This window comes from Mesorhizobium loti, from assembly GCF_003148495.1.
GTDB classification, from domain to species: Bacteria; Pseudomonadota; Alphaproteobacteria; order Rhizobiales; family Rhizobiaceae; genus Mesorhizobium; species Mesorhizobium loti.
The window spans coordinates 1,415,741-1,531,083 of record NZ_QGGH01000001.1; the positions used below are offsets into that span (position 1 = coordinate 1,415,741).

Sequence of the window (115,343 nt, forward strand, 5' to 3'; positions counted from 1 at the left end):
AACCTCAAGCGCGGAGACTCTTTGAGCACCCACCATAATCGCAAACAGTGCGAAGGGTTTTATGAAATACGGTCGGATCTTGGACGAGTTTCTCGATGGCGATCGGCGCGAAGCGGACAAATTAGCCCGCGGCTAGCCATTTGCGCGACTGGGCGAAAGCCTTGAAGGCCTTGGCCTCCATCGGGCGGCCAAAAAAGTAGCCTTGCAGGATATCGCAGCCGAGCTCTTTCAGGATGCGTGCATGCTCCATCGTCTCAACGCCTTCGGCAACCACCTCGATGCCGAGCGATTTGCCGATCTCGATGATCGACGCCACCAGGTGCCGCTGCGCCATCGAGCCGGTGATGGGCGTGATCAGTTGGCGGTCGATCTTGAGGCGGCGCGGCCGCAGCTTGAGCAGCGAGACGATCGAGGCATAGCCGGTGCCGAAATCGTCGATCTCGATGTCGATGCCGAGATCCTTGATGTGCTCGATGTTCCAGGTGACCAGATCATCGTTCTCGTCGAGGAAGATGGACTCCACCAGCTCGAACGATACGGTTCCCGGCTTGATGGCGAGCTTGCGCAGGCCCTCGATCAAGTCCTTGTCCTCCAGGCGCCTGGCCGAGACGTTGACCGACACGCGCGGGATGTTGAGATGGCTGTGCGACCAACGCTCGAAATTCTCCAGCGCGTGTTTGAGGACGATGCGGTCGATCAACGCCACGACATTGAGCTCTTCGGCCACCTTCAGGTAGGCGTCGGGGGCCAGGATGCCGCGTTGCGGATGCTTCCAGCGCGACAACGCCTCGACGCCGACGATCTCGAGCGTCCTGGCGTCGAACTGCGGCTGATAGTAGGCGATGAATTCGTTCCGCTCCAGCCCGCCCAGGATCTCATCGGCGATCTGCTTGGTCCGCACGATCTCGCTCTGCAGCTCTTCGTTGAAGAACTCGTAGCGGTTGCGGCCTCGGCTTTTCGCCCGGTAGAGCGCGAGATCGGCGTTGACGAGCAGTTGCCTGGCATCGACGCCACTGTTGGCGGCAATGCCGATACTCACTCCGAACCGGCACGGATGGCCGCGATAGTCGACAGGCTGGCGCATCGCCTCGATGATGCGGTCGGCGAGCGCCGAGAGCTGGTCGTCGTCAAGCCCATGGCTCACCACGACGAACTCGTCGCCGCCGATGCGCGCAACGAAATCGGCTGCGTCCGCATTGGCCTTGATGACATTCGAGGCATGCATCAGCATGGCATCGCCGGCGGCGTGGCCGAGCGTGTCGTTGATTTGCTTGAAGCGGTCGAGGTCGAGATGCAGCAGCGCCGTGTGGCGGTCGGGTTCGCCATTTTCGGCCAGCAGCTCATCGAGATAGCGGCGATTGGGCAGGCCAGTGAGCGAATCGTGCAGTGCCGCATGCTCGATATGCGCCTTGGCAAGATTAAGCTCGGCGTTCTTCGATTCCGTCAATTGGCGCTCGCGCACAAGGGTCTCGTTGAGCAGCACGTCGCTGGTCACGTCCCATTCGGCGCCGATCAGCTTTGGCGTGCCGTCGATATCCTGGAAGAAACTGGCGCGCGTGCGCACATGGCGGACCGTGCCGTCGGGGCGCAGGAGCCGGTATTGTGAGGAGTAGAGGCCTTTTTTCGCGGCGGCCGAATCGAAGTCCCGCTTGGCCCGCTCGATGTCTTCGGGATGGATCGCCTGCGCCCAGTCATCATAACCGCGTGGCTTGCCGTCGGCTGGCTTGCCGTAGATTTCGTTGACGCGGTCATCCCACACCATTTCGTTGGTGGCGAGGTCGTGTTCCCAAACGCCGATGCCCGAGGCTTCCAGCGCCAGCTCCAGGCGCCCGGACAGGCGTCTCAGCTCGGCATAGTGTTTCTGCCTTTCACCGAACAGCCGCCCGGCAACGAGGATAGGCAGCACCACCAGCGCGCCAGCGAGCGCCATGAGCGCCCTCAGCAGCCACTCATTCTTCGGCGCAGCCGGCCAGCCACCCTTGGGTATGGCCGAAATCCGCCAGGAGCCTGAAGGCAACTGCACATCGGCAGACACGGGGTTGCCGGCCACGACATTGTCGCCGCCAAAGAAACGTTTGCCGCCGCCGCCGAGCGCATCCGCGCCGGTGAGCGCGACATCGATGTCGAGTTCCGAGTTGGTCAGCCCGCTCGCCGCGTAGAGCCGGTCGACATCGACCACTGCCGAGACGATGCCCCAGAAGCGGCTGCCGCCGCCCGCCGTCGGCACGAAGACCGGAATGCGCCCGATGAAGCCGCGCCCGCCTTGCGCCAGATCGACCGGCCCGGCAAACACCAGCACGTGCTGGTCGCGCGCCCGAAGCGCTGCCCTGCGTTGCGCCTCGTTCTTGCGATAGTCGAGCCCGATCGCCTTCTCGTTGCCTTCCATCGGGTACATCAGCGAGATGACGAGGTCGGGCGCGCCGGCGATGTTGCGCAATTGCGATTTCTGCTGGAACAGATTGCCCGCGAGCGAGGCAAATCTCTGCTGGCCCATATAGGGCTCCGTGACGATGATCGAGACGAGGCCCTGAACAAGCTGGAGATTTCCGCCTATGTTGCCTTCGAGCTTGGCGCGGATGATGTTGACCTTGGCCAGCACATCGGCGCGCGCCAGCTGATCCGAGACCCTGCTGTTTTGCTGGTCGGCAAAGACGGCGCAGACCAAAAGCACGACAAAAGCAATCGCCGCCGGCAAATTGGCGGAAGAAAAAACGGCCTGTCTCACGCGGCCGAGACTGAGTTCCGTTGTAACCAATTCGACCCGAATACCTTTCCTGAACAACAGCCCACTGGTCGAATCTAGTAGCAAACGCTTAAATTTGCCCTTCCAGGCTGGCGGGAAGTTTCAGCATCTATCGGTGTTGAGGGATCTCGAGCGTCCGTTGTTGGACCATGCGACACCTTGTAGATTGGAACGACACCTTGGAGATGGAACATGGCGCTCAGGCGGATGGACAACGTGGGGATCGTCGTCGAAGACATCGGAGAGACGATTGATTTCTTTCGCGAACTCGGCCTCGAGCTCGAAGGGCGGGCCACGATCGAAGGAGAGTGGGCCGGACGTGTCACTGGACTGGGCGATCAGCATGTCGAGATTGCCATGATGCGCACGCCGGACGGCCACAGCCGGCTCGAGCTCTCCCGTTTCCTCACGCCGCCTGTCGTCGAGATCACCGGAACGCCCCGGTCAACGCCCTAGGCTACCTCCGGGTCATGTTCACCGTGGACGACATCGACGAGACGCTTGAAAGGCTCCGCAGGCGCGGCGCGCAGCTCGTCGGTGAAGTCGTGCAGTATCTAGACGCGTATCGGCTCTGCTACATCCGTGGGCCTGGAGGGCTTCTCATCGGCCTCGCCCAAGAACTCAGTTGAGCGCAATACGAAGACAAATGGCAGGAGTGACCAATGTTAGCGAGCGTGTCCGAGGCTGCCTGCCTGTTCGAGGTCCCTCCCTCCACGGTCGGCCGCGTTCTCGCTAAGCTCGATTAGGTCGTCAACCCGGGCCGGGACGCCCGCGAAAGCCGCCGTCAGCAGCCTTTAATGGACCTGCTCTAAAGATCCGCCTCGGCGAAGATGCGCGATGCCCAGTCGAGGAAGACGCGAAGGCGTGGCGACAGCTGCCTGTTCTGCGGGTAAAGCGCCGACAGCGGCGTTGGCGATGGCGGGCAGTCGGCCAGCACCTCGACGAGCGTCCCATCGACGAGATCCTTCTCGAAGCGATAGCGCGGCGCCTGGATGAGGCCGAGGCCAAGCCGCGCCAGATCGGCGGCAGTGTCGGAATTGTTGGCCGCGACGCGCCCCGGCAGCCGGACCTCAAGGGTCTTGCCGGCGACGGTGAATTCGAACGGAAGGGTCTCGCCGGTGCGCGACGAGACGAAACCCACCGCCTGGTGGCCATCGAGCGCACCGGGGGAGGCGGGCGTGCCGTGGCGTTCGAGATAGGCAGGGCTGGCGCAGGTGATCTCGCGGATGACAGCCAGGCGGCGCATGATCATGCCGCTGTCGGGCGGCTCGCCGACGCGTATGACGCAGTCGACGCCTTCGCGCACGAGATCGACCAGCCGGTCGCTCTGGCCGATCTGCAGGTCGATTCTGACATAGCGGGCGAGAAACTGCGGCAGGCGCGGCAAAAGGAACGTGCGGGTGAGCAGCGTGCTGGCGTCGATGCGCAGCAGGCCGAAAGGCTCGGCGTTGCGGAAGGCGGCCTCGGCGTCCTCGATCTCGGCCAGGATCGACAGGCAGCGCCGATAGTAGGCTTCGCCGTCCTGCGTGGCGTTCACCTGCCGTGTCGTTCGTTCCAGAAGCCGCGCGCCGAGATGCACTTCCAGCCGCCGGATCGCTTCCGTCGCGGTTGAACGCGGCAGGCCGAGATCGGCCGCGGCAGCGGTGAAGCTGCGCCGCTCCAGAACGCGAACAAACAGCCGCATCGTGTCCAGTCGATCCATGGCCATTGTTCGCAGTTTCCGAATAGTGATGTCAATAGGCGGCTGATTATCCGGAATGTGGCATGGCCTATATCCGTGTCACCAACAACACGGAGACACTTCCATGACATCTAACCAAACCAGAACGGCGATCGTGACCGGCGCCTCCAAGGGCATCGGTGCCGCCATCGCACAGCGACTCGCCCGCGACGGCATCGCCGTCGTCGTCAATTATGCACGGGGCCGCGCGGAGGCCGAAGAGCTTGTGCGCAGCATCGAGGCCGGCGGCGGCAAGGCGATCGCCGTTCAGGCCGATATCGCCGATCCGAATGGCCTCGCGGCACTTTTCGACGCCGGCGAGAAGGCGTTCGGCGGCATCGATATCCTCGTCAACAATGCCGGCATCATGAAGACGTCGCCGATCGCGCAGGCCGACGATGCTTCGTTCGATACGCAGATCGCGATCAACCTCGGCGGCGTGTTCCGCGGCATGCGGGAAGGTGCGCGCCGGATTCGCGACGGCGGCCGCATCGTCAATTTCTCGAGCAGCGTCGTTGGCCTCTACCAGCGGGGCTACGGCGTCTACGCCGCCACCAAGGCAGGCGTCGAGGCGATGACCCACATCCTGGCCAAGGAGCTTGGCGCGCGCCGTGTCACCGTCAACGCGGTGGCGCCCGGACCGATCGAGACCGCCCTGTTCACGGACGGCAAGAGCGAGGCGCAGATCGAGGCCATCGGCAAGATGATCCCGCTCGGCCGGCTTGGCCAGCCTGACGACATTGCCGGGCTGGTGTCATTCCTGGCCGGGCCGGACAGCTTCTGGGTCAACGGACAAATCATCCGCGCCAATGGCGGCGTGGTCTGAGGAGATAATCATGCAAAAGACAATCCTGATCACCGGTGCTTCCAGCGGCTTCGGCGCGATGACCGCACGCGCCCTGGCTGGAGCGGGCCACACGGTCTACGCCTCGATGCGCGACCCCTTGGCGCGTGGCGGCGTGGCGGCAGCCGAGATGGAAAAGTTCGCTCGCGACGAGGGCCTGGCGCTCAAGCCGATCGCGCTCGACGTGACCTCGGACGCTTCGGCCGAGGCGGCGGTCCGGCTGATCCTCAGCGAGGCCGGCCAGCTCGACGTGCTGATCCACAACGCCGGGCACATGGGGTTCGGACCGACCGAGGCGTTCTTGCCCGAGCAACTGGCGCAGCTCTATGACGTAAACGTCGTCGGCACGCAGCGCGTCAATCGCGCGGCCCTACCGCATATGCGTTCTCTCGGCCGGGGCCAGATGATCTGGGTCGGTTCGAGCAGCACGCGCGGCGGCACGCCACCGTTCCTCGCGCCCTATTTCGCGGCCAAGGCCGGCATGGACGCGCTGGCGCAGAGCTATGCGCTGGAACTCGCCCGCTTCGGCATCGAAACGACCATCGTCGTGCCGGGCGCTTTCACCAAGGGCACCGAGCATTTCCACAATGCGGCGGCACCCACCGATGCCGAGCGCGCCGGCGCCTACTGGTCCGGTCCCTATGCCGGTGTCGATCAGCAGGCGCTGAAAGGGCTGGCGGCATTGGAGCCGGCTGATGCCGATCCGGCTGATATCGCGGCGGCAATCGTCGACCTCGTGGCGATGCCTTGGGGAAACCGACCGCTGCGCGTCCACGTCGACCCGTCCGACGATGGCGCCGCGATCGTCAACGGCGTTGCCGACCGCGTGCGTGCGCAACTCCTGGAACGGATCGGCCTTGCCGACCTGCTCCATCCCAAAGCCTGAAATCCACCCTCAAGAGACAGGAAAACGATCATGCCATTCGCCAACATCAAGATGCCGCAAGCCGCTCTCTCCAAGGCGCAAAAAGAAGACCTCATCCATCGAACCACAGCCATGTTCGTCGACTTCTTCGGCGAGGGTGTGCGCCCCCACACGATGGTGCTGGTGGAGGAGGTCGCCGACGGCGGTTATGGCCGGGCCGACGAAGTGTTCGTCGTGCCGGAGGCCTATCGCGCCAAGGCGTAGCGGCGCAGGGGCGAGCGACGGCTCTGCTTCTCGCAAAACCGGGACGAGGAACCCAGATTCTTCAAGATCTGCGCCAGCACCCTCACCCGCTGCGAAGCAGCGGGGTGAGGGCTGCGCTGCGCTGCAACGCTTGGTTGGCAAGCGCAGACCTCCGCCTCAATCGCTCTTGGTCATCCCAATCCAGTCGGCCGCCACTTCGGCAAAAAGCCAGTCGCGGAACGCCTTGATCTTTTTCTGGCGCAGTGCGCCATCGCGATAGACGACGTAGTAGCGTGAGGCGGATTTGAGCGCGAGGTCGAAGGGCCGGACCAGCCGCCCTGCCGCCAGATCGGCCGACACCAGCGCGCTTCGACCCAGCAGCACGCCTTCGCCATGCACCGCGGCCTCGACGGCAAAGGTGGCGGAATCGAAGCGCACGCCGCGCTTGGGATCGACGTCGCCAACGCCGGCGTGTTGCAGCCATGTCGCCCAGTCGATGCGAAAGGCGTCGTGGATCAGTTTGTGATGCCTGAGATCCCCGGGCAGGCGCAACGGATGTTCGCCTTGCAGCAGCTCCGGGCTGCAGACGGGGAAGACCTCTTCATCGGCAAGAAATTCCGCTGTCACCCCGGCATAGCCGCCCTTGCCGTAACGGATGGCGATGTCGATGCCGTCGCTGACGAAATCGGAAAGCACGCCCGAGGTCGACAGCCGCACGTCGATATCCGTGTTGGCGCGGTGGAAGCGATGCAGCCTCGGCACCAGCCAGCGGCCTGCAAAACCGTCCGATGTGCTGACATTCAAGATGCCCGTGGTGCGGTCGGGCGTTGCGGCGATGGTGGCGGCGGCGATCTGGTCCAGCGCCTTCCTGACTTCCGACGCGTAGGCGGCGCCTACCAAGGTCAAGCGCACGGACCTCGTTCCCCGATCGAAAAGCTGGATGCCCAGCCTGTCCTCGATGTTGCGGATGGCGCGGCTGACCGCGCCATGGGTGACGTTGAGCTCACCCGCCGCCTTCGAGAAACTCAGATGCCTGGCAGCGGCTTCGAAGGCGGGCAGGGCGGTGAGGGGCGGCAGTCTGCGCGGCATGATCCACCTGTGAGCGTTACTCACAAATCCTGCACAAAGAGTCGTTTGTCGTCCAGCCCGGAAATGTCCAATTTGTAGGGGTAGAAGCGCATCCAGATCGGGTTTTCGATCTCGTCGCTGCACTGAATGACCAGAAACAGTGTGAGCAATCGTCATGCTTGTCCCCCTGCGGACGGCGTCGGCACGCTTGCGCCCAGGCAAACACAGGAGACGAACAATGAACCCGACCCTCGAATCCATCAGCGCCGCGATGAGCGGCCTTGCACTCAGAACCTCGGCAGTCGTCGAGCGCCGCCGCATGCTGCGCCGGGTTGCGCGCTTTTCGGACCATCGCTTGCACGACATCGGCCTGGAGCGCGACTGGGACGGTTCCATCCTGCGCAATGGGAGGGCGATATGACCAGCACCCTGATCATCGGCGCGACGGGGCTTCTCGGCGGCGAGATGGCGAAGGCCAGCGCCCGCAATGGCAATGATATTCATGTCCTGGTCCGACCCTCAACAGCCGGCAATGAAGAGCGGCTGCGCCCGCTGAAGGAGCTCGGCGCTAAAATCCATGTCGGCGATCTCGACGACTATGACAGCCTTGTCCGCGCCGCAGGCGCGGTCGATCGCGTCATCAGCTCGGTGCATGTGGATTCGGCCAGCGAGATGACGCTGGTGCGGGCGCTCAGGGATGCCGGCGTCTCCCGCTACGTGCCTTCCGCCGGCTTCGGCCTCGACTTTGCCGCCGCCGCACCGGGCTCGGTTCCACCGCTCGATCTCAAGAGAGCCGTGTTCGACGCAATCAAGGAGGCGGATCTGCCCTATACGGTGATCTACACCAATGGTTTCTTTTCGACATGGGTGGCGACGCTGGGCGATTTGATGCGCTTCGGCTCGTCGCCTTTGCCCCCCGATGAGGTGACGCTCTATGGCGACGGCAATGTGCCGGCGACGTTCGTTAGCGAGAAGGACATCGCCGCGGTCACCTTGCGCGCGCTGAACGACCCCAGTGCCGTCCGCAGCGAAATCCGGATCGCCCGGAACCGGACAACCCAGAGCGAAATGATCGACCTGTGGCGCCGGGTGAGCGGCCGCTCGCCGCGCATCGTGCAGCAGAGTGCGGCGGAGCTTGAGGCGATGATCGCGTCAGCCCCCTGGCTCGGACTGCTGCGGGCGTTCTGGATTCGCGGCGAAACCGCGCTTGAGACGGCTACACCGGAAGCCGGGGCGCTGTATCCGGAGCTGACGTTCGAGACCATCGAGAGCGCTTATGTGGCGATAGCGGACGCCGAGGGTCAACAGCGGCGGGGCTGAGGAGGCATGGTGCCGACGCCGCCGGAGGGCCTACTTGCCGGCCATGTGATCGGCAAGCGTCTGGGCCTGGGCGAGAAGTGCCGGGAAGACAGGCTCGCTCGGCAGGTGCTGGCCCATGCAGGCGCGATAGTCGGCGTCACCTTTTTCCCAGGCGACGTTGGCGGCATCATACGCCGTTTCGTCCTTGAGGTCCGAGGCTTGGTAGGCCTCCTGGAATTTCTGGGCGGCGGCGTCCGCCGAGGTCCACACGGCGTCGCAGGCCGTGATCTTCGGAACAGGCGGTGTCGCGGGTGCCGAGGCGATCATGACGCTGTTGCCCTTGACGATGGTGACAATGACCTGCTGGTCGGGGTTCGGCCCTATGTCCTGCGCCCAGCCGCCGAGCCGTGCAAAGGCGATGTCTGCGCCTTCGGGCTTCTTCAGGGACAAGTCGAGCGTCCCGGTGAACGCGGCGTCGCTGTTGATCGCCTGGGTGTAGAAAGCATCGAGCTTCAGCGCCGCATCGATGTCGGCGGGCAGTCTGAAGTTTTCGTCGAGTTCGGCTGCCCTGGACTGGAGCCAGCGCTCGAGCAGCCCCCGCGTCGTTGCCACGAGGCTCGGGCCGTCGTCGCTTTTGGCGTATCGCAAACCGTCGAGCATGCCGAACCCGATATCGGCATCGCTCAGGCTTCCGAGATTGATCGTGCCGTTTGCCGGGAAATCGGCAACCGCCAAGGGGCCGAGAATGGTGGACAGACGCCCTTCGAGATCGGTCAACGCCTTCGCCCCGGCGGCATCGAGCGTTTCCACGGGGTCGTTCGCACTTGCCATTGCCGCGATGGCGGAAATCGCCTTGTCGCGTGCGGCGATATAATCGTCCTCCGGCGAGGCCGCGAAAACCGTGCCGGTCACGAGCGCGAAGATGATGGTCCAGACCAACCGCATGACATACCCCCCGTGGCGATCCACAAGCTGGGAGCCATCGGGCAGCTTTGCGGCAATTGCGCGGCAGCAACCGCAAGGGATGCAATCGGCCCATTAACCATCGATTAACTATCCGGTCGCCTTTGAATCAAATTTGGCGGATAGTGTTTTTGGGCCGAACGAGGCTGCTCGAGGGATCTGGAAGGACAGCAATTGTCAGCGTGGCGCGCCGCTTTTCGGTCGCGCGCGGCAGTCTGAATTCAAAAAGAAGCGACGGACCACCGTCGCCTTGCGGGGAGGCGCCAGCATCATTTTTGATGAGGAGCGCCAGAATGAAGATCGAAGACGCAGTTACGGCAGTGACAGCCGAGGCCAACGCGCTGCTATCTTGCCTCGGCCAGCCCGTCGTCGCCTACCACGTCACGGCAATCATGCGAGAGGCAGACCTGGAACACGCCAGGCAGATGCAGCTTGCCTTGATGCGACGAAGCATCGAGGCGCTCGTCGATGACGGCCTCGAGAGTGTGGCCGCCGAACATTTTGTTTCACAGTTCCATGGTCGCGTTGGTTTGACCTGGAGGCTGCTGCACGCTGCGGATGGCGTGGCGCATTGATCTCGGCCAAACGGGCGGCGATCGAGCTTTGATTGTCCGTGTTGCAAATGGAAGCAATGCGCCTCATACCCTGTTGTTACGACTGGCCAAGGTTCGAGCCGAAGTTGCTGGGGGCGAATGTGTGGTTGACTCAAAGGGTCGCTTCGTTGGTCCGTGCGATAGCATTCCTCTGTGTAGTGCTGTTGCCAACTTTGCCTTTGACAGATGCCTTCGCAAGCTCCTTGGAGGCGCAGGCGGCCTATGACGCTAAGAACTATGAGGAAGCGTTCAAGCAGTGGAAGCCGCTGGCCGATGCTGGGGATGCCTCAGCGGAGTTCGGCTTAGGTGTCTTGTATGGTCAGGGTTTGGGCCTCGCGCAGGATAAGAAACGAGCCGTATTGTTGTGGCGCAAGGCGGCGGAGCAAGGAAACGCCGACGCCGCGTTCTATCTCGGCTCGTGCTATCTGATTGGCGACGGCGTTGAGAAAAAAGATGCGTCAGTTGCCGCGATGTGGATCCGCCGTGCGGCGGAGGCGGGGCAAGCCCAAGCCCAAAATCAACTAGGTAGTTTGTATTGGCGAGGTGAGGGCGTACCCGCCGATGACAAGCTGGCGTTTGGCTGGTGGCTCAAAGCCGCCCAAGCGGATGTTGCGGAGTCTCAATACAACGTCGGAGCGTCCTACACCTCTGGCAGGGGCGTTGCCAAAGATGATGCCCAGGCGATGGTCTGGCAACTGAGAGCGGCGAAGCAAGGGCTTGCCCCCGCGCAATACGTGCTGGGTTATCGATATGCGCAGGGGATGGGGGTCACCAGAAGCGGGCCAGATGCAATTGGGTGGTGGCTGAAGTCCGCCAATCAGGGGTACGTCGATGCCGAACTGGCCTTGGGATATGCTTATGTCACAGGGCAACTTATTCCGAGGGACACACGATCTGCCGCAATTTGGTTGGAGAAGGCGGCAAATCAAGAGAGCGTTGATGCGCAGTTTAATCTCGGTCTATTAAATTACACTGGAATTAATGGGAATATAGATTACGGGAAGGCAGTTTTCTGGTTTCGAAAAGCTGCCTTAAATGGAAATGAAAAGGCGAAGGCTCAGTTGGAATTGATGAAGTCCAAGGGTCAGATTTGAAAATTGCGGATTGTGGAGAACGACGCGACTACCTGCGTTCGCAACCTGCAATAACCACGTCGTCCGGACAAAGCTTCAGTCACGCCTTCTGCCTGGCCAACCGCTCCAGCGCATCCACAATCAGGTCACAAAACTTCGGATGGTCGAGCTTCATCGCCACGGTGTGGCGGAAGTCGGTCTGCTCGCTCGCCGTGCCGCCGAAATGGTGCATGCCGCCCATCTTCTCGAAATTGCAGACCGTCATGCCCTTGGTCCACCGGCCGGCAAGCTCGACGCGGATATCGGCCTTCTCGGTGGTGAAGACGGTCGGGTCGATCATGGCCGCGACGCAGCATGCGTCATGGACGGCGGGATATTCGATCTGCAGCAGGCCGCCATGCGTGGTCGCGATGAACTCCCAGATATCGAGAATGAACTTGGCCATCGGGCCGCCGACGGCGCGCACCCGGTCCTGAAGCTCTTTGGTGGCGAGCGCCTGATGGGTGAGGTCGAGCCCCACCATGGTGACGTCCCAGTTGGCCCGGAACACCACGTCTGCGGCTTCCGGATCGCCATAGACGTTGAACTCCGCCGCGGGCGTGATGTTGCCCCTGGTATAGCTCCCGCCCATGGCGACGACCCGCTTCACCCGCTCGACGATGCGAGGGTCCTTGCGCACGGCAAGCGCGATGTTGGTGTAGGGACCGACCGGCACCAGCGTGACCGTCTTCGGCGCATGCGCCATGACGGTGTCGATGATGAAGTCGACGGCATGCCGCTTGTCGAGCTCGAACGAGGCGGGCGGCAGTACGGGGCCGTCGAGCCCGGTATCACCATGGATCTCGACGGCCAGCACCTGATCGATGATGAGCGGGCCGGGAGAGCCCTTCGCCACCGGCACCTTGATGCCATAGGCGGTGCATACCGAAAGGGCATTGCGCGTGGTGTTCTCGACATTGTGGTTGCCCGAAACCGTCGTGATGCCGAGAAGATCGATCTTTGGGTTGCCTGCCGCCAGCAGGATGGCGATGGCGTCATCATGCCCAGGGTCGCAGTCCAGGATGATTTTCTCCATGGTGGGCACCTCCCTTGCCGGCCGAATCTGCTGGAACAAGAGACTGCCGTGCCCGCGCCGTCAAGGTTCTGGTGCTCGACCGATCCAGAGCCACTTGGGCCCTGCGTAGCCCCGCTTACCCCTTCCGCTTCTCCACCTCGGCCTTCCTCAGCAGGAACCGCTGGATCTTGCCACTCGGCGTCTTCGGCAGTTCGCTGACGAACTCGACCTCGCGCGGATAGGCATGGGCCGAGAGGCGCTTGCGGACGTGCTGCGCCAGTTCCTCGGCCAGCGCTTCGCTGCCTTGAAAGGCAGGCGCCAGGATGACGAAGGCCTTGACGATTTCGGTGCGCTGCGGGTCGGGCACACCGACGACCGCTGCCTCGTTGACCGCCGGATGTTCGATCAGCGCGCTTTCGACGTCGAACGGGCCGATGCGGTAGCCGGCGGAGGTGATGACGTCGTCGGCGCGGCCTATGAAGCTGATCGAACCATCGGGCTCGAACTCGACCGTGTCGCCGGTGCGGTAGTAGCCGCCGGCTATGGCCGGCGTTTCGGCCTGGTGATAGCCGCCGAACCAGCGCAGCGGCGAGTTGGCGATGTCGACGGCGAGGATGCCGGGCTGGTTGGGGCCAAGCTCCTGGCCCGCTTCGTCGAGCACGACGATGCGGTAGCCCGGCATGGCAAAGCCGGCCGAGCCCTGGCGCACGGGGTGCGACAGGCCGTGATGGTTGTTGACCATCATGCCGTTCTCGGTCTGGCCGTAATGGTCATGGATCGGGGCGCCGAGATGGGCGTCGAACCAGCGGATCACTTCCGGGTTGAGCGGCTCGCCGGCGCTGCTCACCACGCGCAGCCGGCCCTTGACGCGGGCGGCTGCCTCGGGTCCTTCGGCCAGCAGCAGACGGAAGGCGGTGGGCGAACCGGCAAGGCTGGTGACGCCGAGGCGCTCGATGATGTCGTAGGTGCTTTTGGCGGTGAAGGCGCCCTCATTGAAGGTTGTGGCGATGCCGAGCAGCAGGGGACCCGTGATGGCGTAGTAGAGGCCGTAGGCCCAGCCGGGATCGGCGATGTTCCAGAAGACGTCGTCGGGCCTCAGGCCGATGGCATCGCGCATATAGGCGCCAAACGCCATCAGCGCACTGAGCGGCACCGGCACGCCCTTGGGGAACCCTGTCGTGCCCGAGGTCGACATCATCATGAACAAATCGTCGCCCCTGCGCATCACCGGCTGGCACTCGGGTGAGGCGGCGGCGAACGCAACGCGGAAATCGATGTCGCCTGACGGCAAGGCTTCGCCTGGGGCAAGGATGGTCGCAACGCGCGGACAGTCCTCCACCTCGTCGAGCTTGCCGCGATTGGCTGTGTTGGTGACGACGAGCTTGGCGCCACTGGTCTTCAGCCGGTGGTCGATGGCCTTCGGTCCGAAGGCGGTGAAGAGCGGCTGGTAGACCGCGCCGATGCGCCAGGTGCCGAGGATGAGCGCCACGAGTTCGGGAATGCGCGGCAGCATGCCGGCGACGACGTCGCCGCGGCCGACGCCGGCCTGTTTGAGGACATTGCCGACGCGCGCGGACATGTCCTTGAGGTCGTCGAAGCTGAATTCCCGCAACTCGCCGCCGGCGGAGATGGCGCGCAGCGCCAACCGGTTCTGGCCGGTGTGGCGATCGCAGCATTCGATGCAGGCGTTGATGCCCGTGGCGGGATCGCCCTGAAGTTTTGCGATCTCATCCTCGATGCGAAAGTGCGCAATGGCATCGGTGTAGCGCGGCAGCGGCGCCGGTGTCTTTGTCATAGCAGTCCTCCCTGGCGCCGCCGCATCTTCCCCATGCGGCGCTGTCGCGTGTGAGCTTGCCTGAAATTGCTGGCGTGGTCGATGCGGCGAAAGTTGGTGGGCGGCAAGGTTGGCGCGAAGGATCACAGCGCTGACAATCTGCGGCAATGCACGTGGTTGACGCGCCCGCCCATCCGGCCGATAGCACCGCCAGAATTGCCCCGAGAAACTCCGATGCCTTCAGACACCAACCTCCACGATGCGGCCGCCGACCCCGACACTGCCTGGCAGGCCGACGTCCGCGCCGGCGTGCGCCATGTGCGCGATCTCGCCTCCCTGCCGCTGTCGCCGGCCGAGCGCGCGGCGGCTCAAGTCGCGGCGGCGAACCACAAGGTGCGCATTCCCAAAGCCTACCTCGACCTGATCGACTGGAACGACCCCGCCGACCCCATCCGGGCGCAGGTCATCCCGTCGCCAGGCGAGCTGGAGGAGGCCGACGGCGAACTCGACGATCCGATCGCCGACCATGAATTCAGCCCGGTGCCGCGATTGACGCATCGCCATGCCGACCGGGTGCTGTTGTTCCCGACCTATCAATGCGCGGTCTATTGCCGGTTCTGCTTCCGCAAGGAATCGCTGACCTCGATCGGCCGTGGCTATACGCGTGAGGCGCTGGAACCGGCGCTGGCCTATATATCGGACCATCCCGAAATCCGCGAGGTGATCCTGACCGGCGGCGATCCGCTGTCGCTGCCCGACAAGGCACTGGCCGAAATCCTCGCGCGCATCGAAGCGATCCCGCATGTGCGTCTGCTGCGCATCCACACGCGCGTTCCGGTGGCGCTGCCGTCGCGCATCACGTCTGGGCTGGTCGCGGCCCTGCAGGGTCGGCTGATGGTCACCGTGGTCACCCATTTCAACCACGCGCGCGAGATCACATCCGCGACCGAGATGGCCTGCCGCACGCTGCGCCATGCCGGCTTCGTGCTGCTCAACCAGAGCGTTCTGCTCAAGGGCGTCAACGACACGGTCGAGGTGCTGGAGGAGCTCTGCCGCGAGCTGATGTATCGGCTCGGCGTCAAACCCTATTACCTCCACCATGGCGACCTCGCGCGCGGCATGGCGCACAGGCGCACGACGATTGCGCAGGGCCAGGCGCTGGCCGGCGCGCTGCGGGCACGGCTGTCGGGTATCTGCAACCCCGTCTATGTGCTCGACCTGCCGGAAGGCGGCGGCAAGGTGCCGATCGGGCCTTGCTATGTCGAGGCGCGGGACGGGGAGAACTGGCGGCTGCGCGGGCCCGACGGCGAGGTGAGGGACTATACGGAAATTGTTGGCGAATAGGGCTGCGCGCTATCGCGCATCCCCATCGACAAACGCCAACACGACCACGCGCGGGGCGATGCAGTAGGCGAGGCTGGCTTTGCGGCCTGTCTTCGTCGTCGCGTGGCCTGCGTTCAAGTCGACGGTGATGTCCTCATAGCCCAGTACCTCGCGATCGAGCGGATAGGCGGCCTTGTAGACCGCTTCCTTGGCGGCAAAGAGGATGCGGCCGGCAAGATGCCGGTCCGCGGCCTCTATCCTGTCTGAAGGGATTGCAACGAGCGCGAAGATGTCATCGGGGAGAGGCTGCGCGGGCTCGACGTCGATGCCCAGTGAACGGATGTGGCCAACGAGCGCAACCGTCGCCACGGCCATGTCGTCGTCGTGAGCCAGCGATCCGGTTATCCCATCGGGCCAGGCGGGTGCACCGGATGGCGCGCGCAGGATGGCGAAATCGTTGACGCCAAGTTCCGTCAACAGCCCGTGCGCGATCCATCGGGCCGCGCCGCTGGCCCGCCGCATGGCAGGCTGACGCGCGGGGATGGAATGCGCTTCCTCGGGCGAGAGATGGGCCTCGTCGCCGTCGCTTATGACCCGGCATCCGACCCGGACGCTGGCGGGCGCGATGGCGATCATCGCCTGCAGCAGGGATGTTTGCGCAAGCGCGATTTCAGGGGAGGGCGTCACAGATCGCTCATCCCTGCGACAAGGCCGAGGACGGCGATCATTTCTCCGTCCTCGTCGATGCCTTGTTCCACGAAGCCGGCGGCGCGATAGAGGTGGCGTGCGGCCTCATTCTCGGGCTCGTAGCAGATCGAAACCTCGCGCACATGGGCGAGATTGCCGATCTCGTCGAGCAAGGCGCGCAATGCGGCCTTGCCATAGCCTTTGCCTTGCTGGGCGCGGTCGATCATGAAGCGGTAGACCAGCGCCTCGTCTTCCGACGCATCGTACATCAGGAACCCGACGACACGGGTCCCGGCCATGATGACGCGCGGCCGCGCGTCTTCGTCGGTTTCGGCTTCTTCCAGCGACTCTGCATTGCTGGCGACGAAATCCATCTGCTCCGGAGCGAGCTCCAGGGCCGCGACCAGGGCACGGTTGGCCCCGGTCACGGAAACGAGACGGATGTCCGCGCTCTTCAAGCCGATGCCTTCTTCAAGCCGAAGCCCGGGAGCCATCGTCGGTGATCGGCTCGACGAAGCGATGAAGCTTGGCCGGGTTGCCGCGCCATATGGAGTAGGGCTCCAGCTCTTCACCCTTCATCACGAAGGAATCGACATCGGCCACCGAGCCTTCGCCCATCACGACGCCGTAGTGGACAAAGGCTGAAGGCCCGAGCGTGCAGCCATTGCCGATGCGGATGTAATCGGACTTGAACGCGCCTTCCTCCAGCGAATGGGCCTGGATGACGCAGCCCTCGTTGAGGGTGACGTCGTCGCCGATCTCGACCAGCGAGCGCTCGGTCAGGTTGCTGCCGCCGTCATAGACGCGCTTGCCGACCTTGACGCCGAGCAGGCGCAGGATCATCGGCCGGAACGGCGTGCCGCTGAACAGGCGCACGATCGGCGAATCCGCGAGCTTCCAGTGGCGTTCGTGGCGCCAGAACGCGACGTCGTAGATCGTCGTCATTTGCGGCTTCAACCGGCCAAAACCAAGGCTGGCCCGCTCGACCAGGATGTAGAACGGAATGGTGATCGCCGAGGTCAGGAGCACGGCGACGAACAGCGCCACCTCAGCCCATTCGGTGTAGTAGTTCAGCGCCCGATCCCAGATCGCCAGCGTGGCGAACAGCATGACCCATTGCGTTGCGATGAACAGAAGGATCGTCACCAGGTTGTGGCGGTTCTTGTGCCGGATGCGCTGGCGCCGGTCAGCCTCGTCGACGCCAGCGATGAGTTCCTTGTCGCGGTTGACCATGCGCGGGATTTCAAAGGCAGGCGAACCGAGAAGCCCGACATTCTCGCGCAACGGCCCATCGATGGGAATCATCACCTTGGTGCCGAGCAGGACGTTGTCGCCGGTGCGCCCGTCCGGCGGATAGTAGATGTTGTTGCCGAGATAGTTGCGCTCGCCGATGCGCGTCGGCTCGAGCCGGAAGGCGGAGGCGGATTTGTGCATGTTGATCATGAACAATCCGTCCGACACCATGGTCTCGGTGCCGATCTCGCACAGAAGCGGGTTTTCGTGCTGCTGGTTGCTGCCGAAGTTGGAACCTGTCTGCACCACCTTGTTGAGGTTCCAGCCGATGGCGCTGATATAGTGCACGATCGCCGAGCTGTCGCCGAACAGGAGGCCGAGCACGCGGGAGTTGCTGGTGAATTCAGCGGCGGTCTGCAGCCAGTAGCGGAAGCCGTAAAGCGTGTAGGTGCGGCCTGGCTTCAGGATCAGGTTTGTCAGGCGCGGCACCAGCGTCGCCGCCAGGAAGGCCACCGCGATATAGCCGAAAAGCGTGACCGTGGTGCCGATCGCGACAAGGCCGATCGTCTCCTGATAGTCGTCGCCGACATTCTCCCAATAGCTGTGGAACAGCAGCGGCAGCGGGATGACAACGGCAAACAGCCCGATCAGCTGGACCGCTTCGAAGAGGAAGCGGCGGATGTTGGAAGGATCGACATTGCGCACCTTGCAATAGTCGGCCGTGGTCGGCACGGCCGGCGACCCATGCCAGTGTTCACCGTCCGGGATGCTTTGCCCGCGCAGTAGCGCGGACGCATGGCCGAGCTGGGCGCCGTTGCCGATCGCGGTGTCGATGTCGAGCGTTGAACCCACACCCACGAAGGCATCGCGGCCGATGGAGAGCGGACCCATATGGATGTAGCCGGACTGCGCGCGAAAGCCGAGGATCAGCGATTCCTTGCGCAGGATGGTGTTGGCGCCAATTGAAATCAGATCCGTGCAGACGGGTACGGATTTGGATTCGATGACCGCGTTTTTCCCGATCCTGGTGCCCAGAAGCTGCAGATAGAAGCTGTAGAGCGGGCTGCCGCGGAACAGGACGACGGGCGCGGTGCGGATCAGTGTCTTGACGATCCAGAAGCGATAGTAGCGCAGGCCCCAGATGGGAAAGGCCTCTGCCTTCCAGCGGCCGATGAGCACCCATTTCGCAAGGACGGCGAAGCCCGTCATGCCGAAGAACACGCCGGTCGAGAGCACCACGCACCTGATATAGAGCTGCAGCGGATCGTCGAGCGCGTCATACATCCAGTTGAGGCCGCCATTGATCGCCCACAAAGCGACATAGCTGTAGAGCCCGTAGAACAGCAGCTGCGCGGCGCCGCAGGTCCAGTAGGCAAAATTCGAGGCCCGGCGGGTGAGGACAGGCTCATTGGTGGCCGTCGTCATCTCCTCCGCCCCGCCCAGATGGAGCGCCAGGCGCGCCACGGTCGGATGGAGATAGATGTCGCGCATCGACGCCGTCGCCCATTCCTTCCTGGTGCGCACGCGGGCGCAGAAATGGGCCATAAGCAGGGAGTTGGCGCCGAGATCGTCGAAGAAATTGTCCTCGACGGACACCTCGTCGAATTTCAACACGGTGGCCAATGCTTCGGCCAGGAAGCGCTCGTCGTCATTGCCGGGTGCCACCATCGCGCGATCGGCCGAAAGCCGGACGCTTGTCGGTTTCGGCAGCTGGCGCAGGTCCACCTTGTTGGACACCGTCATCGGGATCGCCGGCAGCTCCTCCAGATAGGAGGGCACCATGTAATCCGGCAGGCGCCGCTTCATCGTCTGGGCAAGATCGGCGCGGGAAATCGCCGGCACGCCAGCCTTGGGCGCATAATAGGCGACGAGTTCGACGCGGCCGGGCTCGATCTCCCAGGTGGTGACGGCAGCCTGCGCGATCTCGGGCTGGTCGAGCAGCACCGCCTCGATCTCGCCGAGCTCGATGCGGTAGCCGCGGATCTTCACCTGGGTGTCGATGCGCCCGGCATATTCGATCTCGCCGATATCGTTGATGCGGCCAAGGTCGCCCGTCCGGTAGATGCGCCTGGACGGGTTGTTCGGCAGGCCGAGAAAATCGGCGATGAATTTCTGTTCGGTCAGGTCGGGCCTGTTGAGATAGCCGACCGCGAGCCCGATGCCGGCGATGCCGATCTCGCCCAGTTCACCAGGCTCGGCTAGTTGCGGCAGCGAAGCGTCGAGAATGACGATCGAGTAGGTCGGCAGCGGCGCGCCGATGGTGACGGGACTGTCAGGCGTCAGCGCGCCCATGGTTGCTGTGACGGTCGCCTCGGTGGGGCCGTAGGTGTTGAGGATCTGCCGCCCCGGCTTCGACCAGCGCACCACCAGATTGTGCGGGCAGGCCTCGCCGCCCACCAGAAGCGTGCGCAGGCTGGGCACGTCTGATGTCATCGACGACAGAAGCGTCGGGCTGCAGGCCATGCAGGTGATGTCGTGATGTCTTAGGAAATCGGCCAGTTCCTCGCCCACCAGCGGCATCTGGCCAGGAGCCGGCACCACCGTCGCGCCGGCGACAAACGGCACCCAGATCTCTTCGGAGGAAAAGTCGAAGGCGATGGTCATGCCCTGATAGACACGGTCACCCGGCCGGTAGCCGTAGGAGGCGGCGGCGACGCGGATGAAGTTGACGAAGCTCTGGTGCTTGATGACCACGCCCTTGGGTTTGCCGGTCGTGCCCGAGGTGTAGAGGATGTAGCAGGTGTCATCGGCTGAAGCGGTTTTCGCCTGCGGCTTCAGCGGCGCGTCGGACTGTTTGGAGATCTCGGCAGCAGCGCTGTCGATCAGCAGATGCGGAACCGGCAGTTGACCGGCGCGCGACGCATAGGCGGCGATGGTGACGATGAGGCTGACGCTGGCGTCTTCGATGATGAGCGTCATCCGCTCTTCGGGAAACGCGGTGGCCAGCGGCACGAAGGCTGCACCCGCCTTCATCACCGCCAGCAGCGCGACATAGGTCTCCGCCGAGCGGTCGAGAATGAGCCCGACCCGGTGGCCCGGCCGCACACCGCGCTTGACCAGCAGGCGGGCGAACTGGTTGGCGCGGCTGTCCAGCTCCCGATAGGTCCAGACACGCCCGTCGGAGATCACCGCCGGCAGCGCCGCGAATGTCTGCGCGAGCTCTTCGAACACCGTATCGAGCCGCTCGCCGGGCAGGCCTTGCCGGGCAAAGTCGGCGCCCGTCAGGATTTGCCCGCGTGCGACTGTTGCGGGGGCTGTTTTTACCAGCGCATCGAGGCTTGCCAAGCCGGTTTCGGGCTGGCTGTCCGATCGGTCCCTGTCCAGTCCGGCGATATCGAGACCGTGATCCATTTCCATACTTTCCCGTCCAGGCCGGGAATCGCCCGGCGCGGCCATTTTCCCGGCCGTTGCGGGGTGGTTATGCCATCCGATCTTTTCGGCAGTTTTTCCGAACTGTTGAATATTGTTTCTGGAGTGTGTCTGGCCGCTCTTCAGCCTCCCCTTGTTGGCCCTTGCGGGGGAGGGAATGCCGCAGCGCTCTCAGTGGATATGAGGCTGCCGGTTCAAGGGGCGCGCTGACCCCTGCTGCCCGCATTCGCCGCGCTTTCCGGCCGAATTCAACGCAAAATTCCACTCTTGCAATGGTTGCTACCACGCCGGGTCCCACGCCCGCACAAACACCACGCCCCTATAAGACGCCCCAACAGCGCACCAACGAACCAAGACGGTCGTGCGCTGACAACCTGCCGCCGCGGATCCCGAGGGGATCGCGGCTGGCCGGTTTCGCCCGAAGAGCAAAAGACAGCCTCATGAATGCGATGCGGGCGGCGCGTCGAGGCCGATGTCAACTTTCAAAAGATGGAGACTTGAAATGAAGAAGATCATTTTCAGCATTGCCGCGTTCCTGTTTGCCTCCGGCATGGCTTTTGCCGGCAGCGACCACTTTGACTCGGACTTCGTCCCTGCCGCCGGCAGCTATCCAACTGCCGGTTCCCATTCGATGATCTCCGGCGGCGCAGTCAGCGTCACCAAGAGCATCACCGACAGCACCGTGGAGGGAACTGCGACCTCCGGCATGCCTGCACCGGGTTATGGCCAGGGCATCTGGGGCCGCTGACACCAAATTCGGCCGCCATCGCCGGCATCCAGGCGGCGGCTCGCCCGCCGCCTGGGCTGCGAACTCAGGTCAACAAAGGGCCTGACGACGGCCAGTCCGATGGTGTCTGCAGCTTTATTCCCTGTGGCTTTTCGATAGGAATTTATTCTTTACATTGTGAGGGCGGCTATGCTACATATTCGTCCACGATGCTGATTTGCGCCAATGACCCGCCGCCCAGGCGGGTTTTGCGAATCTCCCCACAAGTGGGGATGGCCGGCAGGCCATAGGGCGCCACCTTCGTGCGGGCCTTCGCGCGCGATCACGCAAATTTTTTGGATCGTTCGGATCGGCGAAGCGTTCTTCCCTGACGCAACCGGAGGAATGATCATGGGTGACGAACGGCACGAAAAAATCCAGCAGCGGGCATACGACATCTGGCAACGCGAGGGCGGCCTTCACGGCGACCCGGAGCGGCACTGGCACCAAGCCGAGGCCGAGATCGACAGGGAGGCCGCGCTGCCGCTGACGGCAGGCGGTGCGCTGCCGGAAACCGGCGAGATCGCCAGTACCGACGTGCTGGAGGTCGAGGCGCTGGCGATGCGCACCGGCCTATCGGGCGACGAGGCGCAGGCGCTGATCGATCGGCTGGGCAACGACCGTGCCGCGGTCGAGCAAGCCGCGCGCAGCCTCAAGGCCAAGCGGAAATCCTGATCAGGGCCAAGCCGGGAGAGCGAGATGATCCGGAAACTGAAAGGCGGAAAATACCGCCTCTATTCACGCAAGAAGGACGAAAAGACCGGCAAGCGGCGCAACCTCGGCACGTTCGATACCCGCGAGGCGGCGGAGAAGCATGAGAGGGAAGTGCAGTATTTCAAGCGGCATTGAGTGGTCTCGAAGCCTGGCGAAGGGGCGCCGGCCACCATTGATCAGGGCCTGATCTTCGCCGTCCGTGCACTCTGCCAAAACCAGATTGCGAGCGAGCCGGATCGCCCACGGATCTGCGTTTCCACAGGTCCTTTCAGGGTGCCGGATTTGAACAACGCGCAGTCGCGGCCGGCGACATCAAGCATTTTGTCACTCACCGCGACGTCAGCATTCTGGTCGGCCGCGATCTCCATCAAGCGACTGGCAACGTTGACAGTGTCACCGATGGCCGCGATGTGCTGACGGCCTTCGCTGCCGAGTCGAGAGGCCACGATTGTTCCGTGGTGGGCTCCAATCTTGAAGCCGAGCCGGGATGCGGTCGATGCCGGCAACGAGGCGAGCCAATCGTTGGTGCGGCTGGAGAGCCCCACACAACAGCGGGCGGCATTGAAGGCGTCGTTTGTCGCTGGTTCCGGCAGGCCGAACAGGATCATGGCTCCGTCACCCATGAAACTCGTGACGACGCCACCGCAGCGCGCCACTTCTTCGTCGACCAACGCATGGAAATTGTTCAGGAGTTCGCGTGTGGCGACCGGCCCCAATGTTTCACTCAGCCCGGTGAAGCCGGACAGGTCGATGAACAGGATGGCGGCGTCTCCCCGCACGGGGTCCGAGAGGAAGTCGCCATGCTTGGCGAGCCACTCCCCCATGCCCGAGGCTTCAACGCGTTGAAGCAATTGGCTCTGCGTTGCGAAAAACTGGGCCCGGCTCCTGCCCAGCCAAAGCTGCGCGGCTCCAAACAAGATAGCCGGCGGAACGGCGGCGGCCATCGGCAACGCGGCGCTCAGCCAGATGTGGTGCGAGAAAGCGGTCATGTTGACCACGAACCAGATCAGGACCACGCCGGCGATCGCCGCGAGGCCGCTGGCGTTTCGCCGCCATGCCAACAGCCCCACGAGAATCATGGGCAGCACCACCGCAAAGCCGGCATCCGCAAGCCGGACATACTGGTCCCGCACTGTACCGTCGCCGCTCATCAGATGGGCAATCGCCGTCGACATGACTTCGACGCCCGGGAGTATTGGATCGAACGGTGTCGGGAAGACATCGCCGGTGCCGGTTGCGGTTGCTCCGATCACGACGATTCGATCCCGGATGGTGCCGGGATCGAGTTGGCCCTCCAGCACGGTCGCCGCGCTGATCGTGCGGATCGTGCCGCGGGGGCCGTAGAATGTCAGAGGCAGGATGTGACCAATGTCGGTCCGGATCGGCCGTCCGCCCAGCGAGAGATGATCGGGTGCGATTTCTGGATCCTCACCTGCTGCCATGGTGGCGACACGCAAGGAGAAAGACGCTTCCAGCTGGGGTCCGGCCCGAAACAGCAACGGCACGAACCGGGGCGTTCCCGTCTTGTCGGTAACCACGTTGACGACGCCGACAGCCGCGGCATCCGAGAACGCCTTCAGGGGCCACAGAAACCGCTCGGCATTCGGCACGCGGGCGAGGGGCCCTTCGCCCTCGGCCACCGTCCATTGTTCACCTCCGGGGTAGACCGCCGCGGCAGCGATGACGCTTCTGCCCCCGCTCAGCGAACGCGCGAGCGCCTCATCGTTGTCCTTTGCTCCGGGATCGACCAGCAGCAGGTCGAGCGCAATGGCTTTTGGTCCAAGGCCGGCGATCGTATCGACAAGCCGGGCAAGCGTGGCGCGGCTGAGGGGATATGTGCCCTCGTGCCGCACCGCTTCATCGTCTATGGCGACAATGGTGATCAGCTCCGGTGGCTTTGCCGTTCCTCGAACGAGCGTTCGAAGGTCGGTCATCGTTGCTTCGACGCGATCGAGAAACCACAGATGACCGCGCCAGTGCGCGAAGCCCAGGCCGGCACCCCAAAGACCCGCGAGAATGAGCGCGATCAGCGTCGGAAGCGCCCGCCTGCTCACCGCGGCTCACAGGCCGAAACGGGCCAGCAATGCGGAAACGCGCTTGGCGGGCCAGCGCTTGACGGTGAGCGGTGCCGTTCCGGGCTCGACGTCGACGCCTTCGCCCGGCTTCAGCACCACCCCGGCATCGGACGCCGCCCTGTGCACGGCGACGCGGCCCCTGAGGACGAAAACAGACGTCTTGCCCTCGCCTGTGTCGACTGCCCATTTGGTGCCTCGCACCGCGGCGATCGCCTGCGGGGTGACAACCGCGAAGCCACCCGGGACCGAGCCGGCTGGTGCATCGAGCAGCAGCGCCTTGCGCCGCAACCTGACCGCATCGGCCTTGCCGTTTCGATCGCCGTCCTCCAGCGTAAAACGAGCGCCCTCTTCCACAATGACGGTGAGGCCTTTGCGACATTTCAGAACCTGCCGGGCCGTACCGGCCACCGGCTCCAGCCTGCACCCTGCGTCCTGCGCCAGGGCGGCATCTACCCAGAAGACACCGGCAAACAGGCCAGCCACCATCAGGCTGCGGAAAAATCGGTCCCTTGCGTTCATCGACGTCCCCTTGCTCCTGCGAAGTTTGCGGCAAGAAAATCTTGCCGGCGCCAGCCCGGCGGATGCTTGCGAACCGGCACTTGCAGCCGTGTTGCGCCGAGGGATGCCGACGGGCGATCCTAGCACGACAACCCTGCTCCGACACCAAGCAAGGTGCGATGCAAATGTCGACGACTATCAGGCGGAGGCGTTTTACATGACACGGTCGAGGGAGGGGCTGGGGGCTCAGAGCAAGAACCCTGCACCACGGCGACCTCGCGCGCCGCGCAGCCTCAAGGGGAAGCGGCGGTCCCAACCATGGGGGACAGATGATCAGAAAACTGAAAGGCGGAAAATACCGCTTCTATTCACGCAAGAAGGACGAAAAGACCGGCAAGCGGCGGAACCTGGGCACGTTGGAGACCCGCGAGGCGGCGGAGAAGCATGAGCGGGAGGTGCAGTATTTTAAGCGGCATTGAGGAGGGCGCTTTTTGGTACCTGCCCTTTGGCTGTGGCAACAGCCATACATTACCGCCGCCACTTCATTGAGGCCTTCACTCTCAGTATATTGGAGGCCTTCATTCTCGGTATACAGATGGCAGCAATGCACCTCAATTTCGTCGTCCAATGACTGGGCATTTGAGCCAAAAGCTGCCGTTGCCGGACGGCAGCTCCAATATTTTCTTTCCTGTTAGCTGACGGTCAGTAGACGGCCCCACGCGTTGCTTTGCGCAGATGGCTGTTCTAGATTCGTTCCATGCTCCGGAGCTACACAAGTTTAAGGGACGGGAAGAATGCATAGGGGTGGGATCGCCGACAAGGTGGGCAACCGCTTCGAAGCGCGCTGGCTAACACATCAGCTGCTCGGATTATTGGATGGCACCGTTCAAGAGGTCACCGTTGAGGCGCTCGGTGACGAGGAGCAGGGGTTCGAGTTTTCGCTTACTCGTGCGGCCGGGAGCGAGTGGCATCAGTGTAAGCGTCAGATCGCCTCGGGGACTTGGTCGATCGCTGCCCTCGATGCCGCCGGCGTGCTGAGGGCATTCCGCGCCAAGACTGCGGCCGACGGCGCACGTTGCCTATTTGTGTCAAGCGATCCATCGCCGCCAGTGAAACTGCTCCAGGACAAGCTGCCAGCGACGCATAGTCTCGAGGCGTTCGAGACCAGTCTTTCGGACAAGGAAACGCAGCATTGGTGCCTGCTCAAGGAGCGATTGGGTTGCAATGGCACCGAGGCATTTCGATTCCTCGGCATGACAGAGTTCCGCACTTTATCCGAGCCCGATCTCGCTGAAAATCTGCGCGCGCGTATTGCCTATTGGTTCAAAGGCGATCCCGATTCGATCGCCGCGCGGTTCCGCTCTTGGCTTGAGGAAGAGCGCAATTTCAACCGGCCGCTCTTATATGACGATATCATTGGCTTTATCCGCGGCGCGGGCATCGAGACCAAGCAGTATGAGCTCGACCGCGCTCTGCCAGGGCGCATCCGCGATGCGACCAGTAGCTATGTTGGTTCCTATCCGCCGCTCGGTGCCGGCCTATATCGCATCGAGCGTGCGGCGGTGCGAGATGTGCTTAGCGAGATGCAGGGGGGTGCTAGGGTGGTGCTGCTTGCCGGTGCCGCTGGAATCGGCAAGTCGGCCATTCTCTCCGATGTAATCGAGCAACTTCGTGCCCAAGGCACACTCCATCTCGCCTTTCGCGTCGATCAGGCCGGCCCCATCGCAACGCTCGACGAACTTGGCGCGCAAACGGTCGGCACCGCCGACAATCCGGCAGTAATCCTCGAGCAACTTGCCGCGAACAAGTGCGCCGTACTGCTCATTGACCAAGCTGATGCAGTCAGCGAAGTATCAGGCAGGATCGCCGAACTGCGACGCGTCGTGCTTGATCTGGTGCGCAAAGCTAAGCAATACCCGCATGTCCAACTGATCTTCGCGTGCCGCAGCTTCGATCTTGATAACGATCACGCGTTTCGAGAGATTGCCGAGGCCAAGGGCAATGCGCGGGTCGATGTCGGATTGTTCGAGCGCGCTGAGGTCGATCCGGTGCTTGCGCGGCTTGGCATCCTTTGCGATCCCGCAAATGCTCGGCTAATGGCGCTGCTGGCGCTTCCAATCGGTCTCACGCTCGCTGCCGCCCTCGCGCAAAGTGGTATCAGCGACTTGCGCCGGATAGAGCATCTCTCCGAACTCTATGGCCGGCTGCTCACCGTGCGCGAGCAGGAGATACAGCGCGACTTTCGTCCTGGTTGGAGTGTCTTCGCGCCGCTGACCACACTCGCCATAGCGATGAGCGAGCGGCAAGAACTCGTCGCTCCGGTGGTGACGCTCGATCCTTTCGCGGGGGCGCTTGAAATCCTCCAGCGCGCTGGATTGATCGTCGTGCGCGGCCAGCGCGTCGGATTTTTGCACGAGTCTCTGTTCGATTATCTGCATGCCCGCGCCTTTGTGCAGGAGCGCAAGCCGCTGATCGATTTCCTGCTGGCCAGCGAACAAACTTTGTTCCGCCGGACACAGACCCGACAGATCCTCGCGTTCGAACGCGAGCTCGAGCGTGCCCGCTACCTTGCCGATCTGAGTGCGATCCTAAATGATGCGCGCGTGCGTCCGCATATCCGCGAAACAGTCGTTCGCTGGCTGGCGACGATCCCCGACCCGACCACGGCGGAATGGGAGATCGTCGAGCGCTACGCCCACCGAGACGGGCTTCCGGTCAAGTCGGGCAGCGTCATTTATGAGCGGAGGCCGTGGTTCGACTTGCTCCATGCGCAAGATGTGATCCAGGCCTGGCTCGCGCATGACGGCGAGGATCTAAACTGGGCACTGGGCCTCCTTCGGTCAGTCGCACCGCTCGCGCCCAATGAAGTCTCCCAGTTGCTTAACGACTTTCTTGAGCGCCGGCCCGAACGTATCCGCGAAGTATTTGGAACCTTGCGCTTCATCGACCCCAAGGCCGATGCTAAGCCGCTCGCCGATTGCCTGATAGCCTCACTCGCCCGCGCGGTGCCTCAGGACTGGGAGACCGGCGGCAACGATTGGGACGACTACTATGGGTCTTGGATTAAGGCCGCACCTAATGAAGCGGCACGCATTTTTGGCGCGCAACTAGAACGCTGGTTCCGCCTTCATCCAGAAGGACATCCCTTCGAGCATCGCTACCGAGATGGCGGGACATCCATCCATTGGCTAAATGAGCTCGCCAAGGCTGCGCCGCTAGCGTTCCTTGAGCAACTACTGCCTTTTATGCGGCTCGCGATATCGCGTTCTATTGAGGGAGTTTCGAAGCCTGCCAACGATTCGATCTGGCATTGGCGATGCTGGGATCAGACCGAAGTGCGATCGGTCGACTTGCTCGATCTGGTGCGCGCATCGCTGGCGCAAGTCGCGCGCGAGAACCCGCAAGCCGCAGTTCGATTGCTTCGCGCGATGGAGCCCGAAACGTATATCACAAGTCTTCATTTTCTGCTTGAGACGGTTGCGGCAAATCCAAAGTCGTTGCGCGACCTTCTCGTTGAGCAACTTGGCAATCCTGGGCTGTTCAAAGCGGGCTGGTACAATGCCGACGCACATTCGGCCGGATGCGCGCTGGCCGCCGCCATGCCTTGGCTCACACCGGATGAGTGCGAGCGCTGCGAAGCAGCAATTCTTGCATTGCGGCCTGAAATCGACAGTGCGAAGCGCGCGCTCGCGCGGCGCGAGAGTACGGAGGGCGAGCCTCCGCTTGTGCCGAAACTGAACGATTATCCGACTTGGTGTCTCAACGATTCTGGGAGGCGCGAATGGTCGGTGCTGCGCCAGATTGGTGCCGAGCGGCTATCATCCCATGCTCTACGCCGATTGGCCGAGCTTGACCGTAAGTTTATTGGGCAAAAGCCCGAGCAACCCGACGGTATCCGCGGAGGGATGGTACGCTCGCCGATCGATGGTGAACGCACCAAGTTCATGAATGACGCTGCCTGGGTCAGCGCGATCGCCAAATTTGGCTTCCCGCGTGAGCGACGTTTCCGGGGCGAAGACGGATTGCGTGGCGGCGCAAGGGAATTGTCGTGCGAATTGAAAGAGCGCGCCAAAGAGGCGCCCGAGCGGTTCCTCGCGCTGCTGGGCCAATTTCCCAAGGGCACGCACAAGGATTTCGCATGGGGTATTACCGCCGGTATTGCCGAGGCCAAGCCCGACGCCGACATGATCGAACGGGTCCTCATTGCTATGGAAGCCAATCCTGCTGCGAAAGCGGACGATCGTTCGTTGATCTGGATGATCCGAGCGTGCAAGTCGCCGATCGGTCCACTTGCTGAAGCTTTGTTGCTTGCCGTTGCTGCGAAAGCCGACGACATCACCGAGATGAGCGACATAAACCGCGGCGAGCGTGCAAAGGAGCCCGACTGGAAACAAGCTTTTACGCTCGGCAGCGACCTTCGCGGCAAGGCGATCAACTCGGCACGCGGCGCAGCGCTCGAAATTCTCGGAAGCGTTTGCTGGCCTTCGAAAGAGGCCTTCGAGAAACACCGTTCGACGATCAGCGCTATAGTTGGCGCCCCCGCAGCGGCGTATGTCCAGTCGGCGCTCAGCGGCTTGTTAATGTGTGCACTCAAGCACGAGGGGAAGCCGGGCGTCGAGTGGGTGCTACGGACCGCACGTGCCTGTCCCGAGGCCCTATACTCCCACCAGGGCCAGCAGATCGTTAGCTGGGTCGCCGACCTCGATATCGAAGGCTTTGCGCAACTGATCAACCTTTATCTGATTAATACAGATCCGCTCGCTCGAGGGTTCGGCGCGCTAGCCGTCTTCCGGCACTGCCTCAACGATCAGGACTGGCTGCCGCTTGCCGAGAATTTGCTCGAAGCCGATGCTGAGTATCGCTCTGCTGCGGCCGCGATCGCCGCTGCCAATTTCGACTCCGCACGCTTCGGTACAACTTGCACCACCTGGCTGGTTCGGCTGTTCGACGATGACGAGAAGGTTGTGCGGAACGAGGCGAGCGACTGTTTTCGCCAGATGAAAGTCACTAACATTGCAGCCCATGCTGAACTGTTCGAGGCTTATTCGGCGTCCAAATATTTCGAGAGCGATCGGACGTATTTTCTGCATCGGCTCGAACATGCCGCGCCCGGTCTTGACGATCTCGTGCTCAAGCTGCTCGAGCATACGGTTAGAGAGAGAACCGACTCCGGCCAGGATCCGCGAGCCTATGAATTACACGAAGTCGGCGAACTGGTGCTCAAGCTCTATGCTTCAAACATCGAACATCCAATTCGGCGGGCACGCGCGCTCGACCTGATCGACCGGCTGGTCGAGCGCGGTCTTATGGGAATGCAAAAGCTCGACGCGGTCTGACCGGCATGCTCCAGCGAGGCTAGCAGCCAACTTTCGGTGTCAGCTCTGGCGTCTCCAGGGCTCGAAATCAGACAGGCCATTCTCGGCCCCTATCAAGACGTACAATGTGTCGCCGGTTGGAGCCGCCAACAGGCGTCTGTCCAACCGTCTAATTTTACGCAGCTGCCAAGCAGCTATCCCCCTCTTATTAACCATTCGTTAACCATTCCCTCGCTAGCGTTTACCTCTCAGTAAGGATTCGCCAGCCGTGACTTTTGCCGCTCCCCTCGAGGCCAAATCCATTCGTTTTCGCGCCCGCTCCTTCGTAGCTTTCACTCTGACGCCGGAGGCGCCTTTGGACGTGTGGCTCGAGGGGCTCGACCACTGGATCGGCAATTCGCCGGGCTATTTTGCCGGCCGCCCGGTGGTGCTTGATCTCAACACATTGAAGCCCGATGTCGCCGCGATCGAATCGTTGGTCGGCGTGCTTGGCCATCGCGGCATCCGCATCTACGCCATCGAGCTCGACGGCCACACCGCACTCGCGCCCAACCTGCCGCCGGTGCTGGTCGGCGCCAAGGAGGCGACGACGGATGGGTTGCTGCCCCGCGAGGCGCGGGCGGAGGTTTTGGACAGGGCCGAGGGCAGGGCGCCGGAACAGCCCGCGGAAGCGCGCGCGGGTACGGGCAGCGCAGGCAAGGACCAAGCTAGCGACGGCAAGGTTGACGCAAGCAAGGCGGGCGATAGCGAGCCGCAGATTGCGCAGGAGGCTTCGGGCACGCTGATGATCAAGGCGCCGATCCGTTCCGGCCAGGCGATCGTGCATCCGCATGGCGATGTCATCGTGCTGGGCTCTGTCGCGTCCGGTTCGGAGATCATCGCGGCGGGCTCGATCCATGTTTATGGCACGCTGCGCGGGCGCGCTTCGGCGGGTGCGCTGGGCAACAGGGGCGCGCGCATCTTCTGCCGCAAGAACGAGGCGGAGCTGCTGGCGGTCGACGGCTGGTACGTCACCGCCGAGGAGATGGAAGGTGTTTCGCGCGGCAAGCCGGTGCAGGCGTTTCTCGACGGCGAGAGCTTGCGGGTTTCGACGCTGAGCTGACATTCGATTGGGGCGGCCGGGTCGCTTGTCAAGAACACGATATTTGGGCGGCCGAGGCCGCCCGGCAAGAACAACAAATGAACAACAACGGAGGCTTTTCAATGGGCAAGGTAGTGGTGGTCACCTCGGGCAAGGGGGGCGTCGGCAAGACGACCTCGACGGCGGCCCTGGGGGCTGCGGTCGCCAAGACCGGCAAGAAGGTGGCGCTTGTCGATTTCGACGTCGGCTTGCGCAACCTCGACCTGATCATGGGCGCCGAGCGGCGCGTGGTGTTCGATCTCGTCAACGTCATCCAGGGTACGGCGAAACTCTCGCAGGCGCTGATCCGCGACAAGCGGGTGGAGACGCTGTTCCTGCTGCCGGCCTCGCAGACGCGCGACAAGGATGCGCTGACCGAGGAGGGCGTCGGCGAAGTCATCGACAAGCTGCGCTCGGTGTTCGACTACGTGTTCTGCGACAGCCCGGCCGGCATCGAGCGCGGCGCGCAGCTCGCCATGCGCTTTGCCGACGAGGCGGTCATCGTCACCAATCCGGAAGTCAGCTCGGTGCGCGATTCCGATCGCATCATCGGCCTGCTCGACGCCCGCACCATGAAGGCGGAGCAGGGCGAGCACATCGCCAAGCATGTGCTGGTCACGCGCTATGACGCGGCCCGCGCGGCGCGTGGCGAAATGTTGTCCATCGACGACGTGCTGGAAATCCTGTCGGTGCCGCTGCTTGGCATCATCCCGGAGAGCCAGGATGTGCTGCGCGCCTCCAACCTCGGTTCGCCGGTGACGCTGTCGGAGCCGCTCAATTCTGCTGCACGCGCCTATCTCGACGCCGCCAGGCGGCTCGAGGGCGAGGAATTGCCCGTCATCGTGCCCTTCGAACGCAAAGGTTTCCTCGATCGTCTTTTGGGAAGGAGGGCGGCATGAACCTGCTCGACATCTTCAAGCGGCGCTCCAGCGCGCCGGTGGCGCGCGAGCGGCTGCAAGTGCTGCTTGCCTATGAGCGCCGCAACCGCAGCCAGCCCGACCTCGTCTCCATCCTGCGCGAGGAGATCATGGCCGTCATCGCCAAGCACGTGCAGATCGACCAGGATTACCTGCAGGTCTCGATGGACCGCGGCGAGACCATGTCGACGCTGGAAATCGATATCCAGATCCCCAACAAGAGCGCCGTGCCCATGGCGATGGCGGGCTGACTTTTTACCCTCCCCCTTGTGGGGAGGGTTGCTGCTAAGCAGCGGGGTGGGGGGCAGCACCCCACCCGGACCTTCGGTCCGACCTCCTGCGCTTTGCAGGGGCGAGGACCCCAAGCTTTTCGACACCCGCGCAGGCTGCTCGCAGCATCCAACCCCCCAAATGTCCCAAATTTACCTTGCCGCCAACAGGGGCTTCCCCTGTGCGGCCAGCGGATGTAAGGTCATGTTAGTAATTCGTTAAGTACCGAGTTGGGGTGTGAGTAAAAGGAGTTCGAGCATGAACTTCAAGGGCTTGCTCAAGCGTGCTGAAGACGTAGACAAGGCATTCCAGGAACTGCAGGTCGATCTGGCGGATGCGCTGGATTCGGATCTCGTCGCCGAGGGCCAGGCGCCGCCAAAGAGCGACACTGTCGCGGATGCCCCGGATCAGGCGGCAGGACCCGACGACCCGCCGCCCGAGGCGAATGCGGCAAATCCGGATGGTGCGGACACTACGAATGATGCGGGCAGTCCCGAAACCGCGCCACGGCTGACGCCCCATACCCAGACGCGGCTGGCTGCGCTGAGTGCCTTTGAAGGGCTCTTCCACGACGCCAGGGACTATCTGGACGAGATCAACGGCAAGCTGTCGGAGATCGCGACCTCACACCATCTGACGCGCGAATTCCTCAACATCCTGCACAACGACATTCTTCGCGCCAACGAGTTCGAGCTTGCCAATGCGGGCCTCGGCGCGGAACAAAGAACGCTGTCGGAAAAGCTGCACGACGCGGTGAGAAAGCTGCGCGAGCGTGACGGCGCTTTCGAAGCGCTGCAACAGCGCGAGACAAGCCTGGTTCAGGACAGGGAGGCGCTTCGCGCAGCGCTTGCCGCGGTAAGGCTGGAGCTTGTGGAGACAGCCAATGCGAGCGCAAAACGCGACGCGGAGTTCGGCGACATCGCCAAGCGGCTGACCGCCAGAACGGTCGAGGCCAACAGGCGCTTGCGCGAGAGCAAGATGCTGCGCGAAAAGCATGTCAACCTGTCCATCGATCTCGACAAGGCGCTGAAGCGGGAATCCCAGGCGCGCCACAGGCTCGACGAGCTTTCGACGATCCATGCTAGCGAAGCAGCGCGGCTCGCGGAACTGCTGGCCGCGCTGGGCAAGAGCGAGAAAGAGGAGATGCGGCTGCAGAAGTCGCTCGAGGCCGCACAGGCGAAGCTGTCGGAAGCAACCGAAGCGGCCCGCATGATGGAAGGCGACAGGGAAGCCGAACTGTCTCGCAGCCAGGCGGAAATGCGCGGCTTGCGTTCGGAGCTCCAGGACCTGCAATCGCGACTGGAGCAGGCCTCGAACGAGAACAGCGAGGCCGCCGGCGAAATCGCCAGGCTCAAGACCGAACTGAACGACGCGCTGGCCGAAAAGAAAATCGCCGACGAAAGATTGTCCGCTCTCACCCATGAGAACGAAAACGACAAGATGAGCCTTTCCAGATTGAACGCCGATCTTTCGCAGCTCACGCTGCAACAGGCATCGGAGCAGATACAGCTCGATGTCCAGAGGCAGGAATGCGACGACCTCAGGGCCGAAATCGAGTCACTCAATGCCCGGGTCAAGGAATTGCTGCCCTACGAGCGGCTGCACAAGGCCACCAATGGCAGATCGCGCGAGAGCGGCGTGGTCGAGATTGCCGGCGTGGTGGCGGAGAAGGCACGGGAAACGGGCAGGCGGCGCATCCGCAGGAACCTCCGCGCGGCGACTTAAACCGTGCAGGCTCTCCGCGTCGTCGCGGAGAACCCGCGAGGAGGCCGGCACCGCATCCGGAGAGTAAACCAATGGGCACCGGCCAAGGCGGATCGACAGGTCCGCCGCGAGAGGCAAGGTAGCGAGCCTCAACACCGCATGGCATTGGTGCGATCACGGAAGGTGCCAGCGGCAATTCCCTGGCCTCTGATTCGAACCATGCGGCGGCCCGCCAACAAGCAAGCCACGAACGCATACGGGAAGCGATCGCGTGCCGACCCGGACCCTGATCAGTCGATCGGCTCGTGCTGGTAGAGCTCGTCCATGCTGAGTGATGCCAGGGCGCCGAAAGGCGCCTGCTTTTTCACGCGACCGCCGCTGAGGATCACCACGTCGTCGCAGAACGAGATGGTGCTGTGATGGTGACTGATGACGATGGTCGTGCGGCGGCCGGCTCTCGACTTCAGGGTCTCGACGATTGCCGCTTCCGACAGCCCGTCCACCGCATTGGTGGCTTCGTCCAGGATGAGGAGATCGGGATCGCGCACCAGGGCCCTGGCCAATGCTATCCGTTGCCTCTGTCCAGCCGAGAGATTGACACCCCTGTAGCCAACCAGCGTCTCGTAACCCTGAGGCAGCCGTTCGATGAATTCATGCGCTTCGGCCAGTCTTGCGGCGCCCTCGGCGTCGCCGGCGGTGGCCGCGTCCTGGCCGTAGGTTATGTTTTCAAAAATGGTGCCGTCGACCAGTTCCAGCTCCTGGCTGGCCAGTGCGATGTGCCGTCGCCACTGGCTGGCATCGATCCAGTCGAGCGGTGATCCGTCGACGAGAATCCTACCGGTGTCCGGTTCCACGAAGCGGCACAGGAGATTGACGATGGTCGTCTTGCCGGCGCCCGAGCGGCCGATCAGCGCCGTCGAGCGGCCACTGCCGATTTCGAACGTCGCCGCATGCAGCACCACTTCACGCCGGTCCGTGCCGGAATAGGTGAACGTCACATCATCGAACTTGATGCCCTGGCGCAGACCGTGGAACGGCCCGTCGCCTCGCGGCGGTTGCGGCTTGCCGGTGGGATCCAGCAGCCATGTCACCTCTTCGAGCGATCCGCTCAGGCCTTGCAGCTGGCTCCACGACCCCTGCAGGGCCCGCATATGCGGCTGCAGCCTGTAGAGCAGTATGACGAACGCGATGATCAGCGGGAAACTCACCTGCGCCAGCCAGGCGCCGATCACCACCGCCAGGAACAGCATGGCGTGGAGAACCTCCGTCAGCGGCGGCAGCGCTCCCTGGCGCACGAGCAGCACGAAAGAGGCGCGGCGAACCGCATCGGAGGCTGTGTCGAATATCGCCTTCTCCCGGTTCTCCTGTCCGAAGATGCGGATCAGCCGTCCGGCATGCACAAGGTGGAGCATCTGCGAGGCGAGGTGGCCGTTGCGCGAAGCGACGCTGCGGCTGGGCTCCTTCAGATTGGCCGAGAGGATGGCGTGCGCGATCTGGACGAGCGCCAGTCCGAGCGTGACCAGCAGCGTCATGCGCCACGAAAGCAGCAGCAGGAAAGCCAAGAGGATGATGGCGGCGGATGCGCTGACGATGGCCGACAGCATGATCTGGATCGCATCGGATGCCCGCCAGGATTCGTTGGAGATGATGTTGAGCAGGCGTCCCGGACTCTGCCGCAGGAAGAACGGGTAGCCGACCCGCAAGAGCTGCTCCGACAGGGCGCTACGGATCGAATGACTTGCCTTGCCGGAGATGAAGGTCGTCAGCAGCGTGTTGGCGAAGGCGAAGACGTTCTTCAGGACGATCGAGCCGAGGATGGCGAGCGAAATGACGACAAGCCGGTCGCTTTCGCTCAAGCCCGATCCGACGTGCTGGAGGACAGCGGAGAAGCCGGCCATTCCCGCCGCATCTCCGTGTCCCATGATGATGCCCAGCAGCGGGATGATCAGGCCGATGCCGAACCCTTCGAGGACGGCGCTGACCAGACCGAGAACCACCACGGCCGGAAGCAGGCGCAATTGCCGCTTTCCGAACGCCCGGAACAGCATCGGCAGGCTTGGCGGTAGCAATGGCATTATAGCGTTTCACCTCACCTGGGCATTGGCTTGTTGATCTTGCCGCACCGGCTCAGCCTGCGGCCGTCTCGCCAGCAGCAGAACCGCGAACCTGGCCGCACCGAGCAAATTCATGGCGACGATCGGCCAGTGCGACAGGTTGAGTTCACGGTCGAACGCAGGCCCACCTGTCAATTCCCGCAAAGCCCCTCGTGCGGCCCAGTAGAAATGGCGAAACAGCCAGGGCGCATGGCGAACATGCTTCAGGCAGAGCCCGCCATTGCCCAGGCTGTAGTCGCGGTGGAGCTTTTCGATGGCCTTGCGATCCCGCCGGCCGTGATGATGGAATATCGTCATGTCAGGCACATACTCGACCGGGATACCGAGCAGCATCGCCCGCACGAGGTAATCGGTATCCTCGGCAGACCGCAATGGTCCCCCGGCGCCGAAGCGTTCGTCGAAATAGCCGATGCTGGCCGCGACATCGCGGTGCATCGTCATGTTGCAGCCCAGCACAAAACCGCCGGGGTGGACATCCGGTGTCAGCCGCTCGCGCACCCACGACCGCTTGATGGTGAACGGCAAATCCCTGGGATCGCCAAGCTCGACACGGCCTCCCCGGATGAGCCATTTTTCCCCGGACGCATAGTGCCGCTCCAGATCGCGCAAATAGTCGCAATGGACCGCGCAATCATCATCGACGAAGACCAGCACACGGCCGCGCGCGCGCCTCAGCCCGGCGTTGCGGGCAGCCGCCAATCCGGGGCGCGGCTCGCAAACGGGCGTGAATGGAATGTCCGACATAGCGGCGATGCTGGCCAGGCGCTCGGCCGTGCGGTCGCTCGAACCGTTGTCGACGACCACGAGTTCGGCCGCAAAACCGGCATGTGCGCGGCACGCGGCTTGCACCGACTTGATGCAGGCATCGAGCACGGCGACGCGGTTGCGCGTGCAGATGATGAAGCTGACTTCCGGCGCCGATCGTTCCGGGCGGGGACCGGCCGGGGCAGGGCCAAGCGCCGTCGAACGATCGCGCTGCAGGGGTTGGTTGGCTTTGACGGTCATCCCTCAGCCCGCCTGATAAGGTGCCAGAACCGCCGCGGCGGGCGCGGATTTGAAGAAATATGCCATGGCGTCCGCTTGCCTGCTGGCCGACAGCGAGGCAAGGCTGAGCCAGGGCGCCCAGGCGCCGGGCCGCAGCGCATATTGCTCGCGGCGCCGGATGACGTTCCACTTCGCGGTCCGCGTCAGCAATTCATGCGTCAGCGGGGGCTGCTTTTCGTCTGCGACGAGCTGGTAGAGGAAATAGAACAGGTTCAGCGCGCCGGCCTCGAAACTCGGCCGTATCGCGGCCGGCAGCGAGCAAATCTCCTCCTCCAGCGCGACGATGAAGTTGGCCGCACGGGTAACCGTGTCGTGGCTGACCGCGTCGCCAATGTCGCGCAGGTCCCGCGTGGCTTGCGCCAGGCCCTCTCGCTCGAGGTTCTCGGCCACGATCCGCAAATGCGTCCTGCGCATCTCCTTGACGTGCCGGCTGGTCACGCTTGCCTGATGGACGCGGTAGACGACCAGGTTTTCGGGCATCATGGCTGCCGGGTAACGGCCGGCCAGCCGCCTGAAAAGATCGAAATCCTCGGCGTGCCTGTAGGTCTGGTCGTAGTGGAGAACGCCGTCGTTGACGACCTTCCTGTTGTAGACGACCGTCGGGTGCATGAAGATCGTGAAGAACATCGCCAGTATGGGGATGCGGCCGAACTGGAACACCGGATCGGGCTTGCCTCTGCCGATGCGGCCGCGGATCAACATATCGACGCCGGCACCGCAGAAGCCGAGTTCGGGCCGCCGCTCAAACAGCGCCACCTGGCGCGACAAGCGCCAGGGATAGGCGACGTCGTCGGCGTCCATCCGCGCGACCAACTCGCCCCGGGCGACCGCCAGCCCTTCGTTGAGCGTCGCGACGAGGCCACGGTTTTCGCGCGAGATGATCGAGATGCGGCTGTCGGCCTCGCGGTAGCGCTCGAGGATCTCGAGCGAATTGTCGGTCGACCCGTCATCGATCGCGATGATCTCCAGGCGGTCGTAATCCTGCCGCAGGATGCTTCCCAGTGCGGCGGCGAGATAGGGCCCGGCATTGTAGACCGGCAACAGGACGGAGACGAGTGGCGCGGCGGTCATCGTCTTGCATCCGTTCGCTGGAGGTCGAGCGATGGCGTGCGGACATCGGGCGATCCGCCAGCCGCCCTTGGGAGCCAGCCGCCACGGCCGGCCTGCGCGGCGTGGGCGCGCGCGACATAGGGGAAGTGGCGCTTGAGGCTGTTGAGCGGCCTTTCGAAAACCACCCAGGAAATCGAGGCCGCGACAATCGTGGCGGCGCCCGCAACCAGGAACCGCCCCGGCCCTTGCTCCGAGACATTGAGCGGAATCCAGGGCTGCGATTTGACGGCGAGCGACAGCAATATCGGGTGATACAGATAGACGCCGTAGCTGATGCGGCCGAGACCAAGCAGCGGCGGCAGGTCAAGAAGCTTGCCGATTGTGCCGCCAAGGCCGCGCGAACAGGCGGCGACGATGACCATCAGCGGCACCAGGGGCAGGACTTGCCGCACCAGCCAATGGGCCCATTCCAGCATCGGATCGGCAGGCGCGGGGACAAACCACTCGATGACAAGGAATGCGGCCGCGAAGGCAGGCCAGCTGAGCTGCATCCAGTGCGGCAGGGCCGCACCCCTGGACCGCCAGCAGGCAAGCAGCGCGCCCGTCGCCAGCGCATCCATGGATGCCGGCGGCAGCAGGTCGCGCGCCAGCGCCGGGGTGGCGGTGACCGGCCAATAGAAGCGATAGGCCAGCGACAGCGCGATGACGCCTATACAGATTTGTTCGAAGCGGCGGCGTGGGGCCAGCAGGACGACCAGCGGCCAGGCAAGATAGAACTGCTCCTCGATGCTCAGGCTCCAGAAATGGCACAGCACCCAAGGGTTCCAGTCATTGCGCAGCGCATACCAGAAGTTCGAGAGATAAAGCGCATGCCAGAGCAGCGATTCCCTGGACTGCTCCAGGTCGACCAGCCAGACGAAACCCAGCACGGCAAAATAGGGCGGGAATATCCGCAGCGCCCGCCTGATGTAGAAGGATCGCAGCGCAGGGCCGGTTTCAAATTCGGCAGCCGAACGCGCTTCCAGGAGCAGGCGCGTGATCAGGAAGCCGCTCAGCACGAAGAACAGCCGCACGCCGATATGACCCCAGAAGGAAGATCCCCCCGCCGCGAAGAAATGGGAGTACATCACCATCGTCACGGCGATGGCCCTCAGTGCATCCAGTTGGATGTCGCGGGCGTTTCCCATCAGCGGCTTCCGCCGGCGTGATGTCCGCGACGAAGCCGCCAGCCGGCCGTTTCGAGCGGCAGGCCAAAGCGGACGAGACTCGCCAGGGCGCCGGCACCGTCAAACCCCCGCTTTGCGAGTCCGATCGGGCCGGGCTCGAAATCGACGGACGGACAGCTCAAGTTGGTCAACCTGGCGGAATCCTCCACGGCGTATGTCCAGTCGCAAACGAGTCCCCCAGGAGATCGTTCGGCTACGGCATTGTGCAGCGCAACACAAAAAATCTACCCGGCTGAAATACTTATGTGAGCAAACGCTAAAAGTTGATAAAACCGGCCGGTTCTCGCCATTTTTGGCGAGTTTCCGCAGAATTTAAATCCTATGATTTAAGCTGTGCCGACATTCCCGCCTCGGTTGATTGAGGAGAGCTCTTGGCTTGAGAGCCTAGTTCTTTGTTAAATCACGAGAAATTTCGGAATCTATATTTTGGCTATATGGATTCGGCCCTGGTTCCGCGGAGAAATGAGTTGGAACCATTGGCTTTGCGCGGTGCAGCATGGTCGCCGTTTTTTCGTCGGTTGCCGCACGCAACGCCCGTCACTCGGCTGAGCGGGCCTCTGCTGTGGGCCGCCAACCCGTCACACCGCCTCAAACATCACCATCTGTTCAAGCCCGCCACCCCGCCGGTTTTCCAGCGTCACGGTGCCGCCGTAGCGCTCGATGATTTCCTTGGCGATGGCGAGGCCGAGACCAGCGCCCGGGATGGATTGCAGGCGGCCGGGGTCGACGCGGAAGAAGGGCTCGAACGCCTTGTTCAAGAGCTCCGGCGGAATGCCGGGCCCGTGGTCCGAAATGGTCAGCACGGCGCGATTGTTGGCCACGGCAAGGTCGATGCGGCATGCCTTGCCATGGGTGGCGGCGTTGACGATCAGGTTGCGGAGCGCCCGGCGCAGGCCGAGCGCGCCGGCCCGCACGCAAACCTTGTCCAGGTGCCCGATGGAGACGGGATGGCCGAGCGACACCATCTCGCCTTCGATGTCGCGAACCGTCTTTTCCAGGTCGACCGGTTCGACGGCGTCCTGGTTGACCTCTTCGCGCACCAGGCGGATGGCGCTGTCGGCGATGCGGTCGAGCTCGTCGAGGTCGTGAAGCCATTTGTCGCGCTCGTCGTCGAGGAACTCGGCGCGCAGCCGCATGCGCGTCATCGGCGTGCGCAGATCATGGCCGGCGGCGGCGACCAGCCGCATGCGGCTTTCCATGGCGGTTCTCAGCCGCGACGAGAGCTGGTTCAGCGCATGCGCGGTGGCCTTGACCTCGGCCGAACCCACTTCCGGCACCGCCGCCAGCACGCCATCCGATCCGATCTTGGAGACGGCGGTCTCCAGCATCTCCAGCGGCCGGATCAGCACCGAGGTGAAATAGACCGACACCGCCGTGGCGCCGGCGACGATCAGCGAGATCCAGCCGGCCAGAATCAGCCATTCGCGCCGTGGCGGATCGATGTGGGGAACCTCCACGATCGCCCAGCGATTGTCGGGCAGGCGCACCGATGCAAGCTGGCCGGGTTCATCCGACTTGTCGCTGACGACAGCCAGAACGTCGAAACCCCGGCGGCGCAAGACGTCGTTGAGCATCGCGGTTTCCGGACGAGCCACCTTGCCCCCGGCCGGGTGGTCGGTGAGCTGCACTTGCAGGACGTCCGGGATCGGGCCGGGCAGCAGCCGCATCACCAGCTCCATCTGCTGGGCGACCCAGGGCACGGTCAGTTCCGGCGGCGGCCCACCGCCGCGCACGCTGATGACGGCGGCCGTCGCCAGGCCGACGACGCCGACGATCGAGGCGACCAGCAGCAGGATGAGGCGGCGGCGCAGCGAGTTCACGCGTGGCTCTCCACCGTGTCGACGCGCGCGGTGAGCTGGTAGCCGCCATTGCGCACCGTCTTGAACAGCGGCCCGTCGCCGGTATCGGTGAATTTGCGGCGCAGCCGGCTCACCAGCACATCGACCGAGCGTTCGAGCGGGTCGCGCTCGCGGCCTTGCGTCAGGTCGAGAAGCTGGTCGCGCGACAGAAGCCTGCCGGGGCGGTCGAGAAACACCTGCAAAAGGTCGAATTCAGCGCCGGTGAGGTCGACGGCGACGCCCTGCGCGTCCGTCACCTTGCGGGTGTCCGGTTCCAGCCTGTAGCTGGCGAAGCGATAGATACGGGCGCGCGGCGGTGCCGGCGCCTCCTCGGGCGTCGAGCGCCTGAGCACGGCGCGGATGCGGGCAATGAGCTCGCGCGGGTTGAACGGCTTGCCGAGATAGTCGTCGGCACCGAGCTCCAGGCCGATGATGCGGTCGACATCTTCCTTCAGCGCCGTCAGCAGGATGACCGGGATGTGCGGCTTGCGGTCACGCAAGCCCCGGCAGATATCGAGGCCGGATCCGTCCGGCAGCATGACGTCGAGCACGATCAGGTCGAACTGACCCACGCCCAGCCGCTGCTCGCATTCGCGCCGGTCCGCCGCCGCCGTGACGCGAAAGCCCTGGCTGTCGAGATAGCGCTGGAGAAGCGTCCTGATCTCGCGGTCGTCGTCGACGACGAGGATATGGGGTTGTGACTGCATCAATCGTGCCCTTGCCTTGGCCGCGATTATAGGGAGAGCCGCGCCCATGCGGCATGGAAAATTGCAACTGAATGTTTCCGGTGGCCTGAGGGAAACATTCGGAAACAAATTGCCCTTTTGCGGAAACCTTCGGCAACACGCCGACGCGAAGCGGACAAACAGGCTTCCTATCCTCATGGTCGTCCGATGCATGAGAGAAAGGAACACCGTCATGCGAAGCAGACTTCTTGCGCTCGGCCTGTTTTCCGTCGCCGCAATCCACCCCGTGCTGGCGGCACAGCCCGATCCGGGCCCCGGCGAGCCCCCGGTCATGGCAATGCAGGATGGACCCGGTCCGCATGGACCGATGCGGCATGGTCCTCAGGGTTTTGGCCCGCAAGCTTTTGGGCCTGAAGGCTTTGGTCCCCGCCGTATGGGGCCGCCGCCGGAATTCATGCTCGCCGCCCGGCTGGCCGCGCTCGAGACCCGTGTCGGCATCCGCAGCGAACAGCTCGATGCCTGGCGCGACTACACCAGCGCGCTGCAGGCCGTGCTGACACCGCCGCGGCCCGATCGCGGCCCTGGTGGTACGGGCGGTCCTGGCGGTCCTGAAGCGAAAGACCCTGATGCAGCAGGCCCGGGCGGCAAGTCCGATCCCTTCGCCTTCCAGGAAAAGCTGGCCGACGACGTCACGGCCCGCGCGGTTTCGGCCGGCAAACTGAAAGACGCGATCGCGGCACTGCGTGCCAAGCTGACGCCCGAACAGCTCGAAATCCTTGCTTCGGCGGAACGTCCCCACGGACCACCCCCCGGTCCCTGGGGCGGTCCGCCGGATGATGCAGCCGGCCCCAGAGGCCTGCCCAACGATGGCAGCCCGCCGCCGCCCCAGCCCGGGAACGGCTGATAACTCTGACCGGCTGCGCCGGCCGGCCCGGTACCCAACCCGATCTCGGGCCGGCCGGTTTCTTCTGGGATGGCGGGCCGCCATCCCAGTTCAAATCATGCCCAATTCAAATCACCAATGGAAAGCACGACAATGTGGGAAGCCATGATGCTGCTGCGGCTGCTCGCGTCCGCCAGCCCGAGATTGTCGCTCGGCCATGCCAGACGCGGTCTTCCGCTGTCCAGACGCGGTCTTCCGCTGTCCGGACGCGGCCTACCGCTGTCCGGTCGCGGCTTGCCGCTGGCTCTGCCGGCCGACACGCTGAAGGGCGCGATCCGCCTGAGCTTCGCCGCCTGGCGCCTGTCGCTTCCGTTTGCGGAGCCGCTCAACAACCAAGGACATCATGACCGCAAGATCGCGTAAGGCTCGGGACCGCGCAGGACTCTGGATCGCGCAGGACTCGGGCAAGACGCTTGGCATGTCCTCGTTGATCGGCATAATGATGTTGGTGGGCATCGCGGCCAGCTACTCGACCTTCGAGCAGCTCCGGCCGCCGAGAAGGAGCGCGACATGAGCCGCTTCGAACCATTGCTCGTCGCCGCCCGCGGACCGGCGCGGCCTACCATCAAGATATCGGTCGGCATGCTTCGACCAAGCGGTCGATTGCCCGCGCACGCAACTCCAGCGAAAGATCATTCAGTCCATGTCTATCCAGTCTAGCCCGTCTCCGCAGCCGGCACTCCGTCTGGCGCCCTGGGCCGCGATGTTCGCTGCCACCCTTTTGCTGGCCGCCTGTTCACAGGAGAACGGCGCTCCCGCCGGCATGGGCGCGGCAGGTAAGCCGGAAGTCGGCGTCGTCACCCTGCATCCGCAATCGGTCGCGATCACAGCCGAACTGTCAGGGCGCACGGCGGCCTCGCTGGTTGCCGAGGTGCGCCCGCAGGTGAACGGCATCATCCAGCAGCGCCTGTTCAAGGAGGGCAGCGAGGTGGCGGCGGGACAGCCGCTCTACCTCATCGATCCGGCAAGCTACAAGGCGGCCTATGACAGCGCGGTCGCGGCCCAACAGAAGGCGGAAGCGGCGGTGCCCACGGCGCAGGCCAAGTTCGACCGCTATGCCGGCCTGTTGAAGCAGAACGTTGTTTCCAAACAGGATTATGACGATGCCGCCGCTACGCTCGCACAGGCGCAAGCCGATGTCGCCTCGGCCAAGGCCAGCGCCGAGACGGCACGCATCAGCCTCGACCGCACCTCGATCACCGCGCCGATCGCCGGCCGCATCGACAAGTCCACGCTGACGCCCGGCGCGCTGGTGACCGCCAACCAGGACACGGTGCTGACCACCATCCGCGCGCTCGATCCGATCAATGTCGATGTCACGCAGTCGAGCACCAATCTGCTCAATCTGCGCCAGGCCATCTCGGAAGGGCGGCTGAAGTTCAGCGGCCCCAATGTCAGCGTCAAGCTGAAGCTCGAGAACGGCACCATATACACGCAGACCGGCAAGATGGAATTCGCCGGCGCCAATGTCGACCAGACCACCGGCACCTTCGCGCTCAGGGCCGAATTCCCCAACCCCGACCGCCTGCTTTTGCCCGGCATGTATGTGCGGGCGCTGGTCGAGGAGGGCGTCGCCCAGAACAGCTTCCTGGTGCCGCAGCGCGCCGTCAGCCGCAACACCAAGGGTGAGGCCACCGCCATGGTCATCAATGCGCAGGGCAAGGTCGAGACGCGCGTGCTCGCGGTGCGCAACAGCGTCGGCAACAACTGGCTGGTGGATTCCGGTGTCGGCGACGACGACCGTGTCATCGTCGAAGGCATGCAGCTGGTGCGCCCCGGCGGCGATGCGACGGGCGTCGAAGTGACGATCGACGAGACGACCGGCGAGGTCAAGGACCGCGGGCAGGGCACTTCGGCCGCACCAGCCGCGTCCAACGCGGCCAAACCGGCGCCTGCCGCCGCGACCGGGAACTGAGCGATGTCCGTATTCTTCATCAACCGGCCGATCTTCGCCTGGGTGATCGCCATCGTGATCATGCTGGGCGGCCTCTTGGCGCTCACCTCGCTGCCGATCTCGCAATATCCGCAGATCGCGCCGACCACGGTCAATATCAGCGCCACCTATCCGGGCGCCGATGCGCAGACGGTGGAAAATTCGGTGACCAAGGTCATCGAGCAAGGCATGACCGGCATCGACAATCTCGACTACATGACGGCGACGTCGACCTCGACCGGTTCGGCCTCGATCACGCTGACCTTCACCACATCAGCCGATCCCGATACCGCCCAGGTGCAGACGCAAAACAAGCTGCAACTGGTGCAGTCGCAGCTGCCGCAGGTGGTGCAGAGCAACGGCATCACCGTCTCCAAATCCTCGACCGGCTTCCTGATGGTCATCGGCTTCGTCTCGACCGACGGCAAGATGAACTCGACCGATCTCGCCGACTATGTCGACGCCACCGTCAACGACACGCTGAAGCGCGTCGAAGGCGTGGGCTCGACGCAGCTGTTCGGCTCCGGCTATGCCATGCGCATCTGGCTCGACCCCGACAAGCTCGCCAAATATGCCCTGATGCCGAGCGACGTGGCCGCGGCGATCGAAGCGCAGAACACGCAGGTTTCGGCCGGCCAGCTCGGCGGCCTGCCGGCGCGCAAGGGCCAGCAGCTCAATGCAACGGTGACTGCCAAGAGCCGGCTGCAGACCGCCGAACAGTTCCGCAACATCATCCTGAAGAGCCAGACGGACGGCTCGCTGGTGCGCCTCAACGACGTCGCCACCGTCGAACTCGGCGCCGAAAGCTATACGACGCAGGCCAATTACAACGGCAAGCCGGCGGCCGGCGTCGCCGTCAACCTGGCGACCGGCGCCAATGCCATCAACACCGCCGAGGCGGTGCGTTCGACGATCGCCCGGCTGAGCTCGACCTTCCCGCAAGGGGTCGAGGTCGTCTATCCCTACGACACCTCGCCCTTCGTGCGGCTGTCGATCGAGGAGGTGGTCAAGACGCTGGCTGAGGCGATCGTGCTGGTGTTCCTGGTGATGTTCATCTTCCTGCAGAACCTACGCGCCACCATCATCCCGACGATCGCGGTGCCGGTGGTGCTGCTCGGCACGTTCGGCGTGCTGTCGCTGTTCGGCTATTCCGTCAACACGCTGACCATGTTTGCCATGGTGCTCGCCATCGGCCTTTTGGTCGATGACGCCATCGTCGTCGTCGAGAATGTCGAACGCGTGATGCAGGAGGAGGGCCTGTCGCCAAAGGAGGCGACGCGCAAGTCGATGCACGAAATCACCGGCGCGCTGATCGGCATCGCCACCGTGCTTTCGGCCGTGTTCGTGCCGATGGCTTTCTTCGGCGGCTCGACCGGCATCATCTACCGGCAATTCTCGGTGACCATCGTCTCGGCGATGGTGCTGTCCGTGCTGGTCGCACTTGTGCTGACGCCGGCACTGTGCGCCACCATCCTGCGGCCGCCCAAGGACCATGCGACGCAGACCGGCCCGTTCGGCTGGTTCAACCGTGTCTTCGATCGCGGCACGCTTGCCTATCGCGACGGCTCGCACGGCATCATCAACCGGTCCTGGCGCTTCCTCGTCGTCTTCCTGGCCATCGTCGTTGCCGTGGGCTGGATGTTTGCCCGGCTGCCAAGTTCGTTCCTGCCGGAAGAAGACCAGGGCATCCTGATCACCAGCGTGCAGCTGCCGGTCGGCGCGACGCAGGACCGCACCGAGCGCGTGCTGGCGCAAGTCACCGACCACTATCTCGGCCAAGAGAAGGACGCCGTCGACGGGGTGTTCACCGCCTCCGGCTTCGGCTTCGGCGGCGCCGGGCAGAATGTCGGCATCGCTTTCGTGCGGCTGAAGGATTTCGGCCTGCGCAAATCGCCGGCCATGGCTGCGCAGGCGATCGCCGGCCGCGCCATGGCCGCCTTCTCCAAGATCAGGGACGCGCAGGTCTTCGCGCTTGCGCCTCCCGCCATCCAGGGGTTCGGCAACACCAACGGCTTCGACTTCTACCTGCAGGACGTCAACGGCGCCGGCCATGACGCGCTGATCCAGACGCGTAACCAGCTTCTGGCCCTGGCCGGGCAGAGCAAGGTGCTCGCCAACACCCGCCCCAACGGGCAGGAAGACCAGCCGCAATTCTCGGTCGATATCGACCAGGAAAAGGCAAGCGCGCTCGGCGTCAGCCTGGCCGACATCAACAACACGCTGTCGACCGCCTGGGGCAGCGACTATGTCAATGATTTCATCGATCGCGGACGGGTGAAGCCGGTCTATCTGCAGTCGGACCCGAACTTCCGCATGCAGCCGGAAGATCTGGACAAATGGCAAGTCCGCAATGCCAGCGGCGCCATGGTGCCGTTCTCGGCCTTTGCCTCCAGCCACTGGACATTCGGTTCGCCCAGGCTCGAACGCTACAATGGGTCGGCGGCGGTCGAGATCCAGGGCGCGGCGGCCACGGGCGTCAGCTCGGGCGCCGCCATGGACGAGATCGACAAGCTTGTGGCGCAGCTGCCCGCCGGTTACTCCCACGAATGGACCGGCCTGTCGCACCAGGAGAAGCTTTCCGGCAATCAGGCGCTGTCGCTCTATGCGATCTCGGCACTTGTCGTGTTCTTGTGCCTGGCCGCGCTCTATGAGAGCTGGTCGATCCCGTTCGCGGTCATGCTCTCGGTGCCGATCGGCATCTTCGGCGCGCTGCTGGCGGCGAGCCTGTTCGGCCAGTCCAACGACGTCTATTTCAAGGTCGGCCTGCTGACCACGATCGGTCTCGCCGCCAAGAACGCCATCCTCATCGTCGAGTTCGCCATCGAGCGGCAGACTGCCGGCATGGGGCTCGTCGAGGCGACGCTGGAGGCCGCGCGACAGCGGCTGCGACCGATCCTGATGACGTCGCTGGCCTTCATCCTCGGTGTGTTGCCGCTTGCGATTGCCAGCGGCGCGGGCTCCGGCGCGCAGAACTCCGTCGGCATCGGCGTGATGGGCGGCATGATCGCGGCGACCGTGATCGGCGTGTTCCTGGTGCCGCTGCTGTTCGTCACGGTGCGGCGCATCTTCAAGGGCAGGGCGGCCAAACCAGATACGGGCGAGACGCCGGTGACGGCCAACCAGCAATAAGGAAACTTCACATGACAGGTTTGGAACGTGGCTCGGTGGCCGCGGGGCGGCTCCTTGCGCCTATGCTCACCGCCGTCCTGCTCGCGGGATGCGTCGTCGGTCCGGATTATCAGGCGCCCATGCTGGCGATGCCGGCGAACTGGAGCGGCCAGAAATCGATGAAGCCGGCCCAGCCGGCGCAACTGTCGAGATGGTGGCAGCGGCTGCGCGATCCCGAGCTGAACACGCTGGTCGACGAAGCGGTTGCCGGCAATCTCGACGTCGCCACCGCCAAGGCCAGGATCCGCGAGGCGCGCGCCACCTATCGCCAGAGTGCGGGCACATTGCTGCCCTCGGTGGATGGCTCAGGCTCCGCTACCCGCAACAAGTCCGCCGAGACCACGTCAGGCTCTGATGCCACCTACAACGAGTACCAGGCCGGCTTCGATGCCAGCTGGGAGCTCGACCTGTTCGGCGGCAACCGCCGGGGCGTCGAGGCTGCCCGCTATGGGCTCGACGCCTCGCAAGAGGAGCTGCGCTCGACGCTTCTGACCCTAGTCGGCGATGTCGCATCGACCTATGCCCAGGCGCGCGGCTACCAGGCCCGCATCGCGCTCGCTAGGCGTTCGGCCGTATCGCAACGGCAGACCGCCGAACTCACCCGCACCATGGCGCAGGCGGGCACGGCAACCGCGGCCGACGTCGCCAAGGCGATGGGGCAGGCGAGCAGCACCGAAGCCGCGGTGCCGACGCTGGAGGCAAGTTATACGCAAGCCGTGCATCGTCTCTCTGTGCTCACTGGCCGCCCGCCGGCAGCACTGAGCGACCGGCTGAAACGCGGTGCACCGATCCCGACGCCGCGCCTGCCGATTCCGACCGGCATTCCCGCCGACATCCTGCTGTCGCGCCCCGATGTGCGCATGGCGGAACGGCAATACGCGCAATACACCGCTAAGATCGGCCAGGCCGAGGCCGCCCGCTATCCCTCGGTCAGCCTGACCGGAGACATCAGCACGGCGGCGTTGAAGCTCGGCGACCTCGGCAAGAATTCGTCGATCGGCTGGTCGTTCGGACCGACGCTCAGCGTGCCGGTGTTCAATGCCGGGCAATTGCAGGCGGCCGTTGAGGTCGCCAAGGCGCAGCGCGATCAATATTTCATCGCCTACCGGTCTTCGGTGCTGACGGCGCTCGAGGATGTGGAGAATGCGCTGGTGCTGTTGGCGCAGGAGCGCATCAGGATCGGCAAGCTCGCCTCGTCAGCGAAGTCCTATGGCGAGGCGGCAAGCCTCGAAGGCACGCTCTACAAGGCCGGCGAGACCAGCCTTCTCGATGTGCTCGACGCCCAGCGCTCGCTCTACTCGGCCGAGGACTCGCTGCTGCAAAGCCGCGTCTTGCTGGCGACCAACTACATCGCCCTCAACAAGGCGCTCGGCGGCGGTTGGGACGGCGCGGTCAACAGCGCCAAGCCGGAGATCGTCGAGGTCAAGACCGGTCCACGGCTGGCGTCGAAGCCGGCCTCGTGAGGCGCTCCCAAGGCCTCGGCTGCTTGCTTCGAGGCGGCTGCGCCACACGCGGCTTATCGCCGACGCGGCGCGTGAAAATGCCGCCTCCAGCTTTGGCGATGGCGGGCCGAACGCATCGCTGATACTGATGGCGCACACGCACAGCACAGGCGCGCCCGCAGATGACATCCGATACACAGAAGGCCGAAGCGGTCGGGCAGTTGCTTGAAACGCCGGACCTTGCCAGCGCGCTGGAGAGCGAACAGTTCAAGAAGTTCCTCGACCAGGTGCCGATCGCCATTGCGGTCTCGGACCTGGGTTCGAAGGAGCGCGTCGTCTATGCCAATCCGGAATTCGAGAAACTGTCCGGCCTTAAGGCGGCGAGGCTCGCCCGGCAACACTGGGCGGCGCTTTCCGGCACCGGCCTGCACCGGCAGAAGGACCGGGTGCTGTTCGAGGCCGTGGTCGAGGAGACCGATTTCGTCGGCACGTTCCGGCTGGAGCGGACAGAAGACCAACCGGCGATCGTGGACGTCTATTCCAATGTCATCGAGGACGACAATGGCAAGGTCTGCTTCCGACTTGTAGCGCTGGTCGACGTCTCGGCCCATGGCGAAACCGAGGATGCGCGATCGATCGACGAGCGCGTCCGCGAGAAGGACACGCTGCTGCGCGAACTGCAGCACCGGGTGAAGAACAATCTGCAGATGATCACCGCGCTGATCCGGATGGAGACGCGCAACGCGGCCGAGCCGGACCAGAAGCGTTTCGAGAGGCTGGCGGGGCGCGTCGACGCGCTGGCGATCCTCTATCAGACGCTGTCGGGCGACGATGACAAGGATGAGGTCGATCTTGGCGTCTATCTCAGCCAGATCGCGTCGGCGGTGATGAACTCGCATGCCGTCGAGGGTATCCGGCTCGACATGAAGGTCGATACCTATCCGGTGTCGATCAACGTCGCCATGCCGACCGGGCTGGTGGTGAACGAGCTTTTGACCAATGCGCTCAAACATGCCTTCCAGGGGCGCGACGGCGGCACGATCACGCTGCACAGTATCGTTGACGGCGATGGCTGCCGCATCGTCATCGCCGATGACGGAATCGGCCTGCCGGAGGGCGAGACCTGGCCCAAGCGCGGCAAGCTCGGTGCACTGATCGCCCGATCGCTGACCGAGAATGCCAAGGCGGAATTCGACGTGAATTCGAGCGCCGGCGAGGGCACGCGGGTCACCATCGTCTTCAAGCGCTCGGCTGCCGCCGCCGGCTAGTCCGGGAATACCGGCCCTTGCCCCAGCCTGCAGTCCCCTCCGCATCCATGCCGCCTAATTCCTGCGATAGGGAAGGGTGAAACCCAAGTGCATCGACGTCTGTCGCGAAGCCGTGCTTTGCCGTGCTTGACAGGCATAATTAATTTATTAACATTAGAAAATAATAGGGAGGAAGGAATGGGCGCGCATCACGGAGCGATCCTGCGAATCCTGCGCGACGACGGTCCGCAGTCGCGCGCCGAACTGGCGCGGCGCACCTCGCTGTCGCCCACCGCCCTTACCCATCTGATGGCCCATCTCCTGAGGGGGGGCACCGTGGTCGAGCTCAACCAGGCTGTCGCGGGCGATGCGCCCGTCGGCCGGCCCGCGATCGGGGTTGCACTGGTGCCCGACGCCCTGTCCGTGGTTGGCGTGCACATCGGCGCTGGAACCATCCACGCCACCATCACCGATCTCAGGGCCGCCTCGAAGGCCATGGCCTCGCAGCATTTCGACACCGCCACCAGCGAACCCGCCGCGGTGATCGGCATGGTGGTGCGGATCGTCGAGCAATTGATCAAGAAGACCGGCGTTGCCCGTTCGCGTCTCATCGGCCTCGGGCTCGGCGTGCCGGGACCGGTGGACACCAAGCGGCGGCGCAACCTGCAGTCGGTCAACTATGACTGGAAGGACGTGCCGTTCGCCGACGAGCTCGAAACGGCGCTGCGCATGCCGGTGGTGGTCGAGCACAATGTCAGCGCGATGGCGCTGGCGGAATCGCGCTACGGCATCGGGCGCGACACGACCGCACTGCTCTACATCTATTTGCGCACCGGCCTCGGCGCCGGCCTGGTGATCAACGGCATGCCGTTCCGCCCCGGCGGCTACGGGGCCGTCGAGCTCGGCCATGTCCAGGTGGTCGAAGATGGCGAGCGTTGCGCTTGCGGCAATGTGGGCTGCCTGGAGACGTTCCTGTCCGAACGCGCGCTGGCCCGCGCCGCCCATATCGACACGCCTCATCCCAGGCACCTGCTGGCCGCGGTGGAGAAATACCCCGAGGTGTGGGACGCCGCGCTCCGGCATCTGACGACGGCGATCGCGACGGCGACCAACCTGCTCAATCCCGACCTGATCGTCTTTGGCGGTCATCTGGCCGAAGCGCCGGAAAGCTTCATCGATCACATAAGGCGGGGTGTTCCGCCGCGCGTCCTGCCGCCGATGCGCGACGTGCTGCGGGTCGAGCGGTCGAGCCTCGGTCCCGGTGCCGGCGCCATCGGTGCTGCCGCGGCGGCGCTCGACCATTTTTTCTACTCGGGAGTGTCGCGATGAGCGGCTCGAAGACGACAGGCTCCAGCGGCGGGCCGCCGGAAGGTTCGGGCGTCGATTACTCCGGCCTTGCGCTCAATCTTTGCGGGCTCGTCGCCGGCATTGCCATCTGGTGGGTGCTGACGGCAGGCGGCGCGGTGGGGCTGCCGCCGCCGCCGCAGGTCGCGTCAAGGTTTGCCGATCTCATCGCCAACGGGCAGCTCGCCACCGACATCATGTCCAGCCTGGCGCGGGTGCTGACCGGCTTTCTCCTCGGCGTCATCCTGGCGATCCCGGTCGGCTTCGTCATGGGTTGGTACAAGGTCGCGCGTTCGCTCATCGAGCCGTATCTGCAGTTCTTCCGCATGATCCCGCCGCTTGCCATCATTCCGCTGGCGATCGTGACGATGGGCATCGACGAGACGCCGAAAATCTTCGTCATCTTCCTGGCGTCCTTCCTGGCCAGCGTCGTCGCCACCTATCAGGGCGTCATCAGCGTCGACAAGACGATGATCAACGCAGCGCGCGTGCTCGGCGCGGGGGATCTGACCATCTTCCTGCGCGTCATCATTCCCGCGTCGACGCCGTTCATCCTGGTTGGTGTGCGCATCGGCCTCGGCTCGGCCTGGGCGACGCTGGTCGCCGCAGAACTGATCGCCGCGCAGACCGGCCTCGGCTTCCGCATGCAGCAGGCGCAGCTCTACTACGACCTGCCGACCATCTTCGTCAGCCTGATCACCATCGGCATTCTCGGCCTTGCCATGGATCGCATCCTCTTGGTGATCGAGCGCCGGCTCACCGTCTGGCAGGAGCGCGTGTGATGCCGCCCAAGATCGTCCCAAAGATCGTCTTCGACAATGTGACGCGCCGGTTCGACCTCAAGGACAATGCCTTCATCGCGCTCGACCGGCTGTCGCTGGACATCGCCGACGGCGAGTTCGTCACTGTGGTCGGCCCGTCCGGCTGCGGCAAGTCGACGGCGCTCAACATCGCGGCCGGCCTGCTGAAGCCGAGCGAGGGCACCGTGCTGGTCGACGGCAAGGCAGTCGAGGGGCCGGGCCCGGAGCGCGGCATGATCTTTCAGCAATATGCGCTGTTTCCCTGGCTCACCGTGCGCCAGAACGTCGAGTTCGGGCTGCGCATCAAGGGCGAGGGGGCGGCGCGCCGCAGGCAGATCGCCGAGCGCTTCATCGACCTTGTCGGCCTCGGCGACTTCGCCGATGCGTTGCCGAAGACGCTGTCGGGCGGCATGAAGCAGCGCTGCGCGATTGCCCGGGCCTATGCGGTGGACCCATCCATCCTGCTGATGGACGAGCCCTTCGGCGCGCTCGACGCGCTGACCCGCGTGCAGCTTCAGGACCAGTTGCTCGACACCTGGAGCCGGGAGCGGCGCACCGTGATGTTCATCACCCACGATGTCGACGAGGCGGTCTATCTCGCCAACCGCGTCATCGTCATGGCGGCGCGGCCCGGCCGGCTGAAGGAGATCATCGAGGTCGGCCTGCCTTACCCAAGGACCGAGGAAATCCGGCTTTCAGCCGCGTTCATGAGCATCCGCAACCGCGTCTGGCAAGCCGTTTACCACCAGTAACAGTGACAGGAGGAGAGTATGGTGACACTGACAAGACGTAAACTCATCGCATCATCGGCGGCACTTGCCGCCTTCGCCGCCTCTGGCATTCGCGCCGGGGCGGCGGGAACGGCGGCACGCATCGGCTATAATGGCGATTTCTGGGGCGCCAGCGTCGCCGGCGTCGCCGCCGACCAGGGCTTTTATGCCAAGCACGGCGTCGATGCCGATATCAAGGTCTTCACCAACGGCCCCATCCAGGTCCAGGCGCTCGGCGCCAACAGCCTGGAATTCGGCTATCTCGGACCGGGCGCGCTGTGGCTGCCGGCGACCGGCAAGGCGAAGATTATCGCCGTCAACGATGTCGGCTTCTCGGACCGGGTGATCGCCCAGGCGGGCATCACGTCCATCGCCGCCCTCAAGGGCAAGAAGGTGGCGATCGCGGCCGGCACGTCGGGCGACATGCTGCTGCGGCTGGCGCTGCGCAAGGCCGGTATGGCGATGACCGACCTCGACATCGTGCAGATGGACCCGAGCACCATCGTGGCGGCCTTCGCCTCCAAGCAGGTCGACGCGGCCGGCATCTGGTATCCGTTCGTCGGCATCATCCAGAAGAACGTTCCCGATCTGGTGGAACTGGCCAAGAACGACGACTTCTATCCGCAGACCACTTTTCCGAGCGTCTTCATTGCCCGCAACGACCTGATCGAGGGCAATCCCGATCTCGTCCGCAACGTGGTGCGCGCCATCAAGGACGCGCAGGATTTTCGCGCCGCCAACCAGGACAAGGCGATCGAGATCACCTCCAAGCTGCTCGGCATTCCCGCCGACCAGCTGAAGACGGAGGCCGGCTATGGCCGCTTCATGACGTCGGCCGAGCTCATCAAGCTGACCAAGGACGGCACCGTGAACGGCTGGTTCTCGACGATGAACGACCTGTTCAAGACCTTCGGCAAGCTCGAGACCTCGCTCGATCCCAAGGACTACTATCTCGGCGATCAATACATCTCGGCCTGACGGGCCTTCTTGAAACCGCCCTTTGCAAATCGCAAGCCCCGGCAGCGAGCCGGGGCCTGTTTCCAGACAATCACAGCAGCGACGAGCCATTCATGAACGTTCTCTACATCGACATCGACAGCCTCAGGCGCGACCATCTCGGCTGCTACGGCTATCACCGGAACACCTCTCCCGTCATCGACGGCCTTGCCGGTGACGGCATCCGCTTCGAGAACGTCTATGTTTCCGATGTGCCTTGTCATCCGTCGCGCACGGCGTTGTGGAGCGGCCGCCACGGAATGCGGACCGGCGTGGTCGGCCATGGCGGCACCGCTTGCGAGCCGTTCCGCGAAGGCGCCGAGCGAGCCTGGGCCGGTACCTTCTACGAAGAAGGCTGGATGCGGGCGCTGCGCGATCTCGGCTACCACACCACGACGATCAGCAGTTTCGGCGAGCGGCATGGCTGCTGGCACTGGTATGCCGGCTTCAACGAGATCATCAATCCGGGCAAGGCCGGCATGGAAAACGCCGACGAGGTCTCGGGCCTGGCGATCGATTGGCTGAAGCGCAATGGCGCGGCGAAAAAATGGTTCCTGCATGTCAATGTCTGGGACCCGCACACGCCCTATCGCGCGCCTGATGCCTTCGGCGACCCTTTTGCCGACCAGCCGCTTCCCGACTGGATGACCAAGGCCGTGTTCGAGAAGAGCCATGCCGGCTACGGCCCGCACAGCCCTCAGGAACCCTCCGGCTTCGACGTCGAGCCGGGCGGATCGAAATATCGGCGCATGCCGTCGCCGATCAACGACATAGACACCGTCAAGGCCTGGTTCGACGGCTACGACACCGGCGTGCTCTACGCCGATCATCATGTCGGGCTCATCGTCGAGGAACTGAAGCGTCAAGGCCTGTTCGATGACACGATCATCGTCATCGGCGCCGATCATGGCGAGAACCTCGGCGAGCTCAATGTCTGGGGCGACCATCAGACGGCGGACGAATTCACCTGCAATGTGCCGCTGGTCATCCGCTGGCCCGGCGCCAAGGATATGCGCGGCGTCAACAGCGGCCTGCACTATCATTTCGACTGGGCCGCCACGCTGATCGACCGGCTCGGCGGCAACGTTCCGGCGCTGTGGGACGGACGCTCCTTTGCGCCGGCGCTTGCCGCGAACGAGGAGGGTGGTCGCGATTTCCTGGTGCTGAGCCAGGGTGCGTGGGCGGTGCAACGCGGCGTGCGGTTCCGGCTCGGCGGGGCCGACTGGCTGATGCTGCGCACCTATCACGACGGCTACAAGGATTTTGGCCCCGTCAGCCTGTTCAATTTGAGCGAGGATCCGCATGAGCAGCATGATCTCTCTGCCTCCCGAGGCGATGTGGTCGATCATGCCAGCCGGCTGCTCGAGGACTGGCGCAGCACGATGGCCGTGCGCAGCGACAGCGATGTCGACCCGCTGGTGACGGTGATCCGGGAAGGCGGGCCGTTCCATTGCCTTGGCGAGTTGCCGGGCTACCTCGAAAGACTGCGCCGGACCGGCCGCGCCGATGCGGCTGCGGCCCTTGAGCAGCGCCACCCGGCACCGCCGCCACGGCGCAAATCCCTGAACTGACGGAGGGCATGCGGCCGGCGTGCCTGGCCGTGCCCTAGCAGCCAGTTGCCGCTGCCTCACGACAGGCCGGTCGGTTCGCCCTATCTCCATGCTGCCGGTCGGGTTTGGCCCGGCGGTATGGAGGATGGAACCACGTGACATCGACGCCAGTTGCCAGTCGCGAAGCGGCGCCCTTGCCGGTCGCAGCGCTGATGGGCGCCATGGTGTCGATCCAGATCGGCGCCACCTTCGCCAAGGGTCTGTTCCCGCTGATCGGCGCGCAAGGCACGACGACGCTGCGGCTGGTTATCGGCGCGTTGATGCTGATCGCGGTGCTGCGGCCCTGGCAGATGCGGCCCTCGCGCGCCACTCTGCCGTGGCTGGTCGCCTATGGGGTGACGCTTTGCGCGCTGAACCTCCTGTTTTACGCAGCGCTCGCCAGGATTCCGCTCGGCGTTGCGGTGGCGCTGGAGTTTTCCGGCCCGCTTCTGGTGGCGACGCTGACCTCGCGGCGCGCCAGCGACTTTGCCTGGATCGCGCTGGCGGTGGCCGGCATCCTGCTGTTGTCGCCCTTCGTTCATTCACTCGCGCCGCTTGATCCGATCGGGGTGATGCTGGCGCTGGCGGCCGGCGGCTTCTGGGCGCTCTATATCGTGCTGGCCCAGAAAGGCGGCGCGGAGCTTGGCACCCGCACCACCGCCTACGGCATGGCGATCGCCGCCGTGCTGGTGCTGCCATTCGGCGTGGCGCAAGCGGGAACCGCGCTGCTGGCGCCCTCGATCCTGGTCAGCGCGCTGCTCGTCGGCCTGTTCTCCAGCGCACTGCCGTTCTTTCTGGAGATGGTGGCGCTGACCCGGATGCCGGCCCGCATCTACGGCACGCTGACTTGCCTGGAGCCGGGGCTGGGCGCCCTGGCCGGTTTCCTGTTCCTGCACGAGAGCCTGACCGTCACGCAACTGGGCGGCATCGCCGCCGTCATTGCCGCAGCTTTCGGCACGGCGATCACCTCGAAGCCACCGGTGCCGTCGCCGGAGTAGGGGGGATCGACGGACGCGCAGGATCATGTGTGCCGTTCGAGCGCTGCCTTTGTTCGGCCGGTGCGCTTCTGGCGTTCAGAACCTCAGGCCCAGATTGACCTTGGCACCCTGGTCGGCCGTGCCGCTGCCAAACTGTCCGGTGTAGGAGAGCGCCAGCGTGGCATTGGCCGACATTTTGAGGTCGAGGCCGGCCTCGACCACCGCTGCGTCTCTGGCGATCGGCACGCCGGCAATGGTGAAGGCGTCGCCGCCGGCGAAGGCGAAGCTGGAGGTCGGCGTGACATCGCCGAACGCATGGCGCCAGCCGAGCATGCCGCGCGCGGTGGCGTTCATGCCGCCAAGTGCAAAATCGGTGGAGCCGCGCAGGCCGAGCGTGGTGAAGGTGGCGTCGGTGGTCGAGCCGGCGCTGGTCAATGCTGCATCGCCGCCCGTTTCGGTGAAGCCGTCTGTATGCACGCTGACATAGGCGAGATTGGCGAAGGGTTCGAACTTGAAGCGCCCGGCATCGGCCGCCTTGTAAGCGAGTTCTCCGAAGATCTGCGCGGTGCCGGCATCGTAGTCGGCCGACAGTCCATCCGCGAAGCCATTGAAAACGACGGAGCGTCTTGTCGAAAAACTGCTCCAGCTGTAGGCGGCGCCGGTGCGGAAAGCGATGGCGCCCCAATTGGTGCCGCCATAGAGACCGAGATGGTAGCTGTCGGCCTTGCCGGAGGAGTTGCGATCGTCCGTATCGAAGGAGGAATGGCTGTAGCCGCCGAGCAGTCCGACGCGCCAGCCGCCGACCAGCGTGTCGGCGCCGGCCAGGAGGCCGCCGGTCGAGCGGTCGAAGGCGGCGGCGTTGCCGTCACTGTCCGTGTTGCCCCAGGAGCCGAAGGCCTGGCCCCAGACGGCAAAACGCTCGGTGTCGGCGGCGACCATTTCGGGTCCGCCTTCGCCATAGGCCATGACGGGTAAAGCAGCGGTGCCACTGTCGCCGAAGGCGTCGCGGATGCGGCTGGTGGCGGCATCGCGGACGAAGCGGCTGTCCTCGACCAGCATCCCCCTGGCCGAGGCATGGATCTCGCCCGAGAGCTGATCGAAGGCGGCCTGGGCAACCGCTTCGCTCGGCAAGCCCACAATGGCATCATAGAGTGGATTGCCCGCCCCCAGGCTTTCGGCGCCTCCGCCGGTGGCGATCTGGTTGGGCGTCAGACCGACCGAGGCAAAGGACTTTGCCTGCACCACATCGAGATAGACGTGCGTCGCGTCGTAATTGGCAAGAAGGCCGATGAACGGGCCGGCCCCGTTGAGCGTGTAGGTGCCGGCGACGCCGCTAGCTGCTTGCAGCACCGTGTAATGCGTGCCCAGCACGTAAGGCGCGGCATCCGTCTTGACGACGTCGAGGACCGCGCCGGCGGCGATCGTCGCAGTGCCCGTCGCCAGGATGAGGTCTGACTGGCCGGTCGAGGTCAATTCGACCTGGTAGATCGAGCCCGCTGCCTGGTCGATGTCGCCCGCGACATTGAGCGTGCCGATTGAATTGCCCGGTGCGATGATGCCGTCCGACTGCGCCACGATGCCGCCCACCGTGCCGTTGCCGCCCAGCACGCCGCCTAAGATCGTCACCAGCGAGCTGGCCAGCGAACCGTTCACGGCCAGCCGTCCGCCCACCACGTTGGTGGCGCCGGTGAAGCCGTTCGAATTGGCGGTCAGGTTCGTCGTGCCGGCGATCTGGTTGATCGTCCCCAGCCCGCTGATCGTGGCGTCGAACGCGTAGTTTGCCTCGGTATGATTGAAATTGAGCGTGCCGACGCCACTGCCGAACTGCAGCGCGGTCGGGCCGAAAACGCCGGCGCCTGTGGCTGCGGAGCCTGCCGCGGCGCCGATGTTGAGCGTGCCGGTCGAACCCGCGTGACTGGCAATGGTGACGGTGCCGCCGGCGAAAACCGCGCCGCCGTTCGAAATCGTCAGTGTGCCCGCGCCGTCGAGGCCGACGGCAAGGCCCGCGCTGCTGGTCCAAGTCGAGCCGGTGCCGTCGACCGTCGCCGTGCCGGTCGAGCCTGGATTGTACCCGAGGTAGCCCCAGGCATTGCTGACCGTGCCGCTGTTCAAGACATTCAGTGTGCCGGTTCCGAGGTTGCCAACGTAGAGGTCGCCGCTGTTGGCCCAGACGGAATTCGCACCACCTACGGTCACAACACCCATACCTGTGCTGACGTTACCGACGAAGCCGCTTGCGCTCTGGATGGTTCCCCCGTTTGAAACCGTCAGTGTGCCGGTGCCTCCGGTGCCGATGAACAGCGCTGAGCTGTTGATCCAGCTCGAGCCCGCGCCGTCGACCGTGGCCGTGCCGGTCGAGCCCACCGAGTTACCCAGGTGGCCGACCGTGTTCTTGACAGTGCCGCCGCCTTGGATTGTCAGCGTGCCAACGCCGCCTCCGCTGACACCGACATAGAGAGCCGAACTGCTGTTCCATGTCGAGCCGGCGCCATCGACCATCGCGGTGCCGACAGAATAGTTCCCGACATAGCTCATGGCGCTGTTGACGGTGCCGCCGTTCGAAATCGTCAGCGAGCCGGTGCCGCTGTGGCCGACAATCAGAAGATTCACACTATTGGTCCATGTCGAGCCCACGCCGTCGACCGTCACCGCGCCAGTGGAGCCCGCTGCTTTGCCAACATAGGCCGAGTCACTGCTGACCGTGCCGCCGCTCGAGACCGTCAGCGTGCCCGTGCCATGATTGCCGACGTTAAGGCTCCCACTGTTGGTCCAGGTCGAGCCGGCGCCCGCGACGGCCACCATGCCGGTCGAGCCCACCGAATTGCCGACATAGGCCGCGTCATTGCCGACGGCGCCGCCGTTGGTGATCGCCAGAGTGCCGGCGCCGTAGTTGCCGACAGTCAACGACCCGCTGTTGCTCCAGGTCGAGCCGGCGCCGTCGACGAAGACCATGCCGGTCGAGCCCGTCGAGTTGCCGACATAGGCCGAGTCATCGCTGACCGCGCCGCCGTTGGTGATCGCCAGAGCCCCGGTGCCGTTGTTGCCGACAGTGAGATCGCCGCTGTTTGTCCAGGTCGAGCTCGCGCCATCGACCGTCACCGTGCCGTTGGAACCGGAATACTCGCCTACGCTCCCGAAAGCATTGCTGACCGTGCCGCCATTCAAGATCGTCAATATACCGGCGCCGTTAAAGCCGACGTACAAGCTGGAGCCGCCAGTCAAATTCGACCCTGCGCCGTCAACCGTCACGATGCCTGTTGAGCCTACGTTATAGCCGAGCGCGCCGGTGGCGTAGCTGACCGTGCCGCCTTTCAGAATGTTCAGCGTGCCGGTGCCCTGGGCGCCGATATAAAGGGCCGAGCTGTTTGTCCAGGTCGAGCCCGCGCCATCGACGGTCACCGTGCCGTTGGAGCCCGCGTGCCAGCCGATGGTGCCTGTCACATTGCTGACCGCGCCGCCGTTGGTGACGCTCAGCGTGCCGACGCCAAGTTCGGCGATATAGAGGTCACTGCTGTTGGTCCAGGTCGAGCCGATGCCGTCGATCGTCACGGTGCCGGTGCCCGCACCGTAGCCGACATGACCCACGGTGTCGCTGACAGCGCCGCCGTTCGAGATCGTCAAGGTACCGTTGCTGTTGGTGCCCGAAGCAAGGAAAAGGTCCGAACTGTTGCTCCAGGCCGAGCCTGCTCCAGTCACGGTCACGCTGCCGCTCGAGTCCGAGAGATAGCCCAGATAGCCGGCCGTATCGGCGAGCGTGCCGCCGTTTGTGATCGTCAACGAGCCTGTGTAACTCGCAATGGTGCCGAGAAACACATAGTGCGCGGCCGCATTCGCCGCATTGACCACGGCCGGATTCGGGAACGTCGCGTTGAGAGTAACGTCGTCGCTCGATGTCGGAACGGCGGCGGGGTTCCAGTTTCCGGCGGCAAACCAATCTGTGGAGGCAGCGCCGGTCCATATCTCGGCTGCCGTGGCGGCGATTGGCTGGCCAAGGCCGACCAGTGCGGTCGACGTCAGCGCCAGATACTTCAACGCCTTCGCTTTGCGGCCTCCAAATCTATTCTGCGGCATTCAATCCCCTGACATGACAGTCGTTTCGCCCTGAGGGCTGATATGTCATCGGAGCCAGGCGTTGTCTTGGGCAGGGCCGCACCGGAATTGGACTGGAGAGAGGCGTCGTGCCTTTTCCGCGCACTGTGGCAGTTTTGCGCCATCGAGTGCGACGCTTTACGGATATCTCCGATTTTTTCCGGAATTGCGTCAGCCAAATCGACGAAGTTCGGGAAAATTCTTGTCCAAAACAGCAATGAAATTGTCGTCCATGGCGGAAGTACTTCTTGCTCTGGACAAGCCATTATCTGGTCCAATACGGTGCATGTCTAAAGTGAAGGCGCATATAGAAAAGGCCCCGGATATCCGTTGCAAAAGAATGTCTTCTCATCGGTCGATTTGCCGTCGCATCTGGACCACCGCGCGCGGTTCGCGCTCTGGCAGGACATCCACGTCGCCGAGATCTGGTCGGTCGAATATACGATTTCCGAGAAGCTGTCGTTCCAGGCCGCCATCGAAGCCACGGCCGTCGGGTCGCTGGTGCTTGGGCAGATGGCCGGCACGATCCGGCATGCCAGCCGCAAGGCGGGCAACATCGCCGCCGACGGTCGCGACGGCTATCTGCTGCTGGTCAACAATGGCGACACGGTGCTCAGCGGCACCCAGATTGGCCGCGACTATCAAGTCGGCAAAGGCGAAGGCGCATTGGTCTCGGCTTCGGAAGCGTTGCAGATGACCGGCGGCGACAATAATGTCTGGGCCAATGTGGTGCTCCCCCGTGCCGTGCTGGAGAAGGCCTTCACGCATGTCGAGGACCGGTTGGCGCTGACCATCGGCGCCGACAATGAGGCGCTCGGCATGCTCAAGCGCTATTGCAGCTTTCTGGAAGCAGGCCCCGCCTTGCTGTCGCCCGATCTCGTCAACCATGCCACCGAAACGATCGTCGATCTGATCGGCCTGGCGACCGGCGCCAAGGGCGAGGCGGCCGAACTGGCGGGTCTGCGCGGCCTGCGCGCGGCAAGGCTGCAGGCCATCCTGCAAAAGATGCGCGACAATTTCGCCGATCCCGCCATTTCGGCGCAGAGCGTTGCCGGGCAATTGCGGCTGTCCGTGCGCTACGTCCATGATCTCCTGCAGGAAACCGGGGTGAGTTTCGCCGAGCGCGTTCTCGAATTGCGCCTGCAGAGAGCCTATCGGATGCTGTCCGACAGGCGCAACGACCGCACGCGGATCAGCGAGATCGCGCTGCTCAGCGGCTTCTCCGACGTGTCCTATTTCAATCGCTGCTTCCGCCGCCGCTTCGGCTCGACGCCGGGCAGTGCCAGGTAGCCTGGCCGGTTTCATGCCAATCAACTGAGGCCGAATGGCCACACCGACCGGGAAAGCGCCGCGGTGCTTTCCCGGTCAATTCGGGTGCGGCCCAGCCCAAGACGCGGCCGGCGGACAATGCAACACCGGATTTCTCGACAACAGCTGGATCTCCGCGGGCATCCGCGCGGCGGCGACCACGACAATTTTGGGGCGGCAGACAAACCATGAAAACTCTTCTTCTCGCTACGGCCTTCATCCTCGCGCCGCTCGGCGTGGCGTGCGCGGCTGATGTCACCGAGGCTTCGCCCGCCGGTTACGACTGGTCCGGCCTCTATGCCGGCGTCGACGTCGGCTACGCAGCCGGAAAATCCAATCTGTTCATCGCCGGCGGCGGCATCGGTGGGGCCACTGACCTCAACCTTCCCCTCGATCCAGACGGTTTTATTGGCGGCATTCATCTCGGAGCCAATTACCAAATGGCGAACCGCTTCGTCATCGGCGCCGAGGCTGACCTCATGTATAATAATACAGACGGACTGATACCCCTCGATGCTGGTGGCGGTGGTTTCAGCACATTGCTCAAGAGCGAACTCAAGTGGTCGGGTGCGGCGCGGCTGCGAGCGGGCTACGCTTTCGGTCGGACTTTGCCCTACATCGCTGCTGGCGTGGCCGCGGCAAAGTATGAAGTGACTGCGATCGGCGGCAGCGGCGCCGTTCAAATACCATTCCACGATGAGACCCATGTCGGCTGGACGGTTGGCGCAGGCATCGAGCACGCCTTCACCGACCGGTGGATCGCGCGAGCTGAATATCGCTACTCCGACTTCGGCAGCCAGGACCTCTCGGTGGCTGCTGGTCTGCCCACTGAGACGAGCGTCGATCTCCAGACGCACGATCTGCGGGTCGGTCTCAGCTACAAGTTCTGACCTGCCGTCGTTGAACAAACCCCCGCGCTTTTTTGCGCGGGGGAGGCAATAGTTTCGGGATAGCAAACGATGAAAACCATTCTTCTCGCCACGGCCTTCATCCTCACGCCTGTCGGCATGGCGTCCGCGGCGGACACCAGTGAGGTCTTGCCTGTCGCGGCCACCTACGACTGGTCCGGCGCCTATGTCGGCGCGCAAGCCGGTTACGCCTGGGGGAACGCAAGGGTCGGGCAGGATTTCGCACCCGGCAGTTTCGACAATTACGGCTGGGGCTATGGCCCGTCCGGTGGCTTCGGCGGCTTGTATACCGGCTACAGCAAGCAGTTCGACGGCGGGCTGGTTCTTGGCATCGAGGGCGACTACAGCTTCGCAAGCGTGAAGGACACCACGCTCTATCGGGCGCTCGGCGTCGATGACCCTGCCTTTGGCGGTGAGCTCGAGCTGGAGTCGGTTGGCTCCGTGCGCCTGAGAGCCGGCTATGCGATGGATCGCTGGCTTCCCTTTGTCACCGGCGGCCTGGCCGTGGCAAGCTATAAACACACTACCACCGACATTCCGGGCGGTCCCTATGCCGACGCCAAAGACACCATCACCGGCTACACGCTGGGCGCCGGTGCGGAATACGCCGTCACCGACAGTTGGGTGGTCCGCGGCGAGTACCGGTTCGCCGATTTCGGCCGCCATACGTCCCAACGTCACCTGATCGTCAACGGCGCTCCTCTCAATCCCGACGAGATCGAGTTGACGACGCACGATGTCCGGATCGGTGTTGCCTACAAGTTCTGATTGCTATCTCCCCCCTCGAGGGGGAGATGGCCGGCAGGCCAGAGGGGGGTCGGTTCGACTGGGCTCGGCCTGCTGCTGCAGATGAGGTTGGCACTTTACGCGGCGACCCCCTCTGTCGCCTTCGGCGACATCTCCCTTCAAGGGGGAGACAAAGCCGGCGCTGGCTAAATAAGCTTCTCAAGCGTGATCGGCAAATCCCTTACTCTCTTCCCCGTCGCGTGAAACACCGCGTTGGCGATCGCCGGCGCCACGCCGACGATGGCCAGTTCGCCAACACCTTTACCGCCGAGCACGGAGGAATGCAGATCGGGGATGCCGACCGAGATCACCTCGATGTCGGGAATGTCGGCATTGGTCGGCACGAGATAGTCGGCGAGGTTGTTGTTGACGATGCGGCCGTGGCGGCGGTCGACGATGCCTTCTTCGAGCAGCGCCTGGCCGATGCCCATGATGATGCCGCCCTTCCACTGGCTTTCGGCGAGTTTCGGGTTGTAGAGCCGCCCCGAATCCAGCGCCGACACGACGCGTGAGACGCGCACGGTGCCGAAATCCTCGTCGACGCGCACCTCGATGAAATGCGCGCACCAGGAGTGGCGGGAGTAGTCACCCTCGGTGTGCGGCAGCGCCATAGCGATGGTGGTGTAGTTCTTGTAGCGATCTTCTGGCGTCGAGTTGGCCGGCATGGTGTCGCCGGTGGCTTCGATGTGGTCGCGGCCGACGCTTTTGAGCAGTTCGGCGATCGAGACATCGGGGCCGTCGCCGCGCGGCGAGCCGATACGGCCATTGGCGACGACCAGCGTGTTGGCCTGCAGCGCATGGAAGGGCGAGCGCGGATCGCTGATGGCGAGGCCGACCAGCTGGTCGAGCGCCGATGTCGCCGCCTTGTAGACCGCACCCGTCATCACGCCGGCCAGCCGCGAACCGCCGGTGACGCCGGCACGGGGAAAGCGCGAGTCGCCGAGCTTCACCACCACGTCGTCAGCTCGCACGCCGACCGTTTCAGCGGCGGTCTGCGCCAGGATGGTGTAGGTGCCCTGGCCCATGTCGATCGACGAGCTTTCGACCTCGACGGAGCCGTCGGCCAGGATGCGCACGATCGCCTCGCCATAGGCGCGTCGAACCGGATAGGTGCCGGCGGCTACTCCCCAGCCGATCAGCTGGTTGCCGTCGCGCATCGAGCGCGGTTCTGATGTGCGCCTGGCCCAGCCGAAGCGCTCGGCGCCGGTGGCAAAAGCCTCGCGCAACTGTCTGGTCGACCAGGCTTTTTTGGCATGCGGGTCCTGTTCGGCATAGTTTCTCAGCCGGATTTCCAGCGGATCGATGCCGACCTCGTAGGCGAGCTCGTCGATGGCGCTTTCGATGCCGAAGGCCGAGGGGTTTTCGCCCGGCGCGCGCATGGCGCCAGGCATCACCGAATTCACCCGCACGACATTCTGCCTGGAGGAGAAATTCGGCGTCGCATACATGATCGAGGTGACCGACCCCAGCGGCTCGACCCACATGCCGTCCATCGATGTCTCGTTGACGCCGCGATGCACGATCGACTGGATTTTTCCTTGCCGGTCGGCGCCGATGGTCACTGTCTGGCGCGTCGCGGCGCGGCCGCCGTAACCGGTGAAGGTCTGCGGCCGCGTCATCACCAGCCGCACCGGCCGGCCGAGCATCTTGGCGGCACATGCCGCCACAGCGCCATGGCTGAGCGCCAACGCCTTGGAGCCGAAGCCGCCACCAATATAGGGCGAGACCAGCCGTACGTTCTCGAACGGCACGCCGAACCATTCGGCATAGGTGCGGGCCATACCGTCCAGCCACTGGCTCGGCTCCCACACGGTGAGCTGGTCACCCTCCCAGCGGGCGATCAGGCCGTGCGGCTCCATCGGCGCCTGGTATTCGCGCGGCGTGTTGTAGGCAGCACAAATCCGCACCGGGGCCGAGGCGAATGCACCTTGCGCGTCACCCCATTCCTTGGTCATGGCGTCGATCGGAATGCCGTCGCCGGCCTTGGCGTCGCTGAGGTCGACGATCGAAGGCGTCTCGTCATAGCTGACCTTGACCAGTGCTGCCGCCGCGACCGCCTGCTCGAAGGTCTCGGCGACCACAGCGGCGACATGCTGACCGGAGAAGCTGATGTCGCGAGCCAGCGGGCAATAGGGCTTGTCGGGCGGCGGCGTGCCGAACCAGTCCGCCGCTGTCCTGAGGCTGATGATGGTGTCAGGCGTCAGCACTTGCAGCACGCCGGGCGCTGCCTCGGCCGCGTTCGTGTCGATCGCGCGCACCTTGCCGGATGCAATCGTGCTTTCGACCAGCACGGCGTAGGCGAGGCCTTCGAGCTGCTGCTCGACGGCGTATTTCGCCGCACCGGTGATCTTGGCCGGACCGTCGACGCGCGACAGCCGGCCGCCGACGGCTTCCGCACCGTCGGATGCGTCACCATGTCTGATGTTGTGAACCGTCATGCCGTTTCTCCCATCTTGAGAATAGCCCGCGCGACAACGCGCGGCGCCAGTTCGATCTTGTAGTGGTTGGCGCCATGGTCGGTGGCGCCTTCGACGGCGAGCAGGCTGGCGGCGCGGACAGCGTCCGGCTCCAGCACCTTGCCCTTCAGCGCGTCCTCCACGGCCCGCGCACGCCAAGGCTTGGTCGCGACGCCGCCGAGCGCCACACGCAAATCACGGATGGTGCGCCCATCGGCCTCGAACTCGATGCCGACAGCAGCACTTGCCGCGGCAAACTCATAGGATTGCCGGTCGCGGATCTTGAGGTAAGTCGAACGCCGGGCAGAGGCCGAGCCGGGGATCTCGATCGCGGTGATCATCTCGCCCGGTTCGATCGCGTGTTCCCTGTCCGGCGTGGTGCCGGGCAGCAGGAAAAAGTCGTCGACCGGAACCTGGCTCTGGCCCAGATGCACGACCGCATCGAAAGCGACCAAGGCCACTGCGAGATCGCCGGGATACATGGCGATGCAGGCGTCGCTGGTGCCGAGCACGGCGTGTCCCTTTGTGACGCCGCCGATCGCCGAACAGCCGCTGCCGGGTTCCCGCTTGTTGCAGGCAGGGAAATTCGCCGGGTCGCGGAAATAGGGGCAACGCGTGCGCTGCATCAGATTGCCGCCGATGGTCGCCATGTTGCGGATCTGCGCCGAGGCCGCCTGCCACAGGGCTTCTGAGACGGCGGGGAAGCGGCTCTTGATGTCGGCATGATCGGCGACATGGCCCATCTTGGCCAGCGCTCCGATGATGGCGCTGCGCTCGCTCACCTCGATGCCGTTCAGCCCCTTGAGATGGGTGATGTCGACCAGCGTCTCGGGCTCGGCGACGCCGCATTTGGCGAGGTCGATCAGCGTGGTGCCGCCGGCGAGCAGCATGGCACCGGGCAGGGCGGCCGCCTGGCGCGCAGCATCGACTGAAGCAGCGCGCAGATAGGAAAAATCCCTCATGATGCGACCTCCTGGGCTGCTTGGCGGACGGCGGCGACGATGTGTGGATAGGCGCCGCAGCGGCAGAGATTGCCGGCCATGTATTCGCGGATTTCCTCGTCCGAGCCGGCATGGCCTTCGCGGATGCAGGCGACCGCCGACATGATCTGGCCGGGCGTGCAATAGCCGCACTGGAAGGCGTCCTGTTCGAGGAAGGCAGCCTGCACGGGATGCATTTCGCCCTCCCGTGCAAGCCCCTCTATGGTGGTGACGGTGCGGCCCTGAGCTTGAGCTGCAAGTGTGAGACAAGCCAGCACGCGCTCGCCGTCGACATGCACGGTGCAGGCGCCGCACTGGCCGTGGTCGCAGCCCTTCTTGGTGCCGGTCAGGCCAAGGCGGTCGCGCAAGGCGTCGAGCAGCGTGACGCGCGGCTCGAGTTGCAGTTCGTGATGGTGGCCGTTGATATCGAGATAGACGGGGATTTTCGTCATGGGCGTCTGGCTCCAGTTGCTTGACGCGAAGTCGGTTGATCTCATGTTGGGCAGGCGGCGGACCTAGTGCCCGCTGTCCGGCCCTTCGCTGTCGCTCCGTGCCCTTCGGGCATTCAGCCCCTTAAAAAGGTGTCCACTGGACCTTTTGATCCGCCCGAAGGCGGACCGGGCCTTCACCGTTCGTCGTTCAGGAAGCCAAGCAATTGGCTTCCTGTCCGCTACGCGGATCACTCCTCACCCCAGCAGGTCCTCGATGCGGATTGGAAAGCGCCGGGGCCGCACGCCGGTTGCATGCCAGACCGCATTGGCGATGGCGCCAGCCGTGCCGGTGATGCCGATTTCGCCAACGCCCTTGATGCCGAGCGCGTTAACGTAGGGGTCGTCCTCGTGGACCAGCAGCGCCTCGACCGACGGCACGTCGGCATTCACCGGGACATGATATTCGGCGAGGTTGGCATTCTGGATCCGGCCCGAGCGCCGGTCGGTGATGGCTTCCTCATGCAGCGCGAAGGAAATGCCCCAGATCATGCCGCCATAATACTGGCTGCGCACCAGCCGCGGATTGATGACCCGTCCGGCGGCGAACGCGCCGACCAGCCTTGTGACACGGATCTGGCCGAAATCCGGATCAACCTTCACCTCGGCGAACACGGCGCCATGCGCGTGCTTGGCATAGGTCTCCTGGGACGCTGGATCCGGAGCGCCCTTGCCATGGGCTTCGATCTCGGTGAGGCCCGCGCGCATGAGGATCTCGGCATAGCTTTCACCGCGGCTTTCATCGTCGCGTCGGTAAAGGCGGCCGCCGCGCGCCAGCACGCCTTCGTTGCCGGCACCGAATAGCGGTGAGGCCTCGTTGCCGGTGGCGAGATCGGCGAGCCTGGCGATGACGGCAGCACCCGCATTGTGGATTGCCATGCCGGCCGTCGCCGTGTGACCGGAGCCGCCGGCAATGCCTGCATTGGGCAGGTCGGAACTGCCGGCCCTGAACTCGACCCGGTCGATGTCCAGTCCCAGTCCGTCGGCGGCGATCTGGGCAAACGCTGTCCAGGCGCCTTGTCCCATATCCTGCGCGCCGGTCTCCATCAGGCCGCTGCCGTCGCTTCTCAGCACGGCGCGGGCCTCGGCCTGGAACATCAGGGCCGGAAACGTCGCCGTGCCCATGCCCCAGCCGGTCAGGAAACCGTCCGCGTCGCGCATCAGCCGCGGCTGAAGCGGGCGGCTCGCCCAGCCGAACGTCTCAGCCGCTTGCCTGTAGCATTCGCGCAGCGCCTTGGAGGAAAACGGCTTGCCGGTCATCGGCTCGACCTCGGCATAGTTCCGCAGCCGGAATTCCAGCGGGTCCATGCCGCAGGCGTGAGCCGCCTCATCGATGGCGCTCTCCAGAGCGATCGAGCCGGTGGCTTCGCCGGGTGCCCGCATGAACAGCGGCGTACCGGTGTCGAGCCGCACGGCATCGTGCGAGGTCGCGATGGCCGGGCTGGCATAGAGCGTGTGCGAGGCATCCGCGGCCGGTTCGAAGAAATCGTCGAAGGTGCTCGACGCGGTCCTGGCGTGATGGTCGATGGCCGTCAGCCGCCCTTCGCCATCCATGCCCATGCGCAGCGTCTGGCGCGTCGGCGCGCGATGGCCGACCGGGCCGTACATCTGCTCGCGCCGCAGCACCAGCTTGACCGGTCGGCCAACAAGACGAGCCGCCAGGATGCCGAGCACCTGCGGACCGGAGATCATGCCTTTCGAACCGAAGCCGCCGCCAAGGAACGGACTGCGGATGTGGATGTTTTCCGGCGCGATGCCGAACAGGCCGGCGATGCGGCCCTGCGCCATGGCAAGGCCCTGGCTCGGCGTGTCGATCGACAGCCTGTCGCCATCCCAGGCGACGACGATCGCGTGCGGCTCCATGGCATTGTGGTACTGGGCCGGGGTCTCGTAGGTGGCTTCGATCCGCGTCTTTGCCGATCTGAGGCCCGTCTCGACATCGCCTTTGTGCTGCACGGCCGGACCGCCGATGCCGACACCACGCGGCACGAAGCTCTTGGCGCCGTCGAGGCCAACGCGCGCCGGCAGTGCTTCATAGCGCGGCGACAGCAGTGCTGCTCCTTCGGTCGCGGCCTCCAGCGTCTCGGCGATCACCACGGCGATGCTCTGGTTGGGGTAGCGGACCTGATCGTTCTGCAGCAGGTCGAGCCGGAACATGAAGGGGTTGTCCTTGGCATCCGGATCGATGGCGAGCGCCGGCCGGTTCTTGGGCGTCATCACCTCGACCACGCCCTTGTGCGCCTTGGCCGCCTCGGTATCCAGCGCGGCAACGCGGCCGCGCGCGATGCTGCTGACGGCCAGCACGGCGTAGAGCATGCCGGGCGGATGGTTGTCGGCGGCATAGCGCGCGCCACCGGTGACTTTCAGAAAGCCGTCGCGGCGGGTCAGCGGCTGGCCGATGCTGGAGCCCTGCCGGGCATGGGCGGGTTGCTGGTTGAGGCTGAGTTCAAGCGTCATGGCGCACTCCGGGAATGTTTGAGAACGGGGAGGCAGGAAGGGCTGGCAGACGCTTGGGCGTTCCCGAAAGGGCTGAAATCAGCGCCCTGACCACGATGCGGCGGGCAAGCTCGATCTTGAACGCATTGTCGCCGGAGGGGCTGGCATCGGCCAAGGCGGCGTCCGCCGCGCTGGCGAAGGTCGCCTCGTTGGCATCCGCGCCAAGCAGGACGGCTTCGGCCGAGCGCGCCCGCCACGGCTTCGCCGCGACGCCGCCCAGCGCCAGCCTTGCGGCGCGGATCTTGCCGCCATCGACGACGAGCGCCGCGGCGGCCGACACGACGGCAAAGGCATAGGAGGTGCGTTCGCGCACTTTCAGGTAACGGGCATTGGCGGAGAAGGAGGCAGCCTCCGCCGGCAGGCGCACCGCCACGATCAGGTCGCCGGGCTCCAGCGCATTCTCCCGCTGCGGCGTTTCACCGGGAAGCCGGTGGAATTCCTCCAGCGTCACATGGCGCCGGCCCTTCTTGCCTTCGATCTCGACCACGGCGTCGAGCGCCACCAGCGGCACGCAGAAATCCGACGGATGGGTGGCGATGCAGGCGTCGCTCCAGCCGAGCACGGCGTGCAGGCGGTTCTCGCCTTCCAGCGCGTCGCAACCGGCGCCAGGCTCGCGCCTGTTGCAGGCGCTGGCGGTGTCGTAGAAATAGCTGCAGCGCGTGCGCTGCAGGAGATTGCCGCCGACGGTGGCGGCGTTGCGAAGCTGCGCCGAAGCGCCCGACAGCAGCGCTTCGGCCACCGCCGGATAGGATTTCGCAAACTCCGGATCGTAGGCGAGGTCGGCATTGCGCACCAGCGCACCGATGCGCACGCCGCCATCGTCCAGCCGTTCGATGCGGTTGAGCTCCGGCAACCGGGAGATGTCGACGATACGTTCGGGACTGGCGATGCCGCCTTTCATCAGGTCGAGCAGATTGGTGCCGCCGGCGAGATAGGCCGAACCCGGCTCGGCCGCGGCTGCGATGGCGTCTGGGATGGTGGCGGGCCTGATGTAATCGAAGTCTCTCATGCCGCGGTCCTCCGGTCTGCTTTGGCAAGCTGTTGCTGGGCCTCCAGGACGGCCTCGACGATGCCGCCATAGGCCGCGCAGCGGCATATGTTGCCGCTCAGCCCCTCACGGATGCGTTCGGGATCGTCGCCGGCTTGCCCCTCGGCGATCAGGCCGAGCGTGCTCATGATCTGGCCGGGTGTGCAGAACCCGCACTGGAAGCCGTCATGGGCGATGAAGGCGGCCTGCACCGGATGCAGTTCCTCGCCGTGGGCGACGCCTTCGATGGTCAAGACTTGGGCGCCGTCATGGCTGACCGCCAGCGCCAGGCATGAGTTGATGCGCTTGCCGTCGACCAGCACCGTGCAGGCGCCGCACTGGCCGCGATCGCAGCCCTTCTTGGTGCCGGTAAGATCGAGCCGTTCGCGCAGCAGGTCGAGCAGGGTTACGCGTGGATCGACCTCCAGCTCGTGTCGGTGTCCGTTGATGGTGAGCGTGATGGGAAGGCTGGTCATGGGCGTCTGGCTCCAGTTGCTTGACGCGGATGGGGTTGAACTGGTGCCTTGCCGGAGAAGGGCAAGGTAACCGTTTGGTCAGGTCTTGACGGGGAAAGTGGAAATTGCAGCGAATCTCCCGCGAGATAGGCGGGCAGGGGCGATGTCGGCTTGCAGGTTCGAAAGGCGTGACATACCGGTTCCCCTTCTTATATGATAAAGGTACTCCACTAAAGCGGAGGCGCCTCCGTTTATTACGTGGGGGTTGACCCGGCCGGGTTCAAGCCCCCTGACACGATGTGGAGAAAAAATTGGCCACCGAGCCGTCCGCCATTGCTGAACAGAAGGCCGAAGCCGCTGAGGCAAAGCCGCTGCGCGCGGATGCGCAGCGCAACCGCGACCGGCTGGTCGAGGTCGCCGCCGCCGTGTTTGCCGAGCGCGGCATCGATGGCTCGCTGGAGGAGATCGCGCGCCGCGCCGGCGTGGGCATAGGCACGCTCTACAGGCATTTCCCGACGCGCGAGCATCTGGTCGAGGTGGTCTATCGCCGTGAGGTGGAGGGACTGTGCGCGGCCGCCGGCGAGCTCGCCCAAAGACATCCGTCCGATGTCGCGCTGGAACAGTGGATGCAGCGCTTCGTCGACTACATCGCCACCAAGCGCGGCCTGGCGACCAGCCTGCGCATTGTGCTTACCACCAATTCGACGCTGTTTTCCGACACGTTCGGCCGGGTGTCGCAAGCCTTGCGGCAGCTGGTCGAGGCGGCGGTGGCCGACGGCACCATCCGCGGCGATGTCGATGCTTCGGACGTGCTGCACGCGCTGTCGGGCATCTACTCGGCGCCTGACACCCCGGAATGGCGCGACCGCTCGCGCCGGCTGGTCAAGCTCTTGATGGACGGGTTGCGGTTCGGGGCGGGGAAATCCACCAAGGCCTGATGGCCCACGCCGTCGGTACAAGGCAGACGAGAGCCTTGTAAGCAGGCACGTCCGTTGGTCATGTCCGGCCGGATTGGCACACCGCGCTTGCAACTGAACGAGAGCGGTTGTTAAATTCCTCACATTTCAAGTGACCGACAGGCCCACGCATGACTGCTCGCAAAGCACAAAGGACAGCCCGGCTGATCCATCTTCTGTCGGAACGGCGGGTCATCCATCTCAGCGAGGCGGCAACGCTTCTCGGCGTCTCCGAGATGACGGTGCGGCGTGACATCGCCACCAACCAGGGACAGATCGCCTTCCTCGGTGGGCATATACTGGCGGCGGCCGAGATCGACACCGACGCGCCTTACGAACTGGCGACCGCGGCCGACAGCCATGCGGCGGCGAAGCGCGAAGCCTGCCTGCACGCGGTGCGCAAGATACGGCCCGACGAGACGATCTTCATCGATTGCGGCACGACGCTGATCCATCTGATCGACCTCATTCCCGACAATTATCAAATAACGGCAATATGTTACGCCATGAACGTGGCGGAACGCCTGACCCGCAAGGCCAATGTGACGATCATCATGTTGGGTGGCGTCTATCATCCCGCATCGGCGTCTTTTTCGGGCACGCATGATTTCGATATCTTGAAGAGCGTCGGCATCAACGCCGCCTTCCTGTCGGCCGCCGGCGTCGATGCCAAACGCGGCGCCACCTGCGAGCATTTTCACGAGGCGGTGGTGAAGCAGAAGGTGATGGGCCTGGCGCGCGAGAACTATCTCGTCGTCGACAGCAGCAAGATCGGCAAGCTCAAGCGCGCCTTCTTCTCAGCCATGGACGGCTTCGACGCGGTCATTACCGAACATGGTGAGGTTGGACCGGATTCATTCCAGCTGCCGGCTGACTCCGTTTGACATTTTGCCGACCTGATGGAAAAGTTACAAAAAAAGTAAGAGAAGTCCCAAAAGACGATCTCGATATGCCGGGTAGGGGACGCGTCAAGGGAAGGAAATGCAGGCGTCATGATCGAACAGAGTTCGATTTCGCCATCGTCCGAGGCCCCCTTGCTGCGCGTCGAGGGCGTCAGGAAGCGGTTCGGCGGCGTCAATGCGCTGCGCGGTGTCAGCCTCGAAATCCAGTCCGGTGAAGTTCACGCCTTGCTTGGCGAAAACGGGGCCGGCAAATCGACCTTGATCAAGATCCTGAGCGGCGTGCATGTTCATGATGGCGGCTCGATCGAAATCGAAGGCAAACCTGTCTCGTTCGCGTCGCCCGCCCAGTCGCGCAATGCCGGCGTGGCGGTCGTCTACCAGGACCTGAGCCTGGTCGAATCGCTTACGGTTGCCGACAATCTGCTGCTGGGGCGAGAGCCGAAGACGCGGCTCGGCTTCCTGAAGAAGCGCCAGCTGGTGGCGCAGGCCGAGGCCTTCCTGAAATCGCAGAACATCCCGCTCAATGCGCGCGCCATGGTCGGCTCGCTGCCCTTCGCCTACCGCCAGATGACCGAGATCGCCAAGGCGTTGATGGGCGATGTTCGCCTGCTCATCCTCGACGAGCCGACCTCGGCGCTGACCGACGATGAAGAGAAGATCCTGTTCGAGGCGATCCGCGCGGTCGCCGCGCGGGGCGTCGGAGTGATCTACGTCACCCATCGCCTCAACGAGGTGTTCCGAATCTCGAACCGGGTGACCGTGTTTCGCGACGGTCAGAACGCCGGAACATTTGTCACCTCGCAAACCAACATGAGGCAATTGGTCGGCGCGATCGTCGGGCCGGATCACGCTGTTCTGAAGGCGGATGGCGAGGAAGCCGGGCAATGCGTGCCGCCGGCGGCTCCGCATGGTTCATCTGAAAAGCCTGTGCTCGAACTGACTGATGTCAGCAACGACCGGCTGGACCGGACCGATCTCGCGCTGCGCAGCGGCGAGATCCACGGCCTCGCAGGCCTTATCGGCAGCGGACGCACCGAAATCCTGCAAACGATCTTCGGCCTGCGGCCGGTGCAATCGGGCGAGGCCAGCCTCGACGGCGTTTCGCTGAAGGGCACGGATCCGGCAGCGGCGATACGACAGGGTATTGCGCTGGTGCCGGAGGACCGGCATGTCCAGGGCCTGGTTCTCGAGCATTCGATCGAGCGCAACCTGACCTTGCCCCGGTTGCCCTATTTCTCGCGCCTTGGCTGGCTGCAGCGCCGTTCGGCGAGCGAGCACGCCAATGCCGCGATGCGCAGGCTGGCCGTCAAGGCGCCAGGCGCTTTGACCCTTGTGAAGAACCTGTCCGGCGGCAACCAGCAGAAGGTCGTGTTCGGCAAATGGAACGAGCCGCGGCCGCGCGTGCTGCTGCTCGACGAGCCGACGGTTGGTGTCGATGTTGGCGCGCGCGAGGAGATTTACGGCGTCATTCGCGCGGCGGCCGCGGCTGGCAGCGGGGTGCTGCTGGTGTCTTCGGATCTGTCCGAACTGCTCCAGCTCTGCGACCGCATCTCGATCGTCGTCGATGGCCGGATCACCAGGACGATTTCGAGGGCGGAATTCGGCAGCGCCGAGGACCTTCATCACCTCATTCAACTTTCGCAGCCATCGGAAGAGCACGCGGCATGACCGACACAGAAAGCCCGGCAAACGCACCAATGGCAAAGGCTGCCGCCAATCAGCCAAGCGGCCGCTCGGCGCTGCGGCATCTGCTTCAGGGTGAGCGTCCCTACATGCTCTACGTCGCCTTCGCCATCATGCTGGTTGTCTTCAGCCTGGCGTCGCCGTGGTTCCTGTCGATCGACAATTTTCTCAACATCGGCCGGCAGACGACACTGGTCTCGATCATTGCCGTGGGCATGACATTCGTCATCATCTCCAGGCAGATCGACCTGTCCGTCGCCTCGACGCTGGCGCTTTCGGGCATGAGCGCGTCGCTGGCCATGGCGTTCGTCGCCAACAACTGGGTCGTCGGCGCGCTGGCGGGGCTGGGCACCGGGGCGCTGATCGGGCTGATCAACGGGGTGCTGACCACCCGCCTAGAGATCCCGTCCTTCCTGGTGACGCTGGGCACGTTGAGCGGTGCGCGCGGGCTGGCGCTGATGGTCACCAACACCAAACCGGTCATCATCACCAACGAGTATTATTTCGCCATCTTCGGCGAGGGCTCCGTGCTTGGCATCCCGGCGCCGATCCTGTGGACGCTTGGCGTCACCATCGCCGGCATCCTGCTCTTGCATTACAGCGTCTACGGGCGGCGGGTTTATGCGGCGGGCGGCAATCCGACGGCGGCACTCTATTCCGGCGTCCATATCAAGCAGGTCACCACGCTGGCCTTCGTGCTGACCGGCACGCTCGCCGGGCTGGCATCGCTGATCCTGTCGGCGCGTTCGCACGCGGCGCGGCCCGACGTGGTGCAAGGCATGGAGCTCGACGTCATCGCCTCGGTGATCCTCGGCGGCTGCAGCCTGTTTGGCGGCCGCGGCTTTGTGCTCGGCACGCTGCTCGGCAGCCTGATCATCGGCACGCTCAACAACGGGCTGGTGCTGCTCGGCGTCAGCTCGTCGCTGCAACTCGTCATCAAGGGAGCAATCATCGTCGCCGCGGTCGCCTTCACGAGGAGGTAAGGCGCGCATCCGCGGACACCAGCAGAGAACCGCCGGCTCCAAACGGCAAAACAAACGTCAACGATCAACGGAGGAAGTCATGAACCACTCGGCACGAATCCTATTCGGCACATTGAGCCTCGCCGCCAGCGCCTTTGCGCTGTCGACATCCATGAGTTTTGCGCAGACGCCCGACACCTGCGTTACTGGCGTCGACTTGGCGACGCTCGGCCCCAAGGGAATTGTCGGGCAAGGCCCGCATGGCGAAAAGGCAGCCTCGCCCGATGAGCTGAAATTGACCGACGACGAAGCCGCCAAGGTCAAGGCCGGCAAGTTCAAGGTCGGCATCTCCATGCAGACGGTGAACCTCGACTGGTCGCAGCTGCAAGTGGCGGGCATCAGCGAAACGCTGGCCAAATATGGCGTCACCGTCACCGGCGTGGCGTCGGCCGAATATCAGGTCGACAAGCAGATCGCCGACATCGAAAACACCATCCAGCAGCACCCGGACGGCATCATTTCCATCCCGGTCGACTTCACCGCCACGGCGCCGACCTACAAGAAGGTGGGCGAGGCCGGCATCAAGCTGGTGTTCATGGACAGCATCCCGGTCGGCCTTGAATCTCCCAAGGATTTTGCCTCGATGATCTCGGCCGACAGCCAGGGCAATGGCCAGATCGCGGCGACGATCCTGGCGTCCTGCATGCCCAAGGGCGGCACGATCGGCCTGGTGAATTTCGGCGTCGACTATTTCAGCACCAATGAGCGCACCAAGGGCGTCAGCGAGTGGATGAAGAAGAACCGGCCCGACATCGTCATGAAGCAGGTCGACTTCACCGATCCCTCGAAGGTGTCGCAGATTGCCGGCGATTTCCTCACCGGCAATCCTGATGTGAAAGGCCTGTTTGCCGTCTGGGACCAGCCGGCGCTCGACACGCTGTCATCGATGCGCGCGCAGGGTATCGATATTCCGATCACCACGGTCGATCTCGGCCTGCAGTCGGCGATCGAGATCGCCAAGGGCGGCCCGCTCAAGGCGACGGGTTCGCAGCGCCCCTATGACCAGGGCGTCGCCGAGGCGATGGCCATGATGAAGGCACTGATCGGGCAACCCACGCCCGCCTGGGTCGGCGTGCAGTCGCTGCCGGTGGTGCAGTCCAACGTGCTGGAATCCTACAAGACCGTCTTCCACAAGGATCCGCCGGCCGAACTGGTCGACGCCTGCAACAGCGCCAAGCCGAAGTGTAACTGAGATAGGCGAAACGGCATGGGCGCGGGAGAGGTCCCGCGCCCATTTCTATGACACTAAAAACAAGCCCCCGGTTTGCGGGCGACTACCCCTTCGCTTCGACCAGGATCACCAGCGACTCCGGCACCACGCCGTCGTGAGCCATCGCGTCGGCGGCCGCCTTGCTCTGCATCAGCGCGGCCATCTTATCCATGTCCGGAACGTCCATCATCACGGCCACACGTTTCGGGTTCTGCGGATCGACGAAAGTGCGGATGTTGGTGATCCCAAGCGAGCCGAAAAGCTCCTTGCGCTTGGGTGAATTGAGCCAGTGCTTGCTGTCTTTCGTGATGTTGTGGTGGCCGATAACGGTTGGCATGGCATCCTCCCCTGGTTTTACGCAATTCCCAAGGCAAAGCGCTATGCGCTTTTCCCGGATTGCTGAGGTGTCGCCGGCGGTCGATATCGCCCGCCTGATGCTGCGATCCACCTGTGCCAGGCAGTGAGCGCCGTTTCTTTCTGGCTGTCAATTAGCTGCTACTGATGGATGCTGGGTGGTTTGTGGGGCTGCTGGCGCTTGGGGGAGCGCTCAAACGTCGAGGCAGACCTTGCCGAAATGCCTCTGGGATTCGTAGTGCGCGAAGGCGGTGGCGATGTCCTCAAGCGGGAAATGGCGGTCGACAACGGGCTTCAGGCGGTTGATCGCTATCGCCCGGATCATGTCCTCCTGGTCGGCCCGGCTGCCAATGGAAATGCCGCTGATACGGATCTGGTTCGAAAACACCGCCGGGATCGACACCTCAGCCGCAAAGCCGGTCAGGACGCCGATCAGGGCGATGTGCCCGCCCGTCCTGCAGGCCGCAATGGACTGCGCCAGCGTGGCGGGGCCGCCGACCTCGATCACTTGATCGACGCCGCGTCCGTCCGTCAAATCCCTGGCCTTGCGACCCCAGTCCGGCACGGACTTGTAATTGATGACGGTATCGGCGCCGAGGCGCCTGAGCCGCTCCAGCTTCTGCTCGTCGGAAGACGTGGCAATGACCTGGGCGCCGGCGGCTTTGGCGAATTGCAGCGCAAACAGCGATACGCTGCCCGAGCCGAGGACCAGCACCGTGTCGCCGGGCTTCACCTTGCCGCACACAACCAGGCCTCGCCAGGCGGTGACACCCGTGCAGGTGAGCGTCGCCGCCTCGACATGCGTATAGCCCGCCGGTGCCTTGGTGAAGGCCCGCGCCGGCATGCACACATACTCGCTGGCGAAGCCGTCAAAACTGTCCCCCGGAATGTCGCGCCGGGTCGAGGGCGTCATGTCACCGTCCAGCCACCAGGGATAGAAGACGCTGACGACGCTGTCTCCGGGCTTGAATGCATCGACATCGCCGCCGATGGCGATCACCTCGCCAGCGCCATCGGACAGCGGAACGCGGCCGTCAACGAACGGTGTCTTGCCCTGCACCGCGAAGTCGTCACGCAGGTTCAACGAGCAGGCCCGGATCCTGACCAGCACATCACCCGGTCCTGGCCGGGGTGGATCTTCCTCGACCAGGTCGAGATTGCCCAAGCCGCCCGGCGCTTTCAGCCTGACCAGTCTCATTTGTCTTTCTCCACTATGTCGGCGTGTTGCAAAGGCAGGCAGGGTGGCAACCTATTGCCGGGCTTGCCGGCGGGAGATCACCCGCAGCCAGGGCGCCAGATGGAAGGCGCTCATCAGAAGATACATTGCCGGCATTCCGGTGAATGGCGAGGCATTCTCCCCCATGCACAGCATGGCCGCATCGCCACTGAAGACACAGGTGAGCAGCGCCATCAGGGCGAAGGTGGGGGCCGCGGCAAGGCACAGCCAATCGGCGATGCCGAGGGTGGACGCATTGGTGCTTTCGGGGATCGCTCCGCTGGTGGCTGTGTGGATATCGAGCATGGTCTTTTCCTTGATGGTTGTGCCGTGCCGAGGTCAGGGGGACTGCGCCCTGCGAGCCCCCACTCCGGCCGCTACGCGGCCACCTCTCCCCCGCCAAAGGCGGGGGCGAGGAACCCAAGCTGGATAGCCCTTACTGGTCCTTGTCGCGGAACGCCGCTTCGCCGGCAGCCGACACTTGTTCCCATGTCTTGTCGGGTGCGGCGTCGTAATTGTCGTGCCAGTTCCACCAGCTGTAGAGAGGGGTCTGCGGATAGCCTTCGGGCGAATCCTCCCAGATCTCCTGGCGGCCGAGCGGCGTGGCGTCGAGATAGCTCCAGACGGTGCCCATCGCCTCGTCGCCGCGGCTGTTGATGAAATAGGTGCGGAAGATGCGGTCGCCATCGCGGATGAAGACGTTGTGGCCGTGCCATTCATCGACGCCGAAGTCTTTGTCGAAACTGTCCGTGATGGTGTACCAGGGCATCTCCCAGCCCATCCGCTCTTTCAGCCGGACAATGTCGGCCTGCGGAGCGCGCGAGGCGTAGGCAAGCGTGGTGTTGCGGGCATTGAGATGGGCGAGGTGACCGACCTGGTCGGCGCCGAGCGAACAGCCGCGGCAGGCATGCTCGGGCCAGCCGAACACGCCGGGCTCGAAGAAGGCGCGGTAGACGATCAACTGGCGGCGGCCCTCGAACAGGTCGAGCAGGCTCGCCTTGCCATTCGGCCCCTCGAAAACATAGGCCTTGTCGACTTCCATCCACGGCATGCGCCGGCGCTCGGCGGCCAATGCGTCCTTGGCGCGCAGCGTTGCCTTCTCTTTCACCAGCATCTGTTCGCGGGCGGCTTCCCAGTCCTGCCTTGAAACGATCGGCGGGGTCTTCATTGCAGTGTGCTTGGTCATTGGTCGTCTCCTTGTCAGTTTGCCGCCGCACTGTTGCGACGTGTTGCTGCTTGCTGGTCGTGAGCTAGGGTAGGGCGGTCAGGCGCAGCGGTGGGAGTTACAGACGTGACGGGATTTGAATCGCCAGGCCCGCCGCAGCAGGGATGGCGGATTCGCCCGGCGTGCCTGGCCGTGTCGATTGTCGCGTCGAGGGGTAGATCGGCTGAACTGGGCATCTTCTTCTCCGTTGGCGTGCCGTTGGTTGCCGGCACGGCTTGCTGGTTGACGGCCATGACTTAAGTTAGGGCGGGCAGCGCTGGGGGTGGAAGTTACAAGTTTGACGGGATTTGAATGGACTCGCTGATCACCGCGGCGGCACTGGCGCTGGCCGGCGGCGATCCGCTCGGCGCGCTGGATCGCGTCGCCTTGCGCGAAGATCCGCCGGCGCTGGCGCTGCGCGGCATTGCGATGGCGCAGCTCGGCGATCTCGATCGCGCCAAGGCGCTGCTGCGGCGGGCCGCGCGTGGCTTCGGCCCGAAAGAAGCGGTGGCGCGCGCTAGATGCGTCGTCGCCGAGGCCGAGATCGCGCTGGTCTCGCGGGATCTCGGCTGGCCTGCCACGGCGCTCGATGCGGCGCGCGCGACGCTGGAAAAGCATGGCGACCGGCTGAACGCCGCGCATGCCGGCCACCTCAAGGTGCGGCGCCTGCTTTTGATCGGCCGTCTCGACGAGGCTGAAGACGTGTTGGCCGGGCTCGACCCGGCGCCGCTTCCGCCGGCCTCGCGCGCCGCGCACGAGCTGGCCGTCGCCGGCATCGCGATGCGGCGCCTGAAGACGAAGCCGGCGCGCAGGGCGTTGGAGTGGGCCCGCCACGCCGCCCGCCGGGCCGGCATTCCGGGCCTGATCGCGGAGGTCGACAGCGCATTCCTGGCGCTGGACACGCCGGCCGCGCGGCTGATCGCGGGTGGCGGGCAGCGCCCCGTGCTGCTCGAGGACGTCGAGGCGTTGCAGGCGTCGCCGGCGCTGCTGGTCGATAGCTTCCGCTATGTCGTGCGCAGGCAGGAAATCGTGGTCTCGCTGGCAACGCGCCCGGTGCTGTTTGCGCTGGCACGCGCGCTCGCCGAAGCATGGCCGGGCGACGTGTCGAGGGCGAGGCTGATCGCTGAAGCCTTCGGCGGCAGGCACGCCGATGAATCGCATCGGGCGCGGCTGCGGGTCGAGATCGGCCGGCTGCGCGCCGAATTGCGGGGTCTGGCCGACATCGGCGCGACCAGCCAGGGCTTCGCGCTGGCACCGCGCGAGGCGCGCGAGGTGGTGGTGCTGGCGCGGCCTATCGAGGAGCGGCACGCGGCGGTGCTGGCTTTCCTTGCCGATGGTGAATCCTGGGCGAGTTCGGCGCTGGCGCTGGCGCTTGGCACTGGCCAGCGCAGCGTGCAGCGGGCGCTGGAGCAGCTTGGCGAGGCCGGCAAGGTGCAGTTTTTCGGTCACGGCCGGGCGCGCCGCTGGATGACGCCGCCGGTGGCGGGATTCACGACCACCTTGTTACTCCCGGCGCCGCTGCCGAGCGGTTAGTAAGGGACATTGGACCATCTCAGTGAGGACAGAGACATGAAACAGTCAGCAGCCGAAATCCTGCGCGAATACGGACCTTTTGCCGATGTTGAGAGGGTGCATGGGGTGAGCTTTGACGGCAACAACGTCTGGTTTGCCTCAGGTGAGAAGCTGAACGCCTTCAATCCGGAAAACGGGCAGGCGCTGTGCTCGATCGATGTCGCGGCACATGCCGGCACCGCCTGGGACGGCCAGCATTTCTTCCAGCTTGCCAACGACCTGATACAGAAGATCGACCCTGATACCGGCCAGGTGCTGGCGACCATTCCGGCGCCCGGTGGTGGCGGTGATTCCGGGCTGACCTGGGCCGAAGGGACGCTCTGGGTCGGGCAATACCGCGAGCGCAAGATCCACCAGATCGACCCGGAGACCGGGGCGATCCTGCGCACCATCGAATCCAACCGCTTCGTCACCGGCGTGACATGGGTCGATGGCGAGCTGTGGCACGCCACCTGGGAAGGCGACCAGAGCGATTTGCGCCGCGTCGACCCGCAATCGGGCAAGGTTCTGGAGAAGCTCGACATGCCGGCCGGCATGGGCGTGTCGGGGCTTGAATCCGATGGCGGCGACCGCCTCTATTGCGGCAGCACATCCGCCGGGGTGGTGCGGGCGGTGCGCCGGCCGCGGTGAGGCTTCGGCTGACGCCGAGGTCACTTGCAGGCGCATTTCGGCAATTTGTCGCTGCCGGCTGGCCGTCGCCTGCTGTCGAACCTAGATAGGCTGTGCACCGGGCGGACCGCCTGGACCCACCTTGTAAAGGACCCCGACATGCCTGCACAGCCCACCACGCCTGCACAGATTGCGTTGAACGACGGCTCCGCCATTCCCCAGCTCGGGCTTGGCGTGTGGCAGGTCGACCAGGACATCACCGCCGAGGTGGTGGGTTGGGGCATCGAGGCCGGCTATCGCCTGATCGACACCGCCGAAGGCTACCAGAACGAGGAGGGGGTAGGAGAGGCGATCCGTAGCGCAGGCGTGCCGCGCGGCGAGCTGTTCATCACCTCGAAACTGCGCAACGCCGCGCACCAGCGCGATGCGGCTTTGCGCGCTTTCGACGAGACGATGGCCAAGCTCGGCATCGAGCAGATCGACCTGTTCCTGATCCACTGGCCGGTGCCCAGCCAGGACAGATATGTCGAGGCCTGGAAGACGCTGGTCGAGCTCAGGCAGGCCGGCCGCATCAAGTCGATCGGCGTTTCAAATTTCAACCAGGACCATCTGGAGCGGATCATCGCAGAGACCGGCGTGACGCCCGTCGTCAACCAGATCGAGCTGCATCCTCGTTTCCAGCAGCGCGACCTCAGGGAGTTTCACGCCAAGCACGACATACGTATCGAAAGCTGGAGCCCGCTGGGCAGCGGCCGGCTGCTGAACGATCCGATCTTGGCAAGCATTGCCAAAAAGCATGGCAAGTCTGTCGCCCAGGTGATCATCCGCTGGCATCTCCAGGAAGGGCTGATCGTCATTCCAAAATCGATCCGCCAGGACCGCATCGCCGCTAATTTCGATGTCTTCGATTTCGAGCTCGATGCCCAGGACCTGCAGACGATCCGCGGCATAGATTCGCCCGACGGTCGCACCGGGCCGAACCCCGCTACTGCGACGTTTCTGTTCTGAAGAGAACCGAGCCTAAAGCTGCCAATCTCCGCCTCGTGGGGGAGATTGGCTATCTTCGGCCGTCTCCGCTCAAATCCCCGAGCCGTCCAGCTGTTGGGCGTCTTCGCCTTCCCAAGGCGCCGGCATGGACGCGCGGCTGAGGTTGGCCGTCGGCAGCGGCATCCAGCACTTCAGTTCCGGCTCGGCATATTCGATGACGCGCCCAGGCGAGGAGTCCGACGCGCGCCAGCCTTCCGAGGCGAACTGGTCGGCGCGCGACCAATAGGCGAGGTCGACTTCCGCCGGCCCCTGTTCGGACGGGCGCACCGTGACCAGGATGCGGCTGCCATCCCTCGGCGCCGTCGACATATGGCGCCACCGTTCGGGCTCGTCCATCGCAATTCCTCCTCGCACCTGTTCGTCGGGTGGAGTGTCGCCTTGCGGTCCGAAGGGGTCAACCCAAAGTTTGCGCCGGTGAGCGGCTCTGTACGATGTCAGAACTTGGCGGGATCAGGCGAAGTTGGCGACCGACGTATACTTTGGGGAGTTGGGGTACTTGAAGACGTCGGCCGCCAGGGTGGGGTTGGGACGCACCACGTTGGGGACGCGATGCAAGGTCAGGCTAGGCGCTTGCCTGACATCTGCAATCGGAACGCCGGCCCATGGTGAACGACTGGTTACTATCCACAGGGGTTTACCCGACAGGCCAGTGTCAGGACAGCTGTGCGCAACGCGGAACTGCCGGCCATGCGCGCTCGACGGGCTGTGACCCAGTTGATAAGCCCGTCTGCGAAAGGAGCGCCTGAGTCGAGATGACCGTTGCGATCGAGATGGGACACACGACCGCAGGCGCCCCGGCGAAGCTGGATCTCGAGGAATTGCTGGCGACCCGGCTTTTGGTGCAGGGCAATTCGGGCTCCGGCAAGTCGCATCTGCTGCGGCGCCTGCTGGAGCAGAGCGCGCCCTGGGTGCAGCAGACCATCATCGACCCCGAAGGCGACTTCGTGTCGCTTGGCGATCGTTACGGCCATCTGGTGATCGATGCCGAGCAACATACCGAGCGCGGCCTGCAGGCGGCCGGCGAGCGGGCGCGCATCCATCGCGTCTCCACGGTGCTCAATCTCGAAGGGCTCGATGCCGAGAACCAGATGCGGCGCGCTGCTGCCTTCCTCGGCGGGCTGTTCGAGGTCGCCCGCGACCACTGGTACCCGATGCTGGTGGTGGTGGACGAGGCGCAGCTGTTCGCGCCGGCGGTGGCGGGCGAGGTTTCCGACGAAGCGCGCAAACTTTCGCTCGGCGCCATGACCAATTTGATGTGCCGTGGCCGCAAACGCGGGCTGGCCGGCATCATCGCCACCCAGCGGCTGGCCAAGCTCGCCAAGAACGTCGCCGCCGAGGCGTCCAATTTCCTCATGGGCCGCACCTTCCTCGATATCGACATGGCGCGCGCCGCCGACCTTCTGGGCATGGAGCGGCGCCAGGCGGAAGCCTTTCGCGATCTGGAGCGCGGGCAGTTCATGGCGCTCGGCCCGGCGCTGTCGCGCCGTCCGCTGGGCCTGCGCATCGGCCCGACCGACACAAGCCCGCGCAACGGAACGCCGCGGCTGATGGCGATGCCGGAATCAGCACTCGAGGATGCACGCGCCATCATCCTGGCGGCGCCGCCACCCGAGACCGTGCGCGCGCCGCGCCGCACGACGTCACCGGACCTGCTCGACCAGCTGATGGCGGCCAAGTCTGCGGCGCTGGAAATCCGCCCCGAACCGGTGGAACCGCAAGTCAGCGCCGAGGACCTAGCGGAGCGTCACGAGCGTGTCGACCGTGTGCTGCGCGCCATCCTGGCGCAACCCGACGCGGGTTTTCGCGTGATCGGCGTGCTCTATCAGGAATTCGTGGTCCGTTGCCGCATAGAAGGCCTCGCCTCGGTCGTGCCCGACCTGCCGGAGTTCCGCCGCATGCTGACGCGCGCCCGCGCCGGCCTCGGCTCCGAGACGACGCAGGATGACGCGTGGCGGGACGTTTCCGTCCGCGCGTCGCTGCTGCCCGACGACATGCAGGGCGTGTTCATGATGATCGCCCGTGCCGCGAAGGAGGGCTGGCCGTGCCCGAGCGATGCCGCGATCGCGCGTGCCTACGGCTCGCACTCGCTGCGCCGCGCCCGGCGCCTCTTGACCTATATCGAGGAGCAAGGCCTCATCGTCTGCCAGTTCGACGGAACAGGCCGGCGTACCGTGACGCTGGTCGAACTGGCCTGGGCAACGGCACCGGGCGATCCAAATGCCGCGGAGGTGGAGCAGGGGAGCTTGGCGCTGTGAGGCTGATATGAGGATTTCAGCACAGAGCGGACCGCAGCCTGGCGGCAATGGTGTCCGGATTCGTGTCATGGGGACGCCGAGATCTGGAACAAATCTCGCAAAGGATCTTATCCAACGCTATCTCGGAATACCGGTCGTCTTCGATCAAGGCTTTTGGAAACATGGGATCTTCCCCGCCCTGATGGACGGGCGTGAGCTGCAATATGGAAACTTGCCCATAGTTGTAATGAGCAAGGATCCCGTTACCCAGCTTCTGTCATGGTTCCGCTTCTCCCGGACCGACAGCATTTTCAGGCCGGAGAAAAATCTCGGTTCGTTCCTGAAGAAGCCGTTCGAAGTCAGGCAGGATTTTACCCAGCCAGGGCAGATGGCGTACAGGTTCCGCACACCTGCCGATTACTGGAACCAGTTCTACTTTGCCATGGAAGCGCTTCGCCGCACCGGCGCGCCGGTGCATTTCGTCTGCTATGAGCATCTCGTTGCAACGCCGGCCCTTTGCCTGAATGCGATGTCCCGCTTTCTTGATCTTCCCCGGCCTTTCGACCCCGGCACCGCCGTGGCAATGCCGCAGCACGCGATTGGCGCCAGCAACGACATCGACCCGCCTGCGGACCCCACTGCCAATCAGGGCCCGTTCGATCCCGCCCGTGCGGATCTGGCATCCGCCCTTGCCAGGATGGGGTGGCGCAATGCGAGCACTATCCTGCGGGCCATCGACGACGATGTGCTTGATGCAACGGGGCGACCTGAGTTTCGCAAAACCTGCAGGCAGGCGGCGGGCGCCAAGGCGATGCTGAGGTCGCTGGTTGGGTTTTGGTGAGGGGCGGTCCGGCGGCCGGAGGGCCGCACCGGGAGATTTCATGCCGAGGTGACGGGCGCCGCGAGGGGACTCAGCCGGTGAACGCTTCGAATGTATCCTTGGAGGTCAGCATCGCCTGGCCGTTGAACGAGATCGAGAAATCACCAAGCTGGTACTGGCCTTGGTCATTCTTGACCAGAAGGTCGCCATCAACCTTGTTGAAGCCACTCTCGATGCCTTTGACGATCCTGTCGACGTAGCGCAGGTTGCTCTTGACGGAGAGAATATCGTTCTTGGCCAGCTGCTGCGCGAGACGTTGGAGCTTCGGGTTGTCGCCGATACTTTGCCGCCGCGCTTCAATGGCATCGGGGCTGGTGCGCGCCAACGCCGCGTTCAGAACCGGCAATGCCTTCTGCAAGCTGAACAATGCATCGGAAGTCATCTTGCTTGCGTCGGCGTAGCTCAGGCTTTGGTTGCTGATCGCCTTGTTGGCCTGCGCTTGCGGGATGCGGTCGGCGGCAGCCTCCATCTCGTCCTGGACGGCCCACATATAGTCATGCTCTTCCATTGCCATCACCGTTTCCCGCGTCTCGCCGGCAGGAATGAAATAGCGCGCAACAGTGGAGTCCTTGTGCTGGCGATCCGCCTCGACCATCGAGCTGATGAAGCGTGTATACTCGGCATAGAGTTCGCCATAATTGGCTTGGCCGGCGCGCATATAGGGGTCGTCCGCCGTCGTGGTGGAGGCTTGTGCCGCACTGGCGGATGAAGCCGCTGGTGCGTCCGCCTTGGCGTCCTGGCCAAAGCTACCGAACAGGTCATACTCTGTGTTGTCCTCATTGCTGGCGGCGCCCGGTCGGATGACCGGAGCCTCGGCCCGCAGCGCTGTACCTGCTTTGAGGAACGTCGACTGGCTTGTTGCAGCAAAGCCGCTCCTGGCGGACATCAGCTTCTGTATTGTAACAGTGAGGTGCGAGATAATCTGCATTGAGTAATCCTTGAATTTCCCATGCCTTGCATGCGATTCGCAGAATGAAGCACAGCAGTTAATCAACGGTTCAAGGTGAGCATTGGACAAAATAGTTAGTCTGGTGCCAACGGCGTCTCCAATATAATTCAACAACAACTAATATAGTTGGCAAAGCCGCGAAAGCGACGAGCTTTCGAAACCCCGATTCATTCCGATGTCCAGCATGAGGAATGCGCCGCAGTGATCGCGGATCCTTCGCGCCACCAGCCGCGCAACGTGGCCGGCGAGGTCGATGTCGGCCGCGATGAGATAGGACGCGTTGGCGGAGACGGCATGGAATGCCGCATCCCGATGCGACCCGACATGGACACACAGAAAGGGCAGGGGGGGATCCATGTGCAAACGGTTGCCGTTGCCGAATTCGCGACGGATCGGCTTGCCGTCCCGGGAAAGCGCGTCCAGATCCGCTTCGATCAGCGCCAATGGAGACGCGGACTCGACGAGCTTCAGCTTCATCGCATGGCCCGCAGCGCCTCAGCCAGGACGGGCACGGTCGATGCCAGCATGGCGCGCAGCCGCTCGATTGCGCTCCAGTCGGGGTCGCCGCTCCATTCGTCCATGAAGATCTTCTTGAACTCGACCGCGATGGCGCACCCGGTTTGTGGAAAATTGGCATGGACGAAGCGGGTCTGTTCGCCCTCGCCCTGGAAGGATACGTTCTCGCGCACGTCGATCGGCTCGCCGTCGAGACGCTGGCCGCGAAGCGCCTCGATGAAAGCGTCGACGACCGGCGCCCAGCGCTCGCGGTCCATCGAGAATGTGCCGATATTGATATCGGGCGCGCCATCTTGTGACGCGGGCGCTCCTTGCGGCCCTTCGCGCCGGTGGTTGTAGCTGTGGACGTCGACAAGGACGAACCTGCCGTAGCGTTTTTCGACATCGACGAGGACACGCTTGAGCTCGGCATAGAACGCGTCGTGAAACGCGAGGGACTCGTTCACGATCTTCTCGGCCGGTGGCTCTCGCCACACATTCAAGCCCCAGGACTGGTCCGGCGACAGATAGATCGCAGCCTCGCGTGCCCGGTTCAGATCGACCTGAAAGCGCGATCGATGAACGATAAGCTGGGTCGGGAAATCGGCGATAAACTGTTCGGTGAAGGGATCCTCCTCCCGCAGCCGGTCGGCGTTGGAGATGGACAGCAGCGATTGGCAAACGGGCCCGACATCGCAGCCGCTGTGGATCGCCGTGCCAATGACGGGCGATGCACCGAGCTTGATTGTCCAGCCTGCCGATGATCCGTTGGAAGTGTTGTTGAAAATGGGCTTGTTCGCGATCCACTGAAATGCGCGGAGAGGGCGGACGGGTCCGGTTCGCCACACAAGCCTAACGTTTTATACCCTTGAGGAAACCAGGAATTTGCTCCAAGCTGGGCTTTCTCAATGATTTCCGGTTCGCACGGCGTACGCCAATTCAGGTTGGGCGCCTGGCTCAATGCCGCGATGCGGAACCGGATGGTCATTGTGAGGAGACTGTTTATAACGGTCGCTGAAATCGCGAAGATCAAGGGGAGACGATGCGCTACATACGTCCGCTTTCAATGGAAGATGCCGTTGGCCAGTTGGCCGGCTCGTCCGGTACATCAGCAATTCTCGCGGGGGGCAGCGACCTCCTGGTGAGGATGAAAGGCGGCTTCATCGAACCCGACCTGATCGTCGACATCAAGGCGATCGACGGCTTGAGCGAGATCAGGGAAACGCCTGAAGGCTTCAGCATCGGCGCCGCGGTCCCCTGCGCCGTGTTGGGAGAGAGTGCCGCCCTGAAGAAGGCATGGCCTGGTGTCGTCGAGGCGGCCAAGCTGATCGGTTCGAAGCAGGTGCAGGGACGCTGCACCATAACCGGCAATCTCTGCAACGCTTCGCCGGCCGCCGACAGCGTGCCGGCGCTGGTTGCCGCCGGCGCCAGGGCAGTGGTCGTCGGACCGGCGGGCAGGCGCACGATTCCCGTGCAGAGCGTGCCGACCGGACCGGGCAAGACGTCGCTGGCCAAAGGCGAGATCATCGAGGCGATCCTGCTCGACAAGCGCGCGCCGCGGTCGGGCGATGCCTATCTGCGTTTCATTCCGCGCACCGAGATGGACATCGCGGTGGTCAGCGCCGGCGTGAACCTGACGCTGGATGAGCACGGTGTCGTCAAATCGGCCCGCGTGGCGCTGGGCGCCGTGGCGGCGACGGTGCTTCTGGTCGAAGAGGCCGCGCAGGTGCTCATCGGCTCCAAGCTGGACGAAGCGACGCTGGAGCGGCTCGCCAAGGTCTGCGCGGGGGCTTGCCGTCCCATCGACGACAAGCGCGGCACCATCGAGTTCAGAAGGAAAGTTGCGGGCGTGCTGGCCAAGCGGGTCGCCACGACCGCCTATGCACGTGCAGGAGGCAAATGATGGCTGGTGTAGCAGTTTCAACCACAATCAACGGCGACACTGTCGAGTTCCTGTGCCAGCCGGACGAGACGCTGCTCGATGTCCTGCGCGATCGGCTGGGACTGACGGGCGCCAAGGAAGGCTGCGGCACCGGCGACTGCGGCGCCTGCAGCGTCATCCTCGACGACCGGCTGGTGTGCTCGTGCCTTGTGCTCGGCGCGGAGACCGAGGGGCGGCGCGTCGAGACCATCGAGGGCATGGCGCATGGCGACAAGCTGCATCCGCTGCAGCAGAAGTTCCTCGAGCATGCAGCGCTGCAATGCGGCATCTGCACGCCGGGCTTCCTGATCGCAGCCAAGGACCTTTTGGCCAAGAACCCCGACCCGACCGAGGAGGAAATCCGCTTCGGCCTTGCCGGGAACCTCTGCCGATGCACCGGCTACGACAAGATCGTGCGCGCCGTCCAGGACGCGGCCATCGTGATGAAGGGAGCCTGAGATGAATTTCGATCCACGTTTTTCCGGACGTAAATTCACTTCCGTCGGCACACGCCCGATCCGTCCCGACGGCGTCGACAAAGTGACGGGCCGCGCGCGCTACGGCGCGGACTTCAACATGGCCGGCCAGCTGGTCGGGCGCGTTTTGCGCAGCCCGCACGCCCACGCCAGGATCGTCAAGATCGACACGTCGAAGGCGGAGAAGCTCGCCGGCGTGAAGGCGGTGATCACCGCGGCCGACCTGCCGGACCTCACCAATGGCGATGCCGCCATGTACGACGTCCTCGACAACTGCATGGCGCGCACGAAGGCGCTCTATGACGGCCACGCGGTGGCCGCGGTGGCGGCGGTCGACGCCCGCACGGCCAGGCAGGCGCTGAAGCTCATCGAGGTCGAGTACGAGCTTTTGCCGCATGTCACCGATGTCGACGAGGCGGCGAAGCACTCGGCGCCCTTGATCAATGATGCCATCTTCACCGAGGGTCTTGAGGAAAAGCCGGTAAAACCCTCCAACGTCACCAAGCGCAGCCAGTTTGGCCATGGCGATGTCCATCAGGGTTTCGGGCACGCCGACTTCATCGTCGAGCGCTCCTTCAAGACCGAGCAGACGCACCAGGGCTATATCGAGCCGCATGCCTGCGTGGCGAATTTCAGTTCAGACGGCACCGCCGACCTTTGGGTCTGCACGCAGGGCCATTTCGTCTACCGCCAGCACTGCGCCCAACTGCTTGGCATGGAAGCCTCGAAACTGCGCGTCACCTCGTCGGAGATCGGCGGCGGTTTTGGCGGCAAGACCCATGTCTGGGCCGAGCCAGTGGCGCTGGCGCTGTCGCGCAAGGCAGGCCGGCCGGTGAAGCTGGTGATGACCCGCGACGAGGTGTTCCGCGCCTCGGGCCCGACCAGCGCCACCTCGATCGACGTGAAGATCGGCGCCCGCAAGGACGGCACGATCACCGCCGCCGAAGCGACGCTGCGCTACAGCTGCGGCCCGTATGCCGGCTCCTGGGCCGAGATCGGCGCGATGACCGCGTTTGCCTGCTACAAGCTCGATAACGTCAAGACGGTCGGCTACGAAGTGCTGGTCAACCGGCCGAAGACGGCGGCCTATCGCGCGCCCTCGGCGCCGATGGCGGCGTTCGCGGTGGAAAGCGCCGTCGACGAGCTGGCCAAGATGATCGGCATGGACCCGGTCGACTTCCGCATCAGGAACGCCGCGCAGGAAGGCACAAGGTCCTCCTACGGCCCGGTCTACGGCCCGATCGGCATCGGCCCGACGCTCGAGGCGGTGAAGAGCCATCCGCACATGAAGGCCCCGCTCGGCAAGAATCAGGGCCGCGGCATGGCTTGCGGCTTCTGGTTCAACTTCGGCGGCCAGACCTGCACCGACCTCAACATCGGCATGGACGGCTCGGTCTCGCTTGCCGTCGGCACGGTGGACGTCGGTGGTTCGCGCGCGTCGCTGTCGCTGGTGGCGGCGGAGGAACTTGGCATCGCCTACGAGCAGGTCAAGGCGATCGTCGCCGACACCTCCAGCCTCGGCTACAACGACATGACGGACGGCAGCCGCGGCACCTTCTCGTCCTCCATGGCGACGATCTCGGCCGCCCGCAACGCGATCAAGATCCTGCGCGAGCGCGCCGCGCAGATGTGGGACATTGCCGTAGACGACGTGGTCTGGGAAAAGGGCCACGCGATTGCCAAGGGCGAGAAGCACGGCAATCTCGGCAAGCTGTCGCTGAAGGAGATCGCGGTGGAATCGGGCAAGACCGGTGGACCGATCGCCGGCCACAGCGAGCTCGTCGCCGATGGCGCCGGCGTCTCCTTCGCCACCCATATCTGCGATATCGAGGTCGATCCCGAGACCGGCGCCACCAGGGTCCTGCGCTACACGGTCGTGCAGGATGCCGGCAAGGCGGTGCACCCGACCTATGTCGAGGGACAGTACCAGGGTGGTGCCGCGCAAGGCATCGGCTGGGCGCTCAACGAGGAGTATATCTACGGCAAGGACGGGCGGCTGCAGAACCCGGGCTTCCTCGACTACCGCATCCCGGTCTGCTCGGACCTGCCGATGATCGACACGCAGATCCTAGAGATCCCCAACCCCAACCACCCTTATGGGGTGCGCGGTGTCGGCGAGACGTCGATCGTGCCGCCGCTGGCGGCGATCGCCAACGCCGTGTCGAACGCCGCGGGCGTGCGCATGACGCATATCCCGATGTCGCCGCCGCGCATCCTGGCGGCGATCGAGGCGGAACGGGAATGGTCGAAGTAACGCTCTGGGGCTCGCTTGGCGCGCTCGCCGGAGGCAACAGCAAGGTCGAGATCGAGGCCAAGGACATAAGGGAGCTGTTCAGGAAGCTGGCTGAACAGTATCCCGGCCTCGAGCCCTGGATCGATAAAGGCATCGCCGTCGCCATCGACGGGACGATCTATCGGGATACGTGGTCAAAGAAGCTGCCGGAGGGGGCGGAGATTTTTCTCCTGCCGAGGCTGGCGGGTGGATAGGCGCGCCATTGACGACGATATGCTCGATGCGACGGGACAGGCCGGGTTTCGGCAGACGGGCCGCGAGGCGGTTGGCCCCGCGGCGATGCTGAGGTCGCTCGTCGGTTTCCGGTGAGGGTGGCCGGCAAGGACCGGTCAGCCAGCCGCCGCGATGCCGGCGTGGTGGCTGCCCAATTGCCAGAAGGGCAGGGGAAACCGGCCGTGCTGGACTTCGAGCAGGCGGAAGCCCGCCCCGCCGATCAGGCGCAGCGGATCGCGGTTGAGGTGGCAGCCGCCGGCGATCGATCCCCACAGCCGGTTCAGGCGCTCCTGCCACCTCCGGCAACGCGGTCCCTCGGCTTGGCCATGCTCGATGAAGATCAGCCGGCCCGTCGGCTTCAGGATGCGCCGGATTTCGCTCAGCGCGGCCTCGGGGTCCGGAATGGTGCAGAAGGCATAGGTGACGACCACCGTGTCGGCGAAGCCATCGGCCAAAGGCAGGCTCTCGCCGCTGGCCCGGATGCATTCGACGGCGAAGGGCGCGGCGCGGCTCTTCGGTGCGGCGAGGCCGAGCATGGTGCCGTCGGGATCGACGCCGACCAGCCGCTCTACCCTGGCGGCGTCGTAATAGGGCAGGTTGAGGCCCGAGCCGAAGCCGACCTCGACGACGACACCTTGCGCCCTCGGGATGACGCGCCTGCGCATCTGTGCGAAGGCGCCGGCCGAACAGCCGGCATGGACGAAATAGGGGGCGACGCAGCGCGCATACCAGGAGAGGCAGGTCTGGCACATGGCTCAGCCTCCATGCCTGGCGGCAGGGGCGCCGGCAAACGGTTCTGCTGTGCGGTGGCTTGATGTATTGACCGGTGACATTTCTCGCTCCAAGGGAGTTGATCGGGCCGGATCGGCTCGAAACCGGGGATAGACGGCCGGCGTCCCCTCAACGTCCTCTCGAAACCCTTGCTCGGCCGCGTGCGGATCGATGGAGCTGATACAACTCCGACTTCTGGGTTTTCCGGAGTTCCGGCTGAACGGGCGGCCGATAGAGCTCGCCCTGCGCAAGGCGGCGGCGCTCGTCATCTACCTCGCCGAAGCTGGCGGACCCGTGGCGCGCGAGGTCGCCGCCACGCTGCTGTGGCCTGAAGCCGACGCGGAAGCCGCCCGCGCGCGGCTACGGCGCACTCTGTACAAGATCCGCATCGCGTTCGGCGAGGAGGTCATATCAGCCAGTGCGGCATCCCTCATGGTGCGCGCGCCGCTGTCCGTCGAGGCCGATGCAAGCGCCTTCGAGCATGCCTGCGACGCCGGTCTTCTCGACGATGCCGCCGGCCTCTACACCAGCGACTATCTCGCCGGCTTCTCGCTGCCGGATTGTCCCGAGTTCGAGGAATGGGTGTTCTTCCGCCGCGAGGCCTTGCGCAGCCGGCTGGTGCAGGCGCTGGAGCGGCTGGTGGAAGCCAAGATCGCCGGGGGCGAACCGCGCGACGCTGTAGTCCACGCCACGCGCCTTGCGGCCCTCGACCCGCTGAGCGAAAGCGCACACCGCCATCTGATCCGCGCCCATCTGGCGGCCGGCGACAGGGCGGCGGCCGAGCGCCAGGGCGAAACCTGCACGCGGCTGCTGCGCGACGAACTCGGCGTGGCGCCCGACCCCGCCACGCTCGCTCTGCTGCGCGCCAGCGATGCCGAGGTGCCGAGGACCCGCTATGTCGAGGTGGACGGCATCCATATCGCCTACCAGACCGTTGGCAGCGGCCCGGCCGATATCGTGCTGGTTCCCGGCTTCATCTCGCATGTCGAGCGCATCTGGGAAGACAGGAGCTGCCGCGCCTGGCTCAATGCTGTGTCGCGGCTCGGCCGGCTGATCCTGTTCGACCGGCGCGGCATGGGCCTGTCCGACCGCGTCGGCGCCCGCCCGACCGTCGAGGCGACCGCGCGCGATATTCTGGCGGTGATGGATGCGGCCGGCAGCCGCCGCGCCGTGCTGGTCGGCGCCTCGGAGGGCGGGCCGGGCTGCATCCGCTTTGCCGTCGACCACCCCGACCGCCTGACCGGCCTGGTTCTGTGGGGCTCGCTCGCCAAGGGCAGCCACGCGCCCGACTATCCCTTCGCGCTCACAGCGGCGCAATACGACCTCTGGCAACAACGCCTGCTCGCCGGCTGGGGCGGCCCGGCGGAAATCGAAACCTTCGCACCGAGCGTCGCCGCCGACCGCCAGGCGCGCGCCTGGTGGGCCGGCCTGCTCAGGGCCGCCTCCAGCCCCGGCGCGGTCGCCGGCCTGCTGCAGGCGCTGCGCGATGCCGATGTGCGGCTGCTGCTGTCAAAAGTCTCCGCCAAGACGCTTGTGCTGCACCGCACGGGTGACCGGGCGGTGCGGGTCGAGGCCGGGCGATATCTGGCCGCGAGAATTGCGGGGGCGCGGTTTGTCGAGGTGGAGGGGGAGGATCACTGGTTTTGGGTGGGAGAGCAGGGGGCGCTGCTGGAGGGGATTGGGGGGATGGTGCGGGGTGGGTGATTGGCCGACAAGCGACGTTAAAGGTGCACTGTCACCTTAATTCGATCTTCGGCAGAGCAGATATCAAAATCGTGAACGACCTGCCACGATCCTCGTATTCAGGGCTTTCGCCTACCGTGATGCCACCCGGAAACAGTGCCTGCAGCTCTTCCCATAACTTTTTCGGCCTTTGCGAGATTAGCCTCTGCCGCTTCGAACTGCTTCAGCACTGCCATAATAGGGCTGGTCATTGTGGCTAAGCTTTCGATCCAGAAGGCTTGTTGTCGGCGCGGGCGTCTATCAGAACGACGTCCTTGTGACTGGCAAGTTTGAGCTCGTCCAGGATCGCATCCACTCGGATCTTCTCTTCCAGCGTGAAATAGATGATGGCTTTGATGCCCTGCTTGGCGTCACTGGCAGCCTGATAAATCGGTAGCTGTTTTTCCAAGTTGCGCTTCAATGCGGAATTCTTAGCAAGCTTCATCTCGATCAGGGTCTTGTCGAAGGCACCGCGCGAAATCTTGTAGTCGACGGGGCCGCGGCCATCGTTGGCCTCTGCGCCCACGTCCGAAGGTGAACCAAACCATACCAAGCGCGTAAGGACAGGGAGATCGCTTTCACGTTGTATCGATTTCCCATCGTGCCAGAATATCCGATGTCCACCTTTGTTTTCGACGACGTCCTTCAGGTAAGCGAGGCGTTGGTGGGTTTCCTCGTATGTGCCTCCTGCAATTGTATAGAAGCTGGTCGTGTTGGCCAGCTCCCTTTGCAGCTGGCGCACGTAGTCTTCGAACACGACACGTGTTTCGAGGACTCTCTCAGAGCTCATATCAACTGCGTCGTCACCGTTCTCTTCCTTGAAGCGAATGTAGTAGTCGACAAGATCGGGAAATCTGATCAAGGTTTTAACGGCTGCCTCATCGCGATCGCGCTGACTGAACTCCTTGTCCGGCTCAGAATGCTTGGCAAGCTCGCTTTCGAAATAGGCGAAGACCTGCCCACGGAGCTCGCTATCTGGTATTGCGGTCGGGATACTTTCGAAATCCCGGATCATATCCGTTCGGTTGATCCAGTTCTCCTCACGGGTGAGGATATCCTTTGGAGTGAGCAGAACAAAGTCTTGGTCCCGGCTGAGCCAGGGCAGCTCGTAGAGTCGCCGCGACCATGATTGAGTGGCATAATTGAAGACTGCTTTGTCAACCCAGACCTGTCGCCGTTTTTTGGGGGCAATGTTAGCAAGGGCAAACGCTTGTGTGTACTCGCAAAGGAAGTGCTTGATCAGGTTTGTGGAAAAATCGCTTATGTTATCGCGGCCGACACCACTTTGGACTAGGCACACTTTCTCTACGTGACTGCTCTCTGTAATCTTCTCCTCACCAAAATCAGCGAAAAGCTCTGCTAGATTGGCCCTCAGTGCCTTAGCGAAACCGACACCTAAGCCAGAACCGCCGTTGCCAACCAGAGAGAACCCTAGCCAGTTCTGCCGCACTTCAGAAAAAAAGAACCACGCTGCAACAAGGTCGGAGTTGACTCGGCCTGCCACGACCTGGTCCCGCAGGAATCGAATATATTTCAGGATCTCCGTATGCAGTGCTTGGTATTCGGGTTTCGAGCTGTGGAAAAGCAGGAAGGGATCGATAAAGAGGGGGAGGTCGTTGATGATGGAGATGTTGAAAGCCCCATAGTCATCCAGTATGTCGCGGTCCACACCGAAGTATTCATTGAAGTAGGTTGCCATGATCGATTCTCCCCCGAGGGAGAGATTGGTATTTTTGGGGAGAAAGGTCCACCACAAGGTGGATATTGCGTGTCATAGCCTGGTGCGCCGTGATAGATAGGCGTCGGGCTGCCACCCTCGAGGAGCGTACGTGCAGGCTCAAGCAAGGAACAACTCGACCCGAGTTGTCTTGCCAGTGTGCACTGAACATCGCACTAGACGGGTGCACCCGGCTACAAACAGCCGAGCTAGACGGCACCTGTTTTCTGATCGGATGCTGGGGCTACGCACTTACTGCTGCATGTCATTCAGCAGGCGGACGGAATGCGTGGCCAACCCTTCTTAAGCATGCAATGATCGGCAAAGCGGGGGTATAAGAATGGCACTGATCGCAGCGCACGTCGTCCTAGCATTAGTGCTGTTTCAACTGGTGAATTGGATCGGCGAGCATGCCACAGACTTTGGCTATGCAAGCACGACACTTTTCGAAGAGCCGAATGAGTCGCTGGCCCTCAATTTCTTCATCCGAGCACTTGCTCCGGCCGTGTTCATGGTGGCGCTGTCAGCGGCAACCGTCGCCGCAGGCCATGCCGACCTTCGCGTCGGCATCTATTGGATCGCGATCTTTTATTATGCGCTTCGCGCCATTTACATCTTAGTCATGAACATGCGCCGGCTTGTCAGCTGGCCACGCTTCTTCTTCCATTCGGGCGTTGGCCTCGCGGCAGCTTGGCTGGTCTACCAGTCCCTGATCCTTCCCAACCGATCTCTACTTCCAAACCTCGATACGGCCGGGAATGAGCTCTGGCTGGCCATTTTCGCCTTTCTCTACGCGGCCGCCAACAAAGTGACGGTGTCTGGTGGACCGGGAAATAGAAGGCGCAATGCGTTCATACAGCGAAGCTATGACAGGGCGGAAATCCTATATGGCGCGCTCATCAACGAGAGAATTTCTGACGACAATCTGCGGCTCATAACCTATGCCATCCCCATCTATGAAGATTATTGCCGACCGCCTTCAATGCGGATCCTCGAACGTCTCTGCTTCTGGAAGCCGGAGCGCACGACCGGTGTTATGCAAGTAGCTTCCTCAACAGCTTTGACTGATGAGGAGAGCGTTAAGCTGGGAACGGAGAAATTGTCTGCGTCTTGGCAACTCCATGCTGAAGAAAGTCTCTACAATCGAACGTTCTTAGTCATCAGCGACTACAACAAGGATAGCAATTATTCGAACAGGGTATTTGAGGTGATGGAGATTCTAGCCAAGCGTGCGGCGCCCCAGTTCCGGCCTGCTTACGATGCCATATGGAGTGACCCGAATCCTTAAAAACCGCGGGTCCGAACCAAGCTGTGGCTACGCTGATGCCCCGAAATGGGTCGAGATTCGAACGGCGACTTGAGAAATTCCTGGGTCAGACTGGATGAGCAACAATCGCCCAACGCAGCCATCCCCCTCAATCCAGCCCCTACCGCTCCTCGACAATCCGCAAATAGGCCGCCGTCACGAACAGCACGATCAGCCCAAACAAAATCCGCCTTGCCCCCTCAGGCATCTGCAGGATTGTCAGCAGCGTCGTTAGCACGGTCAGGATCAGGGCGCCGATGATGGTGCCGGTGTAGCCGCCGCGGCCGCCGAAGATGGAGGTGCCGCCGATGACGGCGGCGGCCACCGAGGGCAGCACCAGCGGTTCGGCGAGTGACAGCGACGGCGCCTTGATCAGGCCGATATAGAGCAGGCCGGTGATGCCGGCGAGCACGCTGGAGATGACATAGAGCGCGGTGATGACCTGCCAGTATTGCACGCCGGACAGCCGCGTTGCGCGTTCATTGTCGCCGACGGCGTAGAGCAGGCGGCCGAAGCCGGTGCGGGCGAGCGTGAAGACGATCAGCGCTGCCAGCGGCACGAACAAAAGCAGCGCGTTGGGGATGCCCCAGGTCAGGCCGGTGCCGAGCCAGGCGAGGAAGTCGGGGATTTTGGCGCCCGACGCGATCACCGTGCGCTGGTAGACCTGCAGGCAGCCGGTGCCGATCAGGCTGGTGCCCAGCGTCATGATCAGCGGGTGGACGCGGAAGACGCCGACGCCGATGCCGTTGACGATGCCGATCAGCACCGCCGGCATCATCGCCAGCAGGAAGGCCACCGCCGGGTCCTGGTTGACCACTTGCGTCGCCATGATGAAGGCGCTCATCGTCGCCACCGTGCCGACCGACAGGTCGATGCCGCCGGTCAGCATGGTCATGGTCTGGCAGCCGGCGAGGATCGCCAGCGGAATGGCGAATTTGATGGTGTTGGCGATCCAGCGCTCGTTGACGATGCCGGGGCGCAGGATCTGCAGGATCACCACCAGGATGACCAGCAGGATGATCAGCGGGATCAGCGGCCGGTCGGCCATGAAGCGTTTGACGCGGCGGCCGAAGGGGACGGGGGTTGGCGTGATCGCGGTGGTGCTCATGGGGCGGGTCCGGTTCGCGATGGGGTGGGGACAGAGAGATCGCATCGGCGCAAAGTCCCCCTCACCCGGATTGCCAACCGAATTGCGGAGGGTAATTCGGGGCAATCCGACCTCTCCCCGAGGGGAGAGGAGGATGCCGGCGTCGATGCTCTTCTCTTCTCCCCACCGGGGAGAAGGTGGACGCGAAGCGGCCGGATGAGGGGGCCTTTCACACGCGATTGCCTCGCAAAGGGCACTATTATCGCACCCATCACTGCCGCCCCCGCATCGTAATAAACGCGCCGAACATCACCACGGCGACCATGATGGCGCCTTCGATGATGGCGGTGACGTTGGGGTCGATGGCGAGCAGCGTGAGGTCCGTGCGCACCAGACGCAGCACGAAGACGGCAACGATGGGGCCGAGCAGGCCGCCCTTGCCGCCGCCGAGCGCCACACCGCCCAGCACCACCGCCGCGACGCTGGCGAGCAGATAGGGGCCGGGAATGGGCGCGCCGATGCCGGTGCTCATGGTCAGCGCCAGCCCGCCCATGGCCGCGAACAGGCCCGACAGCGCATAGGCGATGATGCGGGTGCGCTTGACAGGCACGCCCGAGCGGAACGCAGCCAGCTCGCTCGAGCCGATGGCATAGATGGAGAGGCCGAGGCGCGAGCGCCGGAGCGGTATCCAGATGATGCACAGGCAGACGATCAGCACCAGCAGCGCCTTCGGCAGCCAGGCGTCGATGCTGTCGGGCAGGCCCGGTATCGGCACGGTGCCCGAGATCAGCCCCTTCAGCCATTCGGCGGCGCCGCCACCCGGCGCGTCGAGCACCAGCAGGGCAGCGCCCTGCAGCACGAACAAAGTGGCCAGCGTGACGACGATGTCGGGCACGCGGGTGACGACGATCAGCATGCCGTTGACGGCGCCGAGCACGAAACCCATGGCCAGCACGAAGGGCACCACGAACAGCGCGTATTCTTCCGAGGCGCCGGCCATCATCGAAGCGGCGGTGACGCTGGTCAGCGCCATCATGGCGGCGACCGACAGGTCGATGCCGCCGGCGATGACCACGACCGTCTGCGCGGCGACGGCGAAAGCGTAAGGCAAAACGGCGCGTGCGAGCGAGCCGAAATCGCCGCTGCCATAGGCCGGCTGGATCAGTTTGGTGATGATGAACAGGGCGACGAAGAGGGCGAACAAGCCTGATACCCAGCCCTGGCGGCGCAGGAAATGGCTCATGGGTTCGTCCCCGAAGACGGGGACTGGGGATCGGCCAATATGCCGATATCGGCCTTGGCGCCGCGCGGCAGGCCGTAGGCGGCGCGCATCAGCGCCGGTTCGTCGGCCTCTTCTACGGGGAAGATGTCGACGACGCGGCCGCCGAAGATGACGATGACGCGGTCGCAGACACGCTGCACCTCTTCCAGCTCGGAGGTGTAGAACAGCACCGACTTGCCGTTGCCGGCGAGCTCGCGCACCAGATGATAGATCTCCTGCTTGGTGCCGACATCGATGCCGCGCGTCGGGTCGAAGCACAGGATGGTGCGGGCGTCTGCCGCGATCCAGCGGGCGATCGTCACCTTCTGCTGGTTGCCGCCGGACAGGCGCTGCACCTCGCCTTGCGCGCGGGTGTCGATCTGCAGCCGCTCGATGGCGCTGACCACCTTGGCGCGCTCGCGGCGCATGTTGATCGGCCCCCAGTTGCGCAGCGCGGCGCTGAAGGGCAGGGCGATGTTCTCGCGCACCGAGCGCTGCATGGCCAGCGCCTCGGCACGGTCGCCCGGCACATAGGCGATGCCGGCGCGGATGGCGTCGATCGGGTGCGAGAATTTTGCGGGGCTGCCGTCGACTTCGATGGTGCCGCCCGATGGCCGGATCGAACCGGCAAGGGCGGAAAACAGCTCGTCCTGGCCTTGGCCTTCGAGCGCGACGACGCCCGCGACCTCGCCGTCGGCGAGATCGAAGGAGACGTCGTTGAGCTTGGTGCCGACGCGCAGGTTGCGCACGGCAAGCCTGGGACGGGCAGGGGCGGGCGCTGCCTTCTGGGCGGCGCTGCGCGCGGCGACATGGGTCTTGACGATGCGGGTGCCGAGCATCAGCTCGACGATCTTTTCCTCGACGCCCGGCACGATGTCGACGACGCCGACGGTCTCGCCGTCGCGCAGCACGGTGGCGCGGTCGCACAGTGCCGAGATTTCGACGAAGCGGTGCGAGATGAAGATCACCGCACGGCCGCTGTCGCCCTGGCGGCGCACCACTTCCAGCACCTTTTCGGCGAGGTTGGCGGGCAGTGCGGCGGTCATCTCGTCGAGCAGCAGCACGTCGGGCTCGACGGCCAGCGCACGCGCCAGATCGAGCACGCGCAGCACGGCCAGCGGGATGTCGCGCGCGGTGTCGCGGATATCGAGGTCGGGAATGCCGAGTTCGCGCACCCAGGCGCGGAACGGCTCGACCGGCGTGCCGGTCAGCCGCAGATTGGACAGCACGTCGAGATCGGGGATCAGCGACGGTTCCTGATAGACGGGCAGCAGGCCGGCGCGGCGCGCGGCGGCGGGCGAGCGTATGTCGCGCGCCTCGCCCCGGATCAGGATGCGGCCGGCATTGGCAGAAATAGCGCCGGTCAGGATTTTCACCAGCGTCGACTTGCCGGCGCCATTGGCGCCCATCAGGGCGTGCACCTCGCCGGGCAGGACGGACAGCGACGCGTTGCGAAGGGCCGCAACCGCGCCGTAATTCTTGGCGACGCCCGTGGCGTCGAGGAGGGGGTTGCTGGTCAAATGGTTTGGGTCTCGATTCAGATGGCAGCTATCGCGTGTGGAGAGGCCCCCTCATCCGGCCGCTTCGCGTCCACCTTCTCCCCGTGGGGGAGAAGAGGCTGGCGCTCGTGCCGGCTCCTCTCCCCTCGGGGAGAGGTCGGATTGCCCCGAATTGCCCTTCGCAATTCGGTTGGCAATCCGGGTGAGGGGGCCTTCCCATATGTGACTTCCCCGCCTTGTGAGGCAGGGCTATCGGAGACTTATTCCCCCGGCCCCTTGCACGCCACGATCTGCTCCTTCGTATATGTCGTCCAGTCCGGGATCGAGATCGAGACCGGCCATTCGGGGCTCAGCGACGGGTCGGCGGCGGCCTTCAGCTTGGCCTTGCCTTCCTCGGTGGCGTTCTCCCACAGCTGCGGCTCGACCAGCACGGTCTGCTGGGCCGGCTTCTTGCCGTCGAGGATCTGCAGGGCGAGCGTCACGCCGGCGCCGCCGATCGAGCCGGGGTTGGTGACCGCGGCACCGACGAGGCCCTTGACCGAGCTCAGCTGGCCGACGAAGCCGGCATTGTCGGCGCCGACCACCGGCACCAGCGGGGCCTGCGACTCGACCAGCGCGTCGACGATGACGTTGTCGATGCCGGAGGTCCACACGCCGTTGATCGGCGTGCCGGTGGCGAGGAAGGACAGCATCTGCTGCTTGGCCTGGTCCTGCTGCCAGCCGGTGAAGACTTCCTGCGCGACCTTTACGTCGGGGGATTCGGCCAACGCCTTCTTGAAGCCCTTGTCGCGGTCGCTGTCGGCCGACGCGCCAGCGGCGCCACGCATGTAGAACACGTCGCCCTTGCCGCCCATCTGCTGGAACAGCCATTTGGCGCCGAGATAGGCGTACTGTTCCTGGTTGTTGGAGATGATGTAGGCCGACGGCTCGGTGACCGCCTGGTCGACGGCAACGACGACGATGCCGGCTTTGGTGGCTTCCTCGAGGCCCGCCTTGATGCCGGCCGGATCGGCCGGGTTGACGACGATGGCGTCGACCTTGGCGCTGATCAGATTGCGGATGTCTTCAAGCTGGCCGGCGGCATCGGTGTTGCGGTGGGCGATGTTGAGCTTGGCGACCTCGCCGGATGCCAGCGCCTGCGCCTTCATGGCGCAGACCATCTCCTCGCGCCAGCCATTGCCCTGCACGGTGTTGGAGATGCCGATCGTGTATTTGCCCGCGGCGGACGAGACGCCCACCGAGGCCAGCAAGGCAGCACCGGCAAGCAGCGGGACCATGGTCAGGATTTTCTTCATTTCAGTACTCCTCCACATTGTTTTTCAGTTCAGTTCCAAGTCGTTGAAGCGCATTGCTTGGAAAGTGATTCAGGCGCTGCGCTTCAAGTCGTTGTCCTCCACATGTCGTTGCCGACCTGTATTCTTGTCCGATGCATGTCGGTTTGGGCGACATGCATTTGTGCCGTCATTTGACGAAGGGCCGCAGCACGTCGCGGGCGAGCAGAAAACCCCGCTTGACCTGGTCGTCGCTGCCTTCAAATCGCCTGTCCTCGTGTTCGATGATGACCGATCCGTCGTAACCGGCGCGGTAGAGGCCGGAGAAGAAGCCGCTCCAGTCGACATCGCCGAGCCCCGGCATGCGCGGCACCTGCCAGCCTATGCCAGCCGAGAGGATTCCGCGCTCGTACAAACCATCATGATCAATCATCAAATCCTTGGCGTGGACATGCAGCATGTAGGGGCCGAATTCCCTGATGAAGCGGGCCTGGTCGATCATCTGCCAAACCAGGTGTGACGGGTCGAAATTCATGCCGACATCGCCGCCCCAGGCTTCCAGGATGCGGCGCCAGACCTGCGGCGAATAGGCGATGTTGTGCCCGCCCGGCCACTCGTCATAGCTGAAGATCATCGGGCAGTTCTCGAAGGCGAGTTTTACACCATGCTCGCGCGCATGGGCGACGATTTCGGGCCAGACCTTGAGCGCCTCCTGCCAGTTGACGTCGACGGTCTTCGAGGCATCGCCGCCGCAGAAGGTGTTGACGACAGGCACGCCCATATTGGCGGCCAGCACGATCACCTTCTTCAGATGGGCGATCACGTCGTCGCGGTGAGCGGCATCGGGGTGCAGCGGGTTGGGGTAGTAGCCGAGACCGGAGACCGACAGGTTCTTCTCCGCCAGCGAAGCGACGATTTCTTTCGCCTGCGCGGCGGAGGTCGAGGCGGCGTCGATATGGCCGGTTCCGGCATAGCGGCGGCTGGCGCCGGAGGATTTCGGCCAGCAGGCGATTTCCAGCGCCTCGAAGCCGGCCGCGCTTGCCCAGCCGGCAACCTCGCCAAGCGACGTCTCCGCGAACGGTGCGGTGAGCACTCCAAGTTTCATACTGCCTCCCCTGGTCGTGAATTCACGACCGACTAGTACTATGCAGATCGAGCCGGCCGCTTCAACCGTGTGGTGTCGGCTTGTTTCAGATTGCGCCTGACGGTTGCCATCGGATCGTCCGAAAGCAGCCCATCGAGCGCCGATGTTACGGCCTTGCGGAACGTCTCGTTCGCGGCAAGGCCGGGGTCGAAAATCGTGTCGATGGCAAGGATGCCGGCCACCAGTGCCTTCGCATCGCGGCCGGTTGCGTCGGCAATCGCGGCGACCTTGCCGGCATAGGGATCCGACACCGGCCAGCGTTTGCCGAATTTTTCCGAGGCCTGGATCAGATAGGCCATCCAGCCCGCGACAGGGATCGACAGCAGCGCGATGCTTTCGCCCTGGCGCAAGCGGTCGCGGATCGGGTTGAGCAGGCGCTGGACGATCTTCTGCGAGCCGTCGGTGGCGATCTGGTGGTTGCGGTGGCGGATGGCGGTGTTGCGCAAGCGGCTGAGGCTCTGCTCGACATAGGCCAGCGGCTCCATGCCTGGCACCGGCGTCAGTGTCGGCAGCGTTTCCTCGACAAGCATGCGCTTGATGAAGGCCGCCAGCAGCGGGTCGGCAATCGCATCCGATGTGTGTTCGAGGCCCGCCAGAACGCCGAGCGTGGCCAGCGTCGTCTGGGCGCCGTTGAGCACCCGCATCTTGAGATGCTCGAACGGCGTGACGTCGTCGACGAAGGTCGCCCCGACCAGATCCCAGCGCGGCACGCGGCCGGCGAATTTTCGTTCGATCACCCACTGCCGGAACGGCTCGCCGACAGCAACGGCGGCATCGCGGTAGCCGAACCACTGCTCGACGCTGTCGAGATCATCCTGCGTCACCGCCGGCGCGATGCGGTCGACCATGGCCGAGGGGAAGGTGGTATGGCCCGCGATCCAGTCGGCCAAACCATTGCCGCGCCGTTCGGCAAATGTCCGCACGGCGGTCTCGAGGATCACGCCATTGGTCGGAATGTTGTCGCAGGAGAGCAGCGTCAGCGGCCGGCCGTGCGTCGCCCGGCGCAGTTCCAGCGCCTGCGCCAATAGACCGGGCACACTGCGTGGCGCTTCGGGGTTGGCGAGGTCGTGGATGATATCGGGATGGCTAAGGTCGAGTTCGCCGCTCGACGGGATGTGGCAATAGCCCTTTTCGGTCACCGTCATCGTCACCAGCTCGATATCAGGTGACGACAAAACGGCGAGTGCCGGCGCGGCACTTGCCTGGCTGTCGACCACTTCCAGGATGCTGCCGATGACGCGCGCCTCGATATGGCTGTTCTCGCGGATGAGCCTTGTGTAGAGCCCGCTCTGCCGGCCGAGCGTCTCAGTGAGGCTGGGCGGGCGGATGTTGATGCCGATCACGCCCCAGCGGTCGAAATGGAGCGACAAGAGGTCATCGGTGTATTCGGCCTGATGGCAACGATGGAAGGCGCCGACGCCGAGATGCGCCATCCCAGCGGCGAGCGCCGCGCGGTGATAGGCCGGTGTCTGGACAGCGGCGGGAAGTCTTTCCAGCAGTGCCGGGCTGAGCGTTTCGATGGCGCTCACCGGTTCGCCCCGATCACCCACTGTTCCTGGTCGACCAGCGTGCCGGTCATCGGCCCGGCGGCATCCGAAAGCAGGAAGACGGCGAGGTTCGCGATATCGCTCGTCGAGAACAGGCGGCCGAAAGGCTGCGAGGCGTTGGCGGCATCGAGCCAGCCAGGGCCATTGCCCAGCGTGTCGGCCTGCATGGCGCGTTCGGCCGGCGTGTCGGTCCAACCGACATTGATGCCGTTGACGCGGATGCGGTCGAAGCGGTGAGCGTTGGCGGCATTCTTGGTCAGCGTCGCCAGCGCGCCCTTGCTGGCGGAATAGACGGCGAGTTCCGGCGAGCCGCAATGGGCGTTGATCGACAGGATGTTGACAATGGCGCCACCCTGGCCCCGCTTCTTCATGTCTGCAATCGCCGCCTGCATCAGGAAGAACGGCGCGCGCGCGTTGACCGCGAACAGCGAGGCCCAGTCGTCGAGGTCGGCATCGAGGAAGGAGGCGCGGTCGGTCAGGCCGGCGGCGTTGACCAGCGCATCGATGCGGCCGAAGCGGTCGATGCAGGCCTGCGCCAAAAGGGCAGGGGTTGCCGGGTCGGCGAGGTCGGCGGCGACGAAGATTGTCGGCGTGCCCAATTGCGAAAGCTCCGCCGCCACAGCGTCGCCGCGCACCTTCTCGCGCCCGGTGATCAGCAGGCCGCCGGCGCCGGAGCGCGCCAGCGTCTCGGCGATTGCGCGGCCGATGCCTTGCGTCGAGCCGGTGACCAGCGCCACCTTGCCGTTGAGTTGAAGCTCCATTCCTCCTCCCGGAACAAAGTTTCTATTTTTTGAAATATGGAACGGCAATTCCCGATAGTCAATTGTGCCAGTGGTACCTCATTTGGTGCGGCGCGCGGCGACGCCATGGACCAGCGCCATGCCGACGGCCAGCGACGCGGCCAGCGAGCGGAAGCCGGCGAAGTCGGACTCCACAACTTCCAGCCAGCTGTCCGACAAAGGGATGAGCGGGCTGAAGGTGCTGTCGGTGATGGTGACGATGCAGGCCTGGCGCTCATGTGCCACCGCGACAAGGTCGGGCGTGATCGAATTGTAGGGGCTGAAGGAGACCGCCAGCACGGCATCCTGCCTGCCGATGCAGCCGACCTGGTCGATTGCAGTGGAGCCGACATTGTCGACCAGCACGTTGCGCACGCCTTGTTGCGAGAGCGTCAGCGATAGATAGGTGGTGACGGGAAAGGCGCGCTTGGAGCCGATGACGTAGATCAGGTCGGCGGCCGCCAGCAGCGCCACCATCTTCTCGAAGCTCTCGACGTCGAAGCCGCTCTCGATGCGGCCAAGCGAGGCCTGTGAGGCGCCGACCATGCCGTGCAGGAAATGCAGATGAGCATTGGGCTCGGCCTCTGTCCGCTGCTCGCCGCGTCCTTCCGGCCACGACCCCTTGACGTGATCCTTGAACAGGCCCTGGAAATCGGAAAAGCCGGAGTAACCGAAGATCTGGGCAAAGCGCACCAGCGTCGAGGGCTGCACGCCGGCCTGTGCCGCCACCTGCGCGATGGTGCCGAGCGCCACGTCGCTCGGATGCTGCCACAGGAAGATGGCGACCTGGCGCAGCCGCTTGGGGAAATGCACCGTGCCGGAAGAGAGCACCGCGCGCAGTTCCTCGTAGGTCTGTGGCTGGATGTAGCCGAGTGCCGCCAGCGAGCGCCCGCGCTTGCGCGTCGCCGCCTCGTCGGCAATCGACCGTCCCGATGTTTTGCCCGCCCCACTCATGATTTCAGGCTAGCGCGGCACGATCGTTTTACAATATGGAAATTGGAAATTGTGTTCGAAAGTGCCGGCGGCGTCATAGGGTTGCACGTCGTCAAAATGGTCTGCCGGGAGGAGTGAAGAATGGTCTACGCAACATCGGACGGATCGACGCGCCAACGTCTGCGGGTCGGCATGGTCGGCGGCGGCCGCAATGCCTTCATTGGTGCGGTGCATCGCCTTGCCATGCGCCTTGACGACCAGATCGCGCTGGTGGCCGGCGCGCTGTCCTCCGATCCGGAGAACGCCGCTGCCTCGGCAGCCGAGATCGGCATCGCGCCGGAGCGCAGCTATGCCGACTATCGCGTCATGGCAAAGGCAGAAGCCGCGCGGCCGGACGGCATCGAGGCCGTCGTCATCGTCACGCCCAACCATCTGCACGCACCGATCGCCACCGCATTCCTCGAGGCCGGCATCGACGTGATCTGCGACAAGCCGCTGTCGACGACGCTGGCCGACGCCGAAGCGCTGGTGGCGCTCGCGAAGGAGAAAAAACGCCGCTTCGTCGTCACCCTCAACAACACCGGCTATGCCATGGTGCGGCAAGCGCGCGAGATGGTGGCGGCGGGCGAGCTCGGACGGATCGTCTCCGTGCATGGTTCGTATATCCAGGACTGGCTGACCAAGCCGATAGATGCCGAAGGCCAGAAGCAGGCGGAGTGGCGCACCGACCCGGCAAGGGCAGGGCAGTCGGCGGTGCTGGCCGATATCGGCGTGCATGCCTTCAATCTGGCGAGCTTCATCTCGGGCTGCGAGGCCGAGGCGGTTTCGGCCGATCTGTTCACCGCTGTGCCGGGGCGCCGGCTCGACGACAATGCGCATGTGATGATGCGCTGGACCGGCGGGGCGCGCGGCACGATCCTGGCCAGCCAGACATCGCCCGGCCACTACAATGATCTGTCCGTGCGCATCTATGGCGACAAAGCCGGGCTCGAATGGTCGGGCGCGCGACCGGAAGAACTGCGCTTCTCCCGCTACGGCGAGGAAACCCGCACGCTGGTGCGCGGCGGCCATGGCTCGACCGAGGAAAGCCGGCGCGTGTCGCGCATGCCGGCGGCGCATCCTGAAGGCTATATCGAGGCCTTCGCCAATTTCTACCGCGACGCCGCCGACATCATCCGCGCGCACCGTTCCGGTGCGGCGGTCGATCCGGCGCGCGCGGCGCAGGTGCCCGATATCGTCGACGGCGCGCGCGGCGTGAAGTTTGTCGCGGCGGCGGTGGATTCGAATGCGGCAGGTGGGGCATGGACGGCTGCGCGGTTTGGGAGATAGTTGCCCGCGCTGATTACAAAAGCCGCAGCCGCTGATCGATGAGCTGGAACAGCCTGGTGTCGTCGACCTCGGTGATGACGTGGCAGACCGGCAGGCCCTTGCCGGCGCCATTCTCGACCAGCGTCGCCCGCGTGCGGCCATAGGCGCCGGACGGATCGCAGTCGACCTCGATCACCGCGTCGACGCCCCTGAACAGGGTCGGGTCAATCAGGAACGCCGTCACGCAGGGGTCATGCAGGCTGGCGTCGCCGCTGCCATAGTGGCGCATCATGGCAATGGCCGTTTTCATGATCGGGCTGCTGTCGCGCTCGAGTTGCTCGAACCTCACCTTGGTCAACGTGGCGTGGCGGGTCACGTCCAGCCCAAACATGGTCATCGGAATGCCGGAAGACAGCACGATTTGTGCCGCATGCGGATCGATCCAGATGTTGAACTCCGCATCGGTCGCGGTGTTGCCGGGGCTGAAGGCGGCACCGCCCATGAAGGCGATGGCCTTGATCTTGCCGGCGATGGACGGTTCCTTGATCAGCGCGAGTGCAATGTTGGTCATCGGGCCGATCGGGCAAAGCGTGATCTGGCCAGGCTCGCGCAGGATCGTCTCGATGATGAAATCGACAGCGTGCTGCCCCTGGATCTCGTGCGTGGCATCGGGCACGTCGAGGTCGCCGAGGCCGTCGGTGCCGTGCACCGAGGCGCCCCTTTCTTCACGCGGCAGGATGATCGGCCTGATACAGCCGGCATAGACCGGAATGTCCTGGCGATTGGCCATGGCGGTGATGCGCAACGCATTGCGGGTGGTCAATGGCTGCGAGACGTTGCCGACGACCGTCGTTATGCCGACGATCTCGATTTCATCGGGCGAGGCAAAGGCCAGGAGAAGCGCTATGGCGTCGTCGACGCCGGGGTCGCAATCGAGGATAATTCTGCTCTTGGCCATGCCTGAAAGTCCATTCTCTTTGTACTGGTAAAAAGGGCCATCCCCGTCGGGATGGCCCTTGTCGTGAGGGGCGAGGCTGCGCCTACTTGAGCAGCTCGTTGGTGTAGTATTTCGAGGCCGGCAGGACTTCCTTGATCTGGTCGGTGTCCTTCAACGCCTGGGCGATCGGCAGCCAGTTCTTGTCTTCCTGCATCATGTAGCCGGTATCGCCTTTCATCAGGGCGGCGGTGAGCTTCCAGCCGGAGAGATTGTAGGCGAGGCTGCCGCCTTCCGGATAAGCCTTGGTGAACATCTCGGCGGCTTCTTCGGGATGGTCGGCGGCCCATTCGGTCGCCTTGATGGTGGCGCGCATCCACTTCTTGGCGACATCGCCGTGTTCGGCGAGGTAGGCGGTGGATGCGGTATAGGTCCAGACCGGGACATCGGGCGCGCCTGCCGCCGCACCGATGAGGCTGGTCGGATCCTTCTTCAAGGTCTCCTGCACCTGCGGCACCAGATAGTTCTCGGTGTTGGTGGCGATGTCGATCTTGCCGGCAAGCAGAAGATTGGTGTCGGAATCCTGCGCGATGATCAGCTTGACGTCGTCCTCGGTCAGCTTGGCGGCCTTGAGCACGAACGGCATCATCGCCTTGGTCCAGGAGTCGGTATAGATGGCGATCGATTTGCCCTTGAGGTTGTCGAGCGAAAGCGGCTCGCCGGGGCGGCCGAACAGACCCCAATTGTTGCTCTTGGTGTAGAGGCCGATCGAGGTGATCGGAATGCCTTGGGAGGCGCCGAAGACGACGTCGGTGGTGGCTTCGAAGCCGATCTCGGCCTGGCCGACGGCGAGTAGCCGCGCTGTGGTCTGCGAGTCCGGCGGGAAGATGACATCGACCTTGATGCCTTCGGCTTCGTAAAAGCCCTTCTGCTGGGCGACCAGCGTCGGGATCAGTTCGAAATCGGCGCTCGCCCAGTCATAAACGAAGCGGACGGTGGTGAGGTCGGCCGCGCTGGCCGGAGCCGCGCCGAAAGCGGCGCCAAGGGCAAGCAGGCCCACGGTCGCCGAGATCATCTTCGTATAGGTCATATGCATTGAACTCCTCCTGTTATCGTTGGTTGGCATTTGCAGATTGGTGGCTCGTTCACGAAGTGGTCCTCGGGGGGTTCCATTGCGCCCATGCCGGTGCGGTCGAACGCGAACGCCATGGCGTCATCAGCACCTCGAGCCCGAACACGAGCAGGAACGAGCCGACGCCGATGACGGTCAAAAGCAGCATGGCGGCGTAGACGCCGGCCGTGTTCATCTGCGCGTTGGCGGTGAGCAGATAGGTGCCCAAGCCCTGCTTGGACGAAGCGGTCCATTCGCCGATGACGGCGCCGGTCACCGCATAGGTGGCGCCGATCTTGAGGCCGGAAAACAGCGGGCCGATGCAGGCCGGCAATTTGACGATGGCGAAGGTGCGCAGGCCACCGCCGCCCATCAGGCGCGCCAGATTGAGCATATCGCGATCGACCGAGGCCAGGCCATCGAGCACGTTGACCACAACCGGGAAGAACACGATCCAAGCGACGATGATCAGCTTTGGGGTGATGCCGAAGCCGAAGATGATGACCAGCGGTGCGGCAATGGCGACGATCGGCACGGCCTGCGAAATGATCAGCGCCGGCATGACCAGGCGTTGCACGACACGGATCTGCCCCATCGCCAGAGCAAGCAGGAAGCCGATGAGGGCGCCGAGCACATAGCCGATCGCGGTTTCATAGAGCGTCTGGCCGGTCAGCACCGAGAGCCGCGGCCAGTTGTCGAAGAGCGTCTGGAAGGCGAGCGCCGGCGGCGGAATGACATAGGGCGGCAGCCCGGAGACCCAGACCAGCACCTGCCATGCGACCAGGATCAGCACCATGGCCACGACCCAGATCAAGAACGGTCCCGCCGCCGCTCCAAACCGTGTGTTCATTCCCGTGCTCCCTATTGGCCGTGAGGTCAGTGCCTGATTGGTCAATGCCCAATCGGTCAGTGGTAGAGATGCTGCATGATCTGCCGCTTCAGGCCGACGAATGTGTCTGTCGTCAGCACTTCCAGCGGCCGTGGCCTGGGCAGGTCGACGGTAAGGATTTCGGCGATGCGGCCCGGCCGCGGCGTCATCACCACGATGCGGTCAGCGAGATAGATCGCCTCGTCCACATCATGGGTGACGAACAGGATGGTGCGCTTGAGGTCGCGCCAGAGCTGCAGCAGCCATTGCTGCATGCCAAGCCGCGTCTGCGCGTCGAGTGCGCCGAACGGCTCGTCGAGCAGCATCACCTGGCGGCCGGCGGCGATAGTGCGCATCATGGCGACGCGCTGGCGCATGCCGCCTGACAGGGCATGCGGATAGTGGTTGAGGAAGTCGCCGAGACCGTAGCGGCTGGCCAGTTCCGCCGCCTCGGCGCGATCCTGCGCGGTGGCGCCGCGTGTCAATGACGCAGCGAGCGTAATGTTGCCGAGCACGGTCCGCCACGGCAGCATCAAATCCTTCTGCAGCATGTAGCCGACCTGGCCCGGCCGGTTGCTGACATCGTGGCCGTCGAGCACGATCTTTCCCGATGTTGCCTTGAGCAGGCCCGAGACGACATTGAACAGCGTGCTCTTGCCGCAGCCGGAGGCCCCGAGGATGCAGACGAATTCTCCGTCGGCGATATCGAGGCTGACATCGCTCAACGCGGTTACTGATCCGAAACTGACGTTGAGCTTTTCGATCGACAGTTTGGTTGGAGCCGGCGTCCCTGATCCGGGAGGCTCGGCGGCAGTGCGTGGCTCCCGCGCTTCCGGCATTCAGAACCCCTCTTGCTGCAGGCAAACCCTGGCTCGAAAACGCATAAGTCCTCCCATGACCTAGCCGGCACCCTGCAGGCCCGCCTGATGCCAAGCAGACCCGCCTGTCCCGCAAACGGCGACGGGCTAGCTTAGGTAAACGTTTACCTAACGAGTTATATGCGTTATGTCAAATCCACGGCGCAGGCTGTCGATCACGCGACCTGTTTCTTTGGAACAGCGATCCGTGCTAGTCGCATGCCGATGTTCCGATGGCGGCAGAGACAGGCTATCGTTCGTCGAAATGGCGAGGGAATGTGGCAACGACGATCAAAGATATCGCCCGGCAGGCTGGTGTATCGGCTGCAACCGTTTCAAAGGTCCTCAACCGCAAAGACCACTCCATAGGCGAGAAGACCCGGGAAAAAATCTGGTCGCTGGTCAAGGAACTCAATTATACGCCCAACTCGATCGCCCGGTCGCTTATTACCCGCAGTTCGCGTGTCATCGGCGTCATCGTGCCTGACATTCTCAATGCCTATTTCACGGAGCTCGTCCGCGCTTGCGACCAGGCCGCGCGTGAGCGGGGTTATTCGACGATCCTGTGTAATTCCGACAGCGATCCCGAAAAGGAGGCATCGCATTTGACCTTCCTCGCCAGTCACGGCGTCGATGGCATCGTGCTTGCCGCAAGCGATCTGATTCCTGACGCCCACCTCCTGGAGAGGCTCAGGATACCCTTGGTATCGATGGACCGGGAAATTCCCGACCTCGATTGCCTCGCTGCGCGAATCGACACGGACTACGAGACGGGTGCCTTCCTGTCGGCAAGCCATCTGATCCGGGCAGGGCACAGGCGGATTGCGTTCGTCAGCGGCAACCCCCAGGCGTCGAACACGAAAATCAGGCGGGCGGGATTCGAGCGGGCGCATCGCGAGGCCGGGTTGCCAGTCGATCCGGATCTGATCGAGTGCGGTGCCTTCAACCATCGATTTGGACTGGTGGCCACGCGCACGCTGCTCGACCGCACCAGCTTCACGGCCATGTGCTGCATGAGCGACATGCTGGCTATGGGGGCGACCGTGGCGCTGCGCGAACGCGGCTTGAGCGTTCCCGAGGATTGCGCGGTGATCGGCTTCGACAACATCTATATCGCACCGCTTCTCGTTCGGCCGCTTTCGACGATCGAGCGGCGCATTTCCGAGTCCGGCTATCTGGCGATCGGCGCGCTGATCGATTTTCTCGATGACCCCACGCATCCGCGCCGGATGGTGCTCATGGAACCGACGGTGATCCAGAGGGAGACGACGTAGCGAGGCGACGGGCTTCGAACGTCTGGCGCAACCCCTCCTGCCCGAATATCGCCTCTCCGCATCCCTTCCCGGTTAAAAAAGTATCATCCGTTGCCCTGAATCGTGGTGGCGCCTGTTGTCATGAGCCGATACCGTGGCTCTTGAAATGCAGAGCCGAAACCAATTCGGCCGGTTTAGGGAATGTGGGCCGAACGCGGCAACGATCCGTGCCGGCCTGGGAGGAAACGGACATGGAACCGGACCTGGAAGTAGTCCAGATACGACGCGGTGAGTCCTTCAAGGCGTGGTCGCATGGCTACCCCTTCCATACGGTGCGCTGGCATTTCCA

The 115,343-nt window shown here is 64.2% G+C and carries 98 protein-coding genes and 1 pseudogene (1 of these 99 cut by a window edge); 52 read left to right on the top strand and 47 right to left on the bottom strand.

Annotation, left to right across the window (positions count from 1 at the left end; translation table 11 throughout):
* Positions 1-121: 121 nt before the first annotated feature.
* Positions 122-2,725: a bifunctional diguanylate cyclase/phosphodiesterase gene (locus C8D77_RS07255; protein ID WP_206438742.1), complete on the bottom strand. Its 2,604-nt coding sequence runs from the start codon at positions 2,723-2,725 to the stop codon at positions 122-124.
* Between the two features lie 210 nt (positions 2,726-2,935).
* Here C8D77_RS07255 and C8D77_RS07260 point away from each other — a divergent pair.
* Positions 2,936-3,372, top strand: a pseudogene (locus C8D77_RS07260) (VOC family protein).
* A 179-nt stretch (positions 3,373-3,551) separates the two neighbouring features.
* On the opposite strand, the gene C8D77_RS07265 reads toward C8D77_RS07260, so the two are convergent.
* Entirely contained in the window at positions 3,552-4,445 is an 894-nt protein-coding gene (locus C8D77_RS07265) for a LysR family transcriptional regulator (RefSeq protein WP_109661397.1), read from the bottom strand.
* A gap of 103 nt (positions 4,446-4,548) precedes the next feature.
* On the opposite strand from C8D77_RS07265, the gene C8D77_RS07270 reads away from it, so the two are divergent.
* From C8D77_RS07270 to C8D77_RS07280, 3 genes are read left to right on the top strand one after another with little or no spacing between them, the layout of a single operon-like run.
* Positions 4,549-5,289 (top strand): SDR family oxidoreductase, encoded by a 741-nt coding sequence (locus C8D77_RS07270; protein WP_109660606.1) that lies wholly within the window; start codon positions 4,549-4,551, stop codon positions 5,287-5,289.
* A 10-nt stretch (positions 5,290-5,299) separates the two neighbouring features.
* Positions 5,300-6,193: an SDR family oxidoreductase gene (locus tag C8D77_RS07275; protein WP_425453701.1), complete on the top strand. Its 894-nt coding sequence runs from the start codon at positions 5,300-5,302 to the stop codon at positions 6,191-6,193.
* Between the two features lie 30 nt (positions 6,194-6,223).
* Positions 6,224-6,436 (top strand): tautomerase family protein, encoded by a 213-nt coding sequence (locus C8D77_RS07280; protein ID WP_109660608.1) that lies wholly within the window; start codon positions 6,224-6,226, stop codon positions 6,434-6,436.
* A 156-nt stretch (positions 6,437-6,592) separates the two neighbouring features.
* Here the strand turns inward: C8D77_RS07280 and gcvA are convergent, their stop codons facing one another.
* Both gcvA and C8D77_RS38790 read right to left on the bottom strand, forming a co-directional pair.
* Positions 6,593-7,504, bottom strand: coding sequence for a transcriptional regulator GcvA (gene gcvA, locus C8D77_RS07285; protein ID WP_109660610.1), 912 nt, complete (start codon positions 7,502-7,504; stop codon positions 6,593-6,595).
* A gap of 20 nt (positions 7,505-7,524) precedes the next feature.
* Complete coding sequence (locus C8D77_RS38790) at positions 7,525-7,653, bottom strand: hypothetical protein (RefSeq protein WP_281277009.1); 129 nt, start codon at positions 7,651-7,653, stop codon at positions 7,525-7,527.
* A gap of 68 nt (positions 7,654-7,721) precedes the next feature.
* On the opposite strand from C8D77_RS38790, the gene C8D77_RS07290 reads away from it, so the two are divergent.
* Together C8D77_RS07290 and C8D77_RS07295 are read left to right on the top strand one after the other, a co-directional pair.
* Positions 7,722-7,904, top strand: coding sequence for a YjiS-like domain-containing protein (locus C8D77_RS07290; protein ID WP_109660613.1), 183 nt, complete (start codon positions 7,722-7,724; stop codon positions 7,902-7,904).
* Entirely contained in the window at positions 7,901-8,803 is a 903-nt protein-coding gene (locus tag C8D77_RS07295; RefSeq protein WP_109660615.1) for an NmrA family NAD(P)-binding protein, read from the top strand. The genes C8D77_RS07290 and C8D77_RS07295 overlap by 4 nt, the downstream gene beginning before the upstream one ends.
* A gap of 30 nt (positions 8,804-8,833) precedes the next feature.
* Here the strand turns inward: C8D77_RS07295 and C8D77_RS07300 are convergent, their stop codons facing one another.
* Entirely contained in the window at positions 8,834-9,727 is an 894-nt protein-coding gene (locus C8D77_RS07300) for a hypothetical protein (protein ID WP_109660617.1), read from the bottom strand.
* 311 nt (positions 9,728-10,038) lie between these two features.
* On the opposite strand from C8D77_RS07300, the gene C8D77_RS07305 reads away from it, so the two are divergent.
* Both C8D77_RS07305 and C8D77_RS07310 read left to right on the top strand, forming a co-directional pair.
* Positions 10,039-10,320 carry a hypothetical protein gene (locus C8D77_RS07305; protein ID WP_245951662.1) on the top strand — a complete coding sequence of 94 codons (282 nt, stop codon included), beginning with the start codon at positions 10,039-10,041 and terminating at the stop codon, positions 10,318-10,320.
* Positions 10,321-10,358: 38 nt separating this feature from the next.
* Positions 10,359-11,432 (top strand): SEL1-like repeat protein, encoded by a 1,074-nt coding sequence (locus tag C8D77_RS07310; RefSeq protein ID WP_245951700.1) that lies wholly within the window; start codon positions 10,359-10,361, stop codon positions 11,430-11,432.
* Positions 11,433-11,511: 79 nt separating this feature from the next.
* Here C8D77_RS07310 and C8D77_RS07315 read toward each other — a convergent pair whose 3' ends face one another.
* Together C8D77_RS07315 and C8D77_RS07320 are read right to left on the bottom strand one after the other, a co-directional pair.
* Positions 11,512-12,486 (bottom strand): nucleoside hydrolase, encoded by a 975-nt coding sequence (locus C8D77_RS07315; RefSeq protein WP_109660622.1) that lies wholly within the window; start codon positions 12,484-12,486, stop codon positions 11,512-11,514.
* A 115-nt stretch (positions 12,487-12,601) separates the two neighbouring features.
* A complete protein-coding gene (locus C8D77_RS07320) occupies positions 12,602-14,260 on the bottom strand; it encodes an acyl-CoA synthetase (RefSeq protein ID WP_109660624.1) in 1,659 nt (552 codons plus the stop codon).
* 213 nt (positions 14,261-14,473) lie between these two features.
* On the opposite strand from C8D77_RS07320, the gene C8D77_RS07325 reads away from it, so the two are divergent.
* Positions 14,474-15,583 (top strand): KamA family radical SAM protein, encoded by a 1,110-nt coding sequence (locus tag C8D77_RS07325; RefSeq protein ID WP_109660626.1) that lies wholly within the window; start codon positions 14,474-14,476, stop codon positions 15,581-15,583.
* Between the two features lie 9 nt (positions 15,584-15,592).
* On the opposite strand, the gene C8D77_RS07330 is transcribed toward C8D77_RS07325, so the two are convergent.
* Genes C8D77_RS07330 through C8D77_RS07340 form a run of 3 tightly spaced genes read right to left on the bottom strand, consistent with a single transcriptional unit; the run spans position 15,593 to position 20,839 of the window.
* On the bottom strand, positions 15,593-16,198 hold the full coding sequence (locus C8D77_RS07330; protein WP_109660628.1) for a 4'-phosphopantetheinyl transferase family protein: 606 nt from the start codon (positions 16,196-16,198) through the stop codon (positions 15,593-15,595).
* 47 nt (positions 16,199-16,245) lie between these two features.
* A complete protein-coding gene (locus C8D77_RS07335) occupies positions 16,246-16,707 on the bottom strand; it encodes a GNAT family N-acetyltransferase (protein WP_245462884.1) in 462 nt (153 codons plus the stop codon).
* A 13-nt stretch (positions 16,708-16,720) separates the two neighbouring features.
* Positions 16,721-20,839 carry a Pls/PosA family non-ribosomal peptide synthetase gene (locus tag C8D77_RS07340; protein ID WP_109660632.1) on the bottom strand — a complete coding sequence of 1,373 codons (4,119 nt, stop codon included), beginning with the start codon at positions 20,837-20,839 and terminating at the stop codon, positions 16,721-16,723.
* A 514-nt stretch (positions 20,840-21,353) separates the two neighbouring features.
* On the opposite strand from C8D77_RS07340, the gene C8D77_RS07345 reads away from it, so the two are divergent.
* The 3 genes from C8D77_RS07345 (at position 21,354) to C8D77_RS07355 (ending at position 22,466) form a co-directional block, all read left to right on the top strand.
* On the top strand, positions 21,354-21,599 hold the full coding sequence (locus C8D77_RS07345; RefSeq protein ID WP_109660634.1) for a hypothetical protein: 246 nt from the start codon (positions 21,354-21,356) through the stop codon (positions 21,597-21,599).
* Between the two features lie 369 nt (positions 21,600-21,968).
* Positions 21,969-22,292 carry a DUF2934 domain-containing protein gene (locus tag C8D77_RS07350; protein WP_109661401.1) on the top strand — a complete coding sequence of 108 codons (324 nt, stop codon included), beginning with the start codon at positions 21,969-21,971 and terminating at the stop codon, positions 22,290-22,292.
* A 24-nt stretch (positions 22,293-22,316) separates the two neighbouring features.
* Complete coding sequence (locus C8D77_RS07355; protein WP_109660636.1) at positions 22,317-22,466, top strand: hypothetical protein; 150 nt, start codon at positions 22,317-22,319, stop codon at positions 22,464-22,466.
* A gap of 41 nt (positions 22,467-22,507) precedes the next feature.
* Here the strand turns inward: C8D77_RS07355 and C8D77_RS07360 are convergent, their stop codons facing one another.
* Positions 22,508-24,385, bottom strand: coding sequence for a CHASE2 domain-containing protein (locus tag C8D77_RS07360; RefSeq protein WP_109660637.1), 1,878 nt, complete (start codon positions 24,383-24,385; stop codon positions 22,508-22,510).
* A gap of 6 nt (positions 24,386-24,391) precedes the next feature.
* Positions 24,392-24,925, bottom strand: coding sequence for a FecR domain-containing protein (locus C8D77_RS07365; RefSeq protein ID WP_109660639.1), 534 nt, complete (start codon positions 24,923-24,925; stop codon positions 24,392-24,394).
* Between the two features lie 308 nt (positions 24,926-25,233).
* Here C8D77_RS07365 and C8D77_RS07370 point away from each other — a divergent pair, with 308 nt between their 5' ends.
* From C8D77_RS07370 to C8D77_RS07395, 6 genes are all read left to right on the top strand, one after another.
* Positions 25,234-25,383 (top strand): hypothetical protein, encoded by a 150-nt coding sequence (locus tag C8D77_RS07370; protein ID WP_109660642.1) that lies wholly within the window; start codon positions 25,234-25,236, stop codon positions 25,381-25,383.
* Between the two features lie 315 nt (positions 25,384-25,698).
* Positions 25,699-30,240: an NACHT domain-containing protein gene (locus tag C8D77_RS07375; RefSeq protein ID WP_109660644.1), complete on the top strand. Its 4,542-nt coding sequence runs from the start codon at positions 25,699-25,701 to the stop codon at positions 30,238-30,240.
* Between the two features lie 247 nt (positions 30,241-30,487).
* The gene (gene minC / locus C8D77_RS07380; protein WP_109660646.1) at positions 30,488-31,321 is read left to right on the top strand and encodes a septum site-determining protein MinC; all 834 of its coding nucleotides are present in this window, start codon (positions 30,488-30,490) and stop codon (positions 31,319-31,321) included.
* Positions 31,322-31,422: 101 nt separating this feature from the next.
* The gene (gene minD, locus C8D77_RS07385) at positions 31,423-32,238 is read left to right on the top strand and encodes a septum site-determining protein MinD (protein WP_109661403.1); all 816 of its coding nucleotides are present in this window, start codon (positions 31,423-31,425) and stop codon (positions 32,236-32,238) included.
* Positions 32,235-32,507, top strand: coding sequence for a cell division topological specificity factor MinE (gene minE, locus C8D77_RS07390; protein WP_023813379.1), 273 nt, complete (start codon positions 32,235-32,237; stop codon positions 32,505-32,507). Before minD ends, minE begins: the two co-directional genes overlap by 4 nt.
* Positions 32,508-32,784: 277 nt before the next feature.
* Positions 32,785-34,251, top strand: coding sequence for a coiled-coil domain-containing protein (locus C8D77_RS07395; RefSeq protein WP_109660648.1), 1,467 nt, complete (start codon positions 32,785-32,787; stop codon positions 34,249-34,251).
* Positions 34,252-34,520: 269 nt separating this feature from the next.
* Here C8D77_RS07395 and C8D77_RS07400 read toward each other — a convergent pair whose 3' ends face one another.
* The 6 genes from C8D77_RS07400 to C8D77_RS07430 form a co-directional block, all read right to left on the bottom strand.
* A complete protein-coding gene (locus tag C8D77_RS07400; RefSeq protein ID WP_109660650.1) occupies positions 34,521-36,305 on the bottom strand; it encodes an ABC transporter ATP-binding protein in 1,785 nt (594 codons plus the stop codon).
* A gap of 9 nt (positions 36,306-36,314) precedes the next feature.
* Positions 36,315-37,349: a glycosyltransferase family 2 protein gene (locus C8D77_RS07405; RefSeq protein WP_109660652.1), complete on the bottom strand. Its 1,035-nt coding sequence runs from the start codon at positions 37,347-37,349 to the stop codon at positions 36,315-36,317.
* 3 nt (positions 37,350-37,352) lie between these two features.
* Positions 37,353-38,459, bottom strand: coding sequence for a glycosyltransferase family 2 protein (locus tag C8D77_RS07410; RefSeq protein ID WP_109660654.1), 1,107 nt, complete (start codon positions 38,457-38,459; stop codon positions 37,353-37,355).
* Positions 38,456-39,625 (bottom strand): acyltransferase family protein, encoded by a 1,170-nt coding sequence (locus C8D77_RS07415; RefSeq protein WP_109660656.1) that lies wholly within the window; start codon positions 39,623-39,625, stop codon positions 38,456-38,458. The genes C8D77_RS07410 and C8D77_RS07415 overlap by 4 nt, the downstream gene beginning before the upstream one ends.
* A gap of 617 nt (positions 39,626-40,242) precedes the next feature.
* Positions 40,243-41,484, bottom strand: coding sequence for an ATP-binding protein (locus C8D77_RS07425; RefSeq protein WP_109660660.1), 1,242 nt, complete (start codon positions 41,482-41,484; stop codon positions 40,243-40,245).
* Positions 41,481-42,209, bottom strand: a complete 729-nt coding sequence (locus C8D77_RS07430; RefSeq protein WP_109660662.1) for a response regulator — start codon at positions 42,207-42,209, stop codon at positions 41,481-41,483. Before C8D77_RS07430 ends, C8D77_RS07425 begins: the two co-directional genes overlap by 4 nt.
* Positions 42,210-42,420: 211 nt before the next feature.
* Here C8D77_RS07430 and C8D77_RS07435 point away from each other — a divergent pair, with 211 nt between their 5' ends.
* The 12 genes from C8D77_RS07435 (at position 42,421) to C8D77_RS07490 (ending at position 57,418) form a co-directional block, all read left to right on the top strand.
* On the top strand, positions 42,421-43,092 hold the full coding sequence (locus tag C8D77_RS07435) for a hypothetical protein (RefSeq protein ID WP_109660664.1): 672 nt from the start codon (positions 42,421-42,423) through the stop codon (positions 43,090-43,092).
* A gap of 147 nt (positions 43,093-43,239) precedes the next feature.
* A complete protein-coding gene (locus C8D77_RS07440) occupies positions 43,240-43,494 on the top strand; it encodes a hypothetical protein (protein WP_245951665.1) in 255 nt (84 codons plus the stop codon).
* Between the two features lie 280 nt (positions 43,495-43,774).
* Positions 43,775-45,046, top strand: coding sequence for an efflux RND transporter periplasmic adaptor subunit (locus C8D77_RS07445; protein WP_109660666.1), 1,272 nt, complete (start codon positions 43,775-43,777; stop codon positions 45,044-45,046).
* Between the two features lie 3 nt (positions 45,047-45,049).
* Positions 45,050-48,193: an efflux RND transporter permease subunit gene (locus C8D77_RS07450; RefSeq protein WP_109660668.1), complete on the top strand. Its 3,144-nt coding sequence runs from the start codon at positions 45,050-45,052 to the stop codon at positions 48,191-48,193.
* 11 nt (positions 48,194-48,204) lie between these two features.
* Positions 48,205-49,695: an efflux transporter outer membrane subunit gene (locus tag C8D77_RS07455; protein ID WP_109660670.1), complete on the top strand. Its 1,491-nt coding sequence runs from the start codon at positions 48,205-48,207 to the stop codon at positions 49,693-49,695.
* 161 nt (positions 49,696-49,856) lie between these two features.
* The gene (locus C8D77_RS07460) at positions 49,857-50,942 is read left to right on the top strand and encodes a sensor histidine kinase (protein ID WP_109660672.1); all 1,086 of its coding nucleotides are present in this window, start codon (positions 49,857-49,859) and stop codon (positions 50,940-50,942) included.
* 177 nt (positions 50,943-51,119) lie between these two features.
* Entirely contained in the window at positions 51,120-52,250 is a 1,131-nt protein-coding gene (locus C8D77_RS07465) for an ROK family transcriptional regulator (RefSeq protein WP_109660675.1), read from the top strand.
* On the top strand, positions 52,247-53,047 hold the full coding sequence (locus C8D77_RS07470) for an ABC transporter permease (RefSeq protein WP_109660676.1): 801 nt from the start codon (positions 52,247-52,249) through the stop codon (positions 53,045-53,047). Before C8D77_RS07465 ends, C8D77_RS07470 begins: the two co-directional genes overlap by 4 nt.
* An 11-nt stretch (positions 53,048-53,058) precedes the next feature.
* Entirely contained in the window at positions 53,059-53,817 is a 759-nt protein-coding gene (locus C8D77_RS07475; RefSeq protein WP_164757822.1) for an ABC transporter ATP-binding protein, read from the top strand.
* Positions 53,818-53,844: 27 nt separating this feature from the next.
* Positions 53,845-54,813 carry an aliphatic sulfonate ABC transporter substrate-binding protein gene (locus C8D77_RS07480; RefSeq protein WP_425453710.1) on the top strand — a complete coding sequence of 323 codons (969 nt, stop codon included), beginning with the start codon at positions 53,845-53,847 and terminating at the stop codon, positions 54,811-54,813.
* A 92-nt stretch (positions 54,814-54,905) separates the two neighbouring features.
* Positions 54,906-56,402 (top strand): sulfatase family protein, encoded by a 1,497-nt coding sequence (locus C8D77_RS07485; RefSeq protein ID WP_109660680.1) that lies wholly within the window; start codon positions 54,906-54,908, stop codon positions 56,400-56,402.
* 134 nt (positions 56,403-56,536) lie between these two features.
* Complete coding sequence (locus C8D77_RS07490; protein WP_109660682.1) at positions 56,537-57,418, top strand: EamA family transporter; 882 nt, start codon at positions 56,537-56,539, stop codon at positions 57,416-57,418.
* A gap of 75 nt (positions 57,419-57,493) precedes the next feature.
* Here the strand turns inward: C8D77_RS07490 and C8D77_RS07495 are convergent, their stop codons facing one another.
* Positions 57,494-61,468 (bottom strand): autotransporter outer membrane beta-barrel domain-containing protein, encoded by a 3,975-nt coding sequence (locus C8D77_RS07495; RefSeq protein WP_109660684.1) that lies wholly within the window; start codon positions 61,466-61,468, stop codon positions 57,494-57,496.
* Positions 61,469-61,816: 348 nt separating this feature from the next.
* Between C8D77_RS07495 and C8D77_RS07500 the strand changes: the two genes are divergently transcribed.
* From C8D77_RS07500 to C8D77_RS07510, 3 genes are all read left to right on the top strand, one after another.
* Positions 61,817-62,776: an AraC family transcriptional regulator gene (locus C8D77_RS07500; protein WP_109660687.1), complete on the top strand. Its 960-nt coding sequence runs from the start codon at positions 61,817-61,819 to the stop codon at positions 62,774-62,776.
* A 206-nt stretch (positions 62,777-62,982) separates the two neighbouring features.
* Complete coding sequence (locus tag C8D77_RS07505; RefSeq protein ID WP_109660689.1) at positions 62,983-63,684, top strand: outer membrane protein; 702 nt, start codon at positions 62,983-62,985, stop codon at positions 63,682-63,684.
* 69 nt (positions 63,685-63,753) lie between these two features.
* Positions 63,754-64,470, top strand: a complete 717-nt coding sequence (locus C8D77_RS07510; RefSeq protein WP_109660691.1) for an outer membrane protein — start codon at positions 63,754-63,756, stop codon at positions 64,468-64,470.
* A gap of 164 nt (positions 64,471-64,634) precedes the next feature.
* On the opposite strand, the gene C8D77_RS07515 is transcribed toward C8D77_RS07510, so the two are convergent.
* The 6 genes from C8D77_RS07515 to C8D77_RS07540 form a co-directional block, all read right to left on the bottom strand.
* Positions 64,635-66,926 (bottom strand): xanthine dehydrogenase family protein molybdopterin-binding subunit, encoded by a 2,292-nt coding sequence (locus C8D77_RS07515; RefSeq protein ID WP_109660693.1) that lies wholly within the window; start codon positions 66,924-66,926, stop codon positions 64,635-64,637.
* Positions 66,923-67,906 carry an FAD binding domain-containing protein gene (locus C8D77_RS07520; protein ID WP_109660695.1) on the bottom strand — a complete coding sequence of 328 codons (984 nt, stop codon included), beginning with the start codon at positions 67,904-67,906 and terminating at the stop codon, positions 66,923-66,925. The genes C8D77_RS07515 and C8D77_RS07520 overlap by 4 nt, the downstream gene beginning before the upstream one ends.
* On the bottom strand, positions 67,903-68,376 hold the full coding sequence (locus C8D77_RS07525; RefSeq protein WP_109660697.1) for a (2Fe-2S)-binding protein: 474 nt from the start codon (positions 68,374-68,376) through the stop codon (positions 67,903-67,905). Before C8D77_RS07525 ends, C8D77_RS07520 begins: the two co-directional genes overlap by 4 nt.
* Before the next feature lie 234 nt (positions 68,377-68,610).
* Positions 68,611-70,869: a xanthine dehydrogenase family protein molybdopterin-binding subunit gene (locus C8D77_RS07530; protein WP_109660699.1), complete on the bottom strand. Its 2,259-nt coding sequence runs from the start codon at positions 70,867-70,869 to the stop codon at positions 68,611-68,613.
* Positions 70,859-71,917, bottom strand: coding sequence for an FAD binding domain-containing protein (locus tag C8D77_RS07535; RefSeq protein WP_109660701.1), 1,059 nt, complete (start codon positions 71,915-71,917; stop codon positions 70,859-70,861). The genes C8D77_RS07530 and C8D77_RS07535 overlap by 11 nt, the downstream gene beginning before the upstream one ends.
* Positions 71,914-72,411: a (2Fe-2S)-binding protein gene (locus tag C8D77_RS07540; protein ID WP_109660703.1), complete on the bottom strand. Its 498-nt coding sequence runs from the start codon at positions 72,409-72,411 to the stop codon at positions 71,914-71,916. Before C8D77_RS07540 ends, C8D77_RS07535 begins: the two co-directional genes overlap by 4 nt.
* Positions 72,412-72,701: 290 nt before the next feature.
* On the opposite strand from C8D77_RS07540, the gene C8D77_RS07545 reads away from it, so the two are divergent.
* The 5 genes from C8D77_RS07545 to C8D77_RS07565 all read left to right on the top strand — a co-directional run bounded on the left by C8D77_RS07545 (position 72,702) and on the right by C8D77_RS07565 (position 78,145).
* Positions 72,702-73,328: a TetR/AcrR family transcriptional regulator gene (locus C8D77_RS07545; protein ID WP_109661409.1), complete on the top strand. Its 627-nt coding sequence runs from the start codon at positions 72,702-72,704 to the stop codon at positions 73,326-73,328.
* Between the two features lie 149 nt (positions 73,329-73,477).
* Positions 73,478-74,230, top strand: a complete 753-nt coding sequence (locus C8D77_RS07550; protein WP_109660705.1) for a DeoR/GlpR family DNA-binding transcription regulator — start codon at positions 73,478-73,480, stop codon at positions 74,228-74,230.
* 108 nt (positions 74,231-74,338) lie between these two features.
* Positions 74,339-75,916 (top strand): sugar ABC transporter ATP-binding protein, encoded by a 1,578-nt coding sequence (locus tag C8D77_RS07555; protein ID WP_109660707.1) that lies wholly within the window; start codon positions 74,339-74,341, stop codon positions 75,914-75,916.
* Positions 75,913-76,914 (top strand): ABC transporter permease, encoded by a 1,002-nt coding sequence (locus tag C8D77_RS07560; protein WP_109660709.1) that lies wholly within the window; start codon positions 75,913-75,915, stop codon positions 76,912-76,914. Before C8D77_RS07555 ends, C8D77_RS07560 begins: the two co-directional genes overlap by 4 nt.
* 79 nt (positions 76,915-76,993) lie before the next feature.
* Positions 76,994-78,145, top strand: a complete 1,152-nt coding sequence (locus C8D77_RS07565) for a substrate-binding domain-containing protein (protein WP_109660711.1) — start codon at positions 76,994-76,996, stop codon at positions 78,143-78,145.
* An 82-nt stretch (positions 78,146-78,227) separates the two neighbouring features.
* On the opposite strand, the gene C8D77_RS07570 is transcribed toward C8D77_RS07565, so the two are convergent.
* From C8D77_RS07570 to C8D77_RS07585, 4 genes are all read right to left on the bottom strand, one after another.
* Positions 78,228-78,500, bottom strand: a complete 273-nt coding sequence (locus C8D77_RS07570) for a hypothetical protein (protein ID WP_056591789.1) — start codon at positions 78,498-78,500, stop codon at positions 78,228-78,230.
* A 210-nt stretch (positions 78,501-78,710) separates the two neighbouring features.
* On the bottom strand, positions 78,711-79,715 hold the full coding sequence (locus C8D77_RS07575; RefSeq protein WP_109660713.1) for a zinc-dependent alcohol dehydrogenase family protein: 1,005 nt from the start codon (positions 79,713-79,715) through the stop codon (positions 78,711-78,713).
* A 51-nt stretch (positions 79,716-79,766) separates the two neighbouring features.
* Positions 79,767-80,039, bottom strand: coding sequence for a hypothetical protein (locus C8D77_RS07580; protein WP_109660715.1), 273 nt, complete (start codon positions 80,037-80,039; stop codon positions 79,767-79,769).
* Positions 80,040-80,169: 130 nt separating this feature from the next.
* Complete coding sequence (locus tag C8D77_RS07585) at positions 80,170-80,919, bottom strand: DUF899 domain-containing protein (RefSeq protein WP_109660717.1); 750 nt, start codon at positions 80,917-80,919, stop codon at positions 80,170-80,172.
* Between the two features lie 330 nt (positions 80,920-81,249).
* Between C8D77_RS07585 and C8D77_RS07590 the strand changes: the two genes are divergently transcribed.
* From C8D77_RS07590 to C8D77_RS07600, 3 genes are all read left to right on the top strand, one after another.
* Entirely contained in the window at positions 81,250-82,470 is a 1,221-nt protein-coding gene (locus tag C8D77_RS07590; protein WP_109660720.1) for a helix-turn-helix domain-containing protein, read from the top strand.
* Between the two features lie 36 nt (positions 82,471-82,506).
* Positions 82,507-83,139 (top strand): Vgb family protein, encoded by a 633-nt coding sequence (locus tag C8D77_RS07595; RefSeq protein ID WP_109660722.1) that lies wholly within the window; start codon positions 82,507-82,509, stop codon positions 83,137-83,139.
* Positions 83,140-83,277: 138 nt separating this feature from the next.
* A complete protein-coding gene (locus C8D77_RS07600) occupies positions 83,278-84,126 on the top strand; it encodes an aldo/keto reductase (RefSeq protein WP_109661411.1) in 849 nt (282 codons plus the stop codon).
* 69 nt (positions 84,127-84,195) lie between these two features.
* On the opposite strand, the gene C8D77_RS07605 is transcribed toward C8D77_RS07600, so the two are convergent.
* Positions 84,196-84,501 carry a hypothetical protein gene (locus C8D77_RS07605; RefSeq protein WP_023761099.1) on the bottom strand — a complete coding sequence of 102 codons (306 nt, stop codon included), beginning with the start codon at positions 84,499-84,501 and terminating at the stop codon, positions 84,196-84,198.
* A 416-nt stretch (positions 84,502-84,917) separates the two neighbouring features.
* Between C8D77_RS07605 and C8D77_RS07610 the strand changes: the two genes are divergently transcribed.
* Entirely contained in the window at positions 84,918-86,420 is a 1,503-nt protein-coding gene (locus C8D77_RS07610; protein ID WP_109660724.1) for a helicase HerA domain-containing protein, read from the top strand.
* Between the two features lie 7 nt (positions 86,421-86,427).
* Positions 86,428-87,240 (top strand): hypothetical protein, encoded by an 813-nt coding sequence (locus C8D77_RS07615; protein WP_127264986.1) that lies wholly within the window; start codon positions 86,428-86,430, stop codon positions 87,238-87,240.
* A 70-nt stretch (positions 87,241-87,310) separates the two neighbouring features.
* Here C8D77_RS07615 and C8D77_RS07620 read toward each other — a convergent pair whose 3' ends face one another.
* From C8D77_RS07620 to C8D77_RS07630, 3 genes are read right to left on the bottom strand one after another with little or no spacing between them, the layout of a single operon-like run.
* Positions 87,311-88,345, bottom strand: coding sequence for a hypothetical protein (locus C8D77_RS07620; RefSeq protein ID WP_146211769.1), 1,035 nt, complete (start codon positions 88,343-88,345; stop codon positions 87,311-87,313).
* Complete coding sequence (locus C8D77_RS07625) at positions 88,346-88,705, bottom strand: hypothetical protein (RefSeq protein WP_245951667.1); 360 nt, start codon at positions 88,703-88,705, stop codon at positions 88,346-88,348.
* Positions 88,702-89,526, bottom strand: a complete 825-nt coding sequence (locus C8D77_RS07630) for an N-formylglutamate amidohydrolase (RefSeq protein ID WP_109661414.1) — start codon at positions 89,524-89,526, stop codon at positions 88,702-88,704. The genes C8D77_RS07625 and C8D77_RS07630 overlap by 4 nt, the downstream gene beginning before the upstream one ends.
* 239 nt (positions 89,527-89,765) lie before the next feature.
* On the opposite strand from C8D77_RS07630, the gene C8D77_RS07635 reads away from it, so the two are divergent.
* Genes C8D77_RS07635 through C8D77_RS07650 form a run of 4 tightly spaced genes read left to right on the top strand, consistent with a single transcriptional unit; the run spans position 89,766 to position 93,607 of the window.
* The gene (locus C8D77_RS07635; protein WP_109660730.1) at positions 89,766-90,626 is read left to right on the top strand and encodes an FAD binding domain-containing protein; all 861 of its coding nucleotides are present in this window, start codon (positions 89,766-89,768) and stop codon (positions 90,624-90,626) included.
* A complete protein-coding gene (locus tag C8D77_RS07640; protein ID WP_109660732.1) occupies positions 90,626-91,102 on the top strand; it encodes a (2Fe-2S)-binding protein in 477 nt (158 codons plus the stop codon). The genes C8D77_RS07635 and C8D77_RS07640 overlap by 1 nt, the downstream gene beginning before the upstream one ends.
* Before the next feature lies 1 nt (position 91,103).
* Complete coding sequence (locus C8D77_RS07645) at positions 91,104-93,374, top strand: xanthine dehydrogenase family protein molybdopterin-binding subunit (RefSeq protein WP_109660734.1); 2,271 nt, start codon at positions 91,104-91,106, stop codon at positions 93,372-93,374.
* The gene (locus C8D77_RS07650; protein ID WP_109660737.1) at positions 93,362-93,607 is read left to right on the top strand and encodes a MoaD/ThiS family protein; all 246 of its coding nucleotides are present in this window, start codon (positions 93,362-93,364) and stop codon (positions 93,605-93,607) included. The genes C8D77_RS07645 and C8D77_RS07650 overlap by 13 nt, the downstream gene beginning before the upstream one ends.
* 135 nt (positions 93,608-93,742) lie before the next feature.
* Here C8D77_RS07650 and C8D77_RS07655 read toward each other — a convergent pair whose 3' ends face one another.
* A complete protein-coding gene (locus C8D77_RS07655; protein ID WP_109660739.1) occupies positions 93,743-94,378 on the bottom strand; it encodes a class I SAM-dependent methyltransferase in 636 nt (211 codons plus the stop codon).
* Positions 94,379-94,568: 190 nt separating this feature from the next.
* Between C8D77_RS07655 and C8D77_RS07660 the strand changes: the two genes are divergently transcribed.
* Positions 94,569-96,101 (top strand): bifunctional AfsR/SARP family transcriptional regulator/alpha/beta hydrolase, encoded by a 1,533-nt coding sequence (locus tag C8D77_RS07660; RefSeq protein ID WP_109660741.1) that lies wholly within the window; start codon positions 94,569-94,571, stop codon positions 96,099-96,101.
* Between the two features lie 235 nt (positions 96,102-96,336).
* Here C8D77_RS07660 and C8D77_RS07665 read toward each other — a convergent pair whose 3' ends face one another.
* On the bottom strand, positions 96,337-97,818 hold the full coding sequence (locus C8D77_RS07665) for a hypothetical protein (RefSeq protein WP_109660743.1): 1,482 nt from the start codon (positions 97,816-97,818) through the stop codon (positions 96,337-96,339).
* Positions 97,819-98,176: 358 nt separating this feature from the next.
* Between C8D77_RS07665 and C8D77_RS07670 the strand changes: the two genes are divergently transcribed.
* Positions 98,177-99,124: a hypothetical protein gene (locus tag C8D77_RS07670; RefSeq protein ID WP_109660747.1), complete on the top strand. Its 948-nt coding sequence runs from the start codon at positions 98,177-98,179 to the stop codon at positions 99,122-99,124.
* Positions 99,125-99,263: 139 nt separating this feature from the next.
* On the opposite strand, the gene C8D77_RS07675 is transcribed toward C8D77_RS07670, so the two are convergent.
* The 8 genes from C8D77_RS07675 to C8D77_RS07710 all read right to left on the bottom strand — a co-directional run bounded on the left by C8D77_RS07675 (position 99,264) and on the right by C8D77_RS07710 (position 108,684).
* Positions 99,264-100,250, bottom strand: coding sequence for an ABC transporter permease (locus C8D77_RS07675; RefSeq protein ID WP_109660749.1), 987 nt, complete (start codon positions 100,248-100,250; stop codon positions 99,264-99,266).
* Between the two features lie 250 nt (positions 100,251-100,500).
* On the bottom strand, positions 100,501-101,472 hold the full coding sequence (locus C8D77_RS07680) for an ABC transporter permease (protein WP_109660751.1): 972 nt from the start codon (positions 101,470-101,472) through the stop codon (positions 100,501-100,503).
* Complete coding sequence (locus tag C8D77_RS07685; protein WP_109660752.1) at positions 101,469-103,010, bottom strand: sugar ABC transporter ATP-binding protein; 1,542 nt, start codon at positions 103,008-103,010, stop codon at positions 101,469-101,471. Before C8D77_RS07685 ends, C8D77_RS07680 begins: the two co-directional genes overlap by 4 nt.
* A 239-nt stretch (positions 103,011-103,249) precedes the next feature.
* Complete coding sequence (locus C8D77_RS07690; protein WP_109660754.1) at positions 103,250-104,284, bottom strand: ABC transporter substrate-binding protein; 1,035 nt, start codon at positions 104,282-104,284, stop codon at positions 103,250-103,252.
* A 166-nt stretch (positions 104,285-104,450) separates the two neighbouring features.
* A complete protein-coding gene (locus tag C8D77_RS07695) occupies positions 104,451-105,365 on the bottom strand; it encodes a sugar phosphate isomerase/epimerase family protein (RefSeq protein ID WP_109660756.1) in 915 nt (304 codons plus the stop codon).
* A 38-nt stretch (positions 105,366-105,403) separates the two neighbouring features.
* On the bottom strand, positions 105,404-106,933 hold the full coding sequence (locus tag C8D77_RS07700; protein WP_109660758.1) for a mannitol dehydrogenase family protein: 1,530 nt from the start codon (positions 106,931-106,933) through the stop codon (positions 105,404-105,406).
* A complete protein-coding gene (locus tag C8D77_RS07705) occupies positions 106,930-107,712 on the bottom strand; it encodes an SDR family oxidoreductase (RefSeq protein WP_109660760.1) in 783 nt (260 codons plus the stop codon). The genes C8D77_RS07700 and C8D77_RS07705 overlap by 4 nt, the downstream gene beginning before the upstream one ends.
* Before the next feature lie 78 nt (positions 107,713-107,790).
* On the bottom strand, positions 107,791-108,684 hold the full coding sequence (locus C8D77_RS07710; RefSeq protein WP_109660762.1) for a MurR/RpiR family transcriptional regulator: 894 nt from the start codon (positions 108,682-108,684) through the stop codon (positions 107,791-107,793).
* 120 nt (positions 108,685-108,804) lie between these two features.
* Here C8D77_RS07710 and C8D77_RS07715 point away from each other — a divergent pair, with 120 nt between their 5' ends.
* Complete coding sequence (locus C8D77_RS07715; RefSeq protein ID WP_109660764.1) at positions 108,805-109,992, top strand: Gfo/Idh/MocA family protein; 1,188 nt, start codon at positions 108,805-108,807, stop codon at positions 109,990-109,992.
* Positions 109,993-110,005: 13 nt separating this feature from the next.
* On the opposite strand, the gene C8D77_RS07720 is transcribed toward C8D77_RS07715, so the two are convergent.
* From C8D77_RS07720 to C8D77_RS07735, 4 genes are all read right to left on the bottom strand, one after another.
* A complete protein-coding gene (locus C8D77_RS07720; protein WP_109660766.1) occupies positions 110,006-110,929 on the bottom strand; it encodes a nucleoside hydrolase in 924 nt (307 codons plus the stop codon).
* An 82-nt stretch (positions 110,930-111,011) separates the two neighbouring features.
* Positions 111,012-112,001 carry an ABC transporter substrate-binding protein gene (locus C8D77_RS07725; RefSeq protein ID WP_164757686.1) on the bottom strand — a complete coding sequence of 330 codons (990 nt, stop codon included), beginning with the start codon at positions 111,999-112,001 and terminating at the stop codon, positions 111,012-111,014.
* A 49-nt stretch (positions 112,002-112,050) separates the two neighbouring features.
* Positions 112,051-112,866, bottom strand: coding sequence for an ABC transporter permease (locus C8D77_RS07730; protein WP_206532379.1), 816 nt, complete (start codon positions 112,864-112,866; stop codon positions 112,051-112,053).
* 56 nt (positions 112,867-112,922) lie between these two features.
* Positions 112,923-113,723, bottom strand: coding sequence for an ABC transporter ATP-binding protein (locus C8D77_RS07735; RefSeq protein WP_109660771.1), 801 nt, complete (start codon positions 113,721-113,723; stop codon positions 112,923-112,925).
* Positions 113,724-114,019: 296 nt separating this feature from the next.
* Between C8D77_RS07735 and C8D77_RS07740 the strand changes: the two genes are divergently transcribed.
* Both C8D77_RS07740 and C8D77_RS07745 read left to right on the top strand, forming a co-directional pair.
* Positions 114,020-115,015, top strand: coding sequence for a LacI family DNA-binding transcriptional regulator (locus C8D77_RS07740; RefSeq protein WP_170136678.1), 996 nt, complete (start codon positions 114,020-114,022; stop codon positions 115,013-115,015).
* Positions 115,016-115,245: 230 nt separating this feature from the next.
* On the top strand, positions 115,246-115,343 hold the beginning of the coding sequence (locus C8D77_RS07745; protein ID WP_109660775.1) for an AraC family transcriptional regulator. The gene runs 787 nt beyond the window's last position; only the first 98 of its 885 coding nucleotides appear in the window; it begins with the start codon at positions 115,246-115,248; its stop codon lies off the right edge, out of view.

Bases quoted from the DNA above. Each gene is read 5' to 3' on its own strand.
- C8D77_RS07265 (WP_109661397.1), bottom strand. From the start codon at position 4,445: ATGGATCGACTGGACACGATGCGGCTGTTTGTTCGCGTTCTGGAGCGG.
- C8D77_RS07270 (WP_109660606.1), top strand. From the start codon at position 4,549: ATGACATCTAACCAAACCAGAACGGCGATCGTGACCGGCGCCTCCAAG.
- C8D77_RS07275 (WP_425453701.1), top strand. From the start codon at position 5,300: ATGCAAAAGACAATCCTGATCACCGGTGCTTCCAGCGGCTTCGGCGCG.
- C8D77_RS07280 (WP_109660608.1), top strand. From the start codon at position 6,224: ATGCCATTCGCCAACATCAAGATGCCGCAAGCCGCTCTCTCCAAGGCG.
- gcvA (WP_109660610.1), bottom strand. From the start codon at position 7,504: ATGCCGCGCAGACTGCCGCCCCTCACCGCCCTGCCCGCCTTCGAAGCC.
- C8D77_RS07290 (WP_109660613.1), top strand. From the start codon at position 7,722: ATGAACCCGACCCTCGAATCCATCAGCGCCGCGATGAGCGGCCTTGCA.
- C8D77_RS07295 (WP_109660615.1), top strand. From the start codon at position 7,901: ATGACCAGCACCCTGATCATCGGCGCGACGGGGCTTCTCGGCGGCGAG.
- C8D77_RS07300 (WP_109660617.1), bottom strand. From the start codon at position 9,727: ATGCGGTTGGTCTGGACCATCATCTTCGCGCTCGTGACCGGCACGGTT.
- C8D77_RS07305 (WP_245951662.1), top strand. From the start codon at position 10,039: ATGAAGATCGAAGACGCAGTTACGGCAGTGACAGCCGAGGCCAACGCG.
- C8D77_RS07315 (WP_109660622.1), bottom strand. From the start codon at position 12,486: ATGGAGAAAATCATCCTGGACTGCGACCCTGGGCATGATGACGCCATC.
- C8D77_RS07320 (WP_109660624.1), bottom strand. From the start codon at position 14,260: ATGACAAAGACACCGGCGCCGCTGCCGCGCTACACCGATGCCATTGCG.
- C8D77_RS07325 (WP_109660626.1), top strand. From the start codon at position 14,474: ATGCCTTCAGACACCAACCTCCACGATGCGGCCGCCGACCCCGACACT.
- C8D77_RS07330 (WP_109660628.1), bottom strand. From the start codon at position 16,198: ATGATCGCCATCGCGCCCGCCAGCGTCCGGGTCGGATGCCGGGTCATA.
- C8D77_RS07340 (WP_109660632.1), bottom strand. From the start codon at position 20,839: ATGGAAATGGATCACGGTCTCGATATCGCCGGACTGGACAGGGACCGA.
- C8D77_RS07345 (WP_109660634.1), top strand. From the start codon at position 21,354: ATGAAGAAGATCATTTTCAGCATTGCCGCGTTCCTGTTTGCCTCCGGC.
- C8D77_RS07350 (WP_109661401.1), top strand. From the start codon at position 21,969: ATGGGTGACGAACGGCACGAAAAAATCCAGCAGCGGGCATACGACATC.
- C8D77_RS07355 (WP_109660636.1), top strand. From the start codon at position 22,317: ATGATCCGGAAACTGAAAGGCGGAAAATACCGCCTCTATTCACGCAAG.
- C8D77_RS07365 (WP_109660639.1), bottom strand. From the start codon at position 24,925: ATGAACGCAAGGGACCGATTTTTCCGCAGCCTGATGGTGGCTGGCCTG.
- C8D77_RS07370 (WP_109660642.1), top strand. From the start codon at position 25,234: ATGATCAGAAAACTGAAAGGCGGAAAATACCGCTTCTATTCACGCAAG.
- C8D77_RS07375 (WP_109660644.1), top strand. From the start codon at position 25,699: ATGCATAGGGGTGGGATCGCCGACAAGGTGGGCAACCGCTTCGAAGCG.
- minD (WP_109661403.1), top strand. From the start codon at position 31,423: ATGGGCAAGGTAGTGGTGGTCACCTCGGGCAAGGGGGGCGTCGGCAAG.
- minE (WP_023813379.1), top strand. From the start codon at position 32,235: ATGAACCTGCTCGACATCTTCAAGCGGCGCTCCAGCGCGCCGGTGGCG.
- C8D77_RS07395 (WP_109660648.1), top strand. From the start codon at position 32,785: ATGAACTTCAAGGGCTTGCTCAAGCGTGCTGAAGACGTAGACAAGGCA.
- C8D77_RS07400 (WP_109660650.1), bottom strand. From the start codon at position 36,305: ATGCCATTGCTACCGCCAAGCCTGCCGATGCTGTTCCGGGCGTTCGGA.
- C8D77_RS07405 (WP_109660652.1), bottom strand. From the start codon at position 37,349: ATGACCGTCAAAGCCAACCAACCCCTGCAGCGCGATCGTTCGACGGCG.
- C8D77_RS07410 (WP_109660654.1), bottom strand. From the start codon at position 38,459: ATGACCGCCGCGCCACTCGTCTCCGTCCTGTTGCCGGTCTACAATGCC.
- C8D77_RS07415 (WP_109660656.1), bottom strand. From the start codon at position 39,625: ATGGGAAACGCCCGCGACATCCAACTGGATGCACTGAGGGCCATCGCC.
- C8D77_RS07430 (WP_109660662.1), bottom strand. From the start codon at position 42,209: ATGCAGTCACAACCCCATATCCTCGTCGTCGACGACGACCGCGAGATC.
- C8D77_RS07435 (WP_109660664.1), top strand. From the start codon at position 42,421: ATGCGAAGCAGACTTCTTGCGCTCGGCCTGTTTTCCGTCGCCGCAATC.
- C8D77_RS07440 (WP_245951665.1), top strand. From the start codon at position 43,240: ATGCTGCTGCGGCTGCTCGCGTCCGCCAGCCCGAGATTGTCGCTCGGC.
- C8D77_RS07445 (WP_109660666.1), top strand. From the start codon at position 43,775: ATGTCTATCCAGTCTAGCCCGTCTCCGCAGCCGGCACTCCGTCTGGCG.
- C8D77_RS07450 (WP_109660668.1), top strand. From the start codon at position 45,050: ATGTCCGTATTCTTCATCAACCGGCCGATCTTCGCCTGGGTGATCGCC.
- C8D77_RS07455 (WP_109660670.1), top strand. From the start codon at position 48,205: ATGACAGGTTTGGAACGTGGCTCGGTGGCCGCGGGGCGGCTCCTTGCG.
- C8D77_RS07460 (WP_109660672.1), top strand. From the start codon at position 49,857: ATGACATCCGATACACAGAAGGCCGAAGCGGTCGGGCAGTTGCTTGAA.
- C8D77_RS07465 (WP_109660675.1), top strand. From the start codon at position 51,120: ATGGGCGCGCATCACGGAGCGATCCTGCGAATCCTGCGCGACGACGGT.
- C8D77_RS07470 (WP_109660676.1), top strand. From the start codon at position 52,247: ATGAGCGGCTCGAAGACGACAGGCTCCAGCGGCGGGCCGCCGGAAGGT.
- C8D77_RS07485 (WP_109660680.1), top strand. From the start codon at position 54,906: ATGAACGTTCTCTACATCGACATCGACAGCCTCAGGCGCGACCATCTC.
- C8D77_RS07495 (WP_109660684.1), bottom strand. From the start codon at position 61,468: ATGCCGCAGAATAGATTTGGAGGCCGCAAAGCGAAGGCGTTGAAGTAT.
- C8D77_RS07505 (WP_109660689.1), top strand. From the start codon at position 62,983: ATGAAAACTCTTCTTCTCGCTACGGCCTTCATCCTCGCGCCGCTCGGC.
- C8D77_RS07510 (WP_109660691.1), top strand. From the start codon at position 63,754: ATGAAAACCATTCTTCTCGCCACGGCCTTCATCCTCACGCCTGTCGGC.
- C8D77_RS07515 (WP_109660693.1), bottom strand. From the start codon at position 66,926: ATGACGGTTCACAACATCAGACATGGTGACGCATCCGACGGTGCGGAA.
- C8D77_RS07520 (WP_109660695.1), bottom strand. From the start codon at position 67,906: ATGAGGGATTTTTCCTATCTGCGCGCTGCTTCAGTCGATGCTGCGCGC.
- C8D77_RS07525 (WP_109660697.1), bottom strand. From the start codon at position 68,376: ATGACGAAAATCCCCGTCTATCTCGATATCAACGGCCACCATCACGAA.
- C8D77_RS07530 (WP_109660699.1), bottom strand. From the start codon at position 70,869: ATGACGCTTGAACTCAGCCTCAACCAGCAACCCGCCCATGCCCGGCAG.
- C8D77_RS07535 (WP_109660701.1), bottom strand. From the start codon at position 71,917: ATGAGAGACTTCGATTACATCAGGCCCGCCACCATCCCAGACGCCATC.
- C8D77_RS07540 (WP_109660703.1), bottom strand. From the start codon at position 72,411: ATGACCAGCCTTCCCATCACGCTCACCATCAACGGACACCGACACGAG.
- C8D77_RS07550 (WP_109660705.1), top strand. From the start codon at position 73,478: ATGACTGCTCGCAAAGCACAAAGGACAGCCCGGCTGATCCATCTTCTG.
- C8D77_RS07555 (WP_109660707.1), top strand. From the start codon at position 74,339: ATGATCGAACAGAGTTCGATTTCGCCATCGTCCGAGGCCCCCTTGCTG.
- C8D77_RS07560 (WP_109660709.1), top strand. From the start codon at position 75,913: ATGACCGACACAGAAAGCCCGGCAAACGCACCAATGGCAAAGGCTGCC.
- C8D77_RS07565 (WP_109660711.1), top strand. From the start codon at position 76,994: ATGAACCACTCGGCACGAATCCTATTCGGCACATTGAGCCTCGCCGCC.
- C8D77_RS07570 (WP_056591789.1), bottom strand. From the start codon at position 78,500: ATGCCAACCGTTATCGGCCACCACAACATCACGAAAGACAGCAAGCAC.
- C8D77_RS07575 (WP_109660713.1), bottom strand. From the start codon at position 79,715: ATGAGACTGGTCAGGCTGAAAGCGCCGGGCGGCTTGGGCAATCTCGAC.
- C8D77_RS07580 (WP_109660715.1), bottom strand. From the start codon at position 80,039: ATGCTCGATATCCACACAGCCACCAGCGGAGCGATCCCCGAAAGCACC.
- C8D77_RS07585 (WP_109660717.1), bottom strand. From the start codon at position 80,919: ATGACCAAGCACACTGCAATGAAGACCCCGCCGATCGTTTCAAGGCAG.
- C8D77_RS07590 (WP_109660720.1), top strand. From the start codon at position 81,250: ATGGACTCGCTGATCACCGCGGCGGCACTGGCGCTGGCCGGCGGCGAT.
- C8D77_RS07595 (WP_109660722.1), top strand. From the start codon at position 82,507: ATGAAACAGTCAGCAGCCGAAATCCTGCGCGAATACGGACCTTTTGCC.
- C8D77_RS07600 (WP_109661411.1), top strand. From the start codon at position 83,278: ATGCCTGCACAGCCCACCACGCCTGCACAGATTGCGTTGAACGACGGC.
- C8D77_RS07605 (WP_023761099.1), bottom strand. From the start codon at position 84,501: ATGGACGAGCCCGAACGGTGGCGCCATATGTCGACGGCGCCGAGGGAT.
- C8D77_RS07610 (WP_109660724.1), top strand. From the start codon at position 84,918: ATGACCGTTGCGATCGAGATGGGACACACGACCGCAGGCGCCCCGGCG.
- C8D77_RS07615 (WP_127264986.1), top strand. From the start codon at position 86,428: ATGAGGATTTCAGCACAGAGCGGACCGCAGCCTGGCGGCAATGGTGTC.
- C8D77_RS07625 (WP_245951667.1), bottom strand. From the start codon at position 88,705: ATGAAGCTGAAGCTCGTCGAGTCCGCGTCTCCATTGGCGCTGATCGAA.
- C8D77_RS07635 (WP_109660730.1), top strand. From the start codon at position 89,766: ATGCGCTACATACGTCCGCTTTCAATGGAAGATGCCGTTGGCCAGTTG.
- C8D77_RS07640 (WP_109660732.1), top strand. From the start codon at position 90,626: ATGGCTGGTGTAGCAGTTTCAACCACAATCAACGGCGACACTGTCGAG.
- C8D77_RS07645 (WP_109660734.1), top strand. From the start codon at position 91,104: ATGAATTTCGATCCACGTTTTTCCGGACGTAAATTCACTTCCGTCGGC.
- C8D77_RS07650 (WP_109660737.1), top strand. From the start codon at position 93,362: ATGGTCGAAGTAACGCTCTGGGGCTCGCTTGGCGCGCTCGCCGGAGGC.
- C8D77_RS07655 (WP_109660739.1), bottom strand. From the start codon at position 94,378: ATGTGCCAGACCTGCCTCTCCTGGTATGCGCGCTGCGTCGCCCCCTAT.
- C8D77_RS07660 (WP_109660741.1), top strand. From the start codon at position 94,569: ATGGAGCTGATACAACTCCGACTTCTGGGTTTTCCGGAGTTCCGGCTG.
- C8D77_RS07665 (WP_109660743.1), bottom strand. From the start codon at position 97,818: ATGGCAACCTACTTCAATGAATACTTCGGTGTGGACCGCGACATACTG.
- C8D77_RS07670 (WP_109660747.1), top strand. From the start codon at position 98,177: ATGGCACTGATCGCAGCGCACGTCGTCCTAGCATTAGTGCTGTTTCAA.
- C8D77_RS07675 (WP_109660749.1), bottom strand. From the start codon at position 100,250: ATGAGCACCACCGCGATCACGCCAACCCCCGTCCCCTTCGGCCGCCGC.
- C8D77_RS07680 (WP_109660751.1), bottom strand. From the start codon at position 101,472: ATGAGCCATTTCCTGCGCCGCCAGGGCTGGGTATCAGGCTTGTTCGCC.
- C8D77_RS07690 (WP_109660754.1), bottom strand. From the start codon at position 104,284: ATGAAGAAAATCCTGACCATGGTCCCGCTGCTTGCCGGTGCTGCCTTG.
- C8D77_RS07695 (WP_109660756.1), bottom strand. From the start codon at position 105,365: ATGAAACTTGGAGTGCTCACCGCACCGTTCGCGGAGACGTCGCTTGGC.
- C8D77_RS07705 (WP_109660760.1), bottom strand. From the start codon at position 107,712: ATGGAGCTTCAACTCAACGGCAAGGTGGCGCTGGTCACCGGCTCGACG.
- C8D77_RS07710 (WP_109660762.1), bottom strand. From the start codon at position 108,684: ATGAGTGGGGCGGGCAAAACATCGGGACGGTCGATTGCCGACGAGGCG.
- C8D77_RS07715 (WP_109660764.1), top strand. From the start codon at position 108,805: ATGGTCTACGCAACATCGGACGGATCGACGCGCCAACGTCTGCGGGTC.
- C8D77_RS07720 (WP_109660766.1), bottom strand. From the start codon at position 110,929: ATGGCCAAGAGCAGAATTATCCTCGATTGCGACCCCGGCGTCGACGAC.
- C8D77_RS07725 (WP_164757686.1), bottom strand. From the start codon at position 112,001: ATGCATATGACCTATACGAAGATGATCTCGGCGACCGTGGGCCTGCTT.
- C8D77_RS07730 (WP_206532379.1), bottom strand. From the start codon at position 112,866: ATGAACACACGGTTTGGAGCGGCGGCGGGACCGTTCTTGATCTGGGTC.
- C8D77_RS07735 (WP_109660771.1), bottom strand. From the start codon at position 113,723: ATGCCGGAAGCGCGGGAGCCACGCACTGCCGCCGAGCCTCCCGGATCA.